The following is a 115,343-nucleotide window of genomic DNA, read 5'->3' as shown; positions in this document are numbered from 1 at the left end:
GAAAGAGTAAAGTAGCGTTTGTAATTGGTGGATCACTTGGACTTAGCTCAGAAGTAATGAAGCGTTCAAACGAATCTCTTTCTTTCTCAAAGATGACATTACCACATCAATTAATGCGTCTAGTATTGCTTGAGCAAGTATATAGGGCGTTTCGGATTAATCGCGGTGAACCGTATCATAAGTAAGTGAAGTATTCTATGTAAAACAAGGGTAAGAAAAGAATACAGGAGAAAATCGAAAATGGTAGGTTGGTCTTGATTTTCACTGATATTATCATGTTTATTTTATTATGCCTATAATTGGAGGCTATGTGAATGTTAAGTGATCAGGCGAGATATTCTAGGCTCGCGAATATAACAAAAATAATAAATACAAAATTAGAACTACGTGAAGTATTGCAGCGTGTAACAATGGCGATATCAGAGGAGATTGTTCAATGCAACGCTGTTGGAATTTATTTACCCCAGGAAGATGGAACATTTAGAGGGTTTGCAGGAAAACCAGAGACCATAAATGGCGTAACGCTCGATACTCAGGTAATTGATCCTGAAATAGACTTACTGGCAAAAGAAGTTATTGAAACCCAAAAAACCATCTATATCCCTGATACCTCAAAGGATCATCGGCTGGATCCGAGACCAGTTGATGCGTTCAAAATTAAGTCCTTATTAGCCCTGCCTATCTCATTTGGGCAAGAGTTATTTGGTCTGGTTTTTTTATTTGATTATGGAGCTCCAATGAACTTAACAGATTCAGAAATTCAAAGTGTTGAAGCGTATGTAAATATGGCTGCGGTCGCAATTCAAAACGCAAATAATTTGACACAAAAGGAAAACCTTATTGCCGAGAAGCAGCTGTTACTAAATGTTACCCGTGATTTATCAATGTGTTCCTCGATACAGGAGAGTTTTGATAAATGTTTTTTTTACTTAGGACAGATTTTAGAGAGTAAAAACATGGCTGCCCACCTTTTAGACCCGCTAGACAAAACAACGAAGTTAAGCAAGGACTGTGATTGGACAGAAGCGGATTGGATGGAGAAAAGCTATGAAGCCAAGATCCAAGAGGTTATTCAAACAAAAAATATAGATAGTAAGGGTCTACTGATGATTCCATTGGTTTCAATGGGAGAAGTATTAGGGGTAATCGTCGTTGGCAAAGAGGGAAAAGCTCACAATTACGATAATTCCCAAATTCAACTGGCAAAATCTATCGTTGATGCCACAGCTCCTACGTTTTCAAACTTGTTATATATGGATCAACTTGAAAGCAGGGTGGAAGAGCGAACGAGAGAACTAGCTGCTGCTAATAAAAAAGTTACAAGTGTGATTGAAAGTATTACGGATGGATTCTTTACTTTGAATAATAAATGGGAATTTACGTACGTAAATAAGCATCAATATTTTCCACAAAGAAAAACAGCAAAAGATGTATTAGGCAAGAATGTATGGGAGGTTTTCCAGAGTAGCGCCGACACAGTTATGTATAAGGAATTTCATCGTGCAATGTCAGAGCGAACTACAGTTCATTTCGAATTTCTTTCTACCCCTGATGAATATTGGCACGAAGTTATTGCATACCCGTATGATGATGGTATTTGTTGTATTTTTAAAAACATAACGGAAAAAAAGCAATATGAACAGGAATTGAAAAGGTTATCCAACATAGAGTTAATAGGGCAAATGGCAGCAGGCATTAGCCACGAGATTAGAAATCCAATGACAACAGTACGAGGATTTTTGCAGTTATTAAAAGAAGAGAACAGCTATGAGAACCATAATAAGTACTTTAATTTAATGATTGAAGAACTTGACCGTTCCAATTCTATTATTACTGAATTTCTCTCAATGGGTAATACAAGGAAATCAGATTTGCAGATGTTAGATTTAAATTCAATTATTTACGATATTATTCCTTTAATAAAGATTGATACGTATAATCAAAATAAATATATTCAAGTCGATACAAATGACATTCCGGAATTACTTTTAAACCGTAATGAGATACGACAATTATTACTAAACCTATACCGTAATGGCTTAGAAGCGATGAGTACAGAGAAAGTTCTAACCATTAGCACCTACAAGGAAGGTCAAAATTGTGCGGTGCTTGCAGTACAGGATCAAGGAAAAGGTATCAAGCCTGAAGTATTAGAGAAACTGGGTACTCCATTTTACACGACCAAAGATAATGGAACTGGATTAGGATTAGGTGTATGTTATGCTATTGCCGCCCGCCATAATGCAAAAATAGAAATTCAAACAGGATCGGAAGGCACTACCTTTTTTGTTAAATTTAATTATGAAAATAATAAAAAATAACCCTATTTAGATTAGTTACGGTGAACCGTATCATAAATAGTGAGTAGTAATCGGAAATTAATCATGCCTTGTGTATTAACATAAAGTATTATTGGCTGTATATTGAATAAAAAATATAATCAAGAAAAAAGCACTTATCTTTACAAGATAGAGTGCTTTTTTATATGCATTTTATTATTTTAGATTTAACCGATATGTAATGAAGATGTACAATAAATATGGGGGTATGCAAGTGCCTGGTGAAATCAAGTATACTCAATATAGGAGAAAAGAAGTATTAGATGTACTTAGGGGGGCTTAACATATTTAAGAGAGATATGAAAAAAATATTGATATCATTACTAAAAAATCCATTAGTAATAATCGTATACTGGATTTTTTGTTATGAGTTAGCTTTATTATGTATGTATGGAAGAATGAATAATAATATTTATATTTGGTTATTATCTATAGCATTTTTAATACTTATCATTATATTTACTACAATTAAAGTTATAAAAAATAGGGAACGTGAATCGTCCAAATTATTAAATGTAAAGGGATGGAAATACATTTCCGTTATCATCCTTATCTTTATAACGTCTTTTTATGGGATAAAAATTTATAAAAGTGCAACGAATTATGGTGGTAAACTAGCATGGTTTATAGAAAGCGTAAAAAACGAAAGATCAGTTAAACTTAAGCGTGATAATATATATAAGTATGGTGTAGAGGGTATTTTTGAAGATATAAATAAGAAATATACTTTGCCAAAGAAGTTATATATGTCGGATGATTTTACTTTGGAATTTAAATCAGATGGAACAATTATATCATTTGATACTTTTCTTTATGGAAAAAATGCTGCTGGAAAAGAGGAAAGCTACTTAATAGCTTATAATAAAAATAAATCAAAAGATATTTTTGTAGGATTAAATGGGTATGTTAACGCTGATTATAATGAAGATAAATTAGTAAAACCTTTAATTAAAACAGTTCAAGCTATTCCAGTTAAACAAACTGTAAGTAAGTGGAATGAAGATAAGTATGGGCTGGTTTATTATGGGAAAAGGAACTGGGGTTTCAATGGAGAAGGAATTATTAATATTAATAAAGATGGGAAATTAGAGAAGCTTGAAGAAGCAAAATCCGAAATAATTGGATATACGGTATCTATATTTATCCCTGGAAAAGAGAAAGAGATAGTACCTGCTAGATATAATTTACTAGGTGACCCAAATTGGAGTAAGGAAAGTAGTTCTAAAAAGAAAAAGAAGGATTTAACTAATAATAATGAGCAATTTTACTTTTCAAAAGAAGTGGGTTATAAACTAGATGTTACAGATAAAGCATTAGGGAGTACCTTTTATTCCCTAAGCAAGACAATTGATGGTGGGGAAACATGGGGAGTTATAAATGAGGACCCGTTCAATGAAGCGGTTGGTAGTGCATCAGGAATCATCTTTTTTAATGAAAAGCTCGGATTTTTAAGGGCAGCCAGACCCTCTGGCAATGAAGGGAGGCTATACCGTACAGATGATGGTGGTATAACTTTTAAAAAGGTGAGCTATACGAATTATGAAGTGAAACTAGAAAGTGGACAGGTAATAAATCCGTTTGATTTTCCTAATCTGCCTTATGAGAAGGATGGAGTTTTTAACATGCTAGTAGGGCAAGGAGCAGATGGAGACTACAATGGTAATAGTAGTATACTTTATCAATCAAAAAATCAAGGTGAAACATGGGAGTATGTAAAAGAGGTTAAAGATAATTAATAGTGGGAAAGACCATTGGATAAAAATCACCGATGGTCTTTTAAACATTACTAGGTGGTATGTAGATTTCCTAAAATAAGTATGTTTCTATTTCCATAAAAATATGCTGTAATATGAAGAGGAAAAAGTATAAGTAGTTAGAGAAGTGAGGAATTAAAGGTGAAGAAGTTTAAGAAGTTTTACTTGGAGATTACGAGCGTATGTAATCTTGCGTGTAGCTTTTGTCCGCCGACGGAAAGGCAGAAGCAATTCATTTCTGTGGAGGATTTTGCTAAAAGATTAGACCAAATTAAGCCTCACACAGACTACATTTATTTGCACGTGAAGGGTGAGCCGTTGCTCCATCCGAAAATAGATCAACTATTAGACTTAAGCCATGAAAAAGGGTTTAAAGTTAATATTACAACGAACGGGACGTTAATTAATAAGAGAAGGCATAGACTGTTAAATAAGCCTGCGTTAAGACAAATGAATTTTTCGCTGCATAGTTTTGATGGACACCCAGGTTCGCAAGATAAAGAGGGCTATGTAAGGAGCATACTTTCTTTCATTAGAGAGGCGACAAGTCAATCGGATTTAATTGTTTCGTTAAGATTATGGAATTTAACTCAGGACAACAAAACGAATCTTGAAATTCAGCGGAATAGAGAGTTATTATCTATTATCGAAAAAGAATTTGATCTTTCTTATAAAATTGAAGAGAAGCTTACACCAGGAAAAGGTATAAAAATTGCGGAACGTGTATTTATTAATCAAGATTATGAATTCCAGTGGCCAGCATTACATGAAGAAGAGGATGATGGAAAAGGTTTCTGTCATGGCTTACGTAATCAGGCTGGAATTTTAGCGAACGGAACTGTTATTCCTTGTTGTTTAGATGGTGAGGGGATTATTAATCTTGGGAATATTAATAATGATTCATTCTCTAATATTATTGAGGGCGATAGAGCGAAAAATATTGTAGATGGATTTTCAAAAAGGGTTGCGGTAGAAGAATTATGTAGAAAGTGCGGATACCGCAAAAGATTTGGAAAGTAGATATAGAATAAGCCCTCATAAAGCGAGGGCTTATTTTTATCCCGCAAAATCCCGATTGGTGTGGGCTAATAATCAGCGGGGGATGGACAAAACCCCACTGATTAAAGTTTCACTTTATTCCTGATAAGAACGTTCTAATTCATCAATTAATGAACCGACATAAGAAACAGCTTTACGGATTGCATCTGGTTTTGACATGTCTACTCCAGCGTGTTTCATTAATTCGAGTGGTTTCATTGTACCACCTGCACGAAGTACATTGAGCCAGCGATCAACAGCAGGCTGCCCCTCTTCCTTAATCATTTGGGCTACAGCGGTAGATGCAGTTAGGCCTGCTGAATATGTGTAAGAATATAAGCCCATATAATAGTGAGGTTGACGCATCCATGTTAAACCGGCGCCTTCATCAATTTCTACTGAATCTCCCCAGAATGTAGAAAGGACATTCGTTTTTATCTCAGTTAAAGTTGTAGCAGTAAGCGCTTGCCCCTCTTCTGCTAAGGAATATACTCTGCGTTGATATTCACCCTCAAGTAAATGAGTAACAAAGTTATGATAATATGTGCCGAGTAGTTGCAAAATGATCCATCTACGCATTCTCTTATCTTCATTTGTCACGAGTAGATGCTGTGCTAATAGCAATTCATTCATTGTTGAAGGTGCTTCCACAAAGTACATAGATGGACGTACGTTCATAATACGCTGATTTTTATTTGCTAAATAAAAATGACCAGCATGCCCAAATTCGTGAGCTAATGTGAAACATCCGCGCATCGTATTTTGCCATGTAATTAAAATATAAGGGTGAGAACCGTATGGGCTAGAGCAGAAGGCACCTGTTGATTTTCCAACGTTATCTGCAAGGTCTACCCATCTTTCTTTAAACCCCTTTTCGATAATAGCATTATATTCCTCTCCTAATACTTTTAAAGACTCTTGAATTAGTTTACCAGCTTCTTCGTATGTGATTGTCGGATTAAATTCAGGATCTAAAGGTGCGTGTAAGTCACAGAAAAGCATTTGATCAAGCCCTAATACTTTCTTTTTTAAATCTGCAAAACGGCGCATATGAGGCGCTAATTCGTTATAAATAATATCTAGTTGGTTGTGATACATTTCAAGTGGAACTTTTTGAGGCTCTAAAAGCATATGAGTAACGGATTCATATTTGCGTAAACGAGAAAGTGTCACTTGTTTTTTTACTTCAGTAGCATATGTTGTTGCAACTGTATTTTTATAGCGTTTCAATGTGGAAACAAATGATGAATATGCTTCTCTACGTATATATACGCTTGGAGAAAATTCATATTTGCTTTCAAATAATGCAAATGATACAGGCAAATCATTTCCTTGTTCGTCCTGTATAGGAGTGAAATCCATATCCGCCAATTTAGTCATGCCGTAAATTTTGTAGGGGGAACTATGAACTTCGCCGAGTGCAGCAAGGGCCTCCTCTGTTTCAGGTGAGAGAGTATGCTGTCTCTTTTTGAGTACTTCTAATAATGATTTACGGAAAGGTTCGAGTTTTGTTTCCTCAGTTAAATATTTTTCAATCGTTCCTTCTCCAAATGAAAGAATTTCGTTATGAATAAAGGATCGTGCGGTATGCAATTTCGCTCCTAGAGCTGAAATTTTGGAAGAGTTCGCTTGAATAACTGGATCTGTACGATCAGTAGATTCTTTTAAATTTGCATATGTGCTGAGTTTTGTTAACTTCATTAAAAGCTCTTCTTCTAAAAGTAGGCAATTTAATAAAGTGGTGGGATTAGTATGTAATTGTCCTTTAAATGCATCGAGTCTTTTTATATCATTTTCTAATACATTTAATGCAGTGTGCCACTCATTATCAGACTTATACAAATCAGAAAGATCCCATATTAGTTCAGTAGGAACTTCTTCGCGAATAGGGCGTTTCTCAATTACATCTTTCATTTAATGTATCCTCCTTATTTTAAGTATTTAAAAACATGATACTAGAAAATTCAGTTAAATGAAAATATTTAACGGTTTTATACATGAAAAAAAGGACAGGCATAAAAATGCTTGTCCTTCGAGTTAAATTTAAGAATTAATATACTTTGTCACCGTTGAAAATAGAGTTTTTCACGACAACATAATCTACAGTACGAATTGAGTCTAATTTTGTTCCACCAGCATAAGAGATAGAAGATTGAAGATCTTGTTCCATTTCGATTAAAGTGTCTTCTAAAGAACCTTTATGCTCAACGAACATTTTCTTACCTTCAACGTTTTTCTTCTCACCTTTTTGGAATTCAGAAGCTGAGCCGAAGTACTCTTTATAAAGTTTTCCATCCTTCTCAACTGTTTCCCCTGGAGACTCTTCATGACCAGCGAATAGAGAACCGATCATAACCATAGTCGCCCCAAATCGAATAGATTTAGCTACGTCGCCATGCGTACGAATACCGCCGTCAGCAATGATTGGCTTACTTGCAGCTTTTGCACACCAACGAAGTGCAGCTAGCTGCCAACCACCAGTTCCAAAGCCTGTTTTAATTTTGGTAATACAAACTTTACCAGGTCCAATACCAACTTTTGTTGCGTCAGCACCAGCGTTTTCTAATTCTCTTACCGCTTCTGGAGTTCCAACGTTTCCAGCGATAACGAAGCTTTCTGGTAAATGCTTTTTAATATGTTGAATCATGTTGATCACAGCATTAGAATGGCCGTGCGCGATATCGATTGTAATGTATTCAGGTGAAAGTTGCTCAGCAGCTAATTGTTGTACGAATTCATACTCGTCTTCTTTAACACCAACGCTGATTGAAGCAATTAATCCACGTGATTGCATATCTCTAATGAATGAGATTCGTTTCTCTGGTTGGAAACGATGCATGATGTAGAAGTAATTATTTTCAGCTAAATAAGTTGCGATTCTTTCATCAATAATCGTTTGCATATTTGCAGGTACGACAGGTAATTTAAATTTATGTTTTCCTAAAGTGACAGTTGTATCACATTCAGATCGGCTATTTACAATGCATTTTGCAGGAATTAATTGAATATCTTCATAGTCAAATACGTTTTCCATCATTTACACCCCTAAAACACGAATATTTTACTAAGTTTGTTTAAAAACGTTCGTCCAAATGATAATTTACAGTATTTTTAGTAATAAGTCAAAGGTTTTAATGTTTAATTTGAAAAATTAAAGTTTATTTAATAGTTATTGGATTTATATGGTTATAATATGTAATGATTTAATGTAGAATTATATATGGAAAATAATAGATAAGTATATTGATTTAGGGGAGATTTTATGGGGCGTTTAGTATATATGGATTGGCTACGTGTAGTAGCGACAATTGCGGTCGTTACAATTCACGTTGCTGCTGGTTATGTTTCTATGTTAGATTCAAATAACGTATCGCGTTGGTTGGCTGGTAATTTTTACGATTCACTTTCGCGTGCTAGTGTTCCGATTTTTGTAATGATTAGTGGAGCCTTATTATTAAAGGGAACAAAAGATATTTCTATTGGGGAATTTTTAAAGAAACGTGCAAGTAAAGTGATCATACCTTTTGTAGGTTGGAGTGCTATATTTTACATATACGGAGCGTGCGTAGGATACTTTCCCGCTTCTTTAAAGCAAGGGATAAAGTACTTTTTAACAAATAGTATCGGGTTACATCTGTGGTTCCTATACATGATTGTAGGAATATATTTAATCACACCTTTACTGAAAGTATTTGTGAAAAATGCTAAGAAGCGAGAGATAGAATATTTTTTAATTTTGTGGCTATATGCATCTGTTATAGTCAAACTAGTAAATTATTATTATCCTATCAACTTTAATATCGAACTATTTTACGTTACAAATTATGTAGGATATTTTCTACTTGGTTATTACTTATCGAATTATGATATTGCGAAAAAATGGAGGAACATTTCTTATATTGGGGGACTTGTAGGATTTATTGGTACATTCTTTATTACATACCATTATACAGTCAAAGCTAATGGACAGCTGGATCAATATTGGTATGAATATTTTGCTCCAGGTGTTGTACTTATGGCAATTGGACTATTTGTATTTTTCAGGTATACTTTCCAAAATTCAGACAGACAATTACCATTTTTATTGCGTGGCATAAACCAAGCAAGTCTTGGAATTTATATTCTTCACTTTTTCTTATTAAATAATTATCTATACATAGTCATTCCAAAGGTGAATGCACATGTACATGCAATATTGGCAATACCTATCAATGTAATTATTACACTGGTCCTTAGTATGGTAATAACTTTAGTATTGCAAAGAATACCGGTTGTAAAGAGACTAGTTCCGTAAAGATATTTCTTCTACAAAAATATATTGTTTAGGTGGGCAGACTTATTATTAAGGCTGCCCTCTATTATGTTGTTTCAAAAAAAAATATAAAGAATTATACTTAGAATAAGTTGGTACTTTAATGAACTATAAAAATTGGGTTAATATATTATTTTAGTATAATTGAACGTAGGATATAAAAAATATAATTATTAAATACATAATAAAAATGAGGTTATTACATGAGTAAAAAAAGTTTTGCGGATTATACATTAAGTAAAGAAATTGTAAGAGCACTTACTGGTTTAGGGTATGAGAATCCAACGGAAGTGCAAGTAGAGGTTATTCCGGTTGCCTTGCAAAAGAAGGACCTTGTTGTGAAGTCGCAGACTGGAAGTGGAAAAACAGCTTCATTCGGTATACCACTTTGTGAAATGGTGGAGTGGGAAGAGAATAAGCCACAAGCGTTAGTTTTAACACCGACGAGAGAACTTGCAGTGCAAGTAAAAGAAGATATTACGAATATAGGCCGCTTCAAAAGAATTAAGGCCGCTGCGGTTTATGGTAAATCTCCATTTGCACGTCAAAAATTAGAGTTAAAGCAAAAGACACATATTGTAGTTGGGACCCCTGGACGTGTGTTAGATCATATTGAAAAAGGTACTCTTTCTTTAGAACGCCTGAAGTACTTGGTTATTGATGAAGCAGATGAAATGCTAAATATGGGTTTTATCGATCAAGTAGAGGCAATTATTGACGAATTACCTACGAAACGAATGACAATGCTATTTTCAGCAACGCTCCCAGAAGATGTTGAAAAGTTATCTCTTACATATATGGATTCGCCAACTCATATTGAAATTAAGGCTGCTGGGATTACAACAGACAAAATTGAGCATACCCTTTTTGAGGTAAGAGAAGAGGAGAAGCTTTCGCTTCTTAAAGATGTAACAACGATTGAGAATCCAGATAGTTGTATTATTTTTTGCCGTACACAAGAAAACGTGGATCACGTATTTAGACAATTAAAACGTGTCAATTATCCTTGCGACAAAATACATGGTGGTATGGTACAAGAAGATCGTTTTGAGGTTATGGACGATTTTAGAAAAGGAAAGTTCCGTTATTTAGTAGCAACAGATGTAGCTGCGAGAGGGATCGATATTGATAATATTACACATGTTATTAATTATGATATCCCATTAGAAAAGGAAAGTTATGTACATCGTACAGGAAGAACGGGACGAGCTGGTAAGAATGGAAAAGCTATTACATTCATAACACCGTATGAAAATAGGTTTTTAGAAGAGATTGAGGAGTACATCGGTTTTGAAATTCAAAGGGCGCATGCACCTTCAAAAGAAGAAGTTATGAAAGGGAAAGATGTATTTGAGGAGAAAATACATGCTAAACCAATTATAAAGAAAGATAAAAATGCAGACCTAAATAAAGGGATTATGAAATTGTACTTTAATGGCGGGAAGAAAAAGAAAATTAGGGCGGTAGATTTCGTCGGTACAATTGCTAAAATTAAAGGTGTTACAGCTGAAGATATAGGCATCATTACAATACAAGACAATGTTTCTTACGTTGAAATATTAAATGGAAAAGGACCGCTTGTATTAAAGGTCATGAAAAATACAACGATTAAAGGGAAACAATTAAAGGTTCATGAAGCAATTAAGTAAACAAAAAACTATCCACTCTAACAGGTGGATAGTTTTTTGTTTCGCCCGAAAGAAAGGGGCATAAGGATAGCGGAGTATTTTAGGGAAATTGGATATCTATATTCATTCACTCCAATGATGAATCATAGAACTTGCACATGAAATTTTAAAACAGAAGGTGGAAGTAAATCTAAATAAAAGAAAAAGGGATAAATAGGAAAATGAAGAACGTTTATATATATGTAAGTCTGAATTTTTAGATAAAAACAGAGCGGGGGAAGAAAGATGATTCAATTTCCAAAAGCAGATGCTGAGCAATTTTTTAGATCGTATCGTATTGGCAAGTTTACAGTGAGTGAAGATGAAAAAAGATTAATTTTCAGTACAAACTTAAATGGTCATTCCAATTTATGGGCGATGGATTTACCAAATTTATCTCCGTATCCGTTAACATATTGTAATCAATCAAGCAATTTTATTAAAGTGGATCCTTTAAATCGATTTATTTTAGCTGGATTTGATAAAGATGGTGATGAAAATTATCATATTTATGCATTAAAACCAGAGGGTGGAGAATTGCTTGAATTGATTCCAGCAGAAGAGAAAGAAAAGGATTATTATGTACATTTAACAGAAGATGGAGAACGATTATATTATGTTACGAGTAAAGATAACCCAAGATTCTTTAATTCTCGTTGTTATAATTTGCGTACAAAAGAGGATATTCTCCTTTGTACGGGCGTAGAGACACCTACATATTTGAGTGCAGTGAGTCCAAATGAATCAAGCTTTATTGTCTTAAAATCGTATGGAAATACATATAATGTAGGATATGTGAAAAAGGGAGAGGAACTTATTTGTATGGTACCCTCCAGCGAAAAAGAACATATTATAACTTCCATTTGCTATATCGATGAAAATACGGTGATTTTTGTTACAAATTATGAAGAAGAGTTTTCTTATGTGGCTTCTTTTGATTTGGATAAACAGGAATTCAAACCAATATGTAAAATAGAGAATGAGGAAGTATCCACTATAAAATGGCATGAAGAAACGAAAACTGGTTACATCGTTACAGCGAAAGGTGTTGAAGATAGGTTATACAGATTTGTATGGGATACAAAGGAATTAATTCTATTAGATACTCCAGTAGATACGATAAAACAAATAGATATTTCCAAATCTAAAAATTTATATTTATTAGGTGAAAGTGCAACGAAAACAGCAAACATTTATTGTAAGGAAAATGAAAGTACAGAGTGGGAGATGTTGACAAAAAACTATGTTATTGGTCTACATGAATCTTCTTTTGTTGAACCAGATGTTATTACATATTCTTCATTTGATGGATTAAATATAGAGGCATTATTATTTCGAGCGAAGGAAGAGGTACAAAACGGATATACAATATTTTGGCCCCATGGTGGTCCACAATGGGCTGAGATAAAGGACTTTACTGCATTGTTTCAATATTTATTAAGACAAGGATATAATATTTTCGCACCAAACTTTAGAGGAAGTACGAGATATGGTTCAACATTTACGAAAATGATCGAGGGTGATTGGGGAGAGGCTCCACGCTTAGATTGTGTAGCAGGAATAGAGTGGTTGTTTGAACAAGGTATTTCAACTGCAGATAAATTATTTGTTATGGGTGGAAGTTATGGTGGGTATATGACCCTATTACTTTATGGGCGCCATTCAGAATATTTTCGGGCGGCCATTGATCTTTTTGGACCTAGTAGTTTATTTAGCTTTATTGACTCTATGCCAGAAGAATGGAAGCCAATTGCTGTTAGTTTTATTGGTGATGTTGAGAAAGATAAAGATAAGCTTATGAAAGATTCACCAATCACATATTTGAATCAAATGAAAAAGCCACTTCTTATCGCTCAGGGGGCAAATGACCCTCGGGTTGTAAAGACAGAATCGGATCAAATTTTTCAAGCATTGCAAGAAAAAGAAGTCGATGTAGAATACATTGTACTTGAAGATGAAGGGCATGGATTTTCAAAGAAAGAAAATGAGATATATGTATATCGTCGTATAACAGAATTTTTAGCAAAGCATAAATGAAATAAATGGCACCCTTAAGGGTGCCATTTATTTGTTTAAGACTCTTTTAGGTCATCAACTAATTTCTCCGCTAAACGTCTATACATATTACTCATAGTCACGAAAGATGTTAGTAATAAAAACTTTTCTAGCTTTGGATCTTCTAAGGAAGAAACCTCGTTTACTTCCGTAACACGGTTAGTTACGTCGTGTTTAAAGTTTTCAACATTGGTTTCAGTTAGAGCAAGATAATCTTTATATAGAGTATCTAATTCGAATGTAGCGTCGTTTATTAAAGGTTCATTTATATTTTCTAAGGAACTTTTTATGTCATTAATGGAGAGGGCTCCTTTTAATTGATAAATTAAGCTGATCAAAATCATATGCTCTTTTGAATACTTTTTATTTTTGATAGGGATGAACAATTTTCCTTTTGCGTAATTGTTAATCATTGTTTTTGTTAATACTTTTTCATCATCGGTTCTCGTTGTATCTGCATAAGTATTCTCAAATAGTTGGACAACTTGGTCTACATATAAGTCGACAGTTGGGATATCCTCAAGTTTAATATTCTTTTCTAAACGTAATGTTTCCAGTAATTTATTTATATTTTCCACGTAGAACCCCTCACTTTTATAACATGGTGGAACTTAATGTTTGATATATCTTTAAATATGGTATTACGAAACAAATGAATTGTAAATGTTGACCTATATGAACATTATGTATATAATTACATGTAGTTATCGAAACTACATGTAATTATATGAGGGGTGTTTATATGAATGCTTATGTAAGAGAACCGGTTAATGCATTTACCCACTTAGGGGGGGCTGTATTATCATTTATTGCATTATTAGCTATGCTTGTGAAAGTTTCTGTTAAGATGCCATCTTTTGCTGCAATTACAGCTATTATTTTGTTTGGTATCGGGATGATGGTCCTTTATACAGCGTCAGCTGTATATCATAGTGTTGTAGCGAGTGAACGTGTTATTTATTTCTTTAGGAAGCTCGATCATTCGATGATTTTTATACTAATTGCAGGTACATATGCACCCTTTTGCTTAATTACATTACATTCCGCAAATGGCTTGCTATTATTTTGCTTAGTTTATGCAACTGCGATTTGCGGTATTGTTTTTAAAATGTTTTGGTTTAATTGTCCGAGATGGTTATCGACAGCAATTTATATTACGATGGGCTGGTTAATTGTTCTATTCTTTGCACCGTTAGCTAAGAATTTAAGCACAGGGGGCATCGTTTTCTTAGTGCTTGGGGGTATCTTTTATACAATTGGTGGGTTTATTTATGGTGCAAAGCCGAAATGGTTAGAATTTAAACATATAGGGCATCATGAAATTTTTCATATTTTTGTATTGCTAGGTAGTCTTGCCCATTTTCTAAGTGTATATTGTTACGTAATTTAATGAAAAAAGCCACATTACCTCTATTATGTGGCTTTTTTGATTGCACAAGTGGAATCATTTATTATGCAAAATAATTATGGGATAAAATGTAATTTTATGTGTTCGCATAATAAACATATGGTAAGAAATATGTGATATACTTTGAGAAGCTTATAATGAATGAAATATGGAGGACTATAATTATGGCAATACTTGTAACAGGTGGAGCAGGATATATTGGTAGTCATACATGCGTGGAATTACTAAATAACGATTATGAAATTATAGTAGTAGACAACCTTTCGAATAGCTCAGTAGAGTCTATAAATCGAGTGAAAGAAATAACAGGAAAACAATTTAAGTTTTATAAAGAAGATATTTTAAATCGTGAGGCACTTGATACAATTTTTGAAGAAAATACAATTGAGGCTGTTATTCACTTTGCAGGTTTTAAAGCTGTAGGAGAATCAGTAGCAATTCCATTAACATACTATCATAACAACATTACAAGCACATTGGTGCTATGTGAAGTGATGCAGAAGCATAATGTGAAGAAGATGATTTTTAGCTCATCTGCAACGGTATATGGTATCCCAGAAACATCACCAATTACGGAGGAGTTTCCATTAAGTGCAACCAATCCATATGGTCAAACGAAATTAATGATTGAACAAATTATGCGTGATGTAGCATTTGCTGATGCGGAATGGAGTATCGCATTACTTCGCTATTTCAACCCATTTGGTGCACATGAGAGTGGGCGTATTGGAGAAGATCCAAATGGAATTCCCAATAATTTAATGCCATATGTAACACAAGTAGCTGTAGGTAAGCTAAAGGAATTAAGTGTATTTGGAAATGATTATCCAACAAAGGATGGTACAGGCGTCCGTGATTATATTCACGTTGTAGACTTAGCAAATGGCCATGTAAAGGCACTTGAAAAAGTACTTGGCACTACTGGGATAGATGCATATAATCTCGGTACAGGTACTGGTTATAGTGTGTTAGAAATGGTTGAAGCATTTGAAAAGGTTTCAGGAAAGAAAGTTCCTTATAAAATTACGGAGCGTCGTCCTGGTGATGTAGCAGTATGCTTTGCCGATGCATCGAAAGCAAAGCGTGAACTAGGATGGGAAGCAACACGTGGATTAGAAGAGATGTGTGCAGATTCTTGGAGATGGCAATCAAATAACAAAAATGGCTATCTAGAAGTTTAATATACAGATAAAAAAATGACCTTTTTGCAGGAGCAAAAGGTCATTTTTTTATTTATTTTCCATTAAGTTTATTAGCAAATTTAGTAAAGAAAGTTCGTTGTTTCATAGGAGCATTGGACTGACAAAATGTGTGGTAATCAATATTTTTAATGTAAGCAAAGAGTCGATAAATAGCATATGAGAATGTAATAGAAGACCCAATTGCAAAACTAATACCGTAGCCATTGAATCCAAATGGAAGTAGAAGAATACTTAATAACAGGTTTGCAAAAAAGAATAAAGCTGATGTTCGGAAGGCACCTTTACGATCCTCAAAGTATAAGAGTAGTAACGTAATAACGAGGACCATTCCATTTGCATAAGCACCTATTATAGTTAGTTGCAGAATAGAGTATTCAAGGGTCATTTTTCCTGATTGTGAACTAAATATCCATATTATAAAAATAATAAGTAAAGAAAAAATACCTTGATTACGAAGTATGCGTTCTATTTCCTGTTTAAGAACAAAATTCATCGAATCTTTTAATTGTAAAATTGTATTTAATGTCCCTCCATTGTTCACCGAACCGAAGAACCTTTTATATCTTTCATAAAATCTTGTTTCAATGGATACTACGAAGAAAATATAGGTCGGAATAATGCTTAAATACGCCCAGAAAACAGAAGTATCATAAACTTTATGATAAATAAATGTATTTTCAATGTTTCCTCGTCCTTCTCCGAACCAAATAACAAAGTTACATACCCAAATGCCAATGTTGTAAAATAGGCTTGACCAAAATAGTTCTGGATATTTATCTAAATAAGAAAGAAAGGTAAATTGTTCAGTAGCATCACTGTTTGGAAACATTCGTACAATGACTATACTTAACCATACTAATGTAATAAATGTCCCGATTGTAAATGAAATTAAGAGTAATAAAGCGGATCCATGCTCTAGTCCAAGTGTTGGATGCCAGTAAGCTATAAGCGCAATTCCAGATAGGGAAAAAATTGAACCAATTAAGAATGCAAGAGCGATTGACTGATAATTTTTAGCTGCTGTTAAATAAATGGACTGAATCCAAATAATATTTAAAGCTAAAAATAAAAATAGCATCACGATTTTATAATAAAAGGCTAGTGGAGTAACAAATGCAAAAACAAGCCATAAGGCGATAGCTAAAAAGAGCGTAATTTTCGTCATTCCTAAAAATGAAGAAAATACTTTGTCAGCCTTTTGTTCATATAAAAGGTCAGCCACATATCTTGTGACGATGAGCTGCAGAGCCCCATATATAATTTGGGAAAAAATAAAGCAATATGAAATTGAAATTGTGAAAAGACGCTGTTCTTCAATTGAAATAGAATGGAACAAACTTAAAATATATCCAATAGTTGTTACTGCTAAAATAACGACTAACCAAGGACCAGCTGTAACAAATAATGAAAATCCATATGCTTTTACTCTCGAAGAATAATAGTCTTCTTGAAATAATTTTTGTAAACGAAATCCTATTCCGGCCATGTTTTTTCGCCTCTTTCTAAATAAAGCTTACGATAACTATCAACGACGCCCGATAACTGATAGTACGCCTCAATACGATTTCGACCATTATCCCCGAACTGTTGAATGGATTCAGGATGACGATAATACCATTCTAAATAAATAGCAACTTGTTCAGGAGATACAGGTGGTACAACAAATCCACATTGGCCGTATGGGTCACCATCTTGTCCATAAATTAGTTCTTTGCAAGAACCAACATCCGTAACAATCCATGGCAATCCTGATGCCATTCCTTCTAACATAGCTAGTGGTTGTCCTTCAGATATACTTGTTAACACGAGAATGTCTGTTTGTTTTAAGTAATCTTTAATATTTACTCTACCAGTCATGATTACATATTCTTCTAGTTCCAATTGCTGAATTAAATCTCGGCATTCTTGGGCATATTCTGGTTCTTCTGTATCAGGACCTAGCAAATAAAATACGAATGGGATTTCCTTCTCTAATAATAGTTTAGCTGCATAAATCATCGTTTTCACATCTTTAATTGGTACAACACGTATAATAGCGGATATAACGAGTTTATCCGAATTATATTTTGGTTTACGGAGCCCATTATAGTCTGATAGGGTAACGCCATTTGGAATGATTTTTAGTTTATGAGCCGGGGCACCTAATTCTTTTTGATACGTACTATTTCGGCCAAACAACGTAATTACATCATCGGATTGTTTATATGCTTGATGGGACAAATGATGAAAGAAAGAAACCCATCTTTTTTTGTATTCAATTGGTATCCATGTTGATTGTAGTATTTCTTCTTCACGTTCCCGAGAATAAATACCATGCTCAGTTAGAAGGAATGGTATGTCAGATTTGGCGCTAATTGCAGCACCAAGCAGCCCGCCATATCCTGTCGATACGGAATGAACAAGGTCTAATTCAGGGAAATCGATTTGTAAAATTTGAATGATTGGTGTGAACATAGATCGCCACATCCAAAAGTAATTTAAGAAAGATCCACTACTCTTTTCAAATAAATAGCTTTCTTTAACAATTTGATAAAACTCCTGGCTTTCAAAGAAGGAATGGAGTGTTCCTAACTTTTGTTTATCTCCTAATATGCGTAATGCTGTTGTATCGTTAGCCTGAAAGGTAAACCACTTTTGAAGTGTCTGTACTTCTTCAGCAGTTAAATTTGTTTTTATACGTTTTAATTCGCTTTCAGATTGTAGAGGGATGAGAATGATATCTTTTACGTTGTTTGGGATTTCATACTGATATTCCTCTTCTGTTTTTACTTGCGGGACAATCGCAAAAATCGTAAATTCATGTTCTTTAAATTGCTGGATAATCATTTGGACCCAGCTTGCTACCCCTCCACTTACAAAGGGATAGCTACCTTCAACGACCAAACCTATTCTCATATGTTATGCTCCTTTAATTGGAATTGTAGCGCTAGCTTTCGTTAATGTAACGCTATAAATTTGGGAATCAAGTTTTTTAACGGTACCGTAAGGGAATGTCCCAGTTTGTATTTTCTTACCTTCTTGTACACGTATAATTGTTGAAGCGTGACTTGGCAACCCTTTATATGCAATATGAACAGCATCATCCTCATAAGAAACGGCTAGGTCACCGGTTTGATAAATTTTCATGGAAGCAGTTGCTTCACTTTGAGTCATACTTTTTATATAAGGGTATCTGTCCCGTATTTCTGTTATTGTCGTTTTATAAGCTTTAAATAGTTCTTCCCATGTTAAGTTACCTGAGCGTTTTTCATCAAGGATATCATCTGGATGGACGAAATGTGAGATGACGCCTAGATTTGCGGTAACATCAGTTAAGATAAATTGCTCTTCATCTGTGATAGCATAGCCACTAGTAATGCGCGGGAAGTGATAAATGTTTTTGTTATGTTCATCTGGTCCAAATTCTTGAATTAAACTGCCGTTACTTTTACTCCCCATATATAGAGAGGAGACCGTTTCTAGAGTTGGGACAGCGTCGTTTAATGCACTTAATCCAGTTGTATTTATAATATTGGATGGTGGTACATAGGTTTTTAATTTTTCATTTGGAAAGAAGTTATACACGAGTTTTTGTAGAGCATCTAAAGAGCTCTCCATATCCTTTTTTGAATTCCAAGGAACATATTCAAGTGATTTGTCTACCGGATCTGGTGGTAATAATAAAGGTTGATGGTTATAGCCGTGGATTCCAATTTCTCCGCCATGAGCTAATAATTCTCTCCCGAATAATAAATAGGTATTTCTATTTTTATCTGTGAAATCTTCAAAAGGTGGTGTCACTTTATCCTGATATGTCCCAATCGCAACACCTGTATATTTAATATGAAGTTCATCGGAGATATCCTTCATTTTCTTCCACCAATGCTTTTTATAAAATTCTTCAACAGAAATTTTTTCCGTCGTTAAGTTCTTTAGTTCTCCACTTGGAATTGGAGATGGAAAATCATCAATATACATAATTTCTGCGCCAAGTTGTGCTGTAGCGAAAGCAGGGAAAATAGTCCCAAGTGATTGAACAAACATACCCCTACCTAATTTATCTTCTAATGCTGTTGTATTCCAATATAGGACTTTTCCTTGACCGTAGTCATTAGTCCAAAGGATAGGAGTATCTTCCGCTGTAATCCAAGGCGTAGTTGTATTTTCATCTAGCGTAATGTTCATTGCGCTATGGGTAAACAAACCTGAAGAGCTTGGGATATCTGGGTAACCAGGGAATAAAACCTCTTCAAAAGTTAATCCCTTCGCGTCTTTGAAGCCTTCTTTTTTGGTAATACCAAATATAGCATTCCAGGAAGGATCTGAATCAAGTCGGTTTGCGATGATAAGTCTTCCGCCCATTTGTACAAAATTTTGAATGTCAGCTTGTGAAAGTTGCCCTATTATTTCACCTGTAATAATAATCCCTGTATAGGGAGAAGGGGTAAGTCCCTTAATTTCATTAGCTGTAATATCTTTATAGTGTAGATGTGCGTAATCCATTGCCTTTTCTGTATTAAATGCGATTTGTTCGCCTAGTTTATTATCCGTTTTTAAAACGTATAATTGCATTTCATGTCCACTTTGAGTGACATCTTTTGCATTGAGTGTTTTAACGGTATCTGTTTCTTTAATTTTAGGAACAGAAAATTTTTGATAAAAATTATCTGTTCTGTATATAAGGATGGATAAAATTAAGAGAAATAAAATGATAATAATAATCCCAATATATATATTAATCCCCTTTTTCAATGTGTACGCCTCCAAACTGCCCTACAAATAATTGATATTTGCGCGGTAGCATATGAATTCTCTTCGTATCTGTTAGGTTATTGATTAAATCATAAAGCTTGTCCCATAACTTTTGTTCATAATATGTTTCAAGTAATCCAACATAACCATAATATGATTCGGGATAGAAATTAATAAGGTTTGAAAATTGTTCTTCAGATCTTGCATATTGTTTTTTGTATAGAAACAGATTTCCAAGTTGGAAAGAGTAAAGAGATTCTTTAGGGAAAAGTTCTACACTTTGTGTAATAAAATGTATAAAGTCATCAATTATTTTTTCTTTTTGCTGATTAGAAAGAAGACCACTGTCTATATATCTTAAATAATTAGAGACTAGTTCTTGCGCAATTTCATGTTGTGGATTTTGTAGAAATTGTTTATTTAAGTATTCGATCTGTTTTTCGTATCGTTCGTTTAGCAAATTAATAGTAGTCGCTGCATAATGTACGGTTTCAGGATCCTTATGGTGAATTGCTTCTTTCAATAAGCTCCCTTCATTAGAAATAGAGGATGAGCTTAACTGTACAATGAGTTGTTTATGCAGCTCAGGCTTATCGAGTTCTAATCCAGACGAAAATGAAATTAGGTCCAGATCTTGTTTAGACGATTCTAAAATATCTTCATAATTATCAACTTGAAAGGAAAGATAATCAGAGTATTGCTGTAACCACTCGGTTTTGGATCGTTTTATATTAAGTAATAACATGATTACTGATACAATAAGTCCAATGATTGGGAAAAGAAGAGAGATAATCAAGCAAAATTCAATAATTCCTTTCTTATTTTCTGTAATTAAACTTTTCGTAAATCGAAATAAGATAAAAATCAAAATAGCATATATAACATAAAGAAGGAGTAAAATCATTAGAATGTCACTCCTTCAGAAGAGAGCGCATTTTGTATACGAGTTTTAACTTGTAATAAAAACTTTTCTTCCGTGCCAGGTAATAAAATCATAATTTTTTGCTTGATAGCGTTATAACCGAATATATCAATATCACGCAAATGGTCTTTTAAAACAGAATTTATCATTTGTAAGGAGTCTTGTGGTGCATTGAACTCAAAATAGGAATATGGGTAAGATAACGTTTCGTAACGTTTCTTTTCAATTTTTAATAAATGTTCAAATTCATCTTCATAGTAAATGCTCGTTTTAGGGAATGTACGATCTTCTTGACTTGATAACCAAAGATTAGAAGCATTCTGTAAACGATCGCCCATCCAGCGTAAATACCACGTGAAAAGTTCAAATTGCTCAGAAGTTACTTTTGAAAACTCAATTTCGTCTAATATAATGACGTATTGCACATCATCCTGGAATAGGACGGGACCAACTAGAAGTGGAGCATCTTGAAAATCTGCATCTGTACGGAAAAAAGGTCGATTATGCTCTAGTGCATTTTTGATGACTGATGAAGAGTTTTTAACAAAAATGGACTGAGGTAATGTACTTTCACCAGCTTCTGATCTTAATTTAATACGAAGTGATTGTTTATTATTATCAACGTGATAGATACCAATTTTTTTCGCGCCGAAATATGTTTTTAATACATTCATTCCTTCATCCAATACAATTTCAGGATGTGTATGATTTAAAGCTTTAAACATATGATACATTTTAGATAAATGATTGTTTGATTCAAGCACACGGGAACGCAGTGTAATACGTGTTTCGTCTAGTTGCTTAATAACATATTTTAATTCTTTACTTTCAGCCTTCAGTTCTTTATTTATCATATGTATATCTTCATAACGTTCTTTTTGTGAAGTACTCATTAATCCGCAATATAAACTAATAACAAGTAAGAAGATCCAACTTATCCAATGATCTTGTGAGAAGAAATAAAGTAAAATATCGTCTCCCTTATATATACCGCTTAGAAAAATGTAAACCATTGCTTCCAGGAAGGCGAAAAGCGCAATAGATATACCGTATCGGCTAGAAATAATTAAAGTAATAAATAAGAGTATGAAGTATTCATACGTAGGTGTTAAAAAATCAGTTAGTATTGAGAGAAAAAATAATGCAATAAAGAGAATTGTAGGTTCAATCATTTTTTGAAATAAATTGGATTGCTTATAGTACATAAAAATAAATCCCTTCTTCCGTTTGCAAATTTAGTTTTGAGGAATAATACATTGAAGCGAAATGCGTAATTTAAAAGAACTATTTTAGGATATATCATAATTAGAGCCCCAATCATTTTATCAATAGGAATATAGTAAATTCAAGGGGAATAAATTCTAATTTTTGTTAATACATTGTATTTTTTTGGATTTATATAAAATTATCCATCTCACAAAAATGTAAAATAGCATATACTTACTGTTATTTGTATTGTAAGATGTTAAAATTTAAGGCGTTGGAAAATTACAATTTTATAGGGGAGAATATCATTATGATTTGGAAACGTTCCATGTGTTTTTTTGCTATATTTTCTTTTGTTTTTTCTTCAAATACATCCGCTCAAGCGAATGTTGTGAATCCGATTCTGAAAAATGTACAGAGTTATAAAATTTATTATGGTGAAGCGAATGAGCAAGTAATTGAGAGACTTTCAAAGTACGACATGGTTATTATTGAGCCATATGCATTTACGAAAGAACAAATTCAACAATTAAAAAAATCGGGAACTTTGGTTCTTGGGTATGTAAGTGTTTTAGAATTAGAAGCATGGCATAAACCACAAGTAGTAGAATCTGATTATTATTATAGAGACGGCAAGAAAATGAAAATAGAGCAGTGGGATACATATATTATGAATTTAGCTGACGAACATTATCGAGGGATTGTTGTTAATAAAGTAAAACAGCAAATTATTGGAAAAGGTATAGATGGGGTGTTTTTAGATACAGCTGGTGATATTGATGATTATTTTTATAATCAGCCAGCTACACAAGAGAAATTTAGAGAGGCATATGCAAATGTATTAAAAGAAATTAAAAGCATTGATTCTAACCTATTTCTTATACAGAATTGGGGATTTGAAACAATTAAAAATACATCTTTGAACCTTATACATGGTGTATTATGGGAAGACTTCAATAAACAAGTTATTACAAATGATAAATGGAGTCAAAATTGGATGCGCTATTTTAAACAGCAAAGCAACAAAATTGTAACGTTTACGGTAACTCCAGATAATGTATCTAAAGAATATAGTTTTACAAATGGATTTATTGCTACAATAAATCCGAATGATATTTATGATAAATAGCAGTTGTTCCGAACTAAGAAATATCAGGGGAAATTATGACGTTTTAGGTCAGTAATACAATTCTCTCATAAAGATAAATGTATTACTGGCCAGCCCCTATTACGTAATAAGAGAATTAAGAATTCGAACGAGCTGTTTATGGAACTACATATCGAGAAATTCCATGATGAAACATATACATCTTACCTTTCTAAAGAAATTAATATGAATTTAAAATATTTTATGTGAAGGATTAGTAGAATGAACTAGTATAAATGAAGCATTCTATTAACTTTCATAGAAATAAAAGGGAATAATTTAAAAATCATCCCAGGTCTTGTCTTGTTGTTAGAGTGCGTTTATAATCAAGTAATCCTATTAACTTTTTGGTAGGATTATTTCTTATTGAAAGCGCTTTTAATTCGTGGTATTAGGGGAATACTGTTACTTTCAAATACTGAAAAGCTGACTGGGATTAAACAAGAAATAATATTGCTGTATAGCAGTTATTAAAGGGAGTTTTATTTTACTTTTTAAGGTAGGAAGTCTGACTTGTTGTATAAAAAACTATGTATGTAGTTTTAAGTAAGAAGAAAGATAATAAATAATATGATTTTTTATATGGTGGGGAGGTTACAGTGTGAAAACATAAGATTTTCACACGAGTATATATGGGTTATGTAGGATTATTACTTTCAGGTGCAGCCTTATTTTTAAATAGCCTTGTCATACTAGGCAAAGCAGAGATGAAGAGTGCAGGTGTTTTTAATTTATTTGTGGGGGCATTACAAATTATCATTCCGTTTTATTTAATTATGATCTCTGATCAAAGTAATTGGACGGTATATTCATATGCAGCTACTTTTTTATTTGGTTTAACGTATTTGTACGTAGGGGTTACCTTTATTACAGGGATGAGTAGTACTGGATTAGGATGGTTTTGCCTATGGGTAGTTATTATCGCTTTATTTTATATGGTCGTATCATTTGTTCAATTTCAAGATGTTCTTAATGCGCTAACATGGTTTATGTGGGCTTTACTTTGGTATTTATTCTTTGTACTAAATGTACAAAAGAAAAATATTAATCAATATCTTGGTAGAATAGCATTCGTACAATCATGGGTAACACTTACACTTCCTTCTCTTTTTTATTTTATGGGAATATGGGGAGAGTCAGTAGTATATGAAATATCGGTCTATGTATCGGTAGTTTCAATTTTATATTTTTGCTATTGTATTTTTAAATACCGAGTGCGTTAATCTATAGCATGTAGGAAAGCATGGAATCTTTATAATGATTCCATGCTTTTTATATAGTAGCATTTATAATAGAGGTAGTATTTTACAATTTCTAAAATGGGGATGATAAAGGTGAAAAAGGTGTTGGTTCTAGGGGGAACAAGGTTTTTTGGTAAGCAATTAGTAGAAACACTTTTGCAAGAAGGATATGATGTAACGATTGCTACGCGGGGAATTACCGAAGATTCCTTTGGGGATATGGTAAAAAGAATTGTAGTAGATCGAGAAGACGAAAAGTTACTGGAAGAGCGTTTAGAAGGTAAAAGCTATGATGTTGTATACGATAATTTATGCTATAGCTCAAATGCTGCGGAAGTTATATGTAAAGTATTACGTGATAGGGTGAAAAGATATGTTATGACATCTTCAATGGCTGTCTATGAACCTGCATTAGACCTGCAAGAAGAGGATTTTAACCCGTATGAGTATTCAATCACGTATGGAGATAGGAAAGATTTTACTTATAGTGAAGGAAAGCGATTAGCAGAAGCGGTGTTGTTTCAACTTGCAACATTCCCAGTCGTTGTAGTACGTTTTCCGGTTGTTATTGGGGAAAATGACTATACGAAGAGATTACAGTTTTACGTTGAAAATGTTGTGAAACAAGAGCCTATTGTTATGGGGCATTTAGATGGAAAGTTATCGTTCATACATGAAAAAGAAGCAGGAGAGTTTTTAGCATGGTGCGGAATGGAAAACATAGAAGGTCCAATTAACGCTTGTAGTAACGGAGTGATCTCTATGGGAGAAGTTATTCGTTTCATAGAAGAACATAGTGGGACAAAAGCTCTTATTCAAGAAGAAGGAGACAATATAGCACCTTATAATGAAGTGGCTAATTGTACGTTACATAATAGAAAGGCTCGCGAATTAGGGTTTCCGTTCCGCGAATTGAAATTAGAAATGGAAAATGTTTTACAGCATTACATAAATACACTGAAGTAATCATAAATCCCCCGGTGGCAATCCGGGGGATTCTGGAGGATTTCGACAATACTAGTTTTACATTACCAAATTTACCTTATACGCACGACTAATGTTTTTGTGATTGAATTGCTTGTAAATACTTCTCGTTTACTCGGTCCCAGTTTACTGTATGCCACCAGTTGGTAACAAATTCTGGGCGCCGATTTTGATACTTTAAATAATAGGCATGTTCCCATACATCGATAACGAGTAATGGGATCTTTCCTTCTTGCAAAGGTGTGTCTTGATTTGGTGTACTCATAACAGCGAGTTCTTCACCATCAAGAACAAGCCATCCATATCCGCTTCCAAAACGACTAATTGCAGCTTTAGAAAGTTGATCTTTTAGGTTGTCAAAGGTGTTGAAATAATAATCAATTACTTTTGAAACGTCCCCATTAGGATCGCCGCCACCTTTCGGACTCATCACCTCCCAAAAAAGGCTATGACAATAATGGCCACCGCCGTTATTTCTTACGGCTGTAGCAATCTCTTTTGGCAAGGTGTTTAAATTACATAGTAACTCTTCTAACGATTTATTATGTAATTCGGTATAGCCCCCCAAAGCAGCATTTAAATTGTTTACATATGTCGCATGATGCTTGCCATGATGAATGGCTAATGTGTCACCATCAATATATGGCTCTAGTTCATCATAATCATATGAAAGATTGGGCAATTGAAATGAAGACATGATATTACCTCCCTTCCACTCAAAAAGTTGGTCTGGGTAAAAATATTTTACCTAAGTCAAAAATACACTTGTTTATTTCGAAAGTCAATAACAATTCTAATAATTTTCTGAAAAATATTACGATAAAAGTAACACTTTTGATTTCGTTTGTGACTCTTATCCTTTTTGCTTATACTGTAAAGTAGTAGTGTCTTGTTGAGATAGAAGGAGATTGTTTATGAGTAAAACGAAACAATTAATAGAGGAAGCAAGTAATTTTATTAGGATTTGCTATAAAGAGCTTAATAAAGAGCAATTAATAGAAGAGCGTATGAAAGAAATTTTAATAGAGATAGAAAAGACCGGAACGTATGAGCATACATTTGAAGAACTTGTTCATGGATCACGAATGGCATGGCGCAATAGTAATAGATGTATCGGAAGACTATTTTGGAATAAGATGCACATATTAGATGCGCGTGAAGTAAATGATGAGGAAGGTGTATATAATGCATTAATTCATCATATTAAATATGCGACGAATGATGGAAAAGTTAAACCGACAATTACAATTTTTAAGCAATATCAAGGTGAAGAAAATAATATTCAGATTTATAATCATCAATTAATTCGATATGCAGGATATAAGACGGAAATGGGGGTAATTGGTGATTCTCACTCCGCTACATTTACTGATTTATGTCAGGAGCTTGGTTGGCAAGGCGAAGGTACACATTTTGATGTATTACCGCTTGTATTTTCTGTTGATGGAAAAGGTCCTGTATATAGAGAAATTCCTAAAAAAGAAGTGAAAGAGGTACCAATTGAACATCCAGAATACCCAATTTCAACGCTCGAAGTAAAATGGTATGGAGTACCGATGATTTCAGATATGCGTTTAGAGATTGGCGGCATTTCTTATACAGCAGCTCCATTTAATGGATGGTATATGGGAACTGAGATTGGTGCTCGTAACTTAGCGGATCATGATCGTTATAATTTACTTCCGGCAGTTGCAGAGATGATGAATTTAGATACTTCGAGAAATAGTACGTTATGGAAAGATAAGGCACTGATTGAGTTGAATATTGCGGTGTTACATTCTTTTAAAAAACAAGGAGTTAGTATTGTAGATCACCATACTGCCGCACAACAATTTCAACAGTTTGAAAAGCAGGAAGCTGCTTGTGGCCGAGTTGTTACGGGAAATTGGGTATGGTTAATCCCGCCGCTATCACCTGCTACAACTCACATTTACCACAAACCGTACCCGAATGATGTTCTTACACCGAATTTCTTTCATAAATAAAGAAAAAGCATTGAACTAGAGTTGTTCAATGCTTCTTTGTCGTCCAATATCACACGTAACTTCAAAATATACCCATTATTCTTGACGATTCCATTGTTATTTTCCGATAATAACACTAACTAAATAAAAAAGGAATGAATCACAGATGCTAAATTTAGTACTTATGATGATTGAACGCGTCGGACTTATTGTTATTTTAGGATTTTTACTTTCTCATATTAAAACGTTCCGACGCCTTCTTCATAAACAGGACGGATATGTAGATAAGCTTAAGCTTATTTGTATTTTTTCGGTGTTTACAATTGTAAGCAATTACACAGGGATTGAAATAGCAGGAAATACTATTATGAATGAAAATTGGCTACAAGGTGTTTCTTCATCTAGCACGATTGCGAATACACGAATCATGGGGGTTGGAATTAGTGGCTTGTTAGGTGGGCCTATCGTTGGAATTGGAGTAGGGTCTATTGCTGGTATTCATCGTTATATGCTTGGCGGAACGACAGCGGCAAGTTGTGCAATTTCATCAATTTTAGCAGGAATTATAACAGGTTATATTGGATACATTTTCAAAAAATATAATCGTACAATTACCCCTAAATTTTCAGCGGCTTTAAGTGTTTTTATCGTTTCTTTAGAAATGATTATGATTTTATTAATTGTAGAGGATGGAATCAGTATTGTGAAAACAATTGCGATCCCAATGATCCTTGTAAATAGTTTCGGAAGCTTTATTTTACTTTCTATGATACAGGCCATTTTGCGTCAAGAAGAGAATGCAAAAGCTCTGCAAACACATAAAGTATTACGAATTGCTGATAAAACGTTGCCATATTTTCGCCAAGGGTTAACAGAAGAATCTTGCAAGCATGTGGCACAAATTATTCACCGCTTTACGGGAACAGATGCGGTATCCTTAACAGATACAGAGAAAATCTTAGCTCATGTTGGATTAGCATCAGATCATCATATTCCTTCACATAGCTTAATCACAGGTTTATCAAAAGAAGTATTAAAAACAGGGAAAATAATGAAAGCGAAATCACGTGAGATGATTAATTGCCAACATGAAGGGTGTCCATTGCAAGCGGCAGTTGTCATTCCATTGACTTCACATGGAAATACGATAGGAACATTAAAACTTTATTTTAAAACCCCTAATCAATTAAGTCGTGTTGAAGAAGAATTAGCGGAAGGACTGGCGAAAATATTTTCCACACAGCTTGAGTTAGGTGAAGCTGAGTTGCAAAGTAAGTTATTACAAGATGCTGAAATAAAGGCGCTGCAAGCACAAATCAATCCGCATTTTTTATTTAATGCGATTAATACAGTATCAGCTTTATGCCGAACAGATGTAGAGAAAGCAAGAAAATTATTGCTACAGCTTAGCGTTTATTTCCGTTGTAATTTGCAAGGGGCACGTCAATTACTTATTCCAGTAGAACAAGAGTTAAATCATGTACATGCATATTTATCGTTAGAGCAAGCAAGATTTCCGAATAAGTATGAAGTAAAGATGTACATTGAAGAAGAATTAAAGACAACATTAGTTCCACCATTCGTGCTTCAGTTATTAGTTGAAAATGCATTGCGCCATGCTTTTCCAAAAAAGCAATCAGTATGCCAAGTTGAGGTACATGTGTTTGAAAAAGAGGGAATGGTTTACTTTGAGGTGAAGGATAATGGGCAAGGAATTGAGAACGAGCGTCTAGAGCAATTAGGAAAAATGGTGGTTCCATCAAAGAAAGGGACTGGAACAGCTTTATATAATATTAATGAACGGCTTATCGGGTTATTTGGAAAAGAGACAATGCTTCAAATTGAAAGTGAATTGGAGCAAGGAACAAAGATCCTCTTTATAATTCCAAAAAAAGTAGGGGAGGAAAAAACGAGTGTTAAAGGTATTAGTAGTTGATGATGAAATGTTAGCACGGGATGAATTGAAATATTTATTAGAGCGAACGAAAGAAGTGGAGATAATTGGCGAGGCTGATTGTGTAGAGGATGCTTTAGAAGAATTAATGAAAAACAAGCCAGACATAGTTTTTCTAGATATTCAACTATCTGATGATAACGGATTTGAAATCGCAAATATATTAAAGAAGATGAAAAATCCGCCTTCAATCGTGTTTGCAACTGCATATGATCAATATGCACTACAAGCCTTTGAAGTAGATGCGTTAGATTACATTTTAAAGCCATTTGATGAAGAGCGTATCGTACAGACATTAAAGAAATATAAGAAACAAAAGCAAACAAAAATAGAAACAAAGCAAGATGCAAAGAGTATAGATGTAACGGCCGAGATGCATAAATTAGCACTACCAATTGAGGAATCAATTGTACTTGTTAATATTGAAGATATTATTTATGTAGGACTTGTAGATGGGAAAGTAACTGTAAAAACAATGAAAGAAACATATGTAACACATGATACACTTGTGATTTTGGAAAAAAAATTATCGCAAACAATTTTTATGCGTGTTCATCGTAGTTTCATTGCTAATATTAATCATATTTCTGAGATACAGCCGTGGTTTAATTCGACTTATAATTTAATTATGAAAGAGGGGTCTAAAGTCCCAGTTAGTCGTACATATGCAAAAGAACTTAAAAAGCTGCTTCGTATTTAAGGAGCAGCTTTTGTATTTCACTCTATGATTTTTGTAACTGGTTGTATATATTTGACATTCTGTTATGTAAGCGCTTACTTAACCGTTTACATCCTATACAATAAAGGTACCAAATCAAAAGAGGTGGCCAAAATGAGCACAAAAAAAGTATATGGTTTTCTATCACAAATATTCGTTTTTTCAGCTATTATGTTAGTTTCTAATATTATCTCAACACATTTACCAATTCCGATGCCTTCATCAGTAATCGGGTTAGTCGTTTTATTTAGTCTATTATGTTTAAAGGTTATTAAATTAGAGCAAGTTGAATCACTCGGAACAGCTTTAACAGGTATTATCGGATTTCTTTTCGTCCCATCGGGTATATCAGTTATTAACTCCCTTGGTGTAATGAGCCAATATTTTGTACAAATCATAACTGTAATCGTTGTCGCAACAATTATTTTACTTGCTGTAACAGGTTTATTTGCACAATTGATTTTAGGTAAAGATGACAAAGAAACAAAAGATACAAAAGAATTGAAAGTAGTAAATAAAGGACGCAAGCAAGGGAAAGTTGCGTAACTATTTTAGACCATTACATGGTTAGGAGGTAATGAACATGACAAGCACAATGACTCCATATTTCGGAATCGTCGTTTCATTAATTGCATACGGAATCGGAACACTTTTATTCAAGCACTCAAAAGGATTCTTCTTATTTACACCACTATTTGTAGCAATGGTATTAGGGATCGTCTTTTTAAAGGTAGGTAACTTTACTTTTGAGGAATACAATACTGGCGGGAAAATGATTAGTTTCTTCTTAGAGCCAGCAACAATTGCCTTTGCAATTCCGTTATATAAACAAGTTGATAAATTAAAAAAATATTGGTGGCAAATTTTATCGGCTATCGTGGTTGGATCTATTTGTTCAGTGGTTGTCGTATTCATTGTCGCAAAAGCAATTGGCTTAGATACATCTGTAATGAATTCAATGTTACCACAGGCAGCAACAACAGCAATTGCATTACCAATATCTGAAAGTATTGGTGGTATTCCAGCAATTACATCGTTTGCAGTTATCTTTAACGCAGTTATCGTATACGCATTGGGAGCTTTATTCTTAAAAACATTTAGAGTGAAACACCCGATCGCTAAAGGGTTAGCACTCGGAACAGCAGGGCATGCGTTAGGGGTTGCGGTAGGGATTGAAATGGGTGAAGTAGAAGCGGCTATGGCGAGTATCGCTGTGACAGTAGTGGGTGTTGTAACAGTGGTTGTTATTCCGATGTTCATGCCATTCATTGGGTAATAAAACTTACTTAAAAAATTATAAAAGCAAGCTATTTGTAGGACGGATTTCTACTGATAGCTTGCTTTTTATGTTACAGTAGTGGTAAGACCTACTTGTATTAGAATAAAAGTTTCCTTAAATCTTCATTAATACTATGCATAATGCGTTTTGAAATAGGTCATTGTATTGTAAAATAAGAAGTAACATAATATAGGACATATTAATGAGCAATTATAGAAGAGATAAATTGCTTGTAATACTAATATTAAGGATTAATTATAAGTAGGATATAGAGAAAATATACTTATAAAAGTTTTACTTTATAGGACAGGAGAGAGTACTCGTCGATTATGCAAATAAAAAACCTGTTTCAAAGCAAAGGATTTCAGAGGTTACTCGTATTAGTGCTACTTGCTCTCATATTGTATGGGCTGCAAAGTATGTTAAATTTAATTTTAATTACGTTTATGTTGACGTATTTAATGGATCGATTTCAAAAGTTCATTTCTCGTAAATTAGATCATTTCATGCCAATTAACCGGAAAATTATTATAGCGTTTTTATATGTAATGTTAGTTGCCGGAATCGCCATTACGCTCTTTAAATATTTACCGGTATTAACAATACAAATTTCACAATTAATTTATCAATTTAATGTATTTTTAAGAAATCCGCCGGATAGTGAATTAATTAAATATGCAGTTAATGCTGTTAATCATATGGAGCTTTCTAAATATGTAGGGCAAGGCGTAGACATTTTGTATAAATCTATTACGAATGTTGGGAAATTTGGCCTTCAAGTTTTACTTTCTTTAATTTTAAGTTTATTTTTCTTACTTGAAAAGGCTCGTATTTTTGCCTTTACTGCGAAATTTAAAGAAAGCCGACTTGCAATTTTCTATACTGAGATTGAGTATTTCGGAAAGAAGTTTGCACGTTCATTCGGAAAAGTAATTGAAGCACAATTTTTAATTGCAATTGTTAACTGTATTTTATCTGTTATTGCATTATGGATATTAGGATTTCCACAATTGCTAGGTTTAGCGTTAATGATTTTCTTACTTGGTTTAATTCCAGTAGCAGGTGTTATCATTTCGTTATTCCCACTCTGTATGATTGCTTACAATATCGGCGGTATTATGTATGTCGTTTATATTATAGTTATTGTAACAGTAATTCATGCGCTTGAGAGCTATGTATTAAATCCGAAGTTTATGTCACAAAAAACAAACTTACCAATCTTCTACACATTTATGGTATTAATTTTCTCTGAACATTTTTTAGGTGTATGGGGACTAATTATCGGTATTCCAATCTTCATATTCTTATTAGATGTTTTAGATGTGACAAGTGATGAAAATGAGAAGGATTTTTCTAAAAAATAAAGTAAAGAAAAAGCATCGATATTCGATGCTTTTTCTTTTACCCCGCTATTTGCGGGTAGTAAGACTCCCACCTCAAAATTTGGCGAATGCGAGGAAGTTAGGTGGGAGACGGGCTAATAATCAGTGGGGATGGACAAAACCCCCACTGATTAAAGTTTCACTTTATAAATTATGGTACTTTATGACATACTGTAAGAAGAATATACAATTGGGGTGAAATAATGGCTATAAATGAAAAGAGAGAGTTAGCTACATTTGCTGGTGGGTGTTTCTGGTGCATGGTTTCGCCGTTTGAAGAGATGGAAGGAATTATACAGGTTGTTTCAGGCTATACAGGTGGCCATAAAGAGGATCCGACGTATAAAGAAGTGTGTTCGGAAACTACTGGACATTATGAAGCAGTACAAATTACATTTGATGCAAATAAAATGCCGTATGAAGAGTTGTTAAATATATATTGGAGACAAATTGACCCGACTGATATTGGAGGGCAATTCCACGACCGTGGACAATCTTACGAAACGGTGATTTTTTACCATAATGAAGAACAACATAGACGAGCGGAGGCTTCAAAAGAAGAACTTGCGAAGAGTGGACGTTTTTCAAAGCCAATTGCTACAAAAATATTGCCAGCTGCTACATTTTATCCAGCTGAAGAATATCATCAAGGATATCATAAGAAAAATACATTCCGCTATGAACTATACCGCAAGGGCTCAGGGCGCGATGCTTTTATTAAAAAGCATTGGCCGAAGGACAATGCTCATTTAAAAGAAAGATTAAACGAGATGCAATTTTATGTGACCCAGGAAAATGGGACAGAACCACCATTTCAGAATGAGTATTGGAATTATAAAGAAGAGGGTTTATATGTAGATATTGTTTCTGGTGAACCATTGTTCACTTCTATAGATAAATTCGATAGCGGATGCGGATGGCCTAGCTTTACGAAACCGGTTATGTCAGCAAGTGTGGAAGAAAAAATGGATGTTAGTCATAATATGACGCGTACGGAAGTGAGAAGTAAAGAAGGAGATTCACATCTAGGGCATGTATTCCCAGATGGCCCAGGGCCAAATGGCCTTCGTTATTGTATTAATTCAGCGGCTCTTCGATTTATCCCAAAAGAGAAATTAGAAGAAGAGGGATATGGTGATTTCTTAATTTTGTTTGGCAATAAAAAATAACCTCGCAGTTAGCGAGGTTATTTTTTTATTTTGCTTTTTTCTTTTTAAATTTACTTAGTGCTTCATAAACGATTGGTACGATAAGAAGTGTTAATAACGTTGAACTTGTTAATCCACCAATTACGGTTACGCCAAGTCCTTTAGAAATTAAGCCGCTACCTTCAAATCCTAATGCAAGCGGAATAAGAGCCCCGATTGTTGCAATTGCAGTCATTAAGATAGGACGTAGACGTGTTGCGCCAGCTTCTAGTAATGCTTCACGTGTTGATAGACCTTCGTTTTCTTTATGAATAACGCGGTCAATAAGTACGATTGCATTCGTTACAACGATACCAATTAACATAAGAGCCCCAATCATTGCGGATACACTTAATGTTTCGCCAGAGATTAATAGGGCAACAAGTGCACCAATAATTGTGAATGGTAGCGAGAATAAGATTGCAAATGGTGCAAGAGCACCGCCAAATGTAACGACAAGGACGAAGTATACAATGGCAATTGCAGCTAACATCGCTAAGCCAAGTTGCTTAAATGATTCTTGAATATCTTTTGTAACACCGCCCATAGAAACGTCTACACCAGAAGGAAGATCCATTTTATCCACTTCTTTTTGAACTGCAGCCGATGCTTTTGAAACGTCATCAGATGTTAATTTTGCACTTACTGCTGCATAAACACGGCCATCTCGATGCGTTACGGTGTTAGAAGTTTCACCTTCTTTTACAGTCATAACATCTTTAACAGCAACTTCATTACCAAGTGGTGTTGTAATTTTACGATTCGTTAAATCATCAATCGTTTCATAGTTTTGTTTTTCAGTTTCTACGTATACATTTATATCTTTATTATCTTTTTTAATTGTTGTAAGAACAGGGCGGTCGTGTTGATTAGAAAGTCCCATTCCAATTTGGGCAGCAGTTAGCCCCATTTTACTTAGCTTTTCTTGATCTGCGACTAAAGTGTATTCTGCATATGTTTTCGCAATACTAGAGTCTACGTCTTTTAAGTCTTTATTTTTCTTCATGATATTTTGAATATCTTTAACGACAGGCTTAATTTCTTCAGAGCTATCTCCATAAACGTATAGTTTAATTTCGTTACTACCGCCACTTGCTCCGAAATCTTGGTTTTTCCATTCGCCTTTTCCAGACATCTTTTGTAAATCTTTAACGACTTGTTCTTTCTCTTTTTCGAAGTTCTTCGTATCGTTATCATATTGAACGAAGAACATAGCTTGATTTGTTTTACCAGGGCTCATTGGGTTTTCGCCACCTAATGAGAATTGAATTGTTTTGACGTCTTTTTTATCTTGGAAGTGCTTTTCAGCTTTCGTTGCAATTTTTTCAACGTCTTCTAACGTTTGACCTGGCTCGGGGTTGTATGTTGCAATAATCATTTTTTCTTCTTCAGATGGTAAGAAGCTGACACCGATAATTGGTACCAATGCAAGGCTACCTACTAATAGAAGGACGGCGATACTTGATGTAATAATTTTATGATTTAACACCCATCGAAGTATGCGTTTATATCCGTTTGCTAATTTGCTTGGTTTTTCTTCATGATGCACTTCTTTTTCTCTCATGCTCTCTTTCTTGAATAAGGAGTGAGCTAGCATTGGTACGATTGTAACAGCCACCAATAAGGATGCTAATAAAGCAAAGACGATAGTTAAGGCGAATGGTAAGAACATTTCACCAATCATACCTTTTACGAGTCCAAGAGGTAAGAATACAGCAATTGTTACAATTGTAGAAGACATAATCGGGATAAACATTTCCTTCGTAGCTTCACGAATTAAATCTTTTCCGCGTAGTTTCTCTTCTGACAACGACATACGTCGGTAAATGTTTTCAATAACAACAATTGAATCATCGACAACGCGTCCGATAGCGACCGTCATTGCTCCAAGTGTCATAATGTTAAGTGTAATATCCATTTGTTTTATTACTAAGACTGCAATTAATAAAGAAAGTGGTATAGAAACGACAGAGATTAGTGTTGTTCGAATGTTTCTTAGGAACAACATAATAATAACAATCGCAAAGATAGCCCCGAAAATTGCTTTGCTAAGCATTGTTTCAACTGATTTCTCAATCGGTGCACCTTGGTCGAATGTTGAAATGATCTCTAAGTCTTTATATTTTTTCTCAAGGTCTTTTACTTTATCTTTAACTGCATTTACAACATCAACTGTGTTCGCATCAGCGGCCTTCACAATTTGAATTCCAATTGCTTCTTTTCCATTTGTTCGAGAAATAGATTCTGCTTTTCCGACTTCTTTAATATCAGCAATTTCGTCTAATGTAACTGTTGGAATTCCATTCATAGCGGCTGGATTCATTTGCGGCGTTTGTGCACCAGCTCCAGCATTTTGACTACCTTGGCCGCTCGGTGATGAAGGTACAGCTGGGATTTTTAGTTCTTTTAATGCTTTAATTGTTGTGATATTTCCATCTACAACAACTGATTTTTCCGTGTCTTTAAATGTATATAAGCCAAGAGGTAAAGATACGTCCGATCCTTTAATCACATTTTTTACAGTATCTTCACTTAAACCTAATTCTTTCATCTTATCTTGTTTGAAGACAAGCTGTACTTCGTCTACTTGTTGACCTGTGATTTGAACAGATGCGACACCATCAAGTCCTTTTAAACCTGGAACAACATTTTTTTCAACATTTTCAGTTAAGGTAGCTAAAGATTCATTTTTACTTGCTACGCTTAATGAAATAACTGGAAAGGCATTAAAGTTTACTCGAGAGACTTTCGGATCTTTCACACCTTCCGGCAGTTTCATATTTGCGAGTGCCTCTTTAACTTCTGTTTCGGCTTTTTCCATATTTTTATCAAAATCATATTCTATTTGAATAGAAGAGGCATTTTGATAAGATGATGAGCTAACAACGTTTACGCCGCTTAAATTTTGCAGTTGCTCTTCCATCGGTTTTGACACTTTATCAGCTACTTCAGCTGGTGTAGCACCAGGATAAACCGTAGTTACTGTTACAATCGGTGTTGTAATATCAGGAATTGTCTCCAGCTTCATATTGAGTCCAGAATAAATACCTGCGATAGTAACAATAATGGTTAGTAGCCAAACTGCGAACTTATTTTTTAACGAGAAATTGATGATTTTGTTCATGTTTGCGCTCCCTTTTTATTGTATTGACCAATCGGTCAGTCTAATACATAATATAACTGACCGATTGGTCAGTCGTCAATGAAAAGGGATGGTATAATAAATTCATAATAAGATGCGAGATTAATTTAGGAGAGAAGATATGAAAGAAAAAGAGCGTGTAATTATAGAATCGGCTATGAAGTTATTTGCTACTAAGGGTGTAAATGCGACATCAGTGCAGGAAATTGTGACAGCTTGTGGTATATCTAAGGGAGCTTTTTACTTATATTTTAAATCGAAAGATGAGTTGTTATTAGCAACCCTTCGGTATTATTATGACAAGATTCAAAATAAAATGATGGATATTGATAAAGAATCATTGTTACCACGTGAAAAATTTGCAAAACAATTGCATTGTCAGTTTAATGATATACAGAAACATAAGGAATTTATTATTATGCATGCGAGAGAAAATGCTATTCCGTTTAATAAAGAAGTGGAAGAATTTATGATGCGGATGAAATTAGAATCTCATGCATTTTATCGGAATAGTCTATTGTCCATTTATGGTGAAAAAATTCTACCATATTTATTAGATTTAGTAATTATGGTAGAAGGGATGTGCCGTGGATATTTAGAATTAATTATTTTACAAGCGCCAGAAATTGACTTATCGTATGTCTCAGTTTTTATTTTAAAAAGGGTAGATAATTTAGTAGATGGCCTGGTAGAATCTTCGGAAGAACCTATTTTACATGAAGAAAGGTTTGGAGAATTTCTTTGTAAATCAGAGCTCATTAAGGAACAGGTTAAAGAGCATTTTTTAAAAGAAATTATTGTATTTAAACGTACATTAGCTGATCAATTAGAAGATGATGAGCTACTGGTTACATTAGATGTTTTAGAAGCGGAAATGAGGTTACCAAACCCAAGGATTCCAGTCATTCAAGGGATGTTATCTAATTTAGAGGCATATCCAAATTTAAAAGAATTTCGCTTACGACTTATGGGGTATTACAATATAAAAAGGTAACAATGATAGTTTTCATTGTTACCTTTTTTATTATGCGTTCACTTTTTCTTTTTTCAGTGTAGTCTCTTCTTGATCAATGTTGATTGTTTCTTTTACGATATAAATTGGACGGTTTTTACTTTCGTCATAAATACGAGCAATATACTGACCGACGATTCCAAGACCAAGTAACTGAATGCCGCTAAAGAATGTAATAGCGACCATAATGGATGCCCAACCTGTTTGAGTACCAGTTCCGATGATTTTCACAGTGATTGTATACAGCAAGACAATTATGGAAATGAGAACTGATAATAAGCCTAAAGACATAACGATTCGTAATGGTTTTGTCGAAAATGCAATGATTCCGTCGGATGCAAATTTGATCATTTTCTTTAATGGGTATTTTGTTTCGCCAGCAAAGCGCTCATCGCGTTCATATTCAACATACGTTTGACGGAATCCAACCCAAGACATCATGCCTCGGATAAAACGATTACGCTCAGTCATTTTATTAAATACGTCGGCTACTTTACGGTCGATAATTCGGAAATCACCTGTATCTTTTGGAATATCGATATCAGACATGTAGTTTAAGAATTTATAGAAATATTTAGCTGTTAAAAGTTTAAACCAAGTTTCACCTTTGCGTTGCTTTCTTTTTGCGTAAACAACTTCATATCCTTCTTCCCATTTTGCAATAAGTTCAGGAATAACTTCAGGTGGATCTTGTAAGTCTGCATCTATAATGACGATAGCGTCACCTTTTGCACAATCGATACCAGCTGTAACGGCCGTTTGATGTCCAAAGTTACGTGAGAAGTTAACGATTTTAGTACGGTGGTCATTTACTGCAATCTCAGACAGAATTTCCATTGTACGGTCTGTGCTACCGTCGTTTACAAAGACAAACTCATAATTAATATTATTTTGAAGCATAACGGACTTTAAACGATTATAGCATTCTTGTGCTACTTCTTCTTCGAAGTACATAGGAACTACAACCGAAATTAATTTTTCCATGCTTAATCCTCCTATAGTGTGAATAATTTTGTTTATAGGCTTGTTTCAGTTTGATTAAAAGTCCATACTTTATTTAGGAAAAAGTTTATCATCATACCAATACCGATTGCGAAAATCTGTGCAATAAATTCATTGATTGAAAATTTATCTACTAATATAAACAAACTCAACGTATTAAAAGCAAGTACTAGTAAATTTACGGTTAAAAATTTGATAAATATTGATGAATTTTTCCCGCTAGATTGAAATACCCAATTTTTATTCCAATAATAGCTATTAGCAACACCAATTAAATAGGATAGTATATTAGCAACTAGGTAATTTATCCCTAGTTTTACCAAAATAAAATAGCTAACGATTGTAATGAGTGTATTAAAGATTCCTACTAAACCAAACTTTAAGAGTTTTTCCATAATAATATCCTCATCTTTATAATAATATATAAATAAAACAAGAAATGCAGAAGGATTATTCATACATAACAAATGAAGATTATACCATATTTTCAACTTTTAAGCAAATTTAATCATATAAAAATTGCCCTCAAACTTTAGCTTGTGCGTAAAATTTGGGGCAACTATAAATTCATTGAAAGGGAGCTTTTTATTTTTATGAGACCTTCTTTTTCGATATTAGACTATAACATATATATATTCCATAGCTTTGAATTATTGTAAAGCTAGGAATAATGAAGTATCGGTACCTTGTTTGGATTTCGATTAAGAAATGAATAGCTATGTAACCGATTATTAATAATAAAAATAGTGTGTAATGTGTTTTGTCTTGTTTAGTCATGATGAGATAAAGGAGTGATAATGTACCAAATAGCATAGCTGCAGTATACATGTACTTTTCATATTTTGTAAGGTCATCTTTTAACGACACCATATCCTTATCTGTCTTTTCTAGTGTTACTAGGCTCCATAATGGAGCAGAGTCATAATCAGCCCACATAATTACAAATTTATCGCCAAATAAAGATAAAACCTCCTGTGGATCAGATAGTCGCTCTTTAATTAGCTTTTTGTGAGCAGCTGTTCGCTCTTCACCAAGTTCCAGGGACATGACAGATTCTGCATCTGCACTAGAATATCCGCCTTTTGTCTCATGATTAAATCCTAACGTGAATTTCCAGAGTGGATCACGATTAGATAGAGGATATTTTGTGATTCCAGAATATATAAATGAATAACTTACAATTTGATGCATAAGATAAAATACAATGAGAATGCCAGCGAGCTTTTTTATAGCAATTAAAATTTCTTGTTTCGATTTTCCTAATATACCTTGTAAAAAGATATAAATAGTTATTGCAATTAAAATTATAGCGCCAAGTGGACGCATGATGTCTCCTAAAGATAGGAAAGTCCCGATAAAAATCCACATATATTTATGGCTTAGGCCTTTTGTAATTAATAAATAGAAACCTAGATAAAATAGAAATACAGCGATGTGTTGATTTGTTAGTACGGAACTCAATGCAATACTTGGAATATATACTGCATATAGTAACCCAGCTATTCGTCCAGACCACTCATTAAATATATGAGAAGTTATTTTGTAAATTAGGAATGTTGTTCCTGTACAATATAGTATATTTAAAAACTTTAGGAAAAACGTTCCTTCACCAAATAATTTAATAATAAAAGCTTGGTACATTGTAAATCCAAGTTGGTAAACCCATGAAGTATAATATGTATTTTGTGTGAAGCTAAAATCTCCTTTAGCGGCTTGAACGGCGCTATTGTACATCATTTCAAAGTCTGTTTCTACAGGGGTTTGAATATTAAGAACCCAGATTAATCGAATAGAAAAAGCCAAAATGAGTAGTGAAATAGAAAATGTAACTTTTGACATATATTTATTAGAGATATAGCCAAAAAGCAAAAATATACTACCTATTAAAAGAAGAGTAGGTAGTAGAACAAGAAGACGCGTGTCATCATGTTCGTGAATCACTGATACTGAATGCCATGTGATAGCGCCAGAAATAATTAAACATAGTACTAATAAAAATTTAACGAAAAATGTATTAAGTTTTAGAGGAAGTGTACTTTGCATTATACTTAAAAACTCCTTATCAAAATTTATAACTAGTTTAAATTAAACGCCCTTTATAAACTACATTGCAGTATAAAGGGCGGAATTTAGGTAATTAAGAGTTTTGCTGTGCCCAATTTTCCACGTTCCAAACTTTTGTAATCCAATCTTCATAGAAGTCTGGTTCGTGACATACAAGGAGAATTGTTCCTTTATATGCTTTCATGGCCTTTTTAAGTTCTTCTTTTGCCGTAACATCAAGGTGATTTGTAGGCTCATCAAATAAAAGCCAGTTACTTTCCTCACCCATTAGCTTACATAAACGTACTTTTGCTTGTTCGCCACCACTTAATTGATTTAGTGGGCGAGAGATATGTTCATTTTTCAGGCCACATTTTGCTAACATTGCACGAATTTGATGTTGGTCCATGCTAGGGAATGTGTTCCAAACATCATCAATTGGTGTTATATTATCAGCTTTTACTTCTTGTTCGAAGTATGCAGGTTCTAAGAAGTCACCAAGACTCGTTTTACCACTTAAAGGTTTAATTTTTCCTAAAATCGTTTTTAATAATGTTGATTTACCAACACCATTACATCCAACGATAGCAATTTTTTCACCGCGTTCAATTGTCATTGTTAGTTTTGGTAATAATGGGTGTGTATATCCGATTTCTACATCTTCGCCTTCAAAAACGAAACGGCTACTTGCACGACATTCTTTAAATGAGAATTCTGGCTTAATTGCTGTTTCAGGACGATCAATAAGCTCCATGCGATCAAGCTGTTTTTGACGACTCTTTGCACGACCTGTAGTTGAATAACGAGCCTTGTTCTTCGCAATGAAATCTTCTTGCTTTTTAATAAACTCGCGTTGCTTTTCATAAGCGTTTATATGTTGGTTTTTATTGATTTCTGCTAGTTCTAGGAATTTTTCGTATGTCGCTGTATAGCGCGTCATTTTCGTAAATTCTAGATGGAAAATAACATCAACACATTTATTCATAAATTCTGTATCATGGGAAATTAATAAGAATGCATGCGGGTATTCTTTTAAATAATTCGTTAACCAATGAATGTGTTCAACGTCTAAATAGTTGGTAGGCTCATCGAGTAATAACACTTCTGGTTGCTCAAGTAAAAGTTTTGCAAGCAATACTTTTGTACGTTGTCCACCACTTAGTGCTGAAACATCACGATCTAAACCAATCGCATCAATTCCAAGACCTCGTGCTGCTTCTTCGATTTTCATATCTAGTAAATAGAAACCGCCTGCTTCGAGTGCATCTTGTATTTCTGCCATCTGCTCAAGAAGGTCCTCTAATTCTTCTGGTGTAGCAGTTCCCATTTTTTCTGTAACTTCATTTAACGCCTGTTCTTTTTTAAATAAAGGTAAAAATGCATCAGCTAATACGTCACGAATTGTACGACCAGGTGTTAAAACTGTATGCTGATCTAAGTAACCGTAATGTGTGCCTGGTGTCCACTCTACACGACCTTGGTCGTGAATAAGCTGTCCAGTAATAATATTCATAAATGTTGATTTACCAACACCATTTGCACCGACTAATCCAACGTGTTCACCTGCTAGTAATCGCATAGATACATCTTTAAATAATGTACGATCACCAAATGTATGTCCTAGTTTTTCGACTGTTAATAAGCTCATAGTATCCTCCGTCCAACTTGAAATAGTACCTTGAATCATGATACTAAATTCTTTCATATAATGCTATCATTTCAAAATGTATATTTTTTCAAGAATTATGTTGCATTAATTTTTTGAAAATATATAATATAATTGAACGGTGGTTAATTAAAGGTGTGAGGTATGGAATATGTCACCAAGGAAAGCGGTTAAGCAAGAACTAACGAGAGAAATGATTATAAATGTAGCAAGGGAATTATTTATAGCACAAGGATATCAACATACTTCAATGCGCAAAATTGCAACGGAACTTGGATATAGCCATGGTTCGATCTATTATCATTTTAAAAATAAAGCAGAGCTATTTTATGCAATGGTGGAACAAGATTTTCGGTTATTAAATAAAAATTTAGATGAAATTTGTAATCAAAAATTACCGAGAGAAGAACAATTAAGAGCAGTTTTATTCGGTTTTATTGAATTCGGCCTAAGAAATCAGAGTCATTATGAAATCATGTTTTTAATTAAAGACGATGAGTTAAAAGAGTGCTTGGCGGATAGTCCAAATGTTAGTTATGAAAAGTTTGCAAGCGTCATCTTTTCTTTATGTGATTCAACAATAAATGCAATGATAATATGGTCTGTCTTTTTATCATTACATGGGTTTGTAGCGCATTATTGCGGAAGTGGTCAAACGTTTGAAGAACTACAAGGTTTGGCTAAGGTGCATGTAGAGTTTATTTCAAAATCGCTTCTTATGTAAGTGATTTTCTTTTTAACATTAATTGAACAGTGGTTAATTAATTTTGGGGGGAGTTATAATGAAAAAAGCTTTAGTACTAGGGGCATCTGGGTCAATGGGATATGCCATCGTAAAAGAGTTATGCAAACGAGGAATTCATGTAGTGGCTTTTGCAAGGAATAAAGAGAAGTTAGATTTATTATTTTCTAATGAGATAAATGTGGAAGCTGTAGCGGGAGATGTATTTATACAAGAGGATATAATGAATGCCGCTAAAGGTGTTGATATTATATTTCATGCTGTTAATATTCCGTATTCGGAGTGGGAGAAACAGCAATCAAAGCTATTGACAAACGTATTAGAGGTAGCAAAATATTATGGTATCAAGTTAGGGATAGTTGATAATATTTATGCGTATGGGAAACAAGGACGAGAGCTTGTAAAAGAAAATGCTGAAAAGAGACCGCATACAAAGAAAGGAAAAATTCGTTTGCAGCTTGAAGAGATGGCAAAACAAGCTAATGTAAAAATGTTTATTGCCCATTTCCCAGATTTTTATGGCCCAAATGCAGAAAGTACGCTTGTCCATCATACTTTAAAGGGCGTACTTGCAAATAAACTGTCTAGCTTTGTTGGAGATAAAAAGATTGCACGCGAATATATTTTCACACCAGATGGTGCAAAAGCAATGGTTGAATTGGCATTACGTGATGAGGCATACGGACAAAACTGGAATATACCAGGTTATGGTGTTATTACAGGAGAAGAGATGATTCAACATATACGGGAATTAACGGGATATACAAAACCAGTAATGACAGTAAAAAAAGGTATGATAAATTTCATTGGACTATTTGATAGGCAGATGAAGGAATTTGTGGAAATGCTATATTTGACAGAAAGCCCAGTTGTATTAAGCGGAGAGAAATACGAGAAACATATTGGGGTTGTGCCTAGAACTTCTTATTATGAAGGATTAAAGAAAACTATTGTGCACATGAAAGAAAATTGTATATAAGTAAAAAAGGAAAGTTTCTATTCACAATTTGGAAGAGAAACTTGTCCTTTTTACTGTTTATCTACCTAGCTTTTTATTTAAAAACCCTAAAATCAATCCACGTATTTGTGGATCAATGGCAAGGCCGATAATGCCGTACAATATACCAGTAAGTATTAAAGCTACTAGTGGTGGTAAGTTAATTAACACTGTGTGATATAGAGCGTAACTGATTATAAATGCTAGTGTATTGAATATTATTCCTTTGAATAGTAATGTAAAGCCTTTACGAACGAATAAAGTAAATCCGATTAATAGTGTAATCTCGGTAAGGATAGCAGCTACAGCAGCTCCCATCATTCCAAAATGGCTACCTAATATGATGTAACTTATGATAGCGACAGCTAATCCAATCCCCATCGTTGTTGCGCGTTTCCACTGTTGACCAATTGTCGTTAAATTATCAGCAAGTGGATAGTTGATAGATTGTAAAATGACCATAAAGGCTAAAATTGCAAGAGCATCACCAGCTGGTGCATATTCTTCGCCTAATAAAGTAACAATCCAAAAGCTTGGATCGGCGATAAATGGAATCGAGATTCCCATTCCTAAGAAAGACATAAGTTTTAATTCGAACTGAGATAGTTTTCTATGTTCATCAATATTCTTTTCATTTCCAAAAGCAAATAATTTTGGATAAAAGGCTGCTGCAATTACGCCGGGTATTTGATAAAGTACAGCAGGTATTTTGGAAGCAGCTCCAAAGAATCCAACTTGCTCATATGTTGAAACTTTTTGTAATATAATGGGACCTAACTGTGGCAAAAGCATAATGATAATGCCATTGATTGTGAAAATAAGTAATTGATCTAAAATGCCTTTATCCCAGCCCTTATGAATTGTTGTATAGCGGATTGTCATTATAAAGGCAATGACTCCTGTTACAAGGCTAGATATTCCGTACATGGCAGCGACCATCATAAGGGACCATTTAAATGACATCCCTAGCAGGAGAGCAGCTGCGGCTGTTACCCCTTGTAGCACAGAAATAATCGCTGTAAATTGCATACGTTCTGTTACTTGGAAATAAGCCATCCCAACACCTTGTAAAGTTGCTCCAAACATGGTTGGTAGTACGACCCAATATACCATTGCACGTAAGTAAGCATCAGTATAGAAGAACTGAGCAAAAATAGCGAAGAGCACGGAAATTACGATAGCTAATACTAAACGAATACGTAAATAACTACTAATTAGTACGCTAATGTTAGCGTTGTTTTTCGTTCCTTCACGCATAAACGTATGTGTCAAACCTGCATCTGTAAAATAACAAATAACAGCGGAAACTGCTAATGCAGTTGTAAACATCCCATACTCCTTTGGTGAAACATATCTTGCAAAGAGAATGGTGGCAATAGCAAGTACAAATCGAACAGTAATATTTCCTACAAAGAGGTAGGAGGCGTTTTTAAGGATTTTATTTGTTTTCATGGAAAAAGACCTTTCTATTCTTTAGGACGTACTTCGTCCTATTTGTAAATTTGCTTTGTTTACTGAAAGAATGTTTAGAAGCTTATTTTTTATTTAAGAAAATATAAACTTGATTCGTACAAACCAAAGCATTGCGTATAACTTCTTGCTTCGTTTTCCATTTTTTGAATAAATTTTGCGGCAATATTTATTTATATCGCTTTTGATTAGTTGAACTTGTGATTTATCTAATTTAGAGCTGCCTTTAATATATATACAAGCATTATTAATGACTGTATATGGGAATAGATAAGTTTCAAGGATTTCAATAATTTCTGTAGAATCATTCACAATTAAATCTTTTGACTTAGTATGAACCCAATCCTTCATTCGATTAAACACTTCTAATTCTTTTGTTGTTTTTAATTCATAATCTTTATACTTTGAAGAAAGATTTCCTTCTGATAAGATTCGATAATATGTTAAATATTCATCTACATAGCATACATTTGTAACGCTCATTAATTTAAATAGAAATTCTAAGTCTTCTCCCCAGCTACACCCTGGTGTGAAACGAATGTTATGATCCATTACGATAGATCTTTTGAAAATCCAAGTACTTGTTTGAGCAACAACTTGATGCGTTAAGAAAGCCTTTGTCATATCACCTTTAATAAAGTTTGTTGTGTGCTCAACTTTTTCTCCAGTCTCTTCGTAAAAGTTCATATAGCCACAATAACAAGCGTTCATGTTGTTTTTATGCATGCTCTCGATTTGTTTTTCTATTTTTGTTGGGTGCCATAAATCATCACTATCAAGAAAAGCAACATATTCTCCGCTAGCATTTTCAATTCCTGTATTACGAGCAACTGAAACGCCTTGATTTTCTTGTGGGACGTATTTTATTCGTCCTGGGTACTTTTGTACAAGATTTTTTACGATGGAAGGTGATTGATCTTTGCTTCCATCATCTACAATTACAATCTCAATGTTTTTATATGTTTGATCTAGTATTGATTGCATCGTTTCTTCAATATACTTTTCCGTGTTATACAGAGGTATGACAACGGAAACGAGTTGTTTTTGTTCCATCATAGAGTTTTTATCTCCTCAAATTTTTTATGTTTTGTATCATATATACAAGCCTTTTGAAAGGAAGAAGATTACAAGAACATCTGTATAAGTTTAACGCATATAAACTTTGTAAATCAACTTTCTATTGTGGTACCTCGATAATTCAAAAGAAATAATGTGAAATGATAAAAGCTCCTTAATTTTTCAAACGAAATTAAGGAGCTTTAATATATTAGTATTTAGTTAGGAAGTTATTCTTTATCTGTTATCTTTAACTTTTGTTTTAATAATGCATAATCTTGCGTTAATGTTACAAGTTGATGATGTAATTTGGAGATTTTTCTCGTCAGGTCAAAAATTAAGATAAAACAGAATAGTAGTCCAAATAAGAATAAAATGGACGGAGGATATTCTACTTTTAATAGTTTTCCAATCCAATTTATAATTTTATCCGTAGAACTTAAAATAGCCATTGCAATACAAACGAAAATCCATAAAATAGCATATTTTGTTTCTAAAGTCCCACGACGAATGGAATTAATAATTAAGAAGAATAGCAATAAAATAAAGATGAATGAAAAGGTAATTATATGCATTCATTATCAACCTTTCACGATTTTTTGCATCAATATAGCAAGGCTTACCTTAACCATGTAATATGCAGATTTAAGGGGCGTGATGGAAGATTGTCCACCTTGTCGCTCTTGCATATTTACAGATATTTCATTAATGCGAAGTTTTTTCTTTTTTAAATGAATAAGGACTTCTGGTTCTGGATAATCTTTTGGATAATTGTGTGCAAAAATCTTAATTACTTCTCGATTGATAGCACGATACCCGGAAGTTGGATCCATAAATGTTTGTTTTGTTAGTAATTTCAATAGAGCAGTAAAGTAAAAAATACCGATTCTTCGGGAAATACTACCTTTATATGCTGTTTTTTCTGTAAAACGTGAACCTAGCACCATATCGCATTGATTCTCGGCAATAGGCTGTATAATTTTGTATAAATCATCAGGATTATGTTGTCCATCAGCATCGAACTGAATCGCAATATCATATCCGTTCTCATAAGCGTATTTATATCCAGTTTGTACAGCTGAGCCAATACCTAGATTGTATGGTAAATTAACAAGATGAACAGGGAAATCTTTTACGATTTGAGCTGTTTTATCTTTTGATCCATCATTAATAACGCAAATGCTTAATTCTGTAAAATGCTGTTTTAGTTCTAATAATCTTGTTAATGTATCTGCAATTGCTTCTTCCTCATTATACGCTGGAATAATAATTAACGTTTTTGGTATTGAAATTGGTACCTCAATAGACATTACCGCACCATCCCTTATATACTTAATCATATTATGGTTATTTTTAAACGAACATTATTTAATATACCATTAATAGTATAACAAAATAAAGGAAAAGCTGATGGGTGATTTTAGGAAACAGGCATCAAATAAAAGCGGTAAGGAGTAACACTTTATTATAAAAAAAATACATGCAAGGAAGAAAAAACCTGTGCATGTATAAGATAAAAGTCTAATGTTACATATTCCAAGGCTTACTTAAAGTTAATACTTCAGCCATTTCTTTACTTTTTAAGCGTCCTTTTTTTCGGTTTTCTGCGCGTTCTGAACCAGTTGTGTGTAACCAATGTTCTTCCTCTGTTTCGGGAAGTACTTGTGGTACGGATGAAGGTTTTCCATCTTTTAATGCGACAAATGTAATGAAGCAAGTCGCAGCAATTCTACGTTCGCCTGCTAATAAATTCTCTGCAATTACTTTTACGAAAACTTCCATTGAAGATTTTCCTGTATAACATACGAAAGCCTCATAACAAACAGAATCTGCTTGGTGAATTGGAGTTAAAAAATCAACGGAATCGATAGATGCTGTTACGCAATGTTTACGGCTATGTCTCGCAGCTGCAATTGAAGCGATACTATCAATTTCTGCTAATAATTTTCCTCCGAAAAGTGTTTGATGATTATTTAAATCATTAGGAAAAACACGTGTTGTTTTAATTGCTTTTGATTCTCGCATGAATTTCTTTTCCATATATTCAGCCCCTATTTTCTCTTTTCAATCAGAGTGACATGTGTAAGTGGAGTACTCAATTATTAAAAAATACTAGACATTTAATGAAGTAAAGTGTTCCAAAAGAGGATTATCCCGCAAAAGCCCGATTGGTGTGGGCTAATAATTAGTGGGGATGAATAAAACCCTTACTGATTAAAGTTGCACTTTATTAAAACTTCTGTATTTGTATTCATGTAACTGAAAGAAAATTTATCGTATATAAAATGTAGTGTAAAAGAGGATTCGCTTACATTGCAAGTGAAAAAGTGATGACTATGTATTTGTCATAGAAATTCCCTATCAGCCGTGTGCCTATTCATGATAGAATCGTTTTGTTATGAATGGAAATAGAGGTGCAATGGATATATGAATCATATACAAACAAATTTTTCGTCTTTCTTCAGTAAAATAATGATTGGTGCGATGCTCGCGTTTTATGTTTATAGTTGTTGGTCGGCTTTCGAAACGAGTAAGCAATTTTTTGGCGGAAGTACAACAAGTGTAACAATCGTATTGGCAGTTTTTATTATCCTCATTTTGTTAGTAGCATCGATCTTGCAATATCGTTTTACGGATAAACAATTCCTTGTTTTTCTTATAAGCGTATCTATAGTTGTGAGACTTAGCGTGGTTCTGTTTGCAGATGTTCCAATGATAGGTGATATGAAAGCTATGTATGAGTCTGCGAAGCAGCTTGCAATTGGTAATAACATAGGGGATGTAATTCAGTTACCTTTTATTATTTATGAATCAATCATTATTCGTATATTTGGTGATACGGTATTCGCCTTACAATTATTTAATATTGTATTTTGCACCGGAACTGCATTTTTCATTTATCGTATTGCATCAATGGTGTTTCGGGAAGAGTGCGGTCGTATTGCTTCTGTGTTTTACGCTTTATATATTCCAAATATATTTATGAGTTCTTTATTAACGGCGGAATCGCTCGCAATATTTTTATTTTATTGTGCTTGTTACATACTTTTATATAAAGGATTAGATCATCCTTATATGTGGGGGATTTCAGCTATTGTATTTGCACTTAGTAATATGATTTTCCCGCTGGGTTTATTTTTACCTGTTTTTATAGCTGTATATGTGCTGTTAATTGAATTATTTCAATCAGCAACGAAGCAAAAATTGCTATTAAAAATGATAGGAATACTTATTCTATTTTATAGTACTCATTTTGGCGTGAGCTATGGGATCAAGGCGATGGGAATGTCACAGTATACGATTTCTAATGAGGCGTATGTTCAATCTGTTTTAATTGGAAAAAGTGAAAATGGAGAAAAAACGTCTGGAAATCAAAGTGTAAAAGAGCACATTGATCAAAAGTTAAAAGAGATTGAAGTAGAAAGATTTAAGCTTTTAAAGCCGGTAATCAACCAGTTTTCAGATGAGGGAATAAACTCGATTCTTTTTAAATGTGAAAAACTTATATATATAGCGGTAACAGTATTTATGGCTATAGCTTTATTACATTTTCTTATTAAAAAACAACAAAATGAAGGATATATGTTGTTTTTATTATTAATTGGCGGATACGTATCATTAAGGCTCTTTCAAGTAGATATGGCATATTATAATATTATTATGCCAGCTTTGTTTATTTTACAAAGCTTTGGTGTTTATATGAGTTATTTTTATTGCCAAAAGGTCTTTTTCAGAAAATAAAAGAATCCAGTTCGGATTCTTTTTTTTATAGATAGATTATTAGTCGCCTTATCGGTTTAGTTCTAGCTGTAAACTATCAGCTGTTATGGCTATTTTTGAGGAATCGTCTTGAATATTCTTCATTACCTGTGAAATAGTTTCTAACTCATTTTCAATTTTTTTATTTTGTTCTTTGGAGTTAGACATATCTTTTACGATTTCTTGGAAATATTGATCTGTCGCATGCATACTATCTGTCCCTTCAGATACGAGAGAGCTAATTTGTTCTACGGAAGAAGAGACGTGTATAATCTGTTCATTGGTTTTTTCAACGAGTTTTGTAACGTTGGAAATGGATTCTTTCGTTTGCTCTGATAACTTTCGAATTTCCCCTGCCACAACTGAAAAACCTTTACCAAATTCGCCAGCGCGTGCAGATTCAATAGCGGCATTTAATGCGAGTAAATTTGTTTGCTCAGCGATTGATTTCACAATATCAATGATTTCGTTAATTTTGTTAGAAATATCAAGAAGTTCATGAGTATCTGTAATAATAGTTTCCATATTCGTTTGAATGCTTTCCATTCGTTTGTTTTGCAGATTTAATTGTTCCTTTCCTTTGTTGGCCTTTTCTTCTGATGTCGTAGCTAATGATGTACCTGTTTTTGCAATGCCCACGATATTTTCTGATTTAGATGTTAATTTTTGAATAGAAGAGCTTGTTTTTTCAGATACAGCTGCTAATTCTGTTGCAATATGTGTAATCGTCATAGCAGTCAGTTCTTTTTCTTTTTCATGCTCTTTTTGAATTCTTTCGTATTCAGATTCATAGGCTGCAATAACAAGTTCTTGTTCTAATGTGAATAATTTATTTATTACATTTATAGAATAAGAAAAATCTTCTATTGTCGAAAATTTTGTTTGTAAAATCTTCATGACAGAGCGAAATAATTCTTGATAGGCGGCAGTATACCATTTTCTATGTAAACCAATTTGTACATGCCTTTTTGCAATTCTAATACGTTGTTCAATAAAATCTTCATGCATATTTCCACTGAATAATTCTTTAATGTGTGTCTTTAAAGTTTGTTTTAATTTTGGAATAGAGCTGTAACGTTCAATAATAGTAATTAAATTAGGTTGTTTTGTGATATTGGTATAGAATTTTTCTGTGATCCAATCTATTTCCTCATAAATAAAAGGCTGTAGTACTTTTACAATTTGTAAATCTTCCTTTGAAATATGCAGCATATCCATTTGAGTTTTCAGTTCAGAATTAACGGGCACGTTAAATAGTATTTGTTGGCCTTTACTTAATTCAATTATACTGGCGCTTGTTTTATTGTTATTTTTTTTAAAAACTCCAAGCATCATTCTTCCCCCTGTTTATAAAACGTTTTCATTTTTTGGTTCGTATATAATTATATATACATATATAAAATTACCCTATAGTATGTAGAATTGTATATAAATTAAGAGAATTCTTTATAGAATTCTCTTAATGACCTTTATTAATCTTTGCATGTGTTTTAAAGAAAACTGGGAAATGTACATTATATATTACGGTGACGACACGAATAACAAATGTTATTAATAAACAAACATAGAAAGCTAACACGTGTGCCCCCAGTGCATGTGTGATTAGGAAGCTAACTGCTCCTAAAATAGAAGCAATTGCGTATATTTCTTTTCGGAATACATAAGGGATATCTTGAGCGCAAATGTCACGTAAAATACCGCCTCCAATACCTGTAATGACTCCCATTGAAACGACTAAAAACGAGGCGTCAACGTGATGTGACATTGCTGCATTTGCACCAATAGCTGTAAAAACACCTAAACCAACAGCATCAGAAAGCATAATAACGACTTGAAGTTTATTAATACGCTCAAAAAACATACATGTGAATAATGCTGATAGTACACTTACGAAAAAGTAAATGGGTTTTACAAATGCGACGGGAGGCAGGTTACCAATCATAATATCACGAATAATACCGCCGCCGAGCGCAGTAGCTACAGCTAAACAAAGGACACCAAATAAATCTAAATCTTTTTTCAAACCAACTAATGTACCAGAAATGGCAGCGGCGATAATGCCAAGAAACGTAAATATATCGATTAATAACATGGCCTTAATCCCTTTCTCTTAAAGATGTTCCAGAGAAAAAATATACACTAAAGTTTTGGAAATAACAATTACTTTTCGTTACATGTAGAAAAACGGATGAAATACATAAAGAAAGCGTTTGAAAATGTTTGGAAAGTAAATTAAAAAAGTGCTGAGAGATTAATTTTGTAGTTTTTTGCTGTGGCTTAGTTGGAGGGGGGGACAATAGAAAAAGAGCAGTTTTATATTTATATAAAATGATAAAAAAATATTTCTATATTGTCAAAAATAAGTAAATGGGTGTTAGATAGTTTTTATAGGGATAGGGAAGGATAGCTAAAGGACAATATTCTCCACTACTAATAATGCTGGATTTGACTAGTTTCGGCATAAAAAATAGTTCTCAATTTAAATATGAGTTATGTTATAATTGCTAGGTGTTTTTTAAACGATAGAAAACTATGATTAAAAGATAATGTAAAGATTTTGTATGGAGGTCTTGGAATGTTAGCAAATCAAGCTAGGGTTAGATTTGAGCATTTTTTGCTCTTTTTTATTATTTTACAGCCTGTTTTAGATTTATTAACGTCTCTTAGCATCATTTTATTAAAGTCAAATGCCACTGTTGGAATTTTAGTAAGATTTCTTATTATGGCTGTTGGTGGTATTTACATTTTAATTCAGGCGAAAGAGAAGGAAAATAGGAAGTTTTTAATTTACCTTATATTATTAGCAGTAGTATTAGGAATAGGATTTATTAATAATACACTAGTTAAGAATCCTATTGTACTGGGTGAAGAAGTTAAGTTTGTTGCGAAGGCATTATATATATATATTATGCTAGGGTCATACATTTTAGCTTTAAAATCATTGAAAAAGACAGTAAATATTAGTGATAAAGTCAGAAATAGCATTGTATATTCTACATTAATCATTAACGCTGTTATGGTTATTTCTATTTCAACATCTACAGACTTTGGTAGTTATGAATGGATGAAAGTTGGTTCCCGAGGGTGGTTCTATGCAGGTAATGAACTAGGATCAATCTTAGCTATCATTTTCCCTATTGTGGTACTATATTCTATTCAAAAAACAAAGAGCGTGAAACATGTTTTATATTGGATTCCATCGCTTTTAATGATTTACTCTTTAATTCAAGTTGGTACAAAAGTAGGAATGGGCTCAATTGGTGCTACGTTAGCAGCAGCAATTGGAATTATCGTACTACAATTACTATTCGATAGAAAAAATCCAAACAAGAAGTCTCTTGTACTTAATGCATTCATTGCTGTCGTCCTATTAGCTGGTGTTGCCGGAACGTTTAAAATGACACCATTAGCACAAAATATGGGCATTCATACTAACTATTTATCAGAACAAAATGTAGCACAGCAAGGTCAAAAAGAAAAAGAAATTAAAGAGAAAATTAAAAAAGAAGAAAAACAACATAAAGTTGAAAAGCCAGAAGAAAAGGCAAAGATAGAAGCAGAAGTTAAGAAAGAGCTAGAGAAAGAGCAAAAGAAAGAAAATCAAGAAAATCTTATTTTCAGCGGACGTCAAGTATATGAAGAGAGACATAATCAGTTCTTTAAAGAAGCGCCAATGTCACAAAAGCTATTAGGAATGGGTTATGCAGGTAACTTTAAGTATAATGAACAAAAGCAACCAGATCCGAAGTTAATTGAAATGGACTTCCATGATTGGTTTTATGATTTCGGAATTATTGGCTTTGCATTACTAATGATTCCATTTATTTATTACGGCTTAAGAATCCTACTAGCATTTATTACAAGATTTAAGGAAATATTTAATATAAAATATGGAATGATTTCAGTAAGCTTAGTATTAGCACTAGGCATTGCATATATTGCAGGACATATTTTGACAGCACCAGGAGTTGGTATTTACTTTGTAGTGGTGTTAGCTTATCTAATTGTCGATCTAGAAATTGAATGATAAAAATAAAAGCTAACTTTTGTTAGCTTTTATTTTTTAGTACAGTAAGATAAAGATAGATGGAAATGCAGCGAGGATTTAAAGGAGGAAAAAATATGAGGATATTGCATATGAATGCAGGAGCAGAAGATGGGGGAGGCAAAACACATATTATTTCACTTCTCGATCAGTTTCCAACCGGTGAAGTAGAATTAGCAGTATTTGAAGATGGAATTGTTGCGAAAGAAGCAAGAGAGCTAGGGATAAAAGTTCATGTGTTTTCACAAAAATCTCGCTATGATTTATCTATTTTAAAGAACATAAGTGACTTCATTAATAAAGAAAAATTTGATGTAGTTCATACACACGGTCCTAGGGCGAATTTTTATGTTTCACTAATGAAAAAGAAAATCGAGGCAAAATGGGTAACGACAATTCATAGTGATCCCTTTCAAGACTTTACTAAACAAGGCTTAAAGGGTTGGATTTTTACTAAATTAAACTTAAAGGCTTTAAAAAATATAGATTTATTTTTTGTTGTAACGAATAGATTGAAAAAAAGCTTAGCGGCATTAGGCATTTCAAATGAAAAGATGCATGTTATTTATAACGGGATTGAATATGATAAGGAAAAAGCACAAGGTTATAATAAACAGGAAATGTTTAATATTGATGAAGATGTGTTTACCGCAATTCAAGTGGCACGCTTGCATCCTGTTAAAGGACATGAAGTTTTATTCGATGCATTGAAGCAGACGAAATTGACGAAAATTAAAGTATTATTAGTTGGTGATGGTCCGTTAGAAAATGAGCTGAAGGCACTAGCTACTGAAAAAGGGATTAATGATAAAGTTGAGTTTTTAGGACATCGTCAAGATGTAAAACAATTATTTGCATCATCACATATAAATTTATTAACATCGCATAGTGAAGGGTTCCCATTAGTCCTATTAGAAGCGGCAAATCAACGTGTTCCATCTATCGTGACGAGAGCGGGAGAAATCGAACCGCTAATTGTAAATGAAACATATGGATGGATTGTACCAACTGGTAATGGTAAAGCATTAGCAGAGGCACTAGAGGAAGCTTATGACAAGTGGAAAACAGGAGAACTAGCTGTGATGGGAAAACATATTTACGAACACGCTACAATGAACTTCTCACTACACAAATTATATGAAGATACGAAAGAAACGTATAAGCAATTAATAGCGAAAAACCTTTAATAATAGAGAGGATAGTTAATTATGGCAGTACAAACAGTTGATATTCTAGGTGTTCCTTTCTCTACAATGACAATGGATGAAACGATCCAATATTTAAAGAAACAACTAGAATTAGAGCAAGCTCATACTTTTCAGGTGGTAACAGCAAATCCTGAAATTGTTATGTGCGCAAAAAAGGACGAAAAGTTCCATAAAACATTATTAAATACAGACTTAATTACACCTGATGGTATTGGGGTTGTAAAAGCAAGTGGTATGCTTGGCACACCATTAAAAGAGCGTGTAGCTGGATTTGATTTAATGAGCAATTTATTTGCAAAGTTATCAGAAGATAAGAAATCAGTATCTGTTTTCTTATTAGGTGCAAAACCACATGTTGTACAAGCTGCAGCTGATCATTTAACGAAGACATATTCGGCTGTATCTATTGTGGGTATACAAGATGGATATTTTAAACAAGAAGAAGAAGAGAATATTGTTTCACGTATTCAAGAGGCAAAACCAGACCTATTACTTGTTGCGCTTGGCTTCCCAAGACAAGAAAACTTTATCCAAAACAATAAGCATCGTTTAGAAACGAAAATGGCTGTTGGAGTAGGCGGTAGTTTAGATGTATGGGCAGGAGAGGTAAAACGTGCCCCAAAATGGATTCAAGCTATTCATTTAGAGTGGTTTTATAGATTATGTAGCAATCCAACACGTTGGCGCCGTCAGTTAGTATTAGCGGAATTTTTAAAAGAAGTAATGCGTTCAAAAAAGTAGCGGAACATCGCTACTTTTTTTATTTGTTCATTTTTGATAAACATTTTATTTTTTGGGAATGATGAAGGAGAATTTTTTACGCGAAAGTATTTTACTTATACAATTCACACATGTAAAATGATGTGTAAAGACAGCTGTGTAAGGAGGACCTCTTGTGGGTAAGGTAAAAGAAATTTCAAAGCGAAAGCTACTTGGTATAGCGGGGCTTGGTTGGCTATTTGACGCAATGGATGTTGGAATGCTTTCGTTTGTAATTGTGGCATTACAAAAAGATTGGGGATTAAGTACTCAAGAGATGGGTTGGATAGGGAGTATTAACTCAATTGGTATGGCTGTAGGGGCGCTCGTTTTTGGGATACTATCAGATAAAATAGGACGAAAATCAGTCTTTATTATTACATTATTACTATTTTCTATCGGTAGTGGTTTAACAGCTTTAACGACGACACTCGCGATGTTTCTTGTTTTACGATTTTTAATTGGTATGGGACTTGGCGGAGAACTTCCAGTTGCATCTACTCTTGTATCGGAGAGTGTTGAAGCGCACGAACGTGGAAAAATAGTTGTACTATTAGAAAGTTTCTGGGCTGGTGGCTGGTTAATCGCAGCTCTTATCTCGTATTTTGTTATTCCTAAATATGGTTGGAAAGTTGCGATGGTATTAAGTGCAGTTCCAGCGTTATATGCTTTATATTTAAGATGGAATTTACCCGATTCCCCGCGATTTGAAAAGGTTGAAAAAAGGCCATCTGTTATTGAAAATATAAAATCGGTTTGGTCTGGAGAATATCGTAAGGCAACAATTATGTTATGGATCCTATGGTTTTGTGTTGTCTTTTCCTATTATGGCATGTTCCTTTGGTTACCTAGTGTAATGGTATTGAAAGGCTTTAGTTTAATAAAAAGTTTTCAGTACGTACTCATTATGACTTTAGCCCAACTTCCAGGATATTTTACAGCTGCATGGTTTATTGAACGCCTTGGTCGTAAATTTGTATTGGTTACGTATTTAATTGGTACAGCATGTAGTGCGTATGTGTTTGGGATCGCGGATTCATTAACAGCATTAATAGTAGCTGGTATGTTACTATCCTTCTTTAATTTAGGTGCGTGGGGTGCCTTATATGCTTATACACCTGAACAGTATCCAACGGTTATTCGCGGTACAGGTGCAGGAATGGCAGCAGCATTCGGGCGTATTGGTGGTATTCTTGGCCCATTATTAGTAGGTTATTTAGTTGCTTCACAAGCTTCGCTCTCGCTAATATTTACGATTTTTTGTGGATCAATTTTAATTGGAGCACTTGCTGTAGTTATACTTGGTCAAGAAACGAAACAGAGGGAATTAGCATAAAAGAAAAGGGAAACCAAGGTGGTTTCCTTTTTTCTGTTTTTTTAGATAAATAATGGTATAGTAAGAAAAAGGGATTGTTTCTTACTAAAGCGAATGTATACAACAGGACATATGGACAAAGGAATTAGGTGGTTGGATAAATGAAAATTTTACTTATCATGGAAGAGACAGAAGAGCGAAGAAAATTAGTTGAGAACTTTACTGAGAATATTCGAAATGTAGAATGTTTTGAAGCGAAAACTGGAACAGAATCTTTGCTAATAATGAAAAAACATACACCTGATTTTGTTTTTTTGAATTCGCAATTAATAGATGGTACTGGTTTTGAATACTCGAGTTTATTACGAGAAGTAAATTGTTATACGAAATTTATTTTTATTGGTGAGGATATAGAAGAGGCAATTACAGCTTTTCGTTTTCAAGCGTTTTATTATTTATTACGACCATTTCGTGAAGAAGATTTACAATTCATTTTATATAAAATGGGGAAAGAACAAGTTGAGAAGGCAAAGAGTCATTTGCGTAAACTGCCGATAGAAGGCCATGAGGGGATTAGATATATTTTCCCAGAAGATATTGTATATGTAAGTAAAAATAAGGAAAATAAAACAGTTTCAATTTATACAACGAATAATCAGTATATTTCAACGTATACACTTCAGGAATTAGAAAATAAACTAAATGCATATGATTTTTTACGTGTACATAAAAGCTATTTAATTAACATGTCATATGTACAAGAGCTTAAACCTTATTATAATGGCACGTATAATTTGTATTTAGACAGGTATGATGAGCAACCGATTCCAGTAAGCCGCAATTATGTAAAACGACTTCGAAATAAAATTGAGCTATGACAAGTAATGAGAGAATTTCAACATAATAACCTAAGAATCCTTCATGATAGGGAGGATTTAAGTTAAATATTCAGAAAATTTAGTACAATCTCCTCTAAGAAGTAGTAATGGGGGGATTGTATGTGAAAACATTGAAATCAATTTTACTTTGGGGAGTTATTGCAGCACTAGGAGCATCTGCTTTTGGTGTAATAGCTTTATCGCAAGGTGAGACAATTAATGCTGTATGGCTATTAGTTGCTGCTGTATCAGTATATGCGATTGCTTATCGCTTTTATAGTAGATTTATAGCAAGGAAAGTTTTTGGCCTAGATAATAATAGGCAAACACCTGCTCATACGTTAAATGATGGGAAGGATTATGTTCCGACAAATAAATGGGTTTTATTCGGACATCACTTTGCAGCGATTGCTGGGGCAGGTCCTTTAGTGGGACCAATTTTGGCGGCGCAGATGGGATATTTACCTGGGACAATTTGGATTATTGTTGGGGTAGTTATCGCTGGAGCTGTACAAGATTTTGTAATTTTATTTGCTTCAATGAGACGTAATGGTAAATCATTAGGGGAAATGATTAAAGATGAGATTGGTCCTGTTACAGGGTTAATTGCAATGATTGGTATTTTAGGTATTATGATAATTTTATTAGCAGTATTAGCTTTAGTAGTTGTGAAGGCACTTGTTGGAAGCCCATGGGGAATGTTTACAATCGCAGCAACGATTCCAATTGCTATTTTAATGGGAGTTTACATGCGTTACATTAGACCAGGGCGAGTAGGGGAAGGATCAGTAATTGGTATTGTTCTACTAGTCCTATCTCTTATTGGAGGGCAGTATGTAGCGGAAAATCCAACGCTTGCAAGTATGTTTACTTTTAGTGGGGAAACAATTGCTATTATGCTTATTGTATATGGATTCATTGCATCGGCATTACCAGTTTGGATGCTCCTTGCACCACGTGATTATTTAAGTACATTTTTAAAAGTAGGAACGATTGTTGGATTAGCAATTGGTATTTTAATTGTAGCTCCAGATTTGAAGATGCCGGCAGTATCTCAATTTATTGATGGAACAGGCCCTGTTTTCTCTGGGAATTTATTTCCGTTTTTATTTATTACAATAGCTTGCGGTGCTGTCTCCGGATTCCATGCTCTCGTTTCATCAGGTACGACGCCGAAAATGATTGAGCAAGAAGGTCATGCACAACCAATTGGTTATGGGGCAATGTTAATGGAATCATTTGTAGCAGCGATGGCTATGATTGCAGCTTGTGTATTAACACCAGGAACTTATTTTGCAATCAATAGTCCAGCAGCACTAATCGGAACAGATGTATCACAAGCGGCTCAAGTTATTTCTTCCTGGGGATTTGCTATTACACCGAATGAATTAAAAGAACTTGCTGTTAACGTCGGAGAACAGACTATTTTATCACGTACAGGTGGCGCACCAACATTAGCAATTGGTATGGCACATATATTTTCACAAGTAATAGGTGGAACGGCGATGATGGCGTTTTGGTATCATTTTGCTATTCTTTTTGAAGCACTATTTATTTTAACAACGATTGATGCTGGAACACGTGTAGGTCGATTTATGATTCAAGATATTTTAGGCCATGTATATAAGCCGTTTGCGAAAACAGATTCTACATTAGCGAATGTGGTTGCTACAACGCTATGCGTACTAGGCTGGGGGTACTTCTTATACCAAGGGGTAGTCGATCCTCTCGGTGGAATTAATACGCTATGGCCACTTTTCGGTATTGCAAATCAAATGTTAGCGGGGATTGCATTATTACTTGGAACGACAATTTTATTCAAAATGGGGAAAAAGGCATACGTTTGGGTAACGCTTATTCCGACTGTAGGATTACTGATTGTAACGATGACAGCTGGTTATCAAAAGTTATTTCATGAAAATCCTAAAATAGGGTTCCTATCCCATGCGAAAGTGTTCCAAAGAGCATTAGATGATGGGAAGGTATTAGCTCCAGCTAAAAACGTTGCACAAATGAAACAAATTATTTTTAATGACTATATTGATGCAACGCTTTGTGGGATTTTTATGATAGTTGTAATTGCTGTATTAATTTCTGCACTTCGAATTTGGATTCAAGTATTAAGAAATAAGTCAATGCCGTTAAAAGAGGCACCATATATTCCAAGAGATGAAAGTGAGTCGAGGAACTATGCTTAAAAGATTACGGAAGGTATGGGGAAAGAGAAAACAATTTATTAGTTTACTTGTCGGAGTTCCAAGTTATGAAACATATGTAAATCATATGAAAGTACATCATCCAGAAGAGGAAATTCTATGTCAAAAACAATTTTTTGCTGAGGCACAAGAAGCTAGATTTAATGCAAAAGGCGGAAAAATATCACGATGTTGTTAATGGAAGGGGGCGAAATTTCGTCCCTTTTTTTATTTTGTTGTTCCACGTGGAACAACAAAATAAAAAACTTTGGGAATTATAGGGATTTCGTAATACAATAAAATATAGAAGGGGATAGATGGAAAAGAAAAAGTAGGGAGATTATTTTATGTTCAGAGATCTATTTGTAAATATGACAATTATTCTTTCCTTTATCTTTGTAGGTGGTCAGCTTTTAAGAGATAAGTCATTAAAAGAGGAATTCTCTTTTGGACAAAAATGTGTAGTCGGTATTTTTGCTGGAATACTAAGTATATTATTGATGCATTTTGGTGTACATATTGAAGATATTATGTTGGATTTACGTTATTTAGCTGTTATTTTGGCAATTATAATTGGAGGTCCGATAGCCAGTAGTATAACAGTTACTATTATTTTAATCACTCGGCTATTTTTTACTGAGTACTCTTTAGCCTCTGAATTGGCTTGCTATACTATCGTGGCAATAGGGATTGGTATTATCTTCATTTGGCGGATGAGAGTTTCTGTATTCACAAAATGGGTATGGTTTAATGTGTACAGTTTGTCTATTTTAACAATACCACTTTCTATTTTATTTAAGGATATATCCGTAGTGGTATTATATTTAGTTTGTAGTATTATTGCGGCATACATCACATTTGTAAGTGCAAGCTACGTATTGCAATCGAATGAATTATTTCAAACGATGAAGCAGTATGCAACGATGGACGCATTAACAGGTCTAGGAAATGTAAGACAATTTGATTTAGAGATGAATCGTCATATTGGTAACAAACATATGAAAAATGATTCGCTTTGTTTATTACTTATTGATATTGATCACTTTAAGCATGTAAATGATACGTATGGTCATCCGGCTGGGGATGAGGTATTAAAACAAGTAGGGCATATTTTACTAGAGAATGCACCATTCTCAAACTTGGTTTTTCGAAAGGGTGGCGAGGAGTTTGCCCTGTTATTACCAAAAAAGGGGTTGGCATATGGAACTCGTATAGGGGAACAAATTCGTCTAGCTGTTGAAAGATATTCCTTCCAATTGTTAAGTGGGGAAGAAATTAAAATTACAGTTTCGGTTGGGGTTTCTAAGTATGAAAAATCACCCGAGCAATTTATTCAATTAGCTGATGACGCATTATACTATTCAAAAAGAAATGGTAGAAATAAGGTTAGTGCGGCATCATAAGGATGAGGGGAGAGAAGTTGGTTTCTCTCAAATACCCTTGTAAATGATTAAAACCCACAGGGAGAATAAATTTCCTGTGGGTTTTAATATACTTTTAAAGCTATTAATAGGTAGCTTTATTTAGACAAGTTCTTTGGGTGCAACGAATTTGCGGTAAGCACCGTGATGTGTTGGTCCTACATATTCGTTAATTTTGAATGAATGACGAATTGCAGCTGTGATGAATTCTTTTGCAGTTTTGACTGCTTCTTTCACAGTTTTTCCTTTTGCAAGCTCTGCTGTAATTGCAGCAGAATATGTACAACCTGCACCGTGTGTATTTGTCGTATCAATCTTTTCGGATTCTAGAAGATCGAATGTTTCGCCGTCATATAACACATCAATAGCAGTTTCTGTACCTAATTTGCTACCACCTTTAATTAGTACGTATTTAGCACCTAAAGCATGGATTTTCTTTGCAGCTTCTTTCATGTCCTCAAGAGAATTAATTTTCACACCACTTAATTGATATGCTTCAAATAAGTTTGGAGTAACAACTAATGCTTTTGGAACAAGAACGTCACGTAAGCAGTCATTTGTTTCAGGATGTAACGCTTCATCTGCCCCTTTACATACCATAACAGGATCAACTACTACATTTTTGAAATTGTGCTTTTCAATTGTTTTCGCAACCATTTCAATAATTTCTACCGATCCAAGCATACCTGTTTTTAAAGCATCTACGCCAACGCCTTCAATTGTTGTTTCTAATTGTGGTTTTAATGTAGAAGCTGGGATTGGGAATACGTTATGTGCCCAACCGTTATGTGGATCCATTGTTACGATTGTCGTAAGAGATGTCATTCCGTATACGCCAAGTTCTTGGAATGTTTTTAAATCTGCTTGTATACCAGCACCGCCACTTGTATCAGAACCAGCGATTGTAAGTGCTTTGTTTAATGTCATTAGGAAAGCCCCCTTAGGTGATATAATGAAAACTACGTTTTCACTATTATATCAATGTTACGAATAAGTACAAAGTGAAAAGTAGATGATTTATGTTAAGTACTATTTAAAATCTTGTATGTAGGAGACGAAGGATGTTTCAAGAGAATCGTACAAATGAATTAGTTATATTAAAAGAGATTGCAGAAACGCTGAATACCTCAAATGATACATATCACGTACTTCAGGCTGTGCTAGAAAAATTATTGAATGTAACTGGTTTAACAACAGGATGGATTTTTCTTGCGGATGAAAATGGTAGATATACGAAGTTAATTGATTACCAATTACCGGAGGCATTGACATTCGAAAATAAACGACCGATGTGTGAGGGGAATTGTTGGTGCTTACACCGCTTTGTGGAAGGGAAACTGGAGCGAGCGGTTAATATTATTGAATGTAAGAGAATTAATAATGCAATTGAATACAATTGGGGAGATACAGAAGGAATCGTGCATCATGCGACAGTACCGCTAAAAGCAGATGGAGACGAATTTGGCGTATTAAATGTGGCTAGCCCAGGTAAAACACATTTTTCTGAAGAGGAATTAGTACTATTACAATCAGTTGCATTTCAAATTGGAACAGCGCTAAAGCGCACAAAATTGTATGAAAATGAAAAGAGAAGAGCTCATTATTATGTAAAGCTAGAACGCTTTATTCAAGCTTTAAGAGCAATTCATAAATTTAGTACATTACCTGAGGAAGTTGTAAAGCAGGTAGGGAGCTTATTTCTATGGGAGCAAGTTGTATTCTTTATTAGAGAAGAAAACGAACTAACTGTGAGAGCCTCTTATAAGAAGGATGAGCTACAAGAAGATTTGAAGTTGGCAGCACAGGATGCGCTAGAAAAAGAAGAGTCTGTCTTGCTGAAGCGTCAGGTTGGTAATATAGTACATCCTAATAGGGCAGTTATTGCTATTCCAATACATATTCAAAATCATATATTTGGAGTGTTGAGTGTAAGTTCTAATAATGGGGAATTTGATATAAATACGATAGATGTAGTACAAGCGTTAGCAAATCATATTTCATTAATAATAGAGAACTTAAGATTAAATGAGAAACGCCGTGAACTTGTACGAATGGAAGAACGTAATCGATTAGCTAGAGATTTACACGATTCTGTTTCGCAAAAGTTATTTTCATTAACCTTTATGACGAAAGGCGCTGAGGCGGTCTTAAAGGGGCAAAATGAAAAGGTAGATCAGTCTTTGTATGAGATGCGTGGATTAGCACAAGGTGCTTTAAAAGAAATGAGGACATTGATTTGGCAACTTCGTCCAGCGGGACTAGAGAAAGGATTATTACCAGCTTTAAAGCACTACGGTGAAAGTTTAGGATTAAAAATTCGGGAACAAGTTACAGGTGTGCGTGATTTGCCGCGTGTAGTAGAAGAAGCGCTATGGCGAATTGGACAAGAAGCTTTAAATAACGTAAGTAAGCATGCCAATGTAAGCGAAGCGACAATTTATTTCAAAGTGACGGAGAAGAATGTATCATTAGAAATAGTCGATCAAGGAAATGGATTTGTAGAAGAGGATGTAAAAGAAAAAAAATCGCTCGGTATGACTACGATGCGTGAAAGAGTAGAATTAGTTGGTGGGACGATTAAAATTGCAAGCAGCAAAAAACGAACAAGTGTAAAAGTAAATGTACCATTATGACGTGAAAATGAGGGAAGTTTGTGAAAATAAAAGTATTGTTAGTTGATGATCATACAGTTGTTTTAAAAGGATTAGCATTTTTTCTAAGTACGCAGGAAGATTTTGAATTAGTTGGGGAAGCGAATAATGGAAAAGAGGCGTTAGTGAAAGTAGGCGAAACGAATCCAGATGTCGTATTAATGGATTTATATATGCCTGAGATGGATGGGATTGAGGCGACAGCTTGCATTAAAAAAGAATATCCAAATGTGAAGGTAATTGTATTAACTAGTTTTTCGGATCAAGCACATGTATTGCCAGCATTAAAAGCTGGAGCAAGTGGCTATATTTTAAAAGATGTAGAACCAGATCAGCTTGTTGAAGCTATTCGAAGTGCGTATAAAGGTAACATTCAATTACATCCCGATATAGCAAATGCTCTTCTCTCTCAAACATTACCTCAAGAAGAGAAAGAGGAAGAATCTTTCGTTCATGTAGATGTACTAACGGCAAGGGAAAATGAAGTATTGCAGCTATTAGCGAAAGGGATGAGTAATAAAGAAATCGCTTCGGTTTTAGTTATTACCGAAAAAACGGTTAAAGCTCATGTAAGTAGTATTTTGAGTAAGTTAAATTTATCCGATCGCACACAAGCAGCATTATATGCAGTGAAAAATGGAATTGTATAAGACTAAAGTCGTAAGACCTAGTTCGCCTTTAGAAGGTGGACTTTTTTTATGGAAAAATACGTCTATGTGAGGACGAAATTGTCTTGATATAAAGATAAAATGTATTTGTAAGCAACAACAATTACAAGGGAGTAACCCTTTTTCGTAAGTAATATATAACAACGTAAGAGTGAGTAGTAGGAGGAGAAGAATCATGGCAACAGTTTTATTTGTGAAAGCAAACAACCGCCCAGCGGACCAAGCAGTTAGTGTAAAATTATATGAGGCATTTTTAGCAAGCTATAAAGAAGCACATCCAAATGATACAGTAGTAGAACTTGATTTATATAAAGCAGAATTACCATATGTAGGCGTAGACATGATTAATGGTACATTCAAAGCTGGTAAAGGATTTGATTTAACAGACGAAGAAGCAAAAGCAGTAGCAGTTGCTGATAAGTATTTAAATCAATTCTTAGAAGCTGATAAAGTAGTTTTCGGTTTCCCATTATGGAACTTAACGATTCCAGCAGTATTACACACGTATATTGATTATTTAAACCGTGCTGGTAAAACGTTTAAATATACACCAGAAGGTCCAGTTGGACTTATTGGAGATAAGAAAATTGCGTTATTAAATGCACGTGGCGGCGTATATTCTGAAGGACCAGCAGCTGAAGTAGAAATGGCTGTTAAATATGTAGCAAGCATGATGGGCTTCTTCGGTGCAACAAACATGGAAACAGTAGTTATTGAAGGACATAACCAATTCCCAGATAAAGCAGAAGAGATCATTACAACAGGTCTTGAAGAAGCAGCTAAAGTAGCAAGTAAATTTTAATTAAAATTATAATCGTCACTCGAAAAAACAGCATTAACATAAACGTTAATGCTGTTTTTTATGCTTTAAGTTCATTAGCAAGTTTTTCTAATTGAATTCGATCGTGTATGTAATAGGTGCGCCCTTCTTTTTTTAAATAATTTTGCTGGCAAAACTGGTTTAATACGTATAGAAGATGCCGGTAACTGACGTTTAAGTATTCTGAGGCCTCGGTATGTTTTTCGGTATAGCAATTATTTTGTTCCGTTAATAGAATAAACGCAGCTAATCGATTTTCGAACGGATAACTATAGTTTTTGGCGTAACTTTCTGTTCGGATAATTGTTTTTTCGCCAATAAATTTGCATAGTTTCTGTAAAAAGGTAGCATCTTGCAATAAAAGATGCTGACAATTTTTAAGAGGAAGGGCTAAGCAAATACAATCGTCGATTACCTCAACCGCTTTCGTAACGGATTCTACGCCAATTAATCCTAATTCCCCAATGAACGAAGGTGCTTGAATAAAGTTAATTAAGGAGACCCTCCCGTTTTTGTGACTCATATATATTTTCGCTTTCCCAGAAATTAAGTAATAAAGATAAGGGAAATCAGCTCCTTCATTACATATCCTTTCTTTCTTTTGAAAGGAATGTAGTTCGGCATACGGTAAGACATCAAAAGAAAAAAGAGTGTGGAAGTTGTAAGTTTGCATGTAATGAGAGATTTCTTCGCTATTTTTGCTGATTTTCATGTTTTCACCTCATATTTAGTATGAGATATCTCTTATTATTTTTACAAGAAAGAATGATACGATTTATTTAAATTTGTTTTTGTAGAAAAGAGAGTGTGAAGGGCTTATGAAAAAATATAAAACATTGTTGTTTGATGTAGATGATACATTGTTAGATTTCCAGAAGGCGGAGAAAGTGGCATTACGTATGCTTTTTGAAGAGAAAGGGATTCCTCTAACTAGCGAGGTTGAAGCGCATTATAAAAAAGTTAATAAAAGTCTTTGGGATGCTTTTGAAGAAGGCGAAATAAACCGTGATGAAGTGGTAAATACACGGTTTTCGATTTTGTTTAAAGAGTATGGTCAAGAAGTAGATGGGATATTATTTGAAAATAATTATCGTAGTTATTTAGAAAAAGGTAATCAACTTATACAAGGGGCCTTTGAATTTATACAAAATATTCAAAGTGAGTATGATTTATATATCGTGACGAATGGTGCTTCAAAAACACAAGATAAGCGTCTGCGTAATGCAGGAATACATTCAAAATTTAAAGATATTTTCGTTTCTGAAGATACGGGCTTCCAAAAGCCAATGAAAGAGTATTTTGATTATGTTTTTGAACGCATTCCTAATTTCGTTTCTGAAGAAGGACTTATTATTGGGGATTCGTTAAGTGCCGATATTAAAGGCGGATATTTGGCGGGAATCGATACTTGTTGGTTTAATCCAGAAAAGAAATCAAATGAAAATGGGATTGTGCCAACGTATGAGGTACATAATTTTGAAGAGTTATACGCACTATTAAAGAAGCTTGTGTAATATAAATAGGCAGTGGAGATTTTGTCCCCACTGCCTATTTATATTAGTTTGTAGCTTCATTATGTTTAGGAAGCGGAAATGCATTACCAATGGCCGCCGCCCCGAGCATTGGTAATAATAAATTGAGCGGGAAAAACATGAGTAATAGTAATGTTATAGCTATTGGTTTTCTTAATGCATAGCTTGAAATAGCTGTCGTTACGATGGCTACAGAAGCTATTGGATCTATAGGGACAATAGAAGCTATAGCATATCCAATACTTGATCCAGCAAATATAATGGGGAAAATATGTCCGCCGCGCCACCCCGTATTTAAACAAACGGCAGTAATGCATAATTTTAAAACTCCTGAAAGAAGTAATACCCAAAAAGATAAATGGCTCCATTCGACGACTAAATCTTTTAACTGATGTTCCCCTGAGAATAATGTATATGGGAGAACTGTTCCTACAATTCCTAATAAAATACCACCGATAATTCCAAGTGATAGTTTGTATTCTCGGAAAGGATGAATTACTTTCTCTAATGTAAACTCTAATTTGAAATAAAGGAAACCGACCACGGCACCGATACTTGCAAGTGGTAGAAAGGCGATCCATTCATTGAGAGAAAGAGAACCTTCTCCAAAATTAACAATAAAAGATCCACGATTATCTAATTTACTAAGCAATAAATAAACGGAAAATCCAGCAAAAGTGGTAGCTAAATATACGATTGCTTTTTTTCCCTTAGAAAACTCAGCAATTTGTTCACCCTCACCCTCATTCTCATTCGGAGCTAAATAACCGAATAATGGTGCATTGAAAATGACACTTAAAGTAGCACCAATTCCAACCTCTGTTAGTTCATTCATTCCCTTTAAAGCGAACTTAAAGCGATCCCCTACCCATGTGCAAAGTCCACCGATAATTCCAACAAGCGCTGCTTCCGGGCCTAGACTAGCTCCAAATATTAAAACGATAATCGCAGTTAAAGTAGCTTTATGAACAAAACGGTATTCAATTCTCCCTGTTTTTTTATATTCAGCCATAACTTCCGGCATAAGACGTGGATATGTACCGAAGTATTTTTGTGTTAAACCAACGAGAATACCACCGATTATTGTTATACAAATGGTGTAATAAGGGGGAGAAGAAAATACTTTAGGTAAGTATCCCCAAATAAAGTGGATTCCAAAATTTATTGTAACTAAAAATAGCCAGACTGTAGCTCCTACTATAGAGCCTAGAAGAATGCCATATAGGACGAGTATATAGTTCATGTCCTTTTTATTTGTCATGTTATACCTCCGTTATGTAGGTTTTGATATAGAAAGGGTTAGATATGCTGGTATGAAATGAATTGAATATATATAGTATCTTTTTGAGAGGTCGGCTTATTCAATTTATACATTGCGATTTCATGAGAATTTGAAGTCTGCACGGTTAAAGCACTTATTTAAGTGTATATAGTGATTCGAGTTTTTGAAAGATATTTTTCATATGAACATGGAATATATTTCTTTTGTTATTTATATTAAATTACCGACATTTAATTTAGAACATTCAGAAAAACCATTTGACATCAGGAAATTATTGCTATAAAATCAACGGTAATTGCATAGTCTTATCAAGAAAAGGTGGAGGGACAGGCCCGATGAAACCTTGGCAACAGCCGAATAACGGAATTGTGCCAAATCCTGCAGGTAATAATCCTGAGAGATAAGAAAGAGCCTTTAGAGCGTGTTTTCAAACTGCTCCTTTCTTATTCAAGAAAGGAGCAGTTTTTTATTTTTCATAAAAGAAAGGAGAACGAGAGATGGGAGAATCATGGGGGAAAGGAACTATTTGTGTGCAAGGTGGCTATACGCCAAAGAATGGTGAACCACGTGTTTTGCCACTTTATCAAAGTACAACGTATAAATACGATACTTCAGATGATTTAGCAGCGCTATTTAATTTGGAGGCAGAGGGATATATATACACGCGTATTGGAAATCCTACGCTAGCTGCATTTGAGCAGAAGTTATCAGATTTAGAGGGCGGTGTAGGGGCTGTTGCAACAGCTTCTGGGCAGGCAGCTATTATGCTCGCAGTTTTAAATATTTGTAGTAGCGGAGACCATTTACTTTGTTCTTCAACAGTTTACGGGGGGACATTTAATTTATTTGGAGTGAGTTTGCGTAAGCTTGGTATTGATGTTACGTTCTTTAATCCCAATTTAACGGCCGATGAAATTGCGGCACTTGCTAACGATAAGACGAAGCTCATTTATGCAGAATCATTAGGAAATCCAGCGATGAATGTTTTAAATTTCAAAGAATTTTCAGCAGCGGCAAAAGAATTAGAAGTACCTTTTATCGTTGATAATACATTAGCGACGCCATATTTATGCCAAGCGTTTGAACATGGGGCAAATATTATCGTTCATTCTACGACGAAATATATTGATGGTCATGCGAGCTCATTAGGCGGCATTGTTATTGACGGAGGGAACTTTGATTGGACAAATGGAAAATATTCTGAGCTTGTTGAACCTGACCCGAGTTATCACGGCGTAAGTTATGTTCAAAATTTTGGAGCAGCAGCTTATATTGTGAAAGCACGCGTTCAATTATTAAGAGACTATGGAAACTGTATGAGCCCATTCAATGCATATATTAGCAATATTGGCTTGGAAACATTGCATTTACGAATGGAGCGTCATAGTGAAAATGCTCTCGCAGTTGCTAAGTGGCTTGCTAATCATGAACGTATTGAATGGGTGAATTATCCGGGATTAGATAGCAATGAAAATTATTCGTTAGCACAAAAGTATTTGAAAAAAGGTGCTAGTGGTGTTTTAACTTTCGGTATAAAAGGCGGATTAGAAGCAGCAAAAGAATTTATTGCAAGTGTGAAATTGGCAACTCTCGTAACGCATGTAGCTGATGCCAGAACTTGTGTAATACATCCCGCTAGTACGACACACAGACAATTAAGTGCAGAAGCTCAACGTTTAGCTGGTGTTACATCTGATTTAATTCGTTTATCGGTCGGTATAGAAGATGTTTCTGATATTATTGCAGATTTAGAAGCAGCGCTAGTCGGAGGCAAACAACATGCCGATCATAATTGATAAAGATTTACCAGCTCGCAAAGTACTACAAGAAGAAAATATTTTTGTAATGACGAAGGAGCGAGCAGAAACACAAGATATACGTGCTTTGAAAATTGCCATATTAAATTTAATGCCTACAAAGCAAGAAACAGAAGCACAATTACTTCGTTTAATTGGAAATACACCGTTACAATTAGATGTTCATTTATTACATATGGAATCACATCTATCTCGCAATGTAGCACAGGAACATTTAACGAGCTTTTATAAAACTTTCCGTGATATTGAAAACGAAAGATTTGATGGACTCATTATTACAGGAGCACCAGTTGAGACTCTTTCTTTTGAAGAAGTAGATTATTGGGAAGAGCTTGAACGTATTATGGAGTATTCAAAAACGAATGTAACATCTACGCTTCATATTTGCTGGGGAGCACAAGCAGGTTTGTATTATCACTATGGTGTTCCGAAGTATCCTCTTGCTGAAAAAATGTTTGGTGTGTTTGAACATGAGGTTCGCGAGCAACATGTGAAATTGTTACAAGGGTTTGATGAATTGTTTTTTGCCCCGCATTCTCGTCATACAGAAGTACGAGAGAGTGATATTGAAAAGGTGAAAGAATTAACGTTATTAGCAAACTCTGAAGAAGCGGGTGTTCATCTTGTTATTGGTTCAGAGGGAAGGCAAGTTTTCGCACTCGGACATAGTGAATATAGCTGTGATACGTTAAAACAAGAATATGAACGAGATAGCCAAAAAGGGTTAAATATTGATGTGCCAAAAAATTATTTTAAACATAATAATCCAGATGAAAAGCCGCTTGTTAGGTGGAGGAGTCATGGGAATTTATTATTCTCTAATTGGTTGAATTATTACGTGTATCAAGAAACCCCTTATCTATTGTAAATAATGATTGTGTAACACGTGGTAGCGTTTTCTTGGTAAAGATTAACCTATATTTTTCCGAATGTTCAAAATACATTGTTTTTCAGATGTTTTGTTTATATAATGGCATCTAAACACAATTTTTGAGGGGTGGACAGTATTATGAAAGAAATTCAAGTGGGGTTATTAGGTCTTGGAACAGTTGGTAGTGGTGTAGTTCGTATTATTGCAGATCATCAAGAACGACTTATACACCAAGTAGGTTGTCCAGTGAAAGTAACGAAAGTGTTGGTGCAAAATATTGAAAAGGAGAGAGAGGTCGAGGTACCTTCTACTCTATTAACACAAAATGCGAGTGAAATTTTAGATAATCCTAATATTGATGTTGTCATCGAAGTAATGGGTGGAATCGATGATGCAAAAGCATATATTTTACAAGCTTTAAATAGTGGGAAACACGTTGTGACTGCAAATAAAGATCTAATGGCGTTACACGGGGCAGAATTGCTGGCGGTGGCAAAAGATAACAAGGCTGATTTGTTTTATGAAGCTAGTGTAGCTGGAGGTATTCCGATTTTAAGAAGCATCGTAGAGGGGCTTTCTTCAGATCTTATTACGAAAGTAATGGGAATTGTAAATGGAACGACAAATTTTATTTTGACGAAAATGTCAGACGAAGGGAGAGCATATAACGACGTGTTAAAAGAAGCCCAACAGCTTGGATTTGCAGAAGCAGATCCAACATCAGACGTAGAAGGTTTAGATGCAGCAAGAAAAATGACGATTTTGGCTACTCTCGGTTTCTCTACAAATGTAGAGCTTGGAGATGTGAAGGTAAAAGGAATTACTTCTATTACAGAAGAAGATATTGAATATAGTAAGAGCTTAGGATATACAATTAAATTAATTGGTCTTGCAAAGCGAGATGGCGAGAAATTAGAGGTTACAGTTGAGCCAACTTTACTTCCAAATACACATCCTCTTGCAGCGGTGCAAAATGAATATAATGCTGTCTATGTGTATGGTGAGGCAGTAGGAGAAACGATGTTTTATGGACCGGGGGCAGGAAGCTTACCGACAGCGACAGCTGTTGTTTCTGACCTAGTTGCTGTAATGCAAAATATTAGGTTAGGTGTAAACGGAAATAGTGCCGTATCCCCACAATATAAAAAAGTATTAAAAGAGCCAGATGAAATTGTTGTGAAAAAGTTTTTAAGACTGCATGTCAAAGACGAAATTGGTGTATTTGCAAAAATTACATCCTTGTTCTCTGAGCGCGGTGTTAGCTTTGAAAAGATTATTCAAATGCCACTTGAAGAGAAAGGGAAAGCCGAAATTGTAATTGTAACACATCGTGCTTCTCTTGCAGATTACGATTACATTTTACATACATTGCAATCGTATGAAGAAATAGATTGTGTGAAAGCAAACTATCGAATTGAAGGAGATGCTAAGTAGTATTTCCTATAAAAAAACGAAAAAACCTATTAAGCAGCTTGCTTAATAGGTTTTTTTCTATTTAAAATCTGCGTGCCAACTTGTATAAATGCTTGAATAATCCAACCTGTTGTAAAGGATAAGATAATTGTTCCGAAATAGATTGGTCCATCTAATAAGAAGCTTAATGTTAAAAATAAAAGAGCTAATGAAATTTCAGTTCTTCTGAATGTCCATTTTTTTTTCTCGGCAACAGTTAAAACGAAAGCCTCTTGAGGCGCAGCGCAAAGGTTTGTAGAGACGTAAAGACCGATTCCAGCTCCGACGAATAGATTTCCACAAATAAGTGTTATATATTTTGGAAGAGAGCGGATAAAGTCCATAATAGTTGTAATGGAACCAATCCAATCAACAAAAAGAGAAATAAGAATCATCGTTACAATCGTGCCGATTGTAATTTGTTTTTTATCCCAAAAGAGTACGATAAGTGTAAAAACAAAGTTAATCATGAAAATCCAAAAACCAATACTTACCCCGAAATTTTGATATAGTGCAATAAAGAAGGAATCATAAGGGCTAAGTCCAAAGGAAGTAATTGTCGTCATCATATTAATACCGACGGAGAGAATGAGTAAACCGCCAATGAAAAATATATATTCTAATTTGAATTGAAGCATATAGTGTGTATCCTTTCTAAACGTATTTGCTAGGAAAGGATATATTGTGGAAAGCTTACCAGGTCAAGTAAGAATTTTTACGAAAAGGGGAGAATGAGATGACTAATATAAGAAAGATCGCTGAACTTGCTGGGGTATCTGTTTCAACTGTTTCACGTGTACTTAATGATCATCCGTATGTAAATGAGCAAAAACGAAAAGAAATTTTAAAGATTATAGAAGAATTAAATTATACGCAAAATGTAAATGCTATTCATTTAGTGAAAGGGAAAACAAATGTAATTGGTGTTTTATTACCGCACGTAAATGATCAATATTATAGTGCTATTATTGAGGGTATATCAAAAGAAACCGCGAAGAACAATTATAATATGATGCTTTGCCAAACGAATTATAGTGAAGAAAAAGAGTTGGAAATTTTACATATGTTGAAAATGAAAAAACTTGATGGAGTAATTATATGTTCAAGAACAAATAGTAAGGACAAACTTGAAGAGTATACGAAATTTGGTCCAATTGTTATGTGTGAGGAAATAGATTCAAATTTTATTTCGAGTGTACATATTGATTACTATAAAGTGTTTTCACAAGGGATGAAAAGCTTAATAGACGCAGGTCATACGCGTATTGGATATTGTATTGGAAGAAGTAATAGTATTAATAGTCAAAGAAGAAAACAAGCGTATGAGGATTCACTTCAACAGATTGCTGTAACACCGTTAGAAGCCTGGAAGTTTAAAGGGTGTTTTACGGTGGAAGATGGGCGTGATGTAGTGCGAGAGTGGACTCATATTCCTGTAAAACCGACGGCGTTTCTCGTATCTTGCAACCATATTGCTGCGGGTATGGTAACGGAGGCGAAAAAACAAGGAATTCGTATTCCAGAGGATATTACGCTTATTGGATGTGATGATCAAGAGGTGGCAGATATATTAGGTATAACGACGATTTCACATTCCAGTAAAAACGTTGGTGTAAAAGCATTTGAATTATTATATGAAAAGATTAATGATGAAGAAATAGATGTGAAACATGTAGAGTTATTACCGAATTTGGTAGATAGGGAAACGACATAATAGGGAAGGTGTGAAAATCGCTTTTCAAAAATTCGTTTGGTATAATTATGGACAATCTATGAGGGCTAAAAGGGGTTTTGATATGAGATCGAAATTGGTAAAAGTGATTCTACTCATCACAATTGCGTCTTTCTGTTTATTTGCATATGGTTTTTTTTCAGGTGTGAATGATGTATTGAATCCGAAAGCTTCAAAATTAATTACGAAAACTGACGTAGTGGAGAAAGAAAAGAAGAAAGATGGAACGTTACAAATAGTTAGCTTAGGTGATTCGTTAACGCGCGGCGTTGGTGATAAAGAAGGAATTGGCTATATTGGACGAATGAAAGAAGATTTACAAAAAGATTATAAACAAAAAGTTGCACTAACCAACTTAGCAGTTAGTGGTGCGAAAATGCCTGATTTATTAAAACAAATTGAAAGCAGCGGAGCTCAATATTCAATTAAGCAAGCCGATGTAATTGTTTTAACAATTGGAGGAAATGATTTATTCCCAGGATGGGAATCGCTCGGAAAGATAGATTTAGAGACGTATCGTCCTGATACTGAAACGTTTCAAAATGAAGCAAAGAAAATTATAGAAGAAATCCGTAAATTAAATACAGATAGCCCTATTTTTTGGCTAGGTTTATACAATCCTTTTGAGGATGTAGAAGATTTAAAAGGGTCATCGAACATAGTTGTTGATTGGAATGCTTCTTTAGAGAAGTTAGCATTAAATGATAAAAATGTATATATTACACCTACATTCGATTTATTCCAAAATCGTGGAAAAGATTTATTATACTCCGATCATTTTCATCCGAATGAAGTAGGTTACACATACATGGCAGAGCGATTAGTCCAAAATGTTGTAAGTAAATTAAAACTAGAACAAGGAGGGGTAAAATGACGACGATACTTTCCGTACGAGACGTGAAGAAGGTAATTGGAAAGAAAACACTTGTAGAAAACATTTCGTTTGATGTAAAACAAGGGGAAGTTTTCGGCTTCTTAGGGCCAAACGGAGCTGGAAAAACAACAACTATTCGAATGTTAGTCGGACTTATTAAAGCGACAGAAGGTACTATATCTGTTGGTGGTTATTCTATTAAGGAAAATTTCAGAGAAGCGATGCGTCAAATTGGAAGTATCGTTGAAAACCCAGAGCTTTATACATATTTAACTGGATGGGAAAACTTAAAGCAATTTGCACGTATGCTTGGTGATATACCCGACGAACGTATTAGTGAAATTGCGAAAATGGTTCATTTAGACGAGCGTATTCACGATAAGGTAAAAACATATTCCCTCGGTATGAAGCAGCGTCTCGGAATTGCACAGGCGCTTCTTGGAAATCCGAAATTACTTATATTAGATGAACCGACGAACGGCTTAGATCCAGCTGGAATTAGAGAACTGCGAGAATTTATACATAAGCTTGTAAAAGAAGAGAACATGAGTGTATTTATTTCGAGTCACCTATTAAGTGAAGTACAAATGATATGCGACCGTGTCGCTATTATTCATAAAGGGAAAATGATAACAGTTGCACCTATAGAAGAATTGATCAAAACGGCGAGTGATCGTGTAGAGTGGGTTGTTACACCGATTTCCAAGGCGAAAGACATGCTAGATGCCGCTGAGGAAATAGGGGAAGTTAGTATAGAAGATGAGCGTTTACTATGTCGTATGGATGTTACGTCTATTAATGTTTGGAATAAGCGTTTTGTAGAAAACGGGATAGATGTACATAGCGTTAAAGAGCTCGTATTTACGTTAGAAGATTTATTTATTGAACTCACAAGGGGTGAGCAACATGCGTGAATTTGCGAATCTAGTTTTAAACGAATCAGAAAAGATTTACCGTAAGAAACGTATTTTCGTTGTCATGCTTATTTTAGCAATTTTGATCCCACTTTTTGTGTACGCCCAGTATCGTGAAATAGAAACAACCCAAAAAAGACTCGGCACAACTGATTGGAAAGTATCGTTGCAACAACAAATTGTTGATTCTCAGAACCGTTTGAACAACTCAAGATTGCCAGAAGAATGGCGTGATTGGTTAAAGGTGAGGGTGGAACAGCAACAATATTATTTGGATCATGATATTAATCCGACTGCACCAGGAGCCCCGACATTTGTGAGGGCGTTTATTGAACAAGGAATAACGTTATTTATTCCATTGCTCGTTATGATTGTCGCAATTGATATCGTTTCAGGAGAACGAAGTGACGGTACGATGAAAATGCTTCTTACGAGGCCGATTCGGCGCTGGAAAATACTCCTTAGTAAATATGTGACGATGTTATTTTTCATTTCGCTCATATTGCTTCTTGTCGGTGTGTTTGCTTACGCATTATCGGGGCTTGTATTTGGATACTCAGGATGGAATTTGCCTGTTTTAACAGGATTCGTCATTGATAAGGAGACATTAAATACGAACTTTGTACATCTTATCCCGCAGTGGCAATACATATTAATGGCGTACGGACTAGCTTGGTTTGTGGCTATTGTTGTAGGAACTATATCATTTATGGTTTCTGTTTTAATTCGAAATACACCAGCTGGTATGGGCGTTATGTTAGCTGCATTAATTGCTGGCGGCATTTTAAGTTCTTTTGCAACGTCTTGGGAAGGTGCAAAATATATTTTTAGTGTCAACTTATCGTTAACGGATTATTTATCAGGAAAATTGCCTGCCTTACAAGGGCTATCAATGGGGTTTTCGTTAATGAATTTAACGGTTTGGGCAGTTGTTTCTCTTATCATTTCATTTATGGTATTTACAAAACAAGATATGGTGAATTAATTGAATAGGAAGTGAATGTATGGAGAATGTTTTAACGAATGATTGGGGACCATTATTGGCACCAGAGTTTGAAAAAGAATATTATCAAACATTAGCCGGATTTTTGAAAGAAGAGTACAATACGCATGTTATTTATCCAAAAGTAGAAGATATTTTTAACGCTCTGCAGTATACAAGTTATGAAAATACAAAGGTTGTTATTTTAGGACAAGATCCGTATCACGGACCGAATCAAGCGCATGGTTTAAGCTTTTCTGTACAACCGGGTATAAAAACACCGCCATCGCTGTTAAATATGTATAAAGAACTGCGAGATGAATATGGCTATGAAATTCCGAATAATGGTTATTTAGTAAAGTGGGCAGAGCAAGGAGTATTATTATTAAATACTGTATTAACGGTTCGCCAAGGTGAGGCAAATTCTCATAAAGGGAAAGGATGGGAGCATTTCACAGATCGCGTGATTGAACTGCTAAATGAACGTGAAAAGCCAGTTATTTTCATATTGTGGGGACGCCATGCACAGGCGAAGAAAAAGTTAATTACGAATACGAATCATCATATTATTGAATCCGTACATCCAAGTCCATTATCAGCAAGACGTGGTTTCTTTGGAAGTAAGCCGTACTCTAAAGTAAATGAGATTTTATCTAATATGGATGAAAAAGAAATCGATTGGCAAATTCCAAATATATAAGCGCTAAAAAGGTAGCTAACAATTGTTAACTACCTTTTTACTATTACTGTTCATTTTTAAGTTTTGCATCTAGTACAAAAGTGCCGAATGGGATAACTGATGCAGCAAGTGCGCCAAGTGCCCATAAAATTGATTTACGATGTACGATTGTTACTTGAATTACCGCAAAGATGAATAGTATGAATAAGACACCATGAGCCATACCTGTAATTTTAACAGCTGTTGCAAACCCCGCGAAATATTTTAACGGCATTGCTACAAATAATAGTAATAGGAAAGAAATCCCCTCAATTAAGCCGATTGCTCTTAATCGTCCGATTGGTGTAGATAACATGAAATAGCCTCCTTTAACGTATGCTTGTATATAGTAAATTTGTATTCTTTTTCAAAATGAAATAGTCTATTTTGTTCCATTATATACAAAAAGAAAGTTTACACTACGAGAATAGTGCAAAGTTCAAAATATAGTCACAAAAGCATGGCAATTTAAACAAAAACCTATTTGAAGTATTTGACTTCAAATAGGTTTTATGAATGAAAATATTATACAAGCGCTTCGCTTTTTAGTACGAATTTCTCTACAACTTTTGCAACGCCATCGTTCATATTTGTATCTGTAACATAGTTTGCAATTTCTTTAATATCATCTGGTGCATTGCCCATTGCAACGCCAAGACCAGCGAATTCAATCATCGCTTGGTCGTTATAGCTATCACCCATTGCGATTACTTCTTCGCGTTTAATGCCAAGTGTTTGGATTAGTTGGTTTAGGCTCGTTCCCTTCGTAACACCATGCTCAGTAAATTCTAAGAAGAATGGTTTTGAGCGCATAACGCTTAATTGACCTTCTAGTTGTTTTTGTAGTTTCTTTTCTACCTCAACAAGGCGTTCAGCCTCTTTGTTCATTAATACTTTTACTACAGGTTCTTTGACTGCAGCCTTGAAATTATCAACTTCAATAATTGGCATACCAGTAATTTCGCCCTCAATTTCAGTATAAGGATTATTTTCTTCTGTTACGATATCATCGCCAATATAAGTATGAATCCAAACGTCTTCATCTTTACTAATTTCAAATAGGTTGTGAACGATTTCAGGAGATAGAGTACTACTAAAGATTTCTTCATTTGTTTTACAGTTAATAATTTTTGCGCCGTTAAAAGATAGAATAAAGCTACCGTATTCTTCTAAACGAAGCTCTTTCGCGACGTTGCGCATACCAAACGTTGGACGCCCAGAAGCAAGTACAACTTTAACTCCTTGCTCTTGTGCTGTCATTAAAGCCTCTTTCGTACGAGGTGAAATTGTATGGTCATCGCGTAATAAAGTATCATCTAAATCTAAAACAATCATTTTATAAGTCATATGGAAAATTCCTTTCTTTCTTTGTTTAAATAGAAATAAATTTTTATGAAGGTATTGGGGAATATATAGTAAGACATCGAACCTCTTCGCATGGAATTAGGTGAAGTTCTGCATTGTTAGTATAAATTATCATGAGCGTGTTGCCCATGATAATTTATTATTATCGTAACAACTCTAAAGGTAGAGTGCAATAATGGAAGTTTTCCAATTTACGATAGTTGTTTTTCGTTAGAACGAGAAAATAGTATTTCCAGTAAGATAGCCATTACAGATCCAAGAACAAGACCATTACTCAAAAATGATGCTAAAAATGGTGGTAGTGTAGAAAAAGCTCCTGCTGGAACGAACATAACTCCGATTCCTGTAAAGATTGAAAGACCTGCTACTTTAAATAATTGTTCTTTATTTTGTACAGTGTCATATTCGCGAAAAGCGAGACCAATCATGCTTGCAAATACAGGATAAATTGCAGCATATCCAACTGCGACAGGGATTGCTGCAAAGAATGAAGTAATCTTTGGGAATATACTAACAAGAATAATAAAGCTTGACCCTAACATAAATGGAAGGCGTTTATAAATATTAGTCGTTGCGATAAACCCTGCCGATCCGGAAATGGCAACAGGACCAATGGCTGAAAATAGACCACCTAGTAATTGATTTATCCCTGTTATAATGCCAGCTTGTTTGAAGCGGTCTGGAGCGGCATCTTCTTCATACTTAGAAACAACCTTTTGTACAACGCGAATACTTGCTAACATATTTGTTAGAAGTAGTAGCGTGACGAAAACTACTGTAATTGCCATGTTCCATTCAATGCGGGGCATCCCGAAAACAAATAGAGATGGAAGACGAATTATATCTGTCACAGGTGTTACTGGATTAGATAATCCGAAGCACGCGAATAATATCCAGCCGCAGACGATACTGAAAAGAACGGAATATTGTCCAATAATAGGTAGCTTCATAATGAAAAAAGATAGTAAAATAACAATGAGTGAAAGAATAAATACCTTTGGCTGTACTTCTGTATGTTGTCCATCAAGGCCAAACATGCCTTTTAAGAAGGAGCCACTAAGTTGTGCGACAAGAAGGAATAAATACGTTCCAATTACTGTCGGTGTAAAGTAACGAACTAGTTTATCAATAAGTCCAAAAACACTAAGAATAATACAAATGATGCCACTTAATAGGAAAGCGTACTGAAGGACCTTAAGTGTTTCATTACTTGATCCAAATAATACGACACCTAAGCTTGCATAAAGGGAGAAAATTCCCCACCAAAGGCCTGCAGGGCCTTCTTGAATAGGAAGTTTATGACCGAATATAGCTTGTAAGAGGCCGGCAAAACCGAGAACAAATAATGTCCTTTGTACAAACGCGATAGCTTCAGCACCATCAAGACCGTAACTAGTTGCGACACTAATTGGTACAATAAGACTTCCAGCTAAAATAAATAGTGCCCATTGTAAGGCAGGAAGAAATAGCTTCATTAATATCAACCTCTTTCATAGATTCCGTTTCTAGTATATACGTATTTCATTTCCTCTGGCAAAGATTGTAGATAGAGAAAAGAGTTGAAACATAATATGAATGCACGTAAGCAATTATGGATAGCAGTTATATGTATGACCTTTGTTGTAATTCTAGGAACGCTAGGATTTATGACAATTGAAGAGATTAGCTTGTTTCAAGCATTTTGGATGACGATGATTACGGTATTAACTGTTGGATATGGTGATGCGGTTCCTGTGACACAGGCGGGAAAAGTTTTTGCGCTTCTTATTATACCTGTTGGTGTCGGCATCGTTACGTATGCAATTGGGGTAGTAGCAGCTATGATTATTGAAGGGAATTTATTTCATGCAGTGCGGAGGAAGAAGATGGATAAACAAATAGCGCAGTTAGAAAATCATATTATAGTATGTGGTTGCGGAAGAGTAGGGCTTCAAGTTGTACATGAATTACAAGAAAAGAAAATCCCATTTGTAGTTGTGGATAAAGATGAAAGTATATTCGAACAGGAAAAACTTTTATATGTACATGGAGATGCAACTGAAGATCACGTTTTACATAATGCTGGGATTTCAAAGGCAGCTGGTCTAGTTGCTATCGTAGCAAACGATGCTGAAAATGTATTTATTACATTAACGGCAAGAGGGCTCAATGATGCAATTAAAATAGTAGCAAGAGCTGAAAAACCAGAAACAGAAGAGAAATTACGGCGCGCTGGTGCAAATAAGGTTATTAATCCATCTAGTATGGCAGGAATTCATATAGCGAAAGGTATTGCGAATCCGTTAACAGTTCATTATATTGATACAGTATTGTATGGAGTAGAGCAATCATTTGTAATTGAAGAAATTCAAGTTGGTAAAGATTCTATCTTAGCCAACAAATCGTTACTAGAGAGTAATGTGAGAAATCAATTTGATGTAACGATTTTAGCGATTTTAAGAAATGGGGAAATTATCCATAATCCGACAGGGCAGGAAAAACTGCAAGAACATGATATGATAATAGTATTTGGTTCAGTTGAGAAACTGGGGCAATTTGAGAAAGAATTACAAAGTAAGAGGTGACAAGGAATGCAAGTATCTAGTGATAAGATTTTAAATAAAATGGCGAATGAAATTGCAAGGGCCAAAAGTAGTGAAGGACAAAAATCAAAAGAGCATTTATTAGTTGTACGTGCTTTATGTGATTTATTATTGGAGGAACAAGTTGAGTCACATACGTATAGAGAACCACAAGTTCAATCACAAGTAATCGGATCTCAACCTATGACGACAGTTCAACCGGTTATGCCAGTTTCTGGAGAAAAAGTATATATAAAAGAAAGTGATGCAAACGGTAATTCTTTATTTGATTTTTAAAAGCAAAATCGTTTGGCTTATATGTGAAAATTGCTTATGATAAAGGTAAAAAAGGGGAATTAAGATGAAAATTTTCTTTTTACTAGGTTGTATTGCAGCGGGGCTATCTGTTGCGTTAGGGGCCTTTGGAGCACATGGTTTAGAAAATAAAGTTTCTGCAAAAATGTTAGAAGTGTGGAAGACGGGCGTTACATATCAAATGTTTCATGCAGGGGGATTATTCGTAGTTGCCTTATTAATGGACAAGATTCAATCGTCGCTTTTAAGCACTGCTGGTTGGCTTATGGTAGCCGGGATTATTATGTTCTCAGGCAGTCTTTATGCATTAAGTACAACGGGCATTAAGTTCTTTGGTCCAATTACACCGCTTGGTGGTGTAGCGTTTATTGTGGCGTGGGTTTTAGTCGGAACTGCAGTTGTAAAAGGGTTATAAAAAAACAAAAGCTGGCATTTGCCAGCTTTTTTTTATGGCCTTGGAGCATAAGTTGCTTGTTGACCAGGTAAATACGCAATTTCTCCTGGGAATTCTACATAATCTAAGTAAATCATTAGTAGTAAATAGCGCTTTCCAGATTTCGGCTCACTAATAACGATATGATCACGGCCAGCTGCCTCGATAATCCCTGTATAAGATTGTGTACCAAGCGAACTACCACGTTCATAAGTCATTACAACTGTAGCTGGTTTACCCTTGTTTAAACGAAGGATATTTTCAATATACGATTGCTCTATTGGCAACATACCTTGAGACACTGCATATTGAGCTTGAGCAGCTTGTTGTTGCATTGCTTGCTGTTGCTGTTGTTGCTGTTGTGGAGTCATTTGTTGCGGTTGCATATAAGTTCCAGATGGTTGATAAAAACCTGTTCCGTTGTATGGATTTTGTTGCTGTGCCATTTAAAAACCCCTCCTCATTTTCATTCCTTAATATACGCTAGGACAATCCTCACCAGATGGCTGGAAGAAGCAATGCTTTTTAAAGCGACCAGAATTTTGTTGGTTATACCAAGTTGGTGGACAAGGACCTTCAGGTCTAAAAAACCATAGGGCAAAATTGGCAGGCCAAAAACGTTGTCCTTGAATGGTTCGCCTTGCCAAGGCGATATCTTGTTCCCTTGCTCGTTGATAAAAGTACCCTTTTTGAGTTGCCTCAAAACCACCAGGATTTTGATAAACCATTTGACGTAAATTACGTATTTTTTTAAAATCTAAACAATTTCCGCGGACACGATTTACCCCAACGTTTCCGACCATTAACATTCCTTGTTGCCCTTCTCCTTCGGCTTCAGCACGCATCAGTCTAGCTAATAACTTTACATCTTCTTCGTTATACGCGATAACACCCATTATGTGTCACCTCTCTTTTGGGAATGCACTGTAGAAAGAGGTTTATTTCTAGATGAAGTGTGGAATAATTACTAGTTCATACGTATGAGAAAAAGGACTCGGATATGACAACCAAACGAAGTTTTACATTTAGAGGGGAAAATAAAAAAGCTAGCACGGGCTAGCTTTTTTATTAAAACACTTTAGACCATAAGCCTGAGAAGAAATCACCAATGGAACGCATTGTTAATACGAACCAATTTGCTTTTTCTACTTCTTCAGTCGTTTTTGCAGTAACTTTCATACTTTTATTTCCGTCTAAGAAACCGTATTTATCAGTTGATTCTAAAACGATTGAACCTACTTTTTCATCTTTTTTAATAGGGGCAACTAAATATCCATCTTCAGCAAGTGATTTATCGGCTTCAGCTGAAATTTTGTAAGATGGTTTGCTACCTTTTGCAGTAACTACTGTCACTTCTTTTTCTGGTGCAACTGTTACGTAGTCTTCTTTTCCTTTTACCACAGAAATTTTGTTGTTTTTATCTATTTTTAGTTTTTGTTTTTCGAAGTTATTAAATCCATATTCAATTAATGCGCGAGATTCTGTGAAACGTTCGTCCATTGATTTCGTTTTAATAATAACAGAAATAAGACGTAAATCACCGCGTTTTGCTGTAATGGTAAAACCATAGCCGGCTGTATCGGAACTTCCTGTTTTTAAACCATCTGATCCTTCGTAAGCGAAGGCAGCACCTGGTAACATCCAATTCCAATTTTCCATACGAATTGGTTTTGGATGATTATCTGGGAAGTTTCTAAATCTTTGTTTTGTATCCTCTAGCATTTCTGGATACTTTGTAATAATTGTTTTTGAAAGAATACCCATATCGCGAGCTGATAAAGAGTTTTCTCCGTTCGGATCAGTTCCTTCAGGATGTTTTCCTTTTAAATCAGCATTATTTAATCCAGTAGCGTTTACAAATTTATATTTCTTTAACCCTAGTTTTTTCGCATGTTCATTTGCAAGATTTAAGAAGTTTTTCTCGCTTCCTGCAAGAAGTTCCGCTAAAGCAATACTAGATCCATTCGCAGAAAAGATAACAATAGAATGATATAATTCTCTTACCGTATATTGGCGTCCTTTCTCAAATGGAACGTTAGAGAATTCATTATTACGTGAGACTTCATAAGCATAATCAGAGATGTTTACTTTCGTATCCCAAGTAATTTTACCTTCCTTAATCGCTTCTAAAACGGCATAAACAACAATTAATTTTGACATACTAGCAATAGCTAGTAATTCATCTGGATTTTGTTCATGCAGTATTTTTCCTGTATCTGCATCAAATAGAAGTGCAGCAGCTGCCTCTATATGTATTTTTTCTTCTGCATGGGATGTTGTTACTCCTAAGGAAGAAAATGACAATAGAAACAATAGTAAAATAGACAAGATTTTCTTCATATACATTATCACCTTCGCATCGTTATTAGCATGTAGCTCGTACCATTTTAGCATAAATTTGGATATGGAAAGGTTACAATTTCACAAGAAATTTGGAAAAATATGTCTATTTTTGTTGGTAATTGATGAAAAAAGGGGATTTTCGGGAGAAATATATTAAATATGAAAAAAAGGAACGAATCTCGTTCCTTTTTCGATATTATACGTGTAAAAATTTCGCTACTTTTTCGTCTGGTAAAATGTTTCCGACAAAGAATGTACCAAATTCACCGTAGCGGGCACTTACTTCATCGAAGCGCATTTCATATATAAGTTTCTTAAATTGAAGAACATCGTCAGCGAATAATGTTACACCCCACTCAAAATCGTCGAATCCGACTGAGCCTGAAATAACTTGGCGTACTTTACCTGCGTACTGGCGACCGATTTTGCTATGACTGTACATAAGTTTCTTACGTTCTTCCATAGGAAGCATGTACCAGTTGTCATTACCTTGGCGACGCTTGTCCATTGGATAGAAACAAATGTGATTTGCTTTCGGTAACTCAGGATATAAGCGAGCTAAGATTTGTGGGTTTTGGTATGGATCTTCATCAGCTGGAAGGTAGTTACTTAGTTCAACAACAGATACGTAAGAATATGCAGGAACCATATATTCAGCTAATGTTGTTTTATTTAATTCTGTCTCAATTTCATTTAACTCTTCCATTGTTGGACGCAAGATCATAAGCATAATATCTGCTTTTTGACCAACAACCGTATACATTGCATGGCTACCTTTTTTTGCAGTAGCTACTTCGTTCCACTTTTCAACGACATTTAAAAATTCAGACACTGCTTGTCCGCGTTCGTCGCTAGATAATGTTTTCCATGCTGCCCAATCAATAGAACGTAAATCATGTAAACAATACCAGCCATCTAACGTTGTTGTTGCTTCACTCATTCTATTCACCTCAGTTAATGATATTTTTACACGTTAACTATAGCATATATAGGTTTAAAATCATCTATATAAAGTTTCGGCGCATAAAATTGTCACATTTATATGTAATGAAAAACGGGAGAAAATAAGGCTTAAATAGGTTTATTTTCCAGGCTGAATTTTATGAAAATATAATCATTTTTATTTTATCTATTTTTTGGGGGCTATAAGTTTAAAATATAGATGAAAAGAAGTATTCTTAAAGGTAGAGTTTTTTAACATTTGTAGGAGGGTTTATTCGTGAGCAATTTATTTACAACAGTAAAAGAAAAAGTTCAAGGAAAAGGCATTTCTATCGTACTTCCTGAAGGAACTGATGAAAGAATTTTAGGCGCTGCAGAGCGTTTAGCAAAAGAAGAACTAGTAAAACCAATTTTAGTTGGTAATAAAGAAGAAATTAGCGCGAAAGCTGCTAGCATGAACTTAACATTAGCAGGCGTTGATATTTACGATCCAGCTACATACGAAGAAATGGATGCAATGGTAGCATCTTTCGTTGAACGCCGTAAAGGTAAAGCAACAGAAGAAGACGCTCGCAAAATCCTTAAAGACGAAAACTACTTCGGTACAATGCTTGTATACATGGGCAAAGCACACGGTTTAGTAAGTGGTGCAGCTCATTCTACAGCTGATACAGTTCGTCCAGCACTTCAAATTATTAAAACAAAACCAGGCGTTACAAAAACTTCTGGCGTATTCATCATGGTACGTGAAGAAGAGAAATATGTATTCGCTGATTGCGCAATTAACATTGCACCAAACAGCCAAGATTTAGCTGAAATTGGTATCGAAAGCGCGAAAACTGCTGAACTATTCGGTATTGATCCACGCGTTGCTATGTTAAGCTTCTCTACAAAAGGTTCTGCGAAATCTCCAGAAACAGAAAAAGTTGTAGAAGCAACTCGCATTGCAAAAGAAATGGCTCCTGAATTAACTTTAGATGGAGAATTCCAATTCGATGCGGCATTCGTACCATCTGTAGCTGAGAAAAAAGCTCCAGGTTCTACAATTAAAGGTGATGCTAACGTATTCGTATTCCCAAGCTTAGAAGCTGGTAATATCGGTTACAAAATCGCTCAACGTTTAGGTAACTTCGAAGCAGTAGGACCAATCTTACAAGGTTTAAACATGCCTGTAAACGACCTATCTCGTGGATGTAACGAAGAAGAAGTGTACAAGTTAGCTTTAATTACAGCGGCTCAAGCACTTTAATTCTATAACGAATTGATATGAAAAATGACCATCCTATTTCGTGTATAACGGAATAGGATGGTCATTTTTGTTTTTTATTAAACAATTAAGTAGTTTTAAATTATTAGGGGATACATTTTTCTTAGAAGATAAACAATTTGTTGTGGTTAAGAAATAAAAGCATTTATATAAAAAATAGAAACCGCCGCTATTATAGCGACGGTTTCTATTTTTCTAAGCCAAGTGCCTTATTGTTACGATCAATAATACGTTGTAAGTTCGTCTCGTATAAAGGAATTTCATCTAATGTTAGCTGAGATGGTGTTAACTTTGGAGCGAATTGCTGCAACGTTTTTAAAAGACGCATCATTAAATCTTGCACTGTAATTGTTTCGCCAAGTAATTCAGATAGTGAAGCCATCGTGCTCGGCACAATTTCAGGATACGTAAATCGCGTTTCTTCTCCTTGAATTGCTACGTTGTAAAAATCACGAACGAGTGCGGCACGCTCAGAACCGCTTCCTGTAGCACATAGGTAAATTTGTACAGCAACGCCACCGCGAATACGGCGTTGTGAAATACCAGCGAATTTTTGATTACGAATACTTAAATCGTAGCTACCAGGACAGTAAGAACCAACAATTTCTTTTGCCTCGATAGTAACATCGTAATCGTTTAACATTTCCTTAATTAAATGCCACATCGTATCGTACCCAAGATCAATATCAATACCTTTTTCTGTTTCTTGGAATAAAAGTGATACGTTTAAAACACCTTCATCAAGTACGACCGCAAGTCCACCAGAATTACGAACGATAACATTAAAGTTGTTTTGTTTTAAAAAGGAAATACCTTCTTCTAAATGTGGTAGGCGTGAATCTTGAATGCCTAGAACAATTGTATTGTGATGAACCCAAGAGCGCATTGTCGCAGCTGATTCGCCATTTCCAATACTTGTGCATAATGTGTCATCCATTGCGAATGACTGCAATGCATGGAATGTTGGTCCTAAACTAGACTGATCCACAATACGCCACTCTGGTTGAGATAAAATCGAACGGGAATTGCTCATATAACTAACCCCTTATCTTTAAAATGACAATCTCTATTATAGCAAAAAAGAAGGAAGAAGGTTTTGGAAAGGAATCTTCTTGGCTAAGAATGATAAAGGGGGATTCTAAATTCGAAGAAGCACACATAGTTGAAGTGAAATAAAAAAGGATGCACATATGCATCCTTTTTATTCTGCGATTTTTTCTAAATTACCGTTTCGATCCATTCGGAAAGATGTTTGTGAGCGTTCCTCATCATCCATTACTGCCAATTTGCGAGCGCGGTTCATAATATTCATAAGTGTTTCGTAATCTTCTTGTACAGTATGAGATTGCTTTTCTAATTTTTCTAGTTTCTTTTCTAGTTCTTCATTTCGTAGCATTTGCGCTTTTATTTCTTGTTTCAATCTCGTATTCTCGTTTTCAAGAGCTGTTACTTTTATATTTGAAGATCCAACTGTTTGTAAAAAGTAAATAACATCTTGCATTGTTATTGAGCTTTTTGAAGCAGGAACAGTCGGTTCTTGATATGGGATAGTTTCTTTATATTGAACAGCTGTTTCGTATGGTACTAGTTCTTCATAATCATTTACCGCTTCTGAAGCTGGTGGTGTATAAAGTAAACGTTTTTTTGCTTGTTCACCGCTCGCAGCACGCATTTTATCTTTACGATGTTTTTTTGCTAGTTGAAGAGCTTGTTCATAGCTATAGCGAACAACAGCATTCCAGCGAAAACCACAAGCAGCTGATGTGCGATTTAACTGATCTCCTACTTCTTCAAATGCATTTAATTGAGTACTTCCTTCTCGAACATGGCGAAGTACCGTTTCAGCAAGTAATAAATCGTCCTCGTCTGTCCAAGCATCTTGTCTTACTTTCATAGATTCAACTCCCTTTCTTTTTATGAACTTCCTATTTTTATAATGGGCAAAAAAACGAGCTTTTATACAAAGCTTTTAAAAATATGGTAGATTTCAATGAAGAGAAGAAATTTTGCTATGAATGATGGGAGCTTTTGAAGGAGAAAATATAAAAAGTATGTAGCTTTATATAGGAATGGAGCTATGCCCCGAGACTTGCAACAAGCTTCAAAGAGCGGTAAAATACCATTTAGTGTTTATTTTTAAATGTACTTGTGAAAAGTTTAAAATAGAGGAAGTGTTATATATAATGGGAAACGAATTTCGTGTGTGTGATGATTGTCAGGCGACGAACGTTAAAACGCTAATTCCGAAGTTAAAAAAAGTAGATTCATGTGCAACGATTGAAGTTGGATGTCAGTCTTACTGCGGACCTGGTCGTAAGAAATCATTCGCATTTGTAAATAATCGTCCGGTTGCAGCTCCAACAGAAGATGAATTAATTACAAAAATTGAAACAAAGTTAAATAAGTAAGAAAAAGAAGAGTGAACCGATTACTCTTCTTTTTTTATGCCCATAAGATAGTGCTTTGTATGAGTTCATATTTCAAAATAATGGTTGACAGCCTTTTGGAGCGGTAGGTAGAATAGAAAGTGTGATTCTGAGAATCATTATCAAGAAAGGGTCGATTCACCTATTTTTTTTGTTACTATTTGAGAATAAATTTCATTTTATTAAATATATGTTGTTGGTTAGGATGGTTGAGGGATGGAAGCGAGCGCAAGGAGTATAGAGCAGCAAGAAGTGAATGTTAAAGAGATTAAGAGCAGACCGCTCATTGCTTCTATTATATTAATAGTTGGCACAATTTTGTTAGCTTTAAGTATGGCGGTTTCTATTTCATTTGGTGCAGCGGATATTAGTTTAAAGACTGTATGGCAAGCTGTGTTCCAGTTTGACGGTTCTATAACGCACCATAACGTAATTCAAGAATTACGCATGCCTAGAGCAATAGGGGGCGTAGTTGCAGGTGCCTTTTTAGCGGTATCAGGAGCAATTATGCAAGGCATGACACGAAATCCACTTGCATCACCATCGTTAATGGGAATTACAGATGGAGCTGTATTTGGAATTGCAATTATGTATGCATTTTTCCCTAATTCACCCTATTTAATGTTTGTTATCGCATCTTTTATTGGAGCTGCGTTTGGTGCGAGCATTGTATATGGTATTGGGTCTTCTTCACCAGGTGGATTAACGCCTGTAAAATTAGCCTTAGCTGGTGCGGCAATTAGTGCTTTATTAGGGGCAATTTCATCTGGAATTGCACTGTACTTCAACCTTGCCCAAGAGGTGAGTATGTGGAATGCAGGCGGTGTTGCCGGAGTGAAATGGCAAAGTATTAATATGTTAGTGCCGATTGGTCTAGTTTGTCTCATTATTGCAATCATGATGTCGAGATATATTACCATTTTAAGCTTTGGTGAAGAAATCGCGATTGGACTTGGTCAAAATACGACATTAATTAAATTTATCGGAACAGTACTTGTTCTTGTATTAACAGGTTCTGCAGTTTCTATGGCAGGATCGGTTGGATTCGTTGGACTTGTAATTCCGCATATGACTCGTTTCCTTGTAGGCTCAGACTATAGATGGGTTATCCCGTGTTCTGCGGTCTTAGGTGGATTGTTAATTGAATGTGCAGATATGTTATCTCGTATTATTAATCCACCATTTGAAACCCCAATTGGAGCAATTACAGCGCTAATTGGGGTTCCATTCTTCCTCTACTTAGCACGTAACGAAGGGAGAGGAAAAATGTGAGGACGAGTGTCTTAACAAAAAAGAATGTTTCAATTTTAACGATTTTAGTAGGATTAATCGTTGCTGTATTTTTAGTAAGCTTAAATACAGGAACATTTAAAATACCTCCAATGGATGTATTAAAGTCATTAGTTGGATTAGGTGCAGAAGATCAGTCTGTTATTTTATTTGAATTTCGTATGCCACGTATGGTTATTGCTATATTAGTTGGTTCTGCATTAGCTATGTCAGGTGCGATTTTGCAAGGGTTATCACGAAATCCACTCGCTGATCCAGGTATTATAGGTATTAACGCTGGAGCGGGATTAACAGTTGTTGTATTCGTCTACTTTTTCTTTGGAAAAGTTGGAACTGGTACACTTTTATCTGTATTTATCCTTCCATTCTTCGCGCTAGTTGGAGCGATATTAGCAGCGGTTATTATTTATTTACTTGCATGGAAAGATGGCGTTTCATCGACTCGATTAATACTTGTAGGTATCGCGGTTGCAGCGGGATTTGGTGCTGTTAGTTTAATTTTCTCTATGAAGATGACATCTAACGATTTCCGCTTTGCCACGATTTGGCTAGCGGGAAGTCTGTGGGGTACAGATTGGAAATTCGTACTAAGTGTACTTCCGTGGATGGTTATTTTCTTACCACTTGCCATTAGTAAAGCGCACATATTAAATGTAATGAATTTAGGCGACTCTACAGCAGTTGGCCTTGGCGTAAACGTAGAAAAGGAAAGACGTAAATTATTATTTATTGCAGTTTGTTTAGCTGGTGCATCTGTTGCTGTTGCGGGCGGAATCGGCTTTATCGGTTTAATGGCTCCGCATTTAGCGAGACGCCTCGTTGGTGGTAAACATCAAATTATGTTACCAACAGCTGCATTAATAGGAACGTTCTTGCTTTTATTTGCAGATGTAATTTCAAGAAGTGTGTTACCAACTTCAGAAATACCGGTCGGTCTTGTTATTTCTGTAATTGGCGCACCATATTTCATATATTTACTTATGAGGACAAAATAAAGGGAGGCTTTTTGTATGGCAACTTTAGCAGTTGATTCGGTATCTGTTGGCTATAATGAAGGGTTAATTATAGATGGATTAACAGTTGAAATTCCGGAAGGGAAAATTACAACGATTATTGGACCAAATGGTTGTGGGAAATCCACATTATTAAAAACGGCTTCTCGTATTTTGAAAGCAAAACGAGGTACTGTTTATCTTGATGGAAAAGCAATTGAGAAACAGCCAACAAAAGAAATCGCAAAGAAAATGGCGATCTTACCACAAACTGCAGAAGTGCCAACGGGCCTTACTGTGTTTGAACTTGTTTCATATGGACGTTTTCCTCATCAAAAAGGATTTGGAACATTGAAAGAAGGGGATTATCGCTACATTCATTGGGCACTTGAAGTGACGGGAATGACAGAATTCGCAAATCGTCCAGCAGAAGCTTTATCAGGTGGTCAGCGTCAACGTGTATGGATTGCGATGGCTCTTGCACAAGGAACAGATTTACTCGTGTTAGATGAACCAACAACATACTTAGATATGGCTCATCAACTTGAAGTATTAAACTTACTGAAGAAGTTAAACCAAGAAGAAGGCAGAACGATTGTTATGGTCATTCACGATTTAAATCATGCTTCTCGTTTCTCTGATCATATGATTGCATTAAAAGCTGGGAAGTTAATGAAACAAGGAACACCAGATGAAGTTATGACAAGTGAAACGCTTCGTAATGTATTTGAGATTGAAGCGCAAATCGTTCCATGTCCAGTAAACTGTAAACCAATTTGCTTAACATACGATTTAACGATGATTAGTAATCAATTGCGTAAAAAAGCATAATTAATAGAATGTCCCCCTCTTAAAGAGGTAAGAGGGGGGATTCTAATGGACGTTGAGCTTCTTATTGATGAATGGGAAGTTGAACGCCCGTTAGAATGGGCTATAAACAACAATTAATAAAAATATATTAATTAAATGTTGTTTTTGTTTCTTATAGTTAAATGCAAATTATAAGAGAAATACAGCTAGAAGGAGTGGGAATATGAAGAAATTTAAAACGGCACTATTAGCAATGGTACTAGTTGTTACTTCTGTACTATTTGCGGCTTGTTCTTCTAACAAAGAAGAAAAGAAAGCAGATGCGAAGACTGAAGAGCGCACTGTACAACACGCAAAAGGGGAAATTAAAATTCCTGCAAATCCAAAGAAAATCGCTGACCTTAGTGGTTCAACAGAAGAATTATTAATTTTCGGTATGAAACCGATTATTACTGCAAATACAACACAAGAAAAAATTGATGGACATATCGCGAAGAAATTAGAAGGTGTAAAACCAGTTGGTTCTGCTTGGGGCGATAAAATTAACATCGAGGCAGTAGCTGCTGCAAAACCAGATTTAATTCTTGTAAACAATCGTCAAGAAAAGATTTACGATCAATTATCTAAAATTGCACCAACAGTTATGTTAAAAACTCCATTAGACCAATGGCGTCCAAAATTCGAAGAAGTAGGTCAAATCTTCGGTAAAGAGAAAGAAACAAAAGAATGGTTCAAGCAGTATGATGAAAAAGCAAGCAAATTACATGACAAAATCATCGCCAAAACTGGCGATGCAACATTCATGAAAATGGCTGCATATCCAAATGCATTCCGCGTATACGGTGACTACGGTTACGGTAGCGTAATCTTTAATGACTTAAAATTACCAGCAGTTAAAGGTACACCAACTGATAAACCGCTAGTACAAGTACAAAAAGAAGCTTTAATCGATTACAACCCAGATTACTTATTCGTATTTACAACTGGTGACGGTTCTCAGCGTCTAAAAGAATTCCAAGAAGAATCAATTTGGAAAAACATGAACGCTGTTAAAAACAATCACGTATTCACAATTAGCAATGAAGACCTAAACAAAGGATACTTCCCACTAGGTAAAGAAATGATCTTAGACGAAGTTGCTGAGTTCGTTTTAGGAAAATAATATACAAAAAGAAATCACTTTTACTTCGGTAAAAGTGATCTTTCTTTATATGCAAGGAATTAATATAGTCTTTCATTTCTTTCTGTTTCCTATATCGTTTATAATATATAGTAAGAATGCAGTAAAGAAAGGGGGATGTCGGAAGGTGGTATATTTAAACGACAAACTCAGCGAAACAAAAGTGTTTAAAGACCCAGTACATAAATATGTGCACGTGCGTGATCGTGTTATTTGGGATTTAATCGGAACGAAAGAATTTCAACGCTTGCGCCGTATTAAGCAGCTTGGAACGACATTTTTTACATTTCACGGTGCAGAGCATAGTCGCTTTACTCATTCGTTAGGTGTATATGAAATTATTCGTCGTATGATTGATGATGTGTTTGATGGCAGACCAAATTGGAATGCTGAAGATAGATTATTATGTTTATGTGCGGCATTACTTCATGATGTCGGCCACGGCCCATTTTCTCACTCGTTTGAAAAAGTATTTTCGTTAGATCATGAGAAATTTACGCAAAAGATTATCGTTGGCGATACGGAAATTAATGATGTGTTAAGCCGTGTTGATAAGGAGTTTCCACAAAAGGTAGCAGATGTAATTGCAAAAACATCTACTAATAAACTAGCGATTAGTATGATTTCAAGCCAAATTGATGCTGATCGTATGGATTATTTATTAAGAGATGCTTATTTCACAGGTGTAAAGTATGGCAACTTTGATATGGAACGTATACTGCGTGTCATGCGTCCATATGGGAATCAAGTAGTCATTAAAAATAGTGGTATGCATGCTGTAGAGCATTATATTATGAGCCGTTATCAAATGTATTGGCAAGTATATTTCCATCCGGTAACGCGTAGTGCAGAAGTTATTTTAACGAAGATTTTACATCGAGCTAAATCATTGCATGAGAAGTACTATACTTTTAAATATCATCCTGTTCATTTCTACTCTTTATTTGAAGAAGAGGTAACAGTAGAGGATTATTTAAAGCTAGACGAGAACGTTATGTATTATTACTTCCAAGTATGGCAAGACGAAGAAGATCCAATTTTAAGTGATTTATGCCGCCGATTTATGAATCGAAATCTATTTAAGTATGTAGAGTTTACGGATAAGCACGGTTTAGATAATTGGATGGAGCTAAGTAGCTTATTTAAAAAGATTGGATTAGATCCAGAGTATTATTTAGTTGTTGATTCAACATCGGATTTACCGTATGACTTTTACCGCGCAGGAGAAGAAGAAGAGCGTCTGCCAATCTTACTCCTTATGCCTAACGGGGAACTTAGAGAGCTTTCACGTGAATCAGATATTGTTGAGGCGATTACGGGTAAGAAGAGAACGGATCAAAAGTTATTTTATCCGCATGATTTAATCTATGAAGATGGAAGAAAAGGAAAATATAAAGAAAGAATTATCGAGTTGTTAGAAGGAAAAAAATAAGAAGCAGCTAATGGCTGCTTCTTATGAAAAACTTGAAATTATTTGTCGCTTAAGCGTTTTCCACCAACTGCATAATGGTTTTTAGACATTTCTTCGATGAAAACAACGATGTTTTCTTCAGGAGCACCAGTTGTTTCGCTTACTGCTGCGGTTACCTTCTCAGCAAGAGCTTTCTTTTGTTCTTCTGTGCGTCCTTCTAGCATTTTCACTGTTACGTATGGCATGTACAATCGCTCCCTTTATGTAAGTTACACTCTTATTATAGCGGATTATGAGGAAGAACAATCGAAAAAACAAATATTTTCTTTTTTTGACATATGGAAGAGGAGATGAAGTATGGATCAGTTATTTAGATACCCGTTGCACCAAATTCCGTTGGTAGCAATGGCAATTATTATTGCGCTATCTGTGCATGAATTTGCACATGCGTATGTTGCATATAAATTTGGAGATGATACAGCAAAGAAACAGGGACGGTTAACATTATCGCCGATGGCTCATTTAGATCCTATCGGGATGATTGCTGTATTAATTCTTGGATTCGGTTGGGCAAGACCAGTGCCTGTTAACCCGTATAATTTCAAAAGACCGCGTCTTGCTGGAATATTAGTTTCTATTGCAGGACCGATAAGTAATTTAATTTTAAGTGCAATAGGTTTAATTATTTGGTATAGCCTATTAACATTTGGAGTATTAGATTCCATTCCATTTGCAGTAGCAGATACGTTAGCTCAATTTTTCCAAATTTTTATTATGCTTAATATTGTTTTACTTGTATTTAACTTATTACCGATTCCACCACTTGATGGATATCGCGTTGTTGAAGATTTAGCACCAGCCAATATTCGTGCGAAAATGACACAGTATGAAAAGTATGGATCAATTGCTTTGTTAATTCTTGTTATTACACCGCTTAGCAATTACACAATTCAGCCTATTTTCAATGTTGTTATTCCGTATGTATTAGTATTTTTACAAAATATCATTGCGCCTATTTTCGGGCTTTTATAATCATTAAGCGAGGAGGAACTTACATATGACAGAGAAAAAGAAAAAAATCGGTTTTAATATCGTGAAAAATGATTCAACAGATGGACATGGTGGATTTGGTGTTGGAGCATTAAGTCTAGAAAATATTTCACCTGTATTTGTTGATGTATTAGAAAAAACTGCGTTCGTTGACATTGGTGCGATGCATGCGCGTAGCACAGTAGAAAAAGGAATTAAGTTTTTAACAAATAAAGATGAAGTTCCAAACGGAAAACCATTTTGGCTTGTTTGGGTAACAATTGAAAGAACGGCAACTGGTGCTTATTACGCAGGTGTAACAGCTTGTGAAATGACAGTAGACCGTGAAATTCGCCGCGGATATAAATCACTTCCAGAGCATGTAAACAAAATGGATAAATCATTAAAGCGTCACATTATGGTTGACCATATGGATGAATCATCTAAAAAAGTACTTGGTACATTCTTAAAAGAGCATAATGAAGCAATTTGGAACGAATCTAGTGAAGAATTGCGTCATGCATTATTAAGTGAATAAAAATAGCTGACGGATTTCCGTCAGCTATTTTTTTACCACGGGAGATATTTCTTCCACCAACTTGCTTTAGTCTTTTCTTCACTAGCCTTTTCAAACTCTTCTTTATCATCAACGTGATCCATACAATATTCAGTCGGCTCTGTACCTTTTGCGAAATACATTTTTACAGAAATTGGACAGTTTTTTGTAGCGATTTTGCCGTTTTCAGGGTTAACGTCGACCGCTACGACATCACTTGGTCGTTTAAAATCCTTTTTAGGCTGTCCATCTAAGCCTTTTTCCATCGTATCGGTCCATATTTTTTTCGCATATCCTTGTTCTGCTGGGTTTGAAATTGATTTAGGTTGATCGTATCCAACCCATACACCAGTTACGAGTTGGGGGGTAAATCCAATCATCCAACTATCGGTTTCGGTAGAACCAGACTTTCCAGCATATGTTCTTGATAGTTTTGATAACATTGATTGACCGGTTACAGCGGCATAACTGCTTAGTTTTTTATTAAACATACCTGTCATCATTTCTTCCATCACAAAAGCTTTGCTCTTATCGAGAACTTGTTTACTTTCCAAATGAGCATCGTACAACATGTTTCCTTCATGATCCATAATACGACGAATAAAAACAGGTTTTACTTCTTTTCCACCGTTTGCGAACATGCTATAAGCATTGACCATTTCAATTGGTTTTACAGGAGATGTGCCGAGAGCAAGGGAGGGAACGTCTTTTAATGCACTTGTAATTCCGAATTGCTTCGCTGTTTTCGCGAGTGTGTCTTCTCCTAAAAATAAATTGGTTTTCACAGCATATACGTTATCAGAGACTGCAAGGGCCTGTGCCATCGTCACAAAATCATCTGCATAATAATCTTTATAGTTTTTCGGTTTATATTTTGATACGCCATCCCCTAAGGTGAATACCGTGTATTCGCTTTTTAAGCGCGTAGCAGGGGTGAATCCTCGCTCTAAGGCTGCGTAATATAGAAATGGCTTAAATGTAGATCCAGGCTGACGAGCGGCTTGTGTAGCCCTATTAAATTGACTCGTAGCATAATCGGTTCCACCTACAAGAGCAGCTACTTCACCCGTTTTTGGATTCATGGAGACGAGGGCGGTCTGTATGTTTGTTGTGTCAGGAATATGATCTTTTACAGCTTGCTCTGCTACAGATTGTAATTTAGGATCTAATGTCGTATAAATCCGCAAACCACCTCGTTGTAAAGCTTGTTCATCTAATCCGATATCACGAAGAAGAGAAGCTTGTACAGCATCTTGGAAATAAGGTGCAATCTCTGCTACTTTTTTCGTATCTAATGAGGCAAAAGTAAGAGTTTCCTTTTTTGCCGAGGCTGCTTGCTGTTTTGTAATATATCCTTGTTCTACCATTTCATCTAGTATGAGAGATTGACGCCCTTTAGCACGCTCTTCTTTTAAAAAAGGAGAGTAAACGCTAGGGCCTTTCGGAATACCTGCTAGCATGCTAGCTTCTGCTAATGTTAATTCTTTTGCCGTTTTATCGAAATATAGACGAGAAGCAGCTTCGATTCCGTAAGCGCCGTGCCCATAATAAATTGTATTTAAATATCCTTCTAAAATATGATTTTTATTATAGTTTACTTCAAGACGAATGGTATACATTGCTTCTAATAGTTTACGTTTCCAAGTCTTATCATGATCTAAGTAAAGGTTACGAGCATACTGTTGTGTAATAGTACTAGCGCCTTGTACTTTTGCCATTGCTTTTAAATCAGCAATAATGGCACCGGCAATGCGTCTCATATCAAAGCCATGGTGCTTGTAAAAACGTTGGTCTTCAATAGAGAGTGTCGCCTCTTTTACATAGGGAGAAATTTCATCGAGAGCTACATTATAGCGTTTTTGCATTTCATTACTTTGTCCTATAACAGTGTCATCGTTAGCATAAAAGACACTTGTTTGCGGAACCGCAACAGGGGGAGGTCCCATGATTTTTGCAGCTATAATGATAATGAAAAAGGAAAAGACGAAAAAAAGAACACAAGAGAACATTACGGTGAAGAAAAGACGTTTATATTTTTTAAGTTTTGGATTCATAGTTTGATCCATCTTTTTCAGCCCCTCATTAATACAAGCATTATTGTATTAGTATTGAGGGTTTTGGTTTATTTTAAACAATGAAATTTCTAAAATAAAAAGAGCCCCTTCATTTAAGAAAGGAGCTCAAAAGCACGTGCTGGCCAATCGGTAATAATGACATCTACGCCATAATCAATCATAGTTTGTAAATCTTTATATTCATTAATGGTGTAAGGACGGAATACATATCCTTGCCCTTGTGCTAATTGGACAAACTCTTTCGTTAATAATTGAAAGTTTGGGTGTAATCCAGTTGCCTCACGTTTTTTTGCTTCAGCAATAGGATCGGCAAGTGGTGTATCGTACAAAATCGCTCTTGGAATTTCTGGAGCAATTGTTGCTAATAATGAAATAGAATCATGGTTAAATGATGAAAATGTAATTTGATTGGATAGATGATACTCACGAACAAGGGCAACAACCTTTTCCTCGATATTTGGATAGTGAATGACATCTGTTTTTAATTCAATGTTGAGCTGTAAATTTGTTGTAGACAGCCAAATGAATACTTCGCGTAACGTTGGAGTTTTTGCTTCATGGAAAGAAGGATCTTTATGGCTACCGGCATCTAAAGCTTGTAATTCTTCTACAGTTTTCTCGGAAACAAGTCCCACACCATTTGTTGTACGATCGACTGTTTCATCGTGAATCACGACAAGTTCACCATCTTTTGATAGGTGGACATCAAGTTCAATTCCATGAGCACCAATGCGCTCAGCTTCTTGGAAGGCGATCATCGTATTTTCTGGGTGTGTTCCTTTTACCCCGCGGTGAGCGAAAATTAGTGGTTTATTCATGTGAAAATCTCCTTATCATCTCTTTTCTTTCATTATGAAACTGCTTTGGGAAAAATACAATTGAATAGGAAAAACATTTACAAAAGTCTAACAGTTGCACAAAAGTTAACGTTAACGTAAAATGTAATAATCAAGTGAAGGGAGGAATAAACATGTATAAAATTGATGAAGTAACAAAACAAGTTGGTTTAACAAAACGTACACTTCGTTATTATGAGGAAATTGGTTTAATTCATCCCCCGGAGCGTAGTGAGGGGAACATTCGCCTGTATACAGATGAGGACATTGCAAGAATTAAAAGGATTGTGGAAGCGAAAGAAGTACTAGGAATCACGCTTCAAGAAATGCAGCATTTCTTATCGTTAAAAGAAAGAATGGAACACAGAAGAAATAGTGAGAATCCTCGTGACCGTGAAGTTATTCAAGAAATTAAAGAGATGCTTGAAAAACAAGTGCAAACGTTAGACGAGAAAATGGAGCAAATGCAGCGCGTAAAGGCGGAGCTAGAAGATAGTTTAAATCGAGCAGTTACATTTTTAGAGAATACAAAAGGAGAGTAATCAAAATGGAGAGCAAACAAAAATTAGGGAGATTGATTACGGTGGTGGCTACCTTCCTTGCCTTTTCAGGTATAGGGGTAGTTGATCCAATTTTGCCAATTATTGCTGAGAAAATTGGTGCAACGCATTGGCAAGTAGAGATGTTATTTACAGCCTATATTTTAACGATGGCAATTATGATGTTGCCAGCCGGTATATTTGCATCAAGATTTGGTGATAAACGAATGATGACAATCGGTCTTGCAATTGTGACTGTATTTGCATTTATATGCGGTATATCGCAAACGATTGCTCAATTATCTCTTTTCCGTGCAGGATGGGGATTAGGAAATGCAATGTTTTTTGCAACGGCAATGACATTATTAATTGCATTAAGTAAAGAAGTTCATGAAGCAGTAGGACTATATGAAGCAGCCATTGGTTTAGGGATGGCAGGTGGACCATTATTAGGCGGGATATTAGGTGGACATTCTTGGCGCTACCCATTTTTTGCGACGAGTATTTTAATTTTCTTAGCATTTATTTTAGTATTCTTTTTTGTAAAAGAACCGGAGCGAAAAGTGAAGCGTAAAGCAGCGGGTGTGGGAGAGTTACTTAACCTAGTGAAGTATAAACCATTTATGCAAGGTGCCATTTCAGGGATGTTATACTACTACGGATTTTTCGTCGTGCTAGCATATTCACCACTTATTATGCATTTATCTGCTATTCAATTAGGATTTGTATTTTGTGGATGGGGATTAGCGTTAGCCTACGGCTCAGCCATATTAGCACATAAGCTGGAAGGTAAATATGAACCGAAAACATTGTTAAAAGGTAGTTTGCTCGTATTTGCAATGTTATTAATTGCACTATTCTTCGTAAAAGTTATGTGGTTACAAATCGTATTAATTGTTCTATCTGGATTAACATCAGGATTAAATAATGCATTATATACAAGTTATGTAATGGATATTTCACCTTATGAAAGATCTGTTACATCAGGTGTTTATAACTTCGTTCGTTGGTTAGGGGGCGCGATTGCTCCAATTTTATCAGGAGTCATCGGTCATATAGTTTCGCCGCAAAGCCCATTTTTAGTTGGTGGAATTGTAGTGTTAGTTGGTTGCGTTATAATCTTAATTCCGATTCGTAAACCAGTAGAAGTAGAGACAAAAACCCTTTCTTAAGAAAGGGTTTTCTTTCCTATTACAGGACAACCCCTTTTCACATAGATGTTAGAACGCTCTGACTAAAATATATTTTCGGTATTTTTGTACTTTTAACTATACTTTTTGGATGTTTTGTTTTATTTTTGTTAGGGGACATTAATGATGTCCCTATTATAAATTTGCAGCGAAAGGCGTGATTGTACGATGGAACTATGGTTCACTGAAAAACAAACAAAACATTTTGGAATTACGGCGCGTATTAACCGCACATTACATACGGAGCAAACAGAATTCCAAAAACTTGATATGGTTGAAACGGAAGAGTTCGGAAACATGCTTATTTTAGACGGCATGGTTATGACAACAGAAAAAGATGAGTTCGTTTATCATGAAATGGTAGCGCACGTACCTTTATTTACACATCCAAACCCTGAAAACGTATTAGTTGTTGGTGGCGGCGATGGCGGTGTTATTCGTGAAGTGTTAAAACACCCAAGTGTAAAGAAAGCAACTCTTGTTGAAATTGATGGAAAAGTAATTGAGTACTCTAAACAGTACTTACCATCAATTGCAGGTGCATTAGATAATGAGCGTGTAGAAGTAAAAGTAGGAGACGGTTTCCTACACATCGCAGAAAGCGAAAATGAATATGACGTAATTATGGTAGATTCTACTGAGCCAGTAGGGCCAGCAGTAAACTTATTTACAAAAGGCTTCTACGCTGGAATCTCTAAAGCGTTAAAAGAAGATGGTATTTTCGTTGCACAAACGGACAACCCTTGGTTTACACCAGAATTAATTACAACTGTGTTTAAAGATGTAAAAGAAATCTTCCCGATTACTCGCTTATACACAGCAAACATTCCAACGTATCCAAGTGGACTTTGGACATTCACAATCGGATCTAAAAAACATGATCCACTAGAAGTAAGTGAAGAGCGTTTCCATGAAATTGAAACGAAATATTACACAAAAGAACTGCATAATGCAGCATTCGCATTACCTAAGTTTGTTGGAGATTTAATTAAGTAAGGGCGTTAAATTGAAATAAATAAAGTGTAAGTAACTCATTTAAGGTGTTTGTCTAGAAGGCTTGAACATGCTAGTTACTTACACTGCTACAAATGAAGTAGTCTTCTTATGATAAAAAGAAGGCGCAGGTAAATCGAGAAAGAGGAGCTATAGGCTCCAAATTTGAGAAATAATGAAAGGTTGGGATACCTTAAGTTCCACATAAGGAGGAAAAGAATATGCGTTTTGATGAAGCTTATTCAGGTAAAGTATTTATTAAAAGTCATCCAAGTTTTGAAGAGTCAGAGGCAGTTATTTACGGGATGCCAATGGATTGGACAGTAAGTTACCGTCCAGGTTCTCGCTTCGGCCCTGCACGTATTCGTGAAGTATCGATTGGACTAGAAGAATATAGTCCATATCTAGATCGTGAACTAGAAGAAGTAAAATATTTTGATGCGGGTGATATTCCATTACCATTTGGGAATCCACAGCGCAGCATAGACATGATTGAAGAATATGTAGCAAAACTATTAGATGCCGGTAAGTTTCCACTAGGTCTCGGCGGTGAGCACTTAGTGTCTTGGCCAATTTTTAAGGCAATGGCAAAAAAATATCCGGATTTAGCAATCATCCATATGGATGCTCATACTGACTTACGTGAGTCGTATGAGGGAGAGCCTTTATCCCACTCTACACCGATTCGTAAAGTGTGCGATTTAATTGGTCCGGAAAACGTATATTCTTTCGGAATTCGTTCTGGAATGAAGGAAGAATTTGAATGGGCAAAAGAAGTAGGTATGAACTTATATAAATTTAACGTATTAGAACCGTTAAAAGAGGTACTACCGAAACTTGCAGGACGCCCAGTCTATGTCACAATCGATATTGATGTGTTAGACCCAGCCCATGCTCCTGGAACAGGAACATTAGAAGCTGGCGGTATTACATCTAAAGAACTATTAGAGTCCATCGTAGCAATTGCAAATTCAAATATAAAAGTAGTCGGAGCAGACTTAGTAGAAGTAGCTCCAGTCTACGATCATAGCGATCAAACACCAATCGCAGCAAGTAAATTCGTGCGGGAAATGCTGCTCGGTTGGGTGAAATAAAAGCGGAGGCAGCTCGCTCAGAATCGCAGGGTATTGGAGCACCTGATCGAGAAGCGCTTTTGGCTTCGACCGAGAGTGTGAAATGGCCGGAGATTCTAGCTGCCGTAGCTGGATAAAAGTAAAAGCGGAAGCGGCTCGTTTAGAATGTGAGGGGGATGGAGCTTCAGACGTAGAGGCGTTTTTTGCCTCGAAGGAAGAAGCGAAGCCACCGAGCATTCTAGCCGCTGTAGCTGGATAGAAGTAAAAGCGAAAGCGAAAGCCTCCTAGACGACTAGGAGGCTTTTATTTTTGTCGTTATGTGTCGGTAAGTCGATATATTTAAAAAATCGCCGATATAATTTTACTTACCGTCACGCGACATAAAAAAAGAGCTAATCTCACTGGATGAGACTAGCTCTTTTTTCTTATGCAACTTTTTCTTTCGAAGTAATTCCACGAATTTCATCAGCAGAACGAATTGGATATTTGCGGAACACAATTGATCCGATGTATCCGACAATCGTGGTAACGATTCCACATAATACGGCAGCAATCGTTACTTTTATAACGTCATTAAATCCGAATAAGACGAGAAGCCCGGGAATTGGTGATGCTGTTCCTGGTGCATTATTAACGAGCTGGAATAGTGACGTAATAATACCGGCAAGCGCGCCGCCAACAAAGTTTGTCATATAGATAGGAATTGGGTTTGCTGAGACAACATCGGCTTGTGTTAAAGGCTCGATTGCGACAGCGATTGTGTCTTTCTTTGAACAAATTTTTAGTCGTTTAAAGAAAATAAAATTCATTGGGGCAGAAGCTGCTACGGCAAGACTACCAATGGCCATTGGTAAACCTGTTAGTCCAAGCATTGCAGTTAGTGCCATAGAACTTAATGGAGATGTAGAAATAACTGTTATTAATCCACCAAGCATAATGCCCATAATAATAGGACTTTCTGTAGTTGCAATTGAAATCATAGAACCGATTTTTCCGAGCGTTGCGTTAACGAGAGGATCCATAAGCATCGCCATTCCACGTGAAATTGGTGCAGCGATAAATAAGATTGCTAAAAATTCTACACCAGCTGGTAATTTCTTTTCGAGAAATTTCACGACGAATGCACAAACGTATCCAGCGAAAAATCCTGGTAAAATGCCGAATCCACTAGTAGCGATACCGATTAAAACAGCGTATACGGGTGAAACACCGATTGCCAGCGCTACTAAAATAGCCGCTGCGACACCACTCATACTACCAGAAGCTTCTCCTACTGATTGTAAAAAGTCATTATGAAACATTTCTCCACCGATATAACGGTGAAATGCCTCAATAAGAAAGCTCGCGATTGCTGCATTAGCTAAAGCACCCATTGCTTTCATTCCGTAAGGAGCACGGTAACTAAAAAGTGTAAATAGACAAAGTACAACAAGTAATAGTGCTAAACCTTGCAAGATAGCCATTTGAAAACTGTCTCCTTTGATTTTTGTAATAAAAATTTGTATCATTCAATAATAATATAAAAGTTCGTTAAACGGAAAAAAATTTATTGGGAAATTGCTGTAAGGTGAAAGACCCTTACAATAATGTAAGGGAAGTGTAAGACATTTCGATAGAGTATAGTATGCCATTTTTCGTATAATACAGGTATAGACATACGAATAGCGAGAAAGAAGTGTAAACAGGAGGCGCATGTATGAAATTAGTAATTAAAGTTTTAGCTGTTTTCGCCATTATTTTAGGTGGTACAGCGTATTATTTACAGACAAAAACAGAGGGCGTCGAGGCTTTTGTAGACAACTTCTTTTCAAATAAAGAAATACAAGATTATTATGCAGTTATAGATAAAGGTGAGAAAAAAGACGATGAATATTTGTATACATTTAATGGATATACAGAAGACGGAAAGCTACAAGTTATTAAAAGAATGGTGAATCGTGAATTGCATACAGGTGCTTTTATAAAAATTTATGCAAAAGGTATGCAGGGAAAAGGGTGGGCTGAAATCCCGAAAGAGTCGATTCCACAAAAAGCAATGCAAAAAATAGAAAAACCATAAAAGGAGCGAATCGTTCGCTCCTTTTTTAGTGCGTTAAAATAGTGATAGATGTATTTTCTTTGTTAGAAATAATTTTTGCATGCCCGCCAATTGGGAAAGTGAAAATTGGAGTTGTATGTCCGAAACTTGCGTTTGCAATGATAGGTAAATGTTTAAGCTCAGGTTTTGAAGCAATCATCTCTTGGATGTCCTCTATCGTACATTCCGCTCCTTTTTGCATCATTCCTATAACAATGCCCTTTACGTATTCAAAATCAGTTTGCTGCATAAGAGAGTGTAAATATCGATCGAAAGTTTTAAGTGTAGCTTTTCCCGTTAAACTATCTTCTTCAAGAAATAAAACTTTATCTCGTAAGCTTGGCATATATGGTGTACCTTGCAATAAATTAAATGTACTCATATTGCCACCAATAATAGTTCCTGTTGCTTCTCCTTCTTGAATCGAAACATATCCTTCATTTTTAATAAACCCTCGATTTTCTTGATCAATATACCAAGAATCATCGCTCCACGTTTCAGCCGGCAGTACTTCAATAGGTTCATGAGAAGTTAAGCACTTTAAAAAGTAATCGGTCGTATAATCGATTCCTTTCTCCATTCCAAATGAAGAGAAGTGAGGGCCTGAATATGTAACTAAGCCTGTTTTTGCATAAAGAGCATTATTTAAAGCTGTAATATCAGAATAGCCACAGAAAAACTTTGGGTTTTCACGAATTAAATTATAATCGAGGTGTTTTAACAAACCGTTAGAGTTGTATCCTCCAAGTATCGTCAAAATTGCTTTTACATTAGGGTCTGAGAATGCTTCATGAAGATCTTGAACTCGCGAAGAAATAGAGGATGAAGAAAAGCGGTCTATCTCATCAGCGTTTTTTGAGAACGTAACGTGAAATCCCATGTCGGTCAATCTTTTCGTAGCAAGCTCTTGGTTGCTGGTGGAGACAATACTTAAACTGCAAGACGGTGAAATAACCCTTATTTCATCACCTTTTTTTAATTTTGTTGGTAACATTAGATTCGCCCCTTAAAATGAAAGAATATTTAGATTTAAAAAATATTTTATCATATGAAATAAAGCGAAAGTGAATTATTTTTTGAAAAGGAGTTTTCCTGATTTTTCAGCAGACAGACAGAGTCTTTTTTTGATATGATAGGAAAAGTGATTTATTATAAGTAGTATTTAATATCTATAACATTTGAAAGGTGTGCAAGACGTGAAGAAACAACTTGCAGGCTTGCCGGTACACGTTCATTTCGTAACAGAAATCCGTGAAGGGGCGAGGAAGGAAACCGTTGCTTTTGAAGCAAATGGTCAATACTATGTAAAAGGTCAAGGTACATATGTAACATTCCAAGAGCCGAACGAACAAGGCGAAGTGAAAACAATTATTAAAATTCAAGATGAACAAGTTCTCATTATGCGTTCAGGTGCTATTTCTATGCGTCAGACGCATGTGAAAGGTGAATGGACAACTGGTACATATACGAGTGAACTTGGTACGTTTGCATTGCAAACAAAGACTGATAACGTTCTTTTTAAATGGTCGGATGAAAAGAAAAAAGGACAACTTTTCTTAACGTACGCATTGCTTCTAAGTGAACAAGAAGCTGGCAGATATACAATTACAATTAATTTGAAGGAGGCAAAATAATGAATTCTTTAGAACAAGTAAAAGGATTGATTAAAGAAGAAATTCAAGCTGCTGTATTAAAAGCAGAATTAGCGACAGAAGAACAAATTCCAAACGTTGTATTAGAATCTCCAAAAGATAAAACAAATGGTGACTTCTCTACAAATATGGCAATGCAACTTGCACGCGTTGCAAAAAAAGCACCTCGTATGATTGCAGAAGAATTAGTTGCAAACTTTGATAAAGCAAAAGCTTCCATTGAAAAAATTGAAATCGCTGGTCCTGGTTTCATTAACTTCTACATGGATAATAGCTACTTAACAGACTTAATCCCAACAATCGTCAACGCTGGTGAAGCTTACGGTGAAACGAATACTGGTAAAGGTGAAAAAGTACAAATTGAGTTCGTATCTGCGAATCCAACAGGTGACCTTCACTTAGGACATGCACGTGGTGCGGCAGTAGGTGACACTTTATGTAACGTATTAGCAAAAGCAGGATACGATGTATCTCGTGAGTACTACATTAATGATGCTGGTAACCAAATTCATAACTTAGCTCTTTCGGTTGAAGCTCGTTACATGCAAGCTTTAGGTTTAGAGAAAGAAATGCCAGAAGACGGTTACCATGGTGCGGACATCATTGGAATCGGTAAACGTTTAGCAGAAGAGTTTGGCGATCGTTATGCAAAAGCTGATGCTGAAGAAAGCTATGAATTCTACCGTGAATATGGTTTGAAATATGAGTTAGCAAAACTTCAAAAAGACTTAGAAAGTTTCCGTGTTAAATTTGATGTATGGTTCTCAGAAACATCATTATACAAAAACGGAAAAATTGATCAGGCTCTTGCTGTATTAAAAGAGCGTGAAGAAATCTTTGAAGAAGACGGGGCAACTTGGTTCCGTTCAATGACTTACGGTGACGACAAAAACCGTGTATTAATTAAAAACGACGGTTCTTACACATACTTAACGCCAGATATCGCTTACCATCGCGACAAATTAGAGCGTGGTTTCGATAAGCTAATCAATATTTGGGGTGCTGACCACCATGGCTACATTCCTCGTATGAAAGCTGCTATTCAAGCGCTAGGTTACGATAAAGAAACACTGGAAGTAGAAATCATCCAAATGGTACAACTGTACCAAAATGGTGAAAAAATGAAGATGAGTAAGCGTACAGGTAAAGCAGTTACACTTCGTGAGCTTATGGAAGAAGTAGGCGTGGACGCAATGCGTTACTTCTTCGCAATGCGTAGTGGTGATTCTCATTTAGACTTCGATATGGACTTAGCTGTATCAAAATCTAATGAAAACCCAGTATACTATGCGCAATATGCTCATGCTCGCGTATGCAGTATCCTTCGTCAAGGTGAAGAGTTAGGATTAGCTACAGGCGGAGACGTGAATTACAAACTTGTTACTTCTGAGAAAGAAGTAGAGTTACTAAAAAAACTTGGTGAATTCCCAGCTGTAGTTGCGGATGCAGCGCAAAAACGTCTGCCACACCGCATTACAAGTTATGCATTTGAATTAGCAGCAGCATTACACAGCTTCTATAATGCAGAAAAAGTATTAAACCAAGATAACTTAGAATTAAGTAAAGCTCGTTACGAATTAATGAAAGCAGTACGCACTACACTTCAAAATGCACTAGCAATCGTAGGAGTATCTGCACCAGAGAAAATGTAATAGAAAAAAGAAAAGTACCGAAAAGTCGTATGAGGAGAACCGCACGTACGGCTTGATGAAGGGAAGTTGCAACAGAAAAAGAGATGGCAAAGCTATCTCTTTTTCTGTTGCAGTTTTTTGCTCTAAATATATGTTATGGTGATGAAGTGAAAATAGAAAAATACCAATTAACTATTGATTTTTAGGAACGATTCTAGAATAATAGACTGTTGGGGGTAAGATTATCTAAAATCCATATATGTATTATTAGTTGGTGGAATGTTACTAGGAAATGGTGTGATTGTTGTGAAAAATATTGTTACAGCTATGCCAAATACTAAAATAACAATGCATCTAACCAAGTATCTAAACAATTAGTAATCAATCTTGAAAACTTCCAACTTAGTCAAGAAACTAGGGGTGGTATGTTTACAATAGTACATATAGTACAATTAAAGTTTTCATGATTTGATAAAAAATAATGAAAGGATATAAATCTCTCGGTTTTGATATTATCATCACATATAAGCTCATTTTAATTCTTCGACATAGCCATGGAACCCATTAGGCAAAGTGTTTTTTCTCGACACTCATTTATATACTCCAAAAATGAAAAGGCTGAATTTCGTATTTCTATACGATTTATATGAAATCAGTTGACAATCATACTCTTTTTTAGTTACCCCCAAATTCGTTCCACTGTATTCAAATTTGGAGAATATGACTTTCATCTTGCATAGGCAACCAATACTTCATCCAGAGCGTTTTTAATTATATAATGATGGCGGTGGAATGCTTCTTGTTCTACTTGTTTCGGTGTGTAGGTCGGTCGTGTAACTAAACACAAAACGTTTTAACATATGGCCAATTTCACCTCAACTCATAATGACAGAAAACGCATCTTCAATGACATCTTTTAGAATACGAGTATCCTAGCATGTTTCACAGTCGTAACCTTCTTCGGCGGATATGCTAAATTCGATTATAGATTGTACTTCTTGTTATTCTTTAGGGGGATAAGTAAGGAAGTTGACCAAATGCATATTTACTGTGAAGTAGCTCTTCCATACTTGTCGGCAATGAAATTTTTACATTTATAGAGCAAACGTTTGCGTCGGGTGTGAAGAAATTTCGGAAACTCTACAGCATAATAAGACAATGGCCGTCATGGGTTTTATCGTGAGTGCTTTTCGAATTGTTTTCTTCTAGCTTTGAAGTTATTCTGTGGTCCGTTCATGTGTACTTGTAATTTGAATTTCTTTATCAAAATTTTTCCTGTCCTGTATCTGTTCTTGTTAAACAGTATAGGCCAGAAATAGCATAGTTTAGGCATGTCGGGGAAATGAGATGAATTTATATAAAAGTCAGACTTCAAACTTCAAGTTTCTAAGCAATAGAAGGGTTGAAAAAAGAGAAAAAGATGATAATAGCTATCAAACACATTTTAGTAAAGTGGCTTAATGACATTGAATAGTAGAATCTTTGTCATAGTATGTTTGCACCAGAATCTATCTGTATTTAATTTTATAGGGGGAATTACACAAGTATGTATTTAAAAAGAATAACTTCGATTTTTTCGATTATAATGATTTTCATGTTTACTATAGGCCAGAGTCTTTTACCTATAGTAGCAAATGCACAAGAGTTAAACACAGCAGGACTTGTGGATAGTTTTAAGATTGATAAAACAAATCTTTCTATCGGACAACAGACTAAAGTCACTGTAAACTTCAGTGAAAAAGATGGCCTTAAGCTGAAGCCTGGAGACACACTAACATTAACACTGCCTCCAGAATTAAAAGGATTAGATACAGAGTTTCTATTAGATGACTATGGTACTTGTAAAGTTACAGCAGGTACTGTGGTATGTACATTTAATGATAAAGTGAGTACACATCAAAATATTAAAGGGTATTTAAACTTTTTCGTGGAAGCTGCTAATGTAGGAACGGATGAAAAGAAAGAGATTGAAACCAATTTCGGTACAAATGTAGATAAGCAAGCTGTAATAATTACCGGTCCAACAAGCGGTGGTGGTACAGATCCTGGAAAGGGTCCGTTTTTTTATAAAACTGGTGATATGAGAGGTAAGCCAGGTGAGGTGCGTTGGTTCTTAAATATAAACTTAAATAAAGAAGAGTTAAGTCGTGATATTGTTGTGACTGATAATTTACAGGAAGGTCAAACACTTAATAAGGATAGCTTCTATATAAGTGTAGATGATTATCTAGGTCGTCGATCTTTAACGCTACAAGAGCTTGAAAAGCAAGGTTACGGAACGATTACCTTTACTGGAGACAGATCATTTAAAGTTGTACTTAATAAGGATAAAGCACGTCTTGCCTCCTTTACGATTGGTTATACATCTACTATAACGGAAGCTGGGAAGAAGCAAGAGTTTTTTAAGAATGATTATACGATTGATTACCAAGTTCTAAACAAAGAACCAGTTACTGAATCGGGTACTCATCCAGTCGAAAATATGACAGCTGGCGGTGGTGCTGAAGGTAACGTGACTCCAAGAGGAACACTAAAAATTGTGAAGCATATTGAAGGGGATGAAGAAAAAGTAATCCCAAATGTTTCGTTTAAGTTGTATAAAGAGCCTGATGAACAAGTTGGAGATGTATATAAAACAGATGAAAAAGGGATAATTGAAATCCCTAATTTACAACCAGGTAAATATTATGTGCAAGAAGTTTCAGCTCCAGACTATGTTGATTTCGACCCTCAAGCAAAAGTAATTTTTGAAGTTAAATCAGATGCTGTAAATGGAGTTAAGTTGCCAATTCCGAATAAAGTGAAAACTACATCTATTGCAGGGACGAAGACGTGGAAAGGCGATAACGAGAAAGATCGTCCAAGTTCAATCAAAGTAGAATTACTACAAAATGAGAAAGTAGTAGACACGAAAGAAGTAACAGCGGCAGATGGTTGGAAATACAAATTTGACAACCTAGCAGCGTATGATGCAAATGGAGTAGCGTACAAGTATGAAGTAAAAGAACAACCGATAGATGGATACACAACAGAAGTAAACGGTTATGACATTACAAATACAAAAGTGGTACAAACAACCAAAGTAGAAGGAACGAAAACATGGAAGGACGGAAATGCGGAAGGTCGTCCAACGATGATTAAAGTAGACTTACTACAAAACGGTACAGTGATTGCGACGCAAGAAGTAAGCGAAGCAACAGGCTGGAAATATGAATTTAAAGATTTGGCGATAAACGATGCAGACGGAAAAGCATATAAGTATGAAGTGAAAGAACAAGCAGTAGACGGATACGAATCAAAAGTCAATGGTTATGACATCACGAATACAAAAGTAGGCAAGACATCAGTTGCAGGAACGAAGACGTGGAAAGGTGGCACAGAGGAAGAGCATAAAGCCATCAAAGTAGACTTATTACAAAACGGTACAGTGATTGCGACACAAGAAGTAAGCAAAGAAACAGGTTGGAAGTATGAATTTAAAGATTTAGTAGCGTTCGATGAAAATGGAAAAGCATACAAGTATGAAGTGAAAGAACAGCCGGTAGATGGATATGAATCAAAAGTCAATGGTTATGACATCACAAATACAAAAGTAGGCGAAACAAAAGTAGAAGGAACGAAAACATGGAAAGACGATAACGCGAAAGATCGTCCGGAAATGATCAAAGTAGATCTTTTACAAAACGGTAAAGTAGTAGATACAAAGGAAGTAACAGCGGCAACAAATTGGAAGTATACGTTTGAAAAACTCCAAGCATACGATGCAAACGGAGCAGCGTACAAGTATGAAGTGAAAGAACAAGCAGTACCGGGATATGAATCCAAAGTAAATGGTACTGACATCACAAATACAAAAGTAGGTCAAACAAAAGTAGAAGGAACGAAGACATGGAAAGACGATAATGCGAAAGATCGTCCGACAATGATCAAAGTAGACCTTTTACAAAATGGTAAAGTAGTAGACACAAAAGAAGTAACAGCAGCAACAGAATGGAAGTACACATTCGAAAACCTCCAAGCATATGATGCAGACGGAGCGGCATACAAGTATGAAGTGAAAGAACAAGCAGTACCAGGATATGAATCCAAAGTAAGTGGTACTAACATCACAAATACAAAAGTAGGCAAAACAAAAGTAGAAGGAACGAAGACATGGAAAGACGGAAATGCAATAGACCGTCCGACAATGATCAAAGTGGACTTACTACAAAACGGAAACGTGATTCAAACACAAGACGTACTCGCAGTAATGGGTTGGAAATATATATTCGCAGATCTAGAAGCATATGATGCGGAAGGAAAGGCTTACGAGTATACAGTGAAAGAACAGCCAGTACCAGGATATGAATCCAAAGTAAGTGGTACTGACATCACAAATACAAAAGTAGGTCAAACAAAAGTAGAAGGAACGAAAACGTGGAAAGATGATAACGCAACAGATCGTCCGGAAATGATTAAAGTAGACCTTTTACAAAATGGTACAGTGATTGCGACGCAAGAAGTAAGCGAAGCAGCAGATTGGAAATATGAATTCAAAGATTTAGCAGCGTACGATGCAAATGGAGTAGCGTACAAGTATGAAGTGAAAGAACAAGCAGTACCAGGATATGAATCCAAAGTAAATGGTTATGACATCACAAATACAAAAGTAGGCGAAACAAAAGTAGAAGGAACGAAAACATGGAAAGACGATAACGCGAAAGATCGTCCGACAATGATCAAAGTAGATCTTTTACAAAACGGTAAAGTAGTAGATACAAAAGAAGTAACAGCAGAAACAAACTGGAAGTATACGTTTGAAAAGCTACAAGCATACGATGCAAACGGAGCAGCGTACAAGTATG

Annotated in this window: 103 protein-coding genes, 2 pseudogenes and 1 riboswitch (1 of these 106 running past the window's edge); of the genes and pseudogenes, 65 read left to right on the top strand and 40 right to left on the bottom strand. The window is 35.1% G+C overall.

Annotated elements, in window-relative coordinates; translation table 11 throughout:
• The 4 genes from rlmH to ACTFQM_RS23760 form a co-directional block, all read left to right on the top strand.
• Positions 1 to 185 carry the end of a 23S rRNA (pseudouridine(1915)-N(3))-methyltransferase RlmH gene (gene rlmH / locus ACTFQM_RS23775; RefSeq protein ID WP_002174493.1) on the top strand. Its footprint begins 295 nt before the window's first position, so the window shows 185 of its 480 coding nt (coding positions 296-480); the start codon falls outside the window, past its left edge; it ends in the stop codon at positions 183 to 185.
• A gap of 129 nt (positions 186 to 314) precedes the next feature.
• Positions 315 to 2,321, top strand: a complete 2,007-nt coding sequence (locus ACTFQM_RS23770; protein ID WP_440036528.1) for a GAF domain-containing sensor histidine kinase — start codon at positions 315 to 317, stop codon at positions 2,319 to 2,321.
• A gap of 281 nt (positions 2,322 to 2,602) precedes the next feature.
• The gene (locus ACTFQM_RS23765; protein ID WP_440036527.1) at positions 2,603 to 4,075 is read left to right on the top strand and encodes a WD40/YVTN/BNR-like repeat-containing protein; all 1,473 of its coding nucleotides are present in this window, start codon (positions 2,603 to 2,605) and stop codon (positions 4,073 to 4,075) included.
• A gap of 159 nt (positions 4,076 to 4,234) precedes the next feature.
• On the top strand, positions 4,235 to 5,113 hold the full coding sequence (locus ACTFQM_RS23760; protein WP_025146952.1) for a radical SAM/SPASM domain-containing protein: 879 nt from the start codon (positions 4,235 to 4,237) through the stop codon (positions 5,111 to 5,113).
• A gap of 114 nt (positions 5,114 to 5,227) precedes the next feature.
• On the opposite strand, the gene pepF is transcribed toward ACTFQM_RS23760, so the two are convergent.
• Positions 5,228 to 7,045 (bottom strand): oligoendopeptidase F, encoded by a 1,818-nt coding sequence (pepF, locus tag ACTFQM_RS23755; RefSeq protein ID WP_440036525.1) that lies wholly within the window; start codon positions 7,043 to 7,045, stop codon positions 5,228 to 5,230.
• A 136-nt stretch (positions 7,046 to 7,181) separates the two neighbouring features.
• Positions 7,182 to 8,165, bottom strand: a complete 984-nt coding sequence (gene guaC, locus ACTFQM_RS23750; RefSeq protein WP_098303702.1) for a GMP reductase — start codon at positions 8,163 to 8,165, stop codon at positions 7,182 to 7,184.
• Positions 8,166 to 8,393: 228 nt separating this feature from the next.
• Here guaC and ACTFQM_RS23745 point away from each other — a divergent pair, with 228 nt between their 5' ends.
• From ACTFQM_RS23745 to ACTFQM_RS23735, 3 genes are all read left to right on the top strand, one after another.
• On the top strand, positions 8,394 to 9,425 hold the full coding sequence (locus ACTFQM_RS23745) for an acyltransferase (RefSeq protein ID WP_440036524.1): 1,032 nt from the start codon (positions 8,394 to 8,396) through the stop codon (positions 9,423 to 9,425).
• Positions 9,426 to 9,646: 221 nt separating this feature from the next.
• Positions 9,647 to 11,092, top strand: a complete 1,446-nt coding sequence (locus ACTFQM_RS23740; RefSeq protein WP_440036523.1) for a DEAD/DEAH box helicase — start codon at positions 9,647 to 9,649, stop codon at positions 11,090 to 11,092.
• 264 nt (positions 11,093 to 11,356) lie between these two features.
• Positions 11,357 to 13,147, top strand: a complete 1,791-nt coding sequence (locus ACTFQM_RS23735) for a S9 family peptidase (RefSeq protein WP_440036521.1) — start codon at positions 11,357 to 11,359, stop codon at positions 13,145 to 13,147.
• A 35-nt stretch (positions 13,148 to 13,182) separates the two neighbouring features.
• Here ACTFQM_RS23735 and ACTFQM_RS23730 read toward each other — a convergent pair whose 3' ends face one another.
• Entirely contained in the window at positions 13,183 to 13,743 is a 561-nt protein-coding gene (locus tag ACTFQM_RS23730; protein ID WP_002174484.1) for a DUF1836 domain-containing protein, read from the bottom strand.
• A 164-nt stretch (positions 13,744 to 13,907) separates the two neighbouring features.
• Between ACTFQM_RS23730 and trhA the strand changes: the two genes are divergently transcribed.
• Complete coding sequence (trhA, locus tag ACTFQM_RS23725; RefSeq protein WP_440036519.1) at positions 13,908 to 14,555, top strand: PAQR family membrane homeostasis protein TrhA; 648 nt, start codon at positions 13,908 to 13,910, stop codon at positions 14,553 to 14,555.
• Positions 14,556 to 14,737: 182 nt separating this feature from the next.
• On the top strand, positions 14,738 to 15,754 hold the full coding sequence (galE, locus tag ACTFQM_RS23720) for a UDP-glucose 4-epimerase GalE (protein ID WP_002174482.1): 1,017 nt from the start codon (positions 14,738 to 14,740) through the stop codon (positions 15,752 to 15,754).
• A 52-nt stretch (positions 15,755 to 15,806) separates the two neighbouring features.
• Here the strand turns inward: galE and pelG are convergent, their stop codons facing one another.
• Genes pelG through ACTFQM_RS23695 form a run of 5 tightly spaced genes read right to left on the bottom strand, consistent with a single transcriptional unit; the run spans position 15,807 to position 22,633 of the window.
• Entirely contained in the window at positions 15,807 to 17,261 is a 1,455-nt protein-coding gene (gene pelG / locus ACTFQM_RS23715; protein WP_440036516.1) for an exopolysaccharide Pel transporter PelG, read from the bottom strand.
• Complete coding sequence (gene pelF / locus ACTFQM_RS23710) at positions 17,249 to 18,670, bottom strand: GT4 family glycosyltransferase PelF (RefSeq protein ID WP_440036515.1); 1,422 nt, start codon at positions 18,668 to 18,670, stop codon at positions 17,249 to 17,251. The genes pelG and pelF overlap by 13 nt, the downstream gene beginning before the upstream one ends.
• A 3-nt stretch (positions 18,671 to 18,673) precedes the next feature.
• Positions 18,674 to 20,506 carry a DUF2194 domain-containing protein gene (locus tag ACTFQM_RS23705; RefSeq protein ID WP_440036513.1) on the bottom strand — a complete coding sequence of 611 codons (1,833 nt, stop codon included), beginning with the start codon at positions 20,504 to 20,506 and terminating at the stop codon, positions 18,674 to 18,676.
• Positions 20,490 to 21,410: a tetratricopeptide repeat protein gene (locus tag ACTFQM_RS23700; RefSeq protein WP_440036512.1), complete on the bottom strand. Its 921-nt coding sequence runs from the start codon at positions 21,408 to 21,410 to the stop codon at positions 20,490 to 20,492. Before ACTFQM_RS23700 ends, ACTFQM_RS23705 begins: the two co-directional genes overlap by 17 nt.
• Positions 21,410 to 22,633: a GAF domain-containing protein gene (locus ACTFQM_RS23695; RefSeq protein WP_440036510.1), complete on the bottom strand. Its 1,224-nt coding sequence runs from the start codon at positions 22,631 to 22,633 to the stop codon at positions 21,410 to 21,412. The genes ACTFQM_RS23700 and ACTFQM_RS23695 overlap by 1 nt, the downstream gene beginning before the upstream one ends.
• A 311-nt stretch (positions 22,634 to 22,944) precedes the next feature.
• Here ACTFQM_RS23695 and ACTFQM_RS23690 point away from each other — a divergent pair, with 311 nt between their 5' ends.
• The 3 genes from ACTFQM_RS23690 (at position 22,945) to ACTFQM_RS23680 (ending at position 25,988) form a co-directional block, all read left to right on the top strand.
• Positions 22,945 to 23,763, top strand: coding sequence for an endo alpha-1,4 polygalactosaminidase (locus ACTFQM_RS23690; RefSeq protein WP_440036509.1), 819 nt, complete (start codon positions 22,945 to 22,947; stop codon positions 23,761 to 23,763).
• A 650-nt stretch (positions 23,764 to 24,413) separates the two neighbouring features.
• Entirely contained in the window at positions 24,414 to 25,004 is a 591-nt protein-coding gene (locus ACTFQM_RS23685) for an AmiS/UreI family transporter (protein ID WP_178940845.1), read from the top strand.
• A 102-nt stretch (positions 25,005 to 25,106) separates the two neighbouring features.
• A complete protein-coding gene (locus ACTFQM_RS23680; RefSeq protein WP_440036507.1) occupies positions 25,107 to 25,988 on the top strand; it encodes an NAD-dependent epimerase/dehydratase family protein in 882 nt (293 codons plus the stop codon).
• Positions 25,989 to 26,076: 88 nt separating this feature from the next.
• On the opposite strand, the gene sodA is transcribed toward ACTFQM_RS23680, so the two are convergent.
• Positions 26,077 to 26,703 carry a superoxide dismutase [Mn] gene (sodA, locus tag ACTFQM_RS23675; protein ID WP_440036505.1) on the bottom strand — a complete coding sequence of 209 codons (627 nt, stop codon included), beginning with the start codon at positions 26,701 to 26,703 and terminating at the stop codon, positions 26,077 to 26,079.
• A gap of 217 nt (positions 26,704 to 26,920) precedes the next feature.
• Here sodA and ACTFQM_RS23670 point away from each other — a divergent pair, with 217 nt between their 5' ends.
• The 8 genes and pseudogenes from ACTFQM_RS23670 to msrB all read left to right on the top strand — a co-directional run bounded on the left by ACTFQM_RS23670 (position 26,921) and on the right by msrB (position 34,472).
• Positions 26,921 to 27,991, top strand: coding sequence for a nitric oxide synthase oxygenase (locus tag ACTFQM_RS23670; protein ID WP_440036503.1), 1,071 nt, complete (start codon positions 26,921 to 26,923; stop codon positions 27,989 to 27,991).
• A 145-nt stretch (positions 27,992 to 28,136) separates the two neighbouring features.
• Positions 28,137 to 29,906, top strand: coding sequence for a two-component system sensor histidine kinase LytS (lytS, locus tag ACTFQM_RS23665; RefSeq protein WP_440036501.1), 1,770 nt, complete (start codon positions 28,137 to 28,139; stop codon positions 29,904 to 29,906).
• Entirely contained in the window at positions 29,884 to 30,624 is a 741-nt protein-coding gene (locus ACTFQM_RS23660) for a LytR/AlgR family response regulator transcription factor (protein WP_265623068.1), read from the top strand. The genes lytS and ACTFQM_RS23660 overlap by 23 nt, the downstream gene beginning before the upstream one ends.
• A 132-nt stretch (positions 30,625 to 30,756) precedes the next feature.
• On the top strand, positions 30,757 to 31,188 hold the full coding sequence (gene lrgA, locus ACTFQM_RS23655) for an antiholin-like murein hydrolase modulator LrgA (RefSeq protein ID WP_265623069.1): 432 nt from the start codon (positions 30,757 to 30,759) through the stop codon (positions 31,186 to 31,188).
• Between the two features lie 37 nt (positions 31,189 to 31,225).
• Positions 31,226 to 31,918 (top strand): antiholin-like protein LrgB, encoded by a 693-nt coding sequence (gene lrgB, locus ACTFQM_RS23650; protein ID WP_002174468.1) that lies wholly within the window; start codon positions 31,226 to 31,228, stop codon positions 31,916 to 31,918.
• Positions 31,919 to 32,250: 332 nt separating this feature from the next.
• Positions 32,251 to 33,285 (top strand): AI-2E family transporter, encoded by a 1,035-nt coding sequence (locus tag ACTFQM_RS23645; protein WP_025146968.1) that lies wholly within the window; start codon positions 32,251 to 32,253, stop codon positions 33,283 to 33,285.
• Positions 33,286 to 33,506: 221 nt separating this feature from the next.
• Positions 33,507 to 33,974, top strand: a pseudogene (gene msrA, locus ACTFQM_RS23640) (peptide-methionine (S)-S-oxide reductase MsrA); the annotation flags it as partial.
• 45 nt (positions 33,975 to 34,019) lie between these two features.
• Complete coding sequence (gene msrB / locus ACTFQM_RS23635; protein WP_440036549.1) at positions 34,020 to 34,472, top strand: peptide-methionine (R)-S-oxide reductase MsrB; 453 nt, start codon at positions 34,020 to 34,022, stop codon at positions 34,470 to 34,472.
• 25 nt (positions 34,473 to 34,497) lie between these two features.
• Here msrB and ACTFQM_RS23630 read toward each other — a convergent pair whose 3' ends face one another.
• A complete protein-coding gene (locus ACTFQM_RS23630; protein WP_440036498.1) occupies positions 34,498 to 37,614 on the bottom strand; it encodes an efflux RND transporter permease subunit in 3,117 nt (1,038 codons plus the stop codon).
• Positions 37,615 to 37,753: 139 nt separating this feature from the next.
• Between ACTFQM_RS23630 and ACTFQM_RS23625 the strand changes: the two genes are divergently transcribed.
• Complete coding sequence (locus ACTFQM_RS23625; protein ID WP_440036496.1) at positions 37,754 to 38,626, top strand: TetR/AcrR family transcriptional regulator; 873 nt, start codon at positions 37,754 to 37,756, stop codon at positions 38,624 to 38,626.
• Between the two features lie 30 nt (positions 38,627 to 38,656).
• On the opposite strand, the gene ACTFQM_RS23620 is transcribed toward ACTFQM_RS23625, so the two are convergent.
• From ACTFQM_RS23620 to ACTFQM_RS23605, 4 genes are all read right to left on the bottom strand, one after another.
• Entirely contained in the window at positions 38,657 to 39,628 is a 972-nt protein-coding gene (locus ACTFQM_RS23620) for a glycosyltransferase family 2 protein (protein ID WP_440036495.1), read from the bottom strand.
• A 32-nt stretch (positions 39,629 to 39,660) separates the two neighbouring features.
• Entirely contained in the window at positions 39,661 to 40,041 is a 381-nt protein-coding gene (locus ACTFQM_RS23615; protein ID WP_440036493.1) for a GtrA family protein, read from the bottom strand.
• Between the two features lie 196 nt (positions 40,042 to 40,237).
• Positions 40,238 to 41,689, bottom strand: coding sequence for a glycosyltransferase family 39 protein (locus ACTFQM_RS23610; protein ID WP_440036491.1), 1,452 nt, complete (start codon positions 41,687 to 41,689; stop codon positions 40,238 to 40,240).
• A 94-nt stretch (positions 41,690 to 41,783) separates the two neighbouring features.
• A complete protein-coding gene (locus ACTFQM_RS23605) occupies positions 41,784 to 43,394 on the bottom strand; it encodes an ABC-F family ATP-binding cassette domain-containing protein (protein ID WP_440036489.1) in 1,611 nt (536 codons plus the stop codon).
• 112 nt (positions 43,395 to 43,506) lie between these two features.
• On the opposite strand from ACTFQM_RS23605, the gene ACTFQM_RS23600 reads away from it, so the two are divergent.
• Complete coding sequence (locus ACTFQM_RS23600; protein ID WP_440036487.1) at positions 43,507 to 44,079, top strand: TetR/AcrR family transcriptional regulator; 573 nt, start codon at positions 43,507 to 43,509, stop codon at positions 44,077 to 44,079.
• Between the two features lie 58 nt (positions 44,080 to 44,137).
• Complete coding sequence (locus tag ACTFQM_RS23595; protein ID WP_440036485.1) at positions 44,138 to 45,076, top strand: SDR family NAD(P)-dependent oxidoreductase; 939 nt, start codon at positions 44,138 to 44,140, stop codon at positions 45,074 to 45,076.
• Positions 45,077 to 45,133: 57 nt separating this feature from the next.
• On the opposite strand, the gene ACTFQM_RS23590 is transcribed toward ACTFQM_RS23595, so the two are convergent.
• The 5 genes from ACTFQM_RS23590 to ACTFQM_RS23570 form a co-directional block, all read right to left on the bottom strand.
• A complete protein-coding gene (locus ACTFQM_RS23590) occupies positions 45,134 to 46,546 on the bottom strand; it encodes an oligosaccharide flippase family protein (RefSeq protein WP_440036483.1) in 1,413 nt (470 codons plus the stop codon).
• Positions 46,547 to 46,639: 93 nt separating this feature from the next.
• Positions 46,640 to 47,620 (bottom strand): glycosyltransferase family 2 protein, encoded by a 981-nt coding sequence (locus ACTFQM_RS23585; RefSeq protein ID WP_440036482.1) that lies wholly within the window; start codon positions 47,618 to 47,620, stop codon positions 46,640 to 46,642.
• Between the two features lie 230 nt (positions 47,621 to 47,850).
• Positions 47,851 to 48,195: a DUF2304 domain-containing protein gene (locus ACTFQM_RS23580; RefSeq protein ID WP_002174456.1), complete on the bottom strand. Its 345-nt coding sequence runs from the start codon at positions 48,193 to 48,195 to the stop codon at positions 47,851 to 47,853.
• 6 nt (positions 48,196 to 48,201) lie between these two features.
• Positions 48,202 to 48,930, bottom strand: coding sequence for a glycosyltransferase family 2 protein (locus ACTFQM_RS23575; RefSeq protein ID WP_440036480.1), 729 nt, complete (start codon positions 48,928 to 48,930; stop codon positions 48,202 to 48,204).
• Between the two features lie 217 nt (positions 48,931 to 49,147).
• Positions 49,148 to 49,660 (bottom strand): acyl-CoA thioesterase, encoded by a 513-nt coding sequence (locus ACTFQM_RS23570; RefSeq protein WP_000412134.1) that lies wholly within the window; start codon positions 49,658 to 49,660, stop codon positions 49,148 to 49,150.
• Between the two features lie 387 nt (positions 49,661 to 50,047).
• Here ACTFQM_RS23570 and ACTFQM_RS23565 point away from each other — a divergent pair, with 387 nt between their 5' ends.
• A complete protein-coding gene (locus ACTFQM_RS23565; RefSeq protein ID WP_440036479.1) occupies positions 50,048 to 51,361 on the top strand; it encodes a glycosyltransferase family 39 protein in 1,314 nt (437 codons plus the stop codon).
• Positions 51,362 to 51,409: 48 nt separating this feature from the next.
• On the opposite strand, the gene ACTFQM_RS23560 is transcribed toward ACTFQM_RS23565, so the two are convergent.
• The 3 genes and pseudogenes from ACTFQM_RS23560 to ACTFQM_RS23550 form a co-directional block, all read right to left on the bottom strand.
• A complete protein-coding gene (locus ACTFQM_RS23560) occupies positions 51,410 to 52,216 on the bottom strand; it encodes a methyl-accepting chemotaxis protein (RefSeq protein WP_440036548.1) in 807 nt (268 codons plus the stop codon).
• Positions 52,214 to 52,591: pseudogene (locus ACTFQM_RS23555) on the bottom strand (protoglobin family protein); the annotation flags it as partial. The gene ACTFQM_RS23560 and the pseudogene ACTFQM_RS23555, both read right to left, overlap by 3 nt.
• Before the next feature lie 247 nt (positions 52,592 to 52,838).
• Positions 52,839 to 53,471, bottom strand: coding sequence for a trimeric intracellular cation channel family protein (locus ACTFQM_RS23550; RefSeq protein WP_002174452.1), 633 nt, complete (start codon positions 53,469 to 53,471; stop codon positions 52,839 to 52,841).
• 483 nt (positions 53,472 to 53,954) lie between these two features.
• On the opposite strand from ACTFQM_RS23550, the gene ACTFQM_RS23545 reads away from it, so the two are divergent.
• From ACTFQM_RS23545 to ACTFQM_RS23510, 8 genes are all read left to right on the top strand, one after another.
• Complete coding sequence (locus ACTFQM_RS23545) at positions 53,955 to 55,406, top strand: O-antigen ligase family protein (protein WP_328050781.1); 1,452 nt, start codon at positions 53,955 to 53,957, stop codon at positions 55,404 to 55,406.
• A gap of 95 nt (positions 55,407 to 55,501) precedes the next feature.
• A complete protein-coding gene (locus tag ACTFQM_RS23540) occupies positions 55,502 to 56,611 on the top strand; it encodes a glycosyltransferase family 4 protein (RefSeq protein ID WP_440036478.1) in 1,110 nt (369 codons plus the stop codon).
• A gap of 21 nt (positions 56,612 to 56,632) precedes the next feature.
• Positions 56,633 to 57,373 carry a WecB/TagA/CpsF family glycosyltransferase gene (locus ACTFQM_RS23535; RefSeq protein ID WP_002174449.1) on the top strand — a complete coding sequence of 247 codons (741 nt, stop codon included), beginning with the start codon at positions 56,633 to 56,635 and terminating at the stop codon, positions 57,371 to 57,373.
• Positions 57,374 to 57,527: 154 nt separating this feature from the next.
• Positions 57,528 to 58,727 carry an MFS transporter gene (locus tag ACTFQM_RS23530; protein ID WP_440036477.1) on the top strand — a complete coding sequence of 400 codons (1,200 nt, stop codon included), beginning with the start codon at positions 57,528 to 57,530 and terminating at the stop codon, positions 58,725 to 58,727.
• Between the two features lie 140 nt (positions 58,728 to 58,867).
• Complete coding sequence (locus tag ACTFQM_RS23525; protein ID WP_002174447.1) at positions 58,868 to 59,584, top strand: LytR/AlgR family response regulator transcription factor; 717 nt, start codon at positions 58,868 to 58,870, stop codon at positions 59,582 to 59,584.
• 122 nt (positions 59,585 to 59,706) lie between these two features.
• Complete coding sequence (gene cstA / locus ACTFQM_RS23520) at positions 59,707 to 61,782, top strand: carbon starvation protein CstA (RefSeq protein WP_440036476.1); 2,076 nt, start codon at positions 59,707 to 59,709, stop codon at positions 61,780 to 61,782.
• Positions 61,775 to 61,978, top strand: coding sequence for a YbdD/YjiX family protein (locus ACTFQM_RS23515; RefSeq protein WP_002174445.1), 204 nt, complete (start codon positions 61,775 to 61,777; stop codon positions 61,976 to 61,978). Before cstA ends, ACTFQM_RS23515 begins: the two co-directional genes overlap by 8 nt.
• Before the next feature lie 148 nt (positions 61,979 to 62,126).
• The gene (locus ACTFQM_RS23510; RefSeq protein WP_440036475.1) at positions 62,127 to 63,182 is read left to right on the top strand and encodes a GGDEF domain-containing protein; all 1,056 of its coding nucleotides are present in this window, start codon (positions 62,127 to 62,129) and stop codon (positions 63,180 to 63,182) included.
• A 120-nt stretch (positions 63,183 to 63,302) separates the two neighbouring features.
• On the opposite strand, the gene pdxK is transcribed toward ACTFQM_RS23510, so the two are convergent.
• Positions 63,303 to 64,127: a pyridoxine/pyridoxal/pyridoxamine kinase gene (gene pdxK, locus ACTFQM_RS23505; RefSeq protein WP_002174443.1), complete on the bottom strand. Its 825-nt coding sequence runs from the start codon at positions 64,125 to 64,127 to the stop codon at positions 63,303 to 63,305.
• Positions 64,128 to 64,261: 134 nt separating this feature from the next.
• On the opposite strand from pdxK, the gene ACTFQM_RS23500 reads away from it, so the two are divergent.
• The 3 genes from ACTFQM_RS23500 (at position 64,262) to ACTFQM_RS23490 (ending at position 67,321) form a co-directional block, all read left to right on the top strand.
• Positions 64,262 to 65,833 carry a sensor histidine kinase gene (locus ACTFQM_RS23500; protein WP_440036472.1) on the top strand — a complete coding sequence of 524 codons (1,572 nt, stop codon included), beginning with the start codon at positions 64,262 to 64,264 and terminating at the stop codon, positions 65,831 to 65,833.
• Between the two features lie 20 nt (positions 65,834 to 65,853).
• The gene (locus tag ACTFQM_RS23495) at positions 65,854 to 66,501 is read left to right on the top strand and encodes a response regulator (protein ID WP_025146989.1); all 648 of its coding nucleotides are present in this window, start codon (positions 65,854 to 65,856) and stop codon (positions 66,499 to 66,501) included.
• Between the two features lie 193 nt (positions 66,502 to 66,694).
• A complete protein-coding gene (locus tag ACTFQM_RS23490; protein ID WP_002174440.1) occupies positions 66,695 to 67,321 on the top strand; it encodes an FMN-dependent NADH-azoreductase in 627 nt (208 codons plus the stop codon).
• A gap of 58 nt (positions 67,322 to 67,379) precedes the next feature.
• On the opposite strand, the gene ACTFQM_RS23485 is transcribed toward ACTFQM_RS23490, so the two are convergent.
• Positions 67,380 to 68,051: a transcriptional regulator YeiL gene (locus ACTFQM_RS23485; protein WP_427287609.1), complete on the bottom strand. Its 672-nt coding sequence runs from the start codon at positions 68,049 to 68,051 to the stop codon at positions 67,380 to 67,382.
• A gap of 106 nt (positions 68,052 to 68,157) precedes the next feature.
• On the opposite strand from ACTFQM_RS23485, the gene ACTFQM_RS23480 reads away from it, so the two are divergent.
• Positions 68,158 to 68,853, top strand: a complete 696-nt coding sequence (locus ACTFQM_RS23480) for a YjjG family noncanonical pyrimidine nucleotidase (RefSeq protein WP_440036471.1) — start codon at positions 68,158 to 68,160, stop codon at positions 68,851 to 68,853.
• A gap of 43 nt (positions 68,854 to 68,896) precedes the next feature.
• Here ACTFQM_RS23480 and ACTFQM_RS23475 read toward each other — a convergent pair whose 3' ends face one another.
• A complete protein-coding gene (locus ACTFQM_RS23475) occupies positions 68,897 to 70,132 on the bottom strand; it encodes a chloride channel protein (protein WP_440036470.1) in 1,236 nt (411 codons plus the stop codon).
• Between the two features lie 323 nt (positions 70,133 to 70,455).
• Positions 70,456 to 70,560, top strand: a riboswitch (SAM riboswitch).
• A 90-nt stretch (positions 70,561 to 70,650) separates the two neighbouring features.
• Between ACTFQM_RS23475 and ACTFQM_RS23470 the strand changes: the two genes are divergently transcribed.
• The 3 genes from ACTFQM_RS23470 (at position 70,651) to ACTFQM_RS23460 (ending at position 74,275) form a co-directional block, all read left to right on the top strand.
• Entirely contained in the window at positions 70,651 to 71,949 is a 1,299-nt protein-coding gene (locus ACTFQM_RS23470; protein WP_440036469.1) for a bifunctional O-acetylhomoserine aminocarboxypropyltransferase/cysteine synthase, read from the top strand.
• Entirely contained in the window at positions 71,933 to 72,838 is a 906-nt protein-coding gene (metA, locus tag ACTFQM_RS23465) for a homoserine O-acetyltransferase MetA (protein ID WP_002174435.1), read from the top strand. The genes ACTFQM_RS23470 and metA overlap by 17 nt, the downstream gene beginning before the upstream one ends.
• Positions 72,839 to 72,979: 141 nt before the next feature.
• Positions 72,980 to 74,275: a homoserine dehydrogenase gene (locus ACTFQM_RS23460; protein WP_025146996.1), complete on the top strand. Its 1,296-nt coding sequence runs from the start codon at positions 72,980 to 72,982 to the stop codon at positions 74,273 to 74,275.
• A 29-nt stretch (positions 74,276 to 74,304) separates the two neighbouring features.
• Here the strand turns inward: ACTFQM_RS23460 and ACTFQM_RS23455 are convergent, their stop codons facing one another.
• Positions 74,305 to 74,931 carry a YczE/YyaS/YitT family protein gene (locus ACTFQM_RS23455; RefSeq protein ID WP_440036467.1) on the bottom strand — a complete coding sequence of 209 codons (627 nt, stop codon included), beginning with the start codon at positions 74,929 to 74,931 and terminating at the stop codon, positions 74,305 to 74,307.
• A gap of 98 nt (positions 74,932 to 75,029) precedes the next feature.
• Here ACTFQM_RS23455 and ACTFQM_RS23450 point away from each other — a divergent pair, with 98 nt between their 5' ends.
• The 5 genes from ACTFQM_RS23450 to ACTFQM_RS23430 are packed head-to-tail and all read left to right on the top strand — an operon-like array spanning position 75,030 to position 79,495.
• Positions 75,030 to 76,007 carry a LacI family DNA-binding transcriptional regulator gene (locus ACTFQM_RS23450; protein WP_002174432.1) on the top strand — a complete coding sequence of 326 codons (978 nt, stop codon included), beginning with the start codon at positions 75,030 to 75,032 and terminating at the stop codon, positions 76,005 to 76,007.
• A 10-nt stretch (positions 76,008 to 76,017) separates the two neighbouring features.
• A complete protein-coding gene (locus ACTFQM_RS23445) occupies positions 76,018 to 76,899 on the top strand; it encodes an SGNH/GDSL hydrolase family protein (RefSeq protein WP_440036465.1) in 882 nt (293 codons plus the stop codon).
• Positions 76,896 to 77,813, top strand: coding sequence for an ABC transporter ATP-binding protein (locus ACTFQM_RS23440; RefSeq protein WP_002174430.1), 918 nt, complete (start codon positions 76,896 to 76,898; stop codon positions 77,811 to 77,813). The genes ACTFQM_RS23445 and ACTFQM_RS23440 overlap by 4 nt, the downstream gene beginning before the upstream one ends.
• Positions 77,806 to 78,798, top strand: a complete 993-nt coding sequence (locus ACTFQM_RS23435; protein ID WP_440036464.1) for an ABC transporter permease — start codon at positions 77,806 to 77,808, stop codon at positions 78,796 to 78,798. Before ACTFQM_RS23440 ends, ACTFQM_RS23435 begins: the two co-directional genes overlap by 8 nt.
• 19 nt (positions 78,799 to 78,817) lie before the next feature.
• On the top strand, positions 78,818 to 79,495 hold the full coding sequence (locus ACTFQM_RS23430; RefSeq protein ID WP_002174428.1) for a uracil-DNA glycosylase: 678 nt from the start codon (positions 78,818 to 78,820) through the stop codon (positions 79,493 to 79,495).
• 43 nt (positions 79,496 to 79,538) lie between these two features.
• On the opposite strand, the gene ACTFQM_RS23425 is transcribed toward ACTFQM_RS23430, so the two are convergent.
• The 3 genes from ACTFQM_RS23425 to ACTFQM_RS23415 form a co-directional block, all read right to left on the bottom strand.
• Complete coding sequence (locus ACTFQM_RS23425) at positions 79,539 to 79,829, bottom strand: DUF3817 domain-containing protein (protein ID WP_002174427.1); 291 nt, start codon at positions 79,827 to 79,829, stop codon at positions 79,539 to 79,541.
• A 209-nt stretch (positions 79,830 to 80,038) separates the two neighbouring features.
• Complete coding sequence (locus ACTFQM_RS23420; RefSeq protein WP_025147002.1) at positions 80,039 to 80,860, bottom strand: Cof-type HAD-IIB family hydrolase; 822 nt, start codon at positions 80,858 to 80,860, stop codon at positions 80,039 to 80,041.
• Between the two features lie 209 nt (positions 80,861 to 81,069).
• Positions 81,070 to 82,353, bottom strand: a complete 1,284-nt coding sequence (locus ACTFQM_RS23415; protein WP_440036461.1) for a purine/pyrimidine permease — start codon at positions 82,351 to 82,353, stop codon at positions 81,070 to 81,072.
• A gap of 96 nt (positions 82,354 to 82,449) precedes the next feature.
• Here ACTFQM_RS23415 and ACTFQM_RS23410 point away from each other — a divergent pair, with 96 nt between their 5' ends.
• From ACTFQM_RS23410 to ACTFQM_RS23400, 3 genes are all read left to right on the top strand, one after another.
• On the top strand, positions 82,450 to 83,442 hold the full coding sequence (locus ACTFQM_RS23410) for a potassium channel family protein (RefSeq protein WP_440036460.1): 993 nt from the start codon (positions 82,450 to 82,452) through the stop codon (positions 83,440 to 83,442).
• Positions 83,443 to 83,448: 6 nt separating this feature from the next.
• Positions 83,449 to 83,736, top strand: coding sequence for a YwdI family protein (locus ACTFQM_RS23405; protein WP_440036459.1), 288 nt, complete (start codon positions 83,449 to 83,451; stop codon positions 83,734 to 83,736).
• A gap of 64 nt (positions 83,737 to 83,800) precedes the next feature.
• Positions 83,801 to 84,169 (top strand): DUF423 domain-containing protein, encoded by a 369-nt coding sequence (locus ACTFQM_RS23400; protein WP_440036458.1) that lies wholly within the window; start codon positions 83,801 to 83,803, stop codon positions 84,167 to 84,169.
• A 32-nt stretch (positions 84,170 to 84,201) separates the two neighbouring features.
• Here the strand turns inward: ACTFQM_RS23400 and gerQ are convergent, their stop codons facing one another.
• From gerQ to hemQ, 4 genes are all read right to left on the bottom strand, one after another.
• Positions 84,202 to 84,633, bottom strand: coding sequence for a spore coat protein GerQ (gene gerQ / locus ACTFQM_RS23395; RefSeq protein WP_025147006.1), 432 nt, complete (start codon positions 84,631 to 84,633; stop codon positions 84,202 to 84,204).
• Between the two features lie 27 nt (positions 84,634 to 84,660).
• The gene (gene cwlJ / locus ACTFQM_RS23390) at positions 84,661 to 85,083 is read right to left on the bottom strand and encodes a cell wall hydrolase CwlJ (protein ID WP_000538160.1); all 423 of its coding nucleotides are present in this window, start codon (positions 85,081 to 85,083) and stop codon (positions 84,661 to 84,663) included.
• Positions 85,084 to 85,255: 172 nt separating this feature from the next.
• The gene (locus ACTFQM_RS23385) at positions 85,256 to 86,533 is read right to left on the bottom strand and encodes a serine hydrolase (RefSeq protein ID WP_440036456.1); all 1,278 of its coding nucleotides are present in this window, start codon (positions 86,531 to 86,533) and stop codon (positions 85,256 to 85,258) included.
• 193 nt (positions 86,534 to 86,726) lie between these two features.
• On the bottom strand, positions 86,727 to 87,470 hold the full coding sequence (hemQ, locus tag ACTFQM_RS23380) for a hydrogen peroxide-dependent heme synthase (RefSeq protein WP_025147009.1): 744 nt from the start codon (positions 87,468 to 87,470) through the stop codon (positions 86,727 to 86,729).
• Positions 87,471 to 87,749: 279 nt separating this feature from the next.
• Here hemQ and pta point away from each other — a divergent pair, with 279 nt between their 5' ends.
• Positions 87,750 to 88,721 (top strand): phosphate acetyltransferase, encoded by a 972-nt coding sequence (gene pta, locus ACTFQM_RS23375; RefSeq protein WP_000067215.1) that lies wholly within the window; start codon positions 87,750 to 87,752, stop codon positions 88,719 to 88,721.
• 205 nt (positions 88,722 to 88,926) lie between these two features.
• On the opposite strand, the gene ACTFQM_RS23370 is transcribed toward pta, so the two are convergent.
• Positions 88,927 to 89,772 carry a lipoate--protein ligase family protein gene (locus tag ACTFQM_RS23370; protein ID WP_048374923.1) on the bottom strand — a complete coding sequence of 282 codons (846 nt, stop codon included), beginning with the start codon at positions 89,770 to 89,772 and terminating at the stop codon, positions 88,927 to 88,929.
• Between the two features lie 168 nt (positions 89,773 to 89,940).
• The gene (locus ACTFQM_RS23365; protein ID WP_048374921.1) at positions 89,941 to 90,633 is read right to left on the bottom strand and encodes an RsfA family transcriptional regulator; all 693 of its coding nucleotides are present in this window, start codon (positions 90,631 to 90,633) and stop codon (positions 89,941 to 89,943) included.
• A 289-nt stretch (positions 90,634 to 90,922) separates the two neighbouring features.
• Here ACTFQM_RS23365 and ACTFQM_RS23360 point away from each other — a divergent pair, with 289 nt between their 5' ends.
• The 6 genes from ACTFQM_RS23360 to ACTFQM_RS23335 all read left to right on the top strand — a co-directional run bounded on the left by ACTFQM_RS23360 (position 90,923) and on the right by ACTFQM_RS23335 (position 96,869).
• Positions 90,923 to 91,147, top strand: a complete 225-nt coding sequence (locus ACTFQM_RS23360) for a DUF1450 domain-containing protein (protein ID WP_002174414.1) — start codon at positions 90,923 to 90,925, stop codon at positions 91,145 to 91,147.
• A 234-nt stretch (positions 91,148 to 91,381) separates the two neighbouring features.
• Positions 91,382 to 92,437: a FecCD family ABC transporter permease gene (locus ACTFQM_RS23355; RefSeq protein ID WP_048374917.1), complete on the top strand. Its 1,056-nt coding sequence runs from the start codon at positions 91,382 to 91,384 to the stop codon at positions 92,435 to 92,437.
• Positions 92,434 to 93,450, top strand: a complete 1,017-nt coding sequence (locus ACTFQM_RS23350; protein ID WP_001260763.1) for a FecCD family ABC transporter permease — start codon at positions 92,434 to 92,436, stop codon at positions 93,448 to 93,450. Before ACTFQM_RS23355 ends, ACTFQM_RS23350 begins: the two co-directional genes overlap by 4 nt.
• A gap of 15 nt (positions 93,451 to 93,465) precedes the next feature.
• A complete protein-coding gene (locus ACTFQM_RS23345) occupies positions 93,466 to 94,278 on the top strand; it encodes an ABC transporter ATP-binding protein (protein WP_440036453.1) in 813 nt (270 codons plus the stop codon).
• Between the two features lie 202 nt (positions 94,279 to 94,480).
• Complete coding sequence (locus ACTFQM_RS23340; protein WP_002174411.1) at positions 94,481 to 95,419, top strand: ABC transporter substrate-binding protein; 939 nt, start codon at positions 94,481 to 94,483, stop codon at positions 95,417 to 95,419.
• A gap of 145 nt (positions 95,420 to 95,564) precedes the next feature.
• Positions 95,565 to 96,869, top strand: a complete 1,305-nt coding sequence (locus ACTFQM_RS23335) for an HD domain-containing protein (protein ID WP_098303661.1) — start codon at positions 95,565 to 95,567, stop codon at positions 96,867 to 96,869.
• 38 nt (positions 96,870 to 96,907) lie between these two features.
• Here ACTFQM_RS23335 and ACTFQM_RS23330 read toward each other — a convergent pair whose 3' ends face one another.
• Positions 96,908 to 97,093 (bottom strand): 2-hydroxymuconate tautomerase, encoded by a 186-nt coding sequence (locus ACTFQM_RS23330; protein WP_001147171.1) that lies wholly within the window; start codon positions 97,091 to 97,093, stop codon positions 96,908 to 96,910.
• A gap of 112 nt (positions 97,094 to 97,205) precedes the next feature.
• On the opposite strand from ACTFQM_RS23330, the gene ACTFQM_RS23325 reads away from it, so the two are divergent.
• Positions 97,206 to 97,880, top strand: coding sequence for a site-2 protease family protein (locus ACTFQM_RS23325; RefSeq protein ID WP_440036450.1), 675 nt, complete (start codon positions 97,206 to 97,208; stop codon positions 97,878 to 97,880).
• A 25-nt stretch (positions 97,881 to 97,905) separates the two neighbouring features.
• Entirely contained in the window at positions 97,906 to 98,415 is a 510-nt protein-coding gene (locus ACTFQM_RS23320) for a YwhD family protein (protein ID WP_098607263.1), read from the top strand.
• Positions 98,416 to 98,447: 32 nt separating this feature from the next.
• Here ACTFQM_RS23320 and ACTFQM_RS23315 read toward each other — a convergent pair whose 3' ends face one another.
• On the bottom strand, positions 98,448 to 100,499 hold the full coding sequence (locus tag ACTFQM_RS23315) for a transglycosylase domain-containing protein (RefSeq protein ID WP_440036448.1): 2,052 nt from the start codon (positions 100,497 to 100,499) through the stop codon (positions 98,448 to 98,450).
• Positions 100,500 to 100,600: 101 nt separating this feature from the next.
• Positions 100,601 to 101,326 carry a glycerophosphodiester phosphodiesterase gene (locus tag ACTFQM_RS23310; RefSeq protein ID WP_440036447.1) on the bottom strand — a complete coding sequence of 242 codons (726 nt, stop codon included), beginning with the start codon at positions 101,324 to 101,326 and terminating at the stop codon, positions 100,601 to 100,603.
• A 152-nt stretch (positions 101,327 to 101,478) separates the two neighbouring features.
• Between ACTFQM_RS23310 and ACTFQM_RS23305 the strand changes: the two genes are divergently transcribed.
• The 5 genes from ACTFQM_RS23305 to ACTFQM_RS23285 all read left to right on the top strand — a co-directional run bounded on the left by ACTFQM_RS23305 (position 101,479) and on the right by ACTFQM_RS23285 (position 105,398).
• Positions 101,479 to 101,886, top strand: a complete 408-nt coding sequence (locus tag ACTFQM_RS23305) for a MerR family transcriptional regulator (RefSeq protein ID WP_440036445.1) — start codon at positions 101,479 to 101,481, stop codon at positions 101,884 to 101,886.
• A 5-nt stretch (positions 101,887 to 101,891) separates the two neighbouring features.
• Entirely contained in the window at positions 101,892 to 103,055 is a 1,164-nt protein-coding gene (locus ACTFQM_RS23300) for an MFS transporter (protein WP_440036444.1), read from the top strand.
• Between the two features lie 186 nt (positions 103,056 to 103,241).
• Positions 103,242 to 104,069, top strand: coding sequence for a polyamine aminopropyltransferase (gene speE, locus ACTFQM_RS23295; protein ID WP_000424696.1), 828 nt, complete (start codon positions 103,242 to 103,244; stop codon positions 104,067 to 104,069).
• 218 nt (positions 104,070 to 104,287) lie between these two features.
• The gene (speB, locus tag ACTFQM_RS23290; RefSeq protein ID WP_002113102.1) at positions 104,288 to 105,160 is read left to right on the top strand and encodes an agmatinase; all 873 of its coding nucleotides are present in this window, start codon (positions 104,288 to 104,290) and stop codon (positions 105,158 to 105,160) included.
• Between the two features lie 82 nt (positions 105,161 to 105,242).
• Positions 105,243 to 105,398, top strand: coding sequence for a hypothetical protein (locus tag ACTFQM_RS23285; protein WP_440036442.1), 156 nt, complete (start codon positions 105,243 to 105,245; stop codon positions 105,396 to 105,398).
• Between the two features lie 166 nt (positions 105,399 to 105,564).
• Here ACTFQM_RS23285 and ACTFQM_RS23280 read toward each other — a convergent pair whose 3' ends face one another.
• Positions 105,565 to 106,602: a PTS sugar transporter subunit IIC gene (locus ACTFQM_RS23280; protein WP_327910192.1), complete on the bottom strand. Its 1,038-nt coding sequence runs from the start codon at positions 106,600 to 106,602 to the stop codon at positions 105,565 to 105,567.
• A 233-nt stretch (positions 106,603 to 106,835) separates the two neighbouring features.
• Between ACTFQM_RS23280 and ACTFQM_RS23275 the strand changes: the two genes are divergently transcribed.
• Positions 106,836 to 107,198: a YxeA family protein gene (locus tag ACTFQM_RS23275; RefSeq protein ID WP_440036440.1), complete on the top strand. Its 363-nt coding sequence runs from the start codon at positions 106,836 to 106,838 to the stop codon at positions 107,196 to 107,198.
• A 25-nt stretch (positions 107,199 to 107,223) separates the two neighbouring features.
• Here the strand turns inward: ACTFQM_RS23275 and ACTFQM_RS23270 are convergent, their stop codons facing one another.
• On the bottom strand, positions 107,224 to 108,210 hold the full coding sequence (locus ACTFQM_RS23270; RefSeq protein ID WP_440036438.1) for a S66 family peptidase: 987 nt from the start codon (positions 108,208 to 108,210) through the stop codon (positions 107,224 to 107,226).
• 202 nt (positions 108,211 to 108,412) lie between these two features.
• Here ACTFQM_RS23270 and ACTFQM_RS23265 point away from each other — a divergent pair, with 202 nt between their 5' ends.
• The 3 genes from ACTFQM_RS23265 to ACTFQM_RS23255 form a co-directional block, all read left to right on the top strand.
• Complete coding sequence (locus tag ACTFQM_RS23265) at positions 108,413 to 108,850, top strand: DUF1934 domain-containing protein (RefSeq protein ID WP_000744343.1); 438 nt, start codon at positions 108,413 to 108,415, stop codon at positions 108,848 to 108,850.
• On the top strand, positions 108,850 to 110,520 hold the full coding sequence (gene argS, locus ACTFQM_RS23260; RefSeq protein ID WP_440036437.1) for an arginine--tRNA ligase: 1,671 nt from the start codon (positions 108,850 to 108,852) through the stop codon (positions 110,518 to 110,520). Before ACTFQM_RS23265 ends, argS begins: the two co-directional genes overlap by 1 nt.
• 1,525 nt (positions 110,521 to 112,045) lie before the next feature.
• Positions 112,046 to 115,343, top strand: a 3,298-nt coding sequence (locus tag ACTFQM_RS23255) for a Cna B-type domain-containing protein (protein ID WP_440036436.1), incomplete at its 3' end; no start/stop codon positions are given.

Source organism: Bacillus cereus group sp. MYBK30-2, from assembly GCF_051915945.1.
Lineage (GTDB): Bacteria > Bacillota > Bacilli > Bacillales > Bacillaceae_G > Bacillus_A > Bacillus_A paramycoides.
This window is presented reverse-complemented; position numbering and strand designations above follow the sequence as displayed.

What these genes read in the sequence shown, in the direction of transcription:
- ACTFQM_RS23770 (WP_440036528.1), top strand. Translation starts at nt 315, where the DNA reads ATGTTAAGTGATCAGGCGAGATATTCTAGGCTCGCGAATATAACAAAA.
- ACTFQM_RS23765 (WP_440036527.1), top strand. Translation starts at nt 2,603, where the DNA reads ATGTACTTAGGGGGGCTTAACATATTTAAGAGAGATATGAAAAAAATA.
- pepF (WP_440036525.1), bottom strand. Translation starts at nt 7,045, where the DNA reads ATGAAAGATGTAATTGAGAAACGCCCTATTCGCGAAGAAGTTCCTACT.
- guaC (WP_098303702.1), bottom strand. Translation starts at nt 8,165, where the DNA reads ATGGAAAACGTATTTGACTATGAAGATATTCAATTAATTCCTGCAAAA.
- ACTFQM_RS23745 (WP_440036524.1), top strand. Translation starts at nt 8,394, where the DNA reads ATGGGGCGTTTAGTATATATGGATTGGCTACGTGTAGTAGCGACAATT.
- ACTFQM_RS23740 (WP_440036523.1), top strand. Translation starts at nt 9,647, where the DNA reads ATGAGTAAAAAAAGTTTTGCGGATTATACATTAAGTAAAGAAATTGTA.
- ACTFQM_RS23735 (WP_440036521.1), top strand. Translation starts at nt 11,357, where the DNA reads ATGATTCAATTTCCAAAAGCAGATGCTGAGCAATTTTTTAGATCGTAT.
- trhA (WP_440036519.1), top strand. Translation starts at nt 13,908, where the DNA reads ATGAATGCTTATGTAAGAGAACCGGTTAATGCATTTACCCACTTAGGG.
- galE (WP_002174482.1), top strand. Translation starts at nt 14,738, where the DNA reads ATGGCAATACTTGTAACAGGTGGAGCAGGATATATTGGTAGTCATACA.
- pelG (WP_440036516.1), bottom strand. Translation starts at nt 17,261, where the DNA reads ATGGCCGGAATAGGATTTCGTTTACAAAAATTATTTCAAGAAGACTAT.
- pelF (WP_440036515.1), bottom strand. Translation starts at nt 18,670, where the DNA reads ATGAGAATAGGTTTGGTCGTTGAAGGTAGCTATCCCTTTGTAAGTGGA.
- ACTFQM_RS23700 (WP_440036512.1), bottom strand. Translation starts at nt 21,410, where the DNA reads ATGATTTTACTCCTTCTTTATGTTATATATGCTATTTTGATTTTTATC.
- ACTFQM_RS23695 (WP_440036510.1), bottom strand. Translation starts at nt 22,633, where the DNA reads ATGTACTATAAGCAATCCAATTTATTTCAAAAAATGATTGAACCTACA.
- ACTFQM_RS23690 (WP_440036509.1), top strand. Translation starts at nt 22,945, where the DNA reads ATGATTTGGAAACGTTCCATGTGTTTTTTTGCTATATTTTCTTTTGTT.
- ACTFQM_RS23685 (WP_178940845.1), top strand. Translation starts at nt 24,414, where the DNA reads ATGGGTTATGTAGGATTATTACTTTCAGGTGCAGCCTTATTTTTAAAT.
- ACTFQM_RS23680 (WP_440036507.1), top strand. Translation starts at nt 25,107, where the DNA reads ATGATAAAGGTGAAAAAGGTGTTGGTTCTAGGGGGAACAAGGTTTTTT.
- sodA (WP_440036505.1), bottom strand. Translation starts at nt 26,703, where the DNA reads ATGTCTTCATTTCAATTGCCCAATCTTTCATATGATTATGATGAACTA.
- ACTFQM_RS23670 (WP_440036503.1), top strand. Translation starts at nt 26,921, where the DNA reads ATGAGTAAAACGAAACAATTAATAGAGGAAGCAAGTAATTTTATTAGG.
- lytS (WP_440036501.1), top strand. Translation starts at nt 28,137, where the DNA reads ATGCTAAATTTAGTACTTATGATGATTGAACGCGTCGGACTTATTGTT.
- lrgA (WP_265623069.1), top strand. Translation starts at nt 30,757, where the DNA reads ATGAGCACAAAAAAAGTATATGGTTTTCTATCACAAATATTCGTTTTT.
- lrgB (WP_002174468.1), top strand. Translation starts at nt 31,226, where the DNA reads ATGACAAGCACAATGACTCCATATTTCGGAATCGTCGTTTCATTAATT.
- ACTFQM_RS23645 (WP_025146968.1), top strand. Translation starts at nt 32,251, where the DNA reads ATGCAAATAAAAAACCTGTTTCAAAGCAAAGGATTTCAGAGGTTACTC.
- ACTFQM_RS23630 (WP_440036498.1), bottom strand. Translation starts at nt 37,614, where the DNA reads ATGAACAAAATCATCAATTTCTCGTTAAAAAATAAGTTCGCAGTTTGG.
- ACTFQM_RS23625 (WP_440036496.1), top strand. Translation starts at nt 37,754, where the DNA reads ATGAAAGAAAAAGAGCGTGTAATTATAGAATCGGCTATGAAGTTATTT.
- ACTFQM_RS23620 (WP_440036495.1), bottom strand. Translation starts at nt 39,628, where the DNA reads ATGGAAAAATTAATTTCGGTTGTAGTTCCTATGTACTTCGAAGAAGAA.
- ACTFQM_RS23615 (WP_440036493.1), bottom strand. Translation starts at nt 40,041, where the DNA reads ATGGAAAAACTCTTAAAGTTTGGTTTAGTAGGAATCTTTAATACACTC.
- ACTFQM_RS23610 (WP_440036491.1), bottom strand. Translation starts at nt 41,689, where the DNA reads ATGCAAAGTACACTTCCTCTAAAACTTAATACATTTTTCGTTAAATTT.
- ACTFQM_RS23605 (WP_440036489.1), bottom strand. Translation starts at nt 43,394, where the DNA reads ATGAAAGAATTTAGTATCATGATTCAAGGTACTATTTCAAGTTGGACG.
- ACTFQM_RS23600 (WP_440036487.1), top strand. Translation starts at nt 43,507, where the DNA reads ATGTCACCAAGGAAAGCGGTTAAGCAAGAACTAACGAGAGAAATGATT.
- ACTFQM_RS23595 (WP_440036485.1), top strand. Translation starts at nt 44,138, where the DNA reads ATGAAAAAAGCTTTAGTACTAGGGGCATCTGGGTCAATGGGATATGCC.
- ACTFQM_RS23590 (WP_440036483.1), bottom strand. Translation starts at nt 46,546, where the DNA reads ATGAAAACAAATAAAATCCTTAAAAACGCCTCCTACCTCTTTGTAGGA.
- ACTFQM_RS23585 (WP_440036482.1), bottom strand. Translation starts at nt 47,620, where the DNA reads ATGATGGAACAAAAACAACTCGTTTCCGTTGTCATACCTCTGTATAAC.
- ACTFQM_RS23580 (WP_002174456.1), bottom strand. Translation starts at nt 48,195, where the DNA reads ATGCATATAATTACCTTTTCATTCATCTTTATTTTATTGCTATTCTTC.
- ACTFQM_RS23575 (WP_440036480.1), bottom strand. Translation starts at nt 48,930, where the DNA reads ATGTCTATTGAGGTACCAATTTCAATACCAAAAACGTTAATTATTATT.
- ACTFQM_RS23570 (WP_000412134.1), bottom strand. Translation starts at nt 49,660, where the DNA reads ATGGAAAAGAAATTCATGCGAGAATCAAAAGCAATTAAAACAACACGT.
- ACTFQM_RS23565 (WP_440036479.1), top strand. Translation starts at nt 50,048, where the DNA reads ATGAATCATATACAAACAAATTTTTCGTCTTTCTTCAGTAAAATAATG.
- ACTFQM_RS23550 (WP_002174452.1), bottom strand. Translation starts at nt 53,471, where the DNA reads ATGTTATTAATCGATATATTTACGTTTCTTGGCATTATCGCCGCTGCC.
- ACTFQM_RS23545 (WP_328050781.1), top strand. Translation starts at nt 53,955, where the DNA reads ATGTTAGCAAATCAAGCTAGGGTTAGATTTGAGCATTTTTTGCTCTTT.
- ACTFQM_RS23540 (WP_440036478.1), top strand. Translation starts at nt 55,502, where the DNA reads ATGAGGATATTGCATATGAATGCAGGAGCAGAAGATGGGGGAGGCAAA.
- ACTFQM_RS23535 (WP_002174449.1), top strand. Translation starts at nt 56,633, where the DNA reads ATGGCAGTACAAACAGTTGATATTCTAGGTGTTCCTTTCTCTACAATG.
- ACTFQM_RS23525 (WP_002174447.1), top strand. Translation starts at nt 58,868, where the DNA reads ATGAAAATTTTACTTATCATGGAAGAGACAGAAGAGCGAAGAAAATTA.
- ACTFQM_RS23515 (WP_002174445.1), top strand. Translation starts at nt 61,775, where the DNA reads ATGCTTAAAAGATTACGGAAGGTATGGGGAAAGAGAAAACAATTTATT.
- ACTFQM_RS23510 (WP_440036475.1), top strand. Translation starts at nt 62,127, where the DNA reads ATGTTCAGAGATCTATTTGTAAATATGACAATTATTCTTTCCTTTATC.
- pdxK (WP_002174443.1), bottom strand. Translation starts at nt 64,127, where the DNA reads ATGACATTAAACAAAGCACTTACAATCGCTGGTTCTGATACAAGTGGC.
- ACTFQM_RS23500 (WP_440036472.1), top strand. Translation starts at nt 64,262, where the DNA reads ATGTTTCAAGAGAATCGTACAAATGAATTAGTTATATTAAAAGAGATT.
- ACTFQM_RS23490 (WP_002174440.1), top strand. Translation starts at nt 66,695, where the DNA reads ATGGCAACAGTTTTATTTGTGAAAGCAAACAACCGCCCAGCGGACCAA.
- ACTFQM_RS23485 (WP_427287609.1), bottom strand. Translation starts at nt 68,051, where the DNA reads ATGAAAATCAGCAAAAATAGCGAAGAAATCTCTCATTACATGCAAACT.
- ACTFQM_RS23480 (WP_440036471.1), top strand. Translation starts at nt 68,158, where the DNA reads ATGAAAAAATATAAAACATTGTTGTTTGATGTAGATGATACATTGTTA.
- ACTFQM_RS23475 (WP_440036470.1), bottom strand. Translation starts at nt 70,132, where the DNA reads ATGACAAATAAAAAGGACATGAACTATATACTCGTCCTATATGGCATT.
- ACTFQM_RS23470 (WP_440036469.1), top strand. Translation starts at nt 70,651, where the DNA reads ATGGGAGAATCATGGGGGAAAGGAACTATTTGTGTGCAAGGTGGCTAT.
- metA (WP_002174435.1), top strand. Translation starts at nt 71,933, where the DNA reads ATGCCGATCATAATTGATAAAGATTTACCAGCTCGCAAAGTACTACAA.
- ACTFQM_RS23460 (WP_025146996.1), top strand. Translation starts at nt 72,980, where the DNA reads ATGAAAGAAATTCAAGTGGGGTTATTAGGTCTTGGAACAGTTGGTAGT.
- ACTFQM_RS23455 (WP_440036467.1), bottom strand. Translation starts at nt 74,931, where the DNA reads ATGCTTCAATTCAAATTAGAATATATATTTTTCATTGGCGGTTTACTC.
- ACTFQM_RS23450 (WP_002174432.1), top strand. Translation starts at nt 75,030, where the DNA reads ATGACTAATATAAGAAAGATCGCTGAACTTGCTGGGGTATCTGTTTCA.
- ACTFQM_RS23440 (WP_002174430.1), top strand. Translation starts at nt 76,896, where the DNA reads ATGACGACGATACTTTCCGTACGAGACGTGAAGAAGGTAATTGGAAAG.
- ACTFQM_RS23435 (WP_440036464.1), top strand. Translation starts at nt 77,806, where the DNA reads ATGCGTGAATTTGCGAATCTAGTTTTAAACGAATCAGAAAAGATTTAC.
- ACTFQM_RS23430 (WP_002174428.1), top strand. Translation starts at nt 78,818, where the DNA reads ATGGAGAATGTTTTAACGAATGATTGGGGACCATTATTGGCACCAGAG.
- ACTFQM_RS23425 (WP_002174427.1), bottom strand. Translation starts at nt 79,829, where the DNA reads ATGTTATCTACACCAATCGGACGATTAAGAGCAATCGGCTTAATTGAG.
- ACTFQM_RS23420 (WP_025147002.1), bottom strand. Translation starts at nt 80,860, where the DNA reads ATGACTTATAAAATGATTGTTTTAGATTTAGATGATACTTTATTACGC.
- ACTFQM_RS23415 (WP_440036461.1), bottom strand. Translation starts at nt 82,353, where the DNA reads ATGAAGCTATTTCTTCCTGCCTTACAATGGGCACTATTTATTTTAGCT.
- ACTFQM_RS23410 (WP_440036460.1), top strand. Translation starts at nt 82,450, where the DNA reads ATGAATGCACGTAAGCAATTATGGATAGCAGTTATATGTATGACCTTT.
- ACTFQM_RS23405 (WP_440036459.1), top strand. Translation starts at nt 83,449, where the DNA reads ATGCAAGTATCTAGTGATAAGATTTTAAATAAAATGGCGAATGAAATT.
- ACTFQM_RS23400 (WP_440036458.1), top strand. Translation starts at nt 83,801, where the DNA reads ATGAAAATTTTCTTTTTACTAGGTTGTATTGCAGCGGGGCTATCTGTT.
- gerQ (WP_025147006.1), bottom strand. Translation starts at nt 84,633, where the DNA reads ATGGCACAGCAACAAAATCCATACAACGGAACAGGTTTTTATCAACCA.
- cwlJ (WP_000538160.1), bottom strand. Translation starts at nt 85,083, where the DNA reads ATGGGTGTTATCGCGTATAACGAAGAAGATGTAAAGTTATTAGCTAGA.
- ACTFQM_RS23385 (WP_440036456.1), bottom strand. Translation starts at nt 86,533, where the DNA reads ATGTATATGAAGAAAATCTTGTCTATTTTACTATTGTTTCTATTGTCA.
- hemQ (WP_025147009.1), bottom strand. Translation starts at nt 87,470, where the DNA reads ATGAGTGAAGCAACAACAACGTTAGATGGCTGGTATTGTTTACATGAT.
- ACTFQM_RS23370 (WP_048374923.1), bottom strand. Translation starts at nt 89,772, where the DNA reads ATGAGCAATTCCCGTTCGATTTTATCTCAACCAGAGTGGCGTATTGTG.
- ACTFQM_RS23365 (WP_048374921.1), bottom strand. Translation starts at nt 90,633, where the DNA reads ATGAAAGTAAGACAAGATGCTTGGACAGACGAGGACGATTTATTACTT.
- ACTFQM_RS23360 (WP_002174414.1), top strand. Translation starts at nt 90,923, where the DNA reads ATGGGAAACGAATTTCGTGTGTGTGATGATTGTCAGGCGACGAACGTT.
- ACTFQM_RS23355 (WP_048374917.1), top strand. Translation starts at nt 91,382, where the DNA reads ATGGAAGCGAGCGCAAGGAGTATAGAGCAGCAAGAAGTGAATGTTAAA.
- ACTFQM_RS23345 (WP_440036453.1), top strand. Translation starts at nt 93,466, where the DNA reads ATGGCAACTTTAGCAGTTGATTCGGTATCTGTTGGCTATAATGAAGGG.
- ACTFQM_RS23340 (WP_002174411.1), top strand. Translation starts at nt 94,481, where the DNA reads ATGAAGAAATTTAAAACGGCACTATTAGCAATGGTACTAGTTGTTACT.
- ACTFQM_RS23330 (WP_001147171.1), bottom strand. Translation starts at nt 97,093, where the DNA reads ATGCCATACGTAACAGTGAAAATGCTAGAAGGACGCACAGAAGAACAA.
- ACTFQM_RS23325 (WP_440036450.1), top strand. Translation starts at nt 97,206, where the DNA reads ATGGATCAGTTATTTAGATACCCGTTGCACCAAATTCCGTTGGTAGCA.
- ACTFQM_RS23320 (WP_098607263.1), top strand. Translation starts at nt 97,906, where the DNA reads ATGACAGAGAAAAAGAAAAAAATCGGTTTTAATATCGTGAAAAATGAT.
- ACTFQM_RS23315 (WP_440036448.1), bottom strand. Translation starts at nt 100,499, where the DNA reads ATGGATCAAACTATGAATCCAAAACTTAAAAAATATAAACGTCTTTTC.
- ACTFQM_RS23310 (WP_440036447.1), bottom strand. Translation starts at nt 101,326, where the DNA reads ATGAATAAACCACTAATTTTCGCTCACCGCGGGGTAAAAGGAACACAC.
- ACTFQM_RS23305 (WP_440036445.1), top strand. Translation starts at nt 101,479, where the DNA reads ATGTATAAAATTGATGAAGTAACAAAACAAGTTGGTTTAACAAAACGT.
- ACTFQM_RS23300 (WP_440036444.1), top strand. Translation starts at nt 101,892, where the DNA reads ATGGAGAGCAAACAAAAATTAGGGAGATTGATTACGGTGGTGGCTACC.
- speE (WP_000424696.1), top strand. Translation starts at nt 103,242, where the DNA reads ATGGAACTATGGTTCACTGAAAAACAAACAAAACATTTTGGAATTACG.
- speB (WP_002113102.1), top strand. Translation starts at nt 104,288, where the DNA reads ATGCGTTTTGATGAAGCTTATTCAGGTAAAGTATTTATTAAAAGTCAT.
- ACTFQM_RS23285 (WP_440036442.1), top strand. Translation starts at nt 105,243, where the DNA reads ATGGCCGGAGATTCTAGCTGCCGTAGCTGGATAAAAGTAAAAGCGGAA.
- ACTFQM_RS23280 (WP_327910192.1), bottom strand. Translation starts at nt 106,602, where the DNA reads ATGGCTATCTTGCAAGGTTTAGCACTATTACTTGTTGTACTTTGTCTA.
- ACTFQM_RS23275 (WP_440036440.1), top strand. Translation starts at nt 106,836, where the DNA reads ATGAAATTAGTAATTAAAGTTTTAGCTGTTTTCGCCATTATTTTAGGT.
- ACTFQM_RS23270 (WP_440036438.1), bottom strand. Translation starts at nt 108,210, where the DNA reads ATGTTACCAACAAAATTAAAAAAAGGTGATGAAATAAGGGTTATTTCA.
- argS (WP_440036437.1), top strand. Translation starts at nt 108,850, where the DNA reads ATGAATTCTTTAGAACAAGTAAAAGGATTGATTAAAGAAGAAATTCAA.